108 protein-coding genes, 1 tRNA gene and 1 other RNA gene (1 of these 110 only partly in view) are annotated in these 112254 nt (G+C 65.5%); 61 read left to right on the plus strand and 49 right to left on the minus strand.

The features are described from left to right. Positions 1–458: hypothetical protein (locus ACODTW_RS14050; protein ID WP_488946646.1), on the minus strand; the 458-nt coding region annotated here is incomplete at its 3' end. 177 nt (positions 459–635) lie between these two features. Between ACODTW_RS14050 and ACODTW_RS14055 the strand changes: the two genes are divergently transcribed. After that, entirely contained in the window at positions 636–974 is a 339-nt protein-coding gene (locus tag ACODTW_RS14055) for a DUF1905 domain-containing protein (RefSeq protein WP_488946647.1), read from the plus strand. Between the two features lie 24 nt (positions 975–998). Here the strand turns inward: ACODTW_RS14055 and ACODTW_RS14060 are convergent, their stop codons facing one another. The 3 genes from ACODTW_RS14060 to pabB all read right to left on the minus strand — a co-directional run bounded on the left by ACODTW_RS14060 (position 999) and on the right by pabB (position 4234). Next, positions 999–1910: an alpha/beta fold hydrolase gene (locus ACODTW_RS14060; protein ID WP_488946648.1), complete on the minus strand. Its 912-nt coding sequence runs from the start codon at positions 1908–1910 to the stop codon at positions 999–1001. Positions 1911–2060: 150 nt separating this feature from the next. Beyond that, positions 2061–2807 carry an aminotransferase class IV gene (locus ACODTW_RS14065; RefSeq protein ID WP_488946649.1) on the minus strand — a complete coding sequence of 249 codons (747 nt, stop codon included), beginning with the start codon at positions 2805–2807 and terminating at the stop codon, positions 2061–2063. Then, complete coding sequence (gene pabB, locus ACODTW_RS14070; RefSeq protein WP_488946650.1) at positions 2804–4234, minus strand: aminodeoxychorismate synthase component I; 1431 nt, start codon at positions 4232–4234, stop codon at positions 2804–2806. Before pabB ends, ACODTW_RS14065 begins: the two co-directional genes overlap by 4 nt. 213 nt (positions 4235–4447) lie before the next feature. On the opposite strand from pabB, the gene sppA reads away from it, so the two are divergent. Next, positions 4448–6256: a signal peptide peptidase SppA gene (sppA, locus tag ACODTW_RS14075; RefSeq protein ID WP_488946651.1), complete on the plus strand. Its 1809-nt coding sequence runs from the start codon at positions 4448–4450 to the stop codon at positions 6254–6256. A 78-nt stretch (positions 6257–6334) separates the two neighbouring features. On the opposite strand, the gene ACODTW_RS14080 is transcribed toward sppA, so the two are convergent. The 7 genes from ACODTW_RS14080 to ACODTW_RS14110 form a co-directional block, all read right to left on the minus strand. Next, the gene (locus ACODTW_RS14080; RefSeq protein WP_488946652.1) at positions 6335–7957 is read right to left on the minus strand and encodes an ABC transporter substrate-binding protein; all 1623 of its coding nucleotides are present in this window, start codon (positions 7955–7957) and stop codon (positions 6335–6337) included. Between the two features lie 88 nt (positions 7958–8045). Continuing rightward, the gene (locus ACODTW_RS14085) at positions 8046–8549 is read right to left on the minus strand and encodes a hypothetical protein (RefSeq protein WP_488946653.1); all 504 of its coding nucleotides are present in this window, start codon (positions 8547–8549) and stop codon (positions 8046–8048) included. Continuing rightward, the gene (locus ACODTW_RS14090) at positions 8546–10669 is read right to left on the minus strand and encodes a serine/threonine-protein kinase (RefSeq protein ID WP_488946654.1); all 2124 of its coding nucleotides are present in this window, start codon (positions 10667–10669) and stop codon (positions 8546–8548) included. The genes ACODTW_RS14085 and ACODTW_RS14090 overlap by 4 nt, the downstream gene beginning before the upstream one ends. A gap of 69 nt (positions 10670–10738) precedes the next feature. Continuing rightward, complete coding sequence (locus ACODTW_RS14095; protein WP_488946655.1) at positions 10739–12070, minus strand: putative bifunctional diguanylate cyclase/phosphodiesterase; 1332 nt, start codon at positions 12068–12070, stop codon at positions 10739–10741. Positions 12071–12363: 293 nt separating this feature from the next. Next, complete coding sequence (locus ACODTW_RS14100; RefSeq protein WP_488946656.1) at positions 12364–13674, minus strand: putative bifunctional diguanylate cyclase/phosphodiesterase; 1311 nt, start codon at positions 13672–13674, stop codon at positions 12364–12366. Positions 13675–13904: 230 nt separating this feature from the next. Next, positions 13905–14363, minus strand: coding sequence for an NfeD family protein (locus ACODTW_RS14105; protein WP_488946657.1), 459 nt, complete (start codon positions 14361–14363; stop codon positions 13905–13907). Positions 14364–14374: 11 nt separating this feature from the next. Beyond that, complete coding sequence (locus ACODTW_RS14110) at positions 14375–15463, minus strand: SPFH domain-containing protein (protein WP_488946658.1); 1089 nt, start codon at positions 15461–15463, stop codon at positions 14375–14377. A 192-nt stretch (positions 15464–15655) separates the two neighbouring features. On the opposite strand from ACODTW_RS14110, the gene ACODTW_RS14115 reads away from it, so the two are divergent. Together ACODTW_RS14115 and ACODTW_RS14120 are read left to right on the plus strand one after the other, a co-directional pair. Then, the gene (locus ACODTW_RS14115) at positions 15656–16141 is read left to right on the plus strand and encodes a CreA family protein (RefSeq protein ID WP_488946659.1); all 486 of its coding nucleotides are present in this window, start codon (positions 15656–15658) and stop codon (positions 16139–16141) included. A gap of 224 nt (positions 16142–16365) precedes the next feature. Further along, on the plus strand, positions 16366–18108 hold the full coding sequence (locus ACODTW_RS14120; RefSeq protein ID WP_488946660.1) for a hypothetical protein: 1743 nt from the start codon (positions 16366–16368) through the stop codon (positions 18106–18108). 108 nt (positions 18109–18216) lie between these two features. Here the strand turns inward: ACODTW_RS14120 and ACODTW_RS14125 are convergent, their stop codons facing one another. Together ACODTW_RS14125 and ACODTW_RS14130 are read right to left on the minus strand one after the other, a co-directional pair. Then, positions 18217–19302 carry an AbrB family transcriptional regulator gene (locus tag ACODTW_RS14125; RefSeq protein WP_488946661.1) on the minus strand — a complete coding sequence of 362 codons (1086 nt, stop codon included), beginning with the start codon at positions 19300–19302 and terminating at the stop codon, positions 18217–18219. Continuing rightward, positions 19299–20258: a M14 family metallopeptidase gene (locus ACODTW_RS14130; RefSeq protein ID WP_488946662.1), complete on the minus strand. Its 960-nt coding sequence runs from the start codon at positions 20256–20258 to the stop codon at positions 19299–19301. Before ACODTW_RS14130 ends, ACODTW_RS14125 begins: the two co-directional genes overlap by 4 nt. A gap of 202 nt (positions 20259–20460) precedes the next feature. Here ACODTW_RS14130 and ACODTW_RS14135 point away from each other — a divergent pair, with 202 nt between their 5' ends. Then, positions 20461–21321, plus strand: a complete 861-nt coding sequence (locus ACODTW_RS14135) for an N-formylglutamate amidohydrolase (RefSeq protein WP_488946663.1) — start codon at positions 20461–20463, stop codon at positions 21319–21321. A 31-nt stretch (positions 21322–21352) separates the two neighbouring features. Here ACODTW_RS14135 and ACODTW_RS14140 read toward each other — a convergent pair whose 3' ends face one another. Both ACODTW_RS14140 and moaA read right to left on the minus strand, forming a co-directional pair. Continuing rightward, the gene (locus tag ACODTW_RS14140; RefSeq protein WP_488946664.1) at positions 21353–22126 is read right to left on the minus strand and encodes an NAD kinase; all 774 of its coding nucleotides are present in this window, start codon (positions 22124–22126) and stop codon (positions 21353–21355) included. A 70-nt stretch (positions 22127–22196) separates the two neighbouring features. After that, positions 22197–23225 (minus strand): GTP 3',8-cyclase MoaA, encoded by a 1029-nt coding sequence (moaA, locus tag ACODTW_RS14145; protein ID WP_488946665.1) that lies wholly within the window; start codon positions 23223–23225, stop codon positions 22197–22199. Positions 23226–23399: 174 nt separating this feature from the next. On the opposite strand from moaA, the gene ACODTW_RS14150 reads away from it, so the two are divergent. After that, positions 23400–25328 carry an AsmA family protein gene (locus ACODTW_RS14150; protein ID WP_488946666.1) on the plus strand — a complete coding sequence of 643 codons (1929 nt, stop codon included), beginning with the start codon at positions 23400–23402 and terminating at the stop codon, positions 25326–25328. A 53-nt stretch (positions 25329–25381) separates the two neighbouring features. On the opposite strand, the gene ACODTW_RS14155 is transcribed toward ACODTW_RS14150, so the two are convergent. After that, positions 25382–25564 (minus strand): DUF3553 domain-containing protein, encoded by a 183-nt coding sequence (locus ACODTW_RS14155; RefSeq protein ID WP_488946667.1) that lies wholly within the window; start codon positions 25562–25564, stop codon positions 25382–25384. 106 nt (positions 25565–25670) lie between these two features. On the opposite strand from ACODTW_RS14155, the gene ACODTW_RS14160 reads away from it, so the two are divergent. The 7 genes from ACODTW_RS14160 to ACODTW_RS14190 all read left to right on the plus strand — a co-directional run bounded on the left by ACODTW_RS14160 (position 25671) and on the right by ACODTW_RS14190 (position 33140). Continuing rightward, a complete protein-coding gene (locus tag ACODTW_RS14160) occupies positions 25671–26288 on the plus strand; it encodes a histidine phosphotransferase family protein (RefSeq protein WP_488946668.1) in 618 nt (205 codons plus the stop codon). 306 nt (positions 26289–26594) lie between these two features. Further along, a complete protein-coding gene (locus tag ACODTW_RS14165; RefSeq protein WP_488946669.1) occupies positions 26595–29327 on the plus strand; it encodes a hybrid sensor histidine kinase/response regulator in 2733 nt (910 codons plus the stop codon). After that, entirely contained in the window at positions 29324–29821 is a 498-nt protein-coding gene (locus tag ACODTW_RS14170) for a chemotaxis protein CheW (RefSeq protein WP_488946670.1), read from the plus strand. The genes ACODTW_RS14165 and ACODTW_RS14170 overlap by 4 nt, the downstream gene beginning before the upstream one ends. A gap of 27 nt (positions 29822–29848) precedes the next feature. After that, a complete protein-coding gene (locus ACODTW_RS14175) occupies positions 29849–30214 on the plus strand; it encodes a response regulator (protein WP_488946671.1) in 366 nt (121 codons plus the stop codon). Positions 30215–30235: 21 nt separating this feature from the next. Continuing rightward, positions 30236–31435 carry a protein-glutamate methylesterase/protein-glutamine glutaminase gene (locus ACODTW_RS14180; RefSeq protein ID WP_488946672.1) on the plus strand — a complete coding sequence of 400 codons (1200 nt, stop codon included), beginning with the start codon at positions 30236–30238 and terminating at the stop codon, positions 31433–31435. Then, on the plus strand, positions 31432–32247 hold the full coding sequence (locus ACODTW_RS14185) for a CheR family methyltransferase (protein ID WP_488946673.1): 816 nt from the start codon (positions 31432–31434) through the stop codon (positions 32245–32247). Before ACODTW_RS14180 ends, ACODTW_RS14185 begins: the two co-directional genes overlap by 4 nt. Positions 32248–32384: 137 nt before the next feature. Next, positions 32385–33140, plus strand: a complete 756-nt coding sequence (locus ACODTW_RS14190) for a substrate-binding periplasmic protein (RefSeq protein WP_488946674.1) — start codon at positions 32385–32387, stop codon at positions 33138–33140. On the opposite strand, the gene ACODTW_RS14195 is transcribed toward ACODTW_RS14190, so the two are convergent. Together ACODTW_RS14195 and ACODTW_RS14200 are read right to left on the minus strand one after the other, a co-directional pair. Further along, positions 33130–33927, minus strand: a complete 798-nt coding sequence (locus ACODTW_RS14195; RefSeq protein ID WP_488946675.1) for a hypothetical protein — start codon at positions 33925–33927, stop codon at positions 33130–33132. The genes ACODTW_RS14190 and ACODTW_RS14195 overlap by 11 nt on opposite strands. A 66-nt stretch (positions 33928–33993) precedes the next feature. Further along, positions 33994–34665 (minus strand): MlaC/ttg2D family ABC transporter substrate-binding protein, encoded by a 672-nt coding sequence (locus ACODTW_RS14200; RefSeq protein ID WP_488946676.1) that lies wholly within the window; start codon positions 34663–34665, stop codon positions 33994–33996. Between the two features lie 273 nt (positions 34666–34938). Here ACODTW_RS14200 and ACODTW_RS14205 point away from each other — a divergent pair, with 273 nt between their 5' ends. After that, a complete protein-coding gene (locus tag ACODTW_RS14205; protein ID WP_488946677.1) occupies positions 34939–35904 on the plus strand; it encodes an ArsR/SmtB family transcription factor in 966 nt (321 codons plus the stop codon). Positions 35905–35916: 12 nt separating this feature from the next. Beyond that, the gene (metF, locus tag ACODTW_RS14210; RefSeq protein ID WP_488946678.1) at positions 35917–36852 is read left to right on the plus strand and encodes a methylenetetrahydrofolate reductase; all 936 of its coding nucleotides are present in this window, start codon (positions 35917–35919) and stop codon (positions 36850–36852) included. A gap of 100 nt (positions 36853–36952) precedes the next feature. Here metF and ACODTW_RS14215 read toward each other — a convergent pair whose 3' ends face one another. Next, positions 36953–37459: a cupin domain-containing protein gene (locus ACODTW_RS14215; RefSeq protein ID WP_488946679.1), complete on the minus strand. Its 507-nt coding sequence runs from the start codon at positions 37457–37459 to the stop codon at positions 36953–36955. A 115-nt stretch (positions 37460–37574) separates the two neighbouring features. After that, the gene (locus tag ACODTW_RS14220) at positions 37575–37931 is read right to left on the minus strand and encodes a hypothetical protein (protein WP_488946680.1); all 357 of its coding nucleotides are present in this window, start codon (positions 37929–37931) and stop codon (positions 37575–37577) included. Positions 37932–38295: 364 nt separating this feature from the next. On the opposite strand from ACODTW_RS14220, the gene ACODTW_RS14225 reads away from it, so the two are divergent. Beyond that, the gene (locus ACODTW_RS14225; protein ID WP_488946681.1) at positions 38296–39348 is read left to right on the plus strand and encodes an aspartate-semialdehyde dehydrogenase; all 1053 of its coding nucleotides are present in this window, start codon (positions 38296–38298) and stop codon (positions 39346–39348) included. 127 nt (positions 39349–39475) lie between these two features. On the opposite strand, the gene ACODTW_RS14230 is transcribed toward ACODTW_RS14225, so the two are convergent. Further along, on the minus strand, positions 39476–43060 hold the full coding sequence (locus tag ACODTW_RS14230) for an ABC transporter permease/M1 family aminopeptidase (protein WP_488946682.1): 3585 nt from the start codon (positions 43058–43060) through the stop codon (positions 39476–39478). Between the two features lie 14 nt (positions 43061–43074). After that, a complete protein-coding gene (locus tag ACODTW_RS14235) occupies positions 43075–43953 on the minus strand; it encodes an ABC transporter ATP-binding protein (RefSeq protein ID WP_488946683.1) in 879 nt (292 codons plus the stop codon). Between the two features lie 222 nt (positions 43954–44175). On the opposite strand from ACODTW_RS14235, the gene ACODTW_RS14240 reads away from it, so the two are divergent. Further along, entirely contained in the window at positions 44176–44718 is a 543-nt protein-coding gene (locus tag ACODTW_RS14240; RefSeq protein WP_488946684.1) for a hypothetical protein, read from the plus strand. Between the two features lie 78 nt (positions 44719–44796). On the opposite strand, the gene ACODTW_RS14245 is transcribed toward ACODTW_RS14240, so the two are convergent. The 7 genes from ACODTW_RS14245 to ygfZ all read right to left on the minus strand — a co-directional run bounded on the left by ACODTW_RS14245 (position 44797) and on the right by ygfZ (position 51838). Further along, positions 44797–45417 (minus strand): hypothetical protein, encoded by a 621-nt coding sequence (locus tag ACODTW_RS14245; RefSeq protein ID WP_488946685.1) that lies wholly within the window; start codon positions 45415–45417, stop codon positions 44797–44799. 12 nt (positions 45418–45429) lie between these two features. Further along, a complete protein-coding gene (locus tag ACODTW_RS14250; protein ID WP_488946686.1) occupies positions 45430–46167 on the minus strand; it encodes a HupE/UreJ family protein in 738 nt (245 codons plus the stop codon). Positions 46168–46179: 12 nt separating this feature from the next. Further along, a complete protein-coding gene (locus ACODTW_RS14255) occupies positions 46180–46560 on the minus strand; it encodes a hypothetical protein (RefSeq protein WP_488946687.1) in 381 nt (126 codons plus the stop codon). 55 nt (positions 46561–46615) lie between these two features. Further along, positions 46616–47359 (minus strand): DUF4198 domain-containing protein, encoded by a 744-nt coding sequence (locus tag ACODTW_RS14260; protein WP_488946688.1) that lies wholly within the window; start codon positions 47357–47359, stop codon positions 46616–46618. 216 nt (positions 47360–47575) lie between these two features. Then, positions 47576–48103, minus strand: a complete 528-nt coding sequence (locus tag ACODTW_RS14265) for a PRC-barrel domain-containing protein (RefSeq protein WP_488946689.1) — start codon at positions 48101–48103, stop codon at positions 47576–47578. 108 nt (positions 48104–48211) lie between these two features. Continuing rightward, on the minus strand, positions 48212–50896 hold the full coding sequence (locus ACODTW_RS14270) for a HAMP domain-containing protein (RefSeq protein ID WP_488946690.1): 2685 nt from the start codon (positions 50894–50896) through the stop codon (positions 48212–48214). 66 nt (positions 50897–50962) lie between these two features. Continuing rightward, positions 50963–51838 (minus strand): CAF17-like 4Fe-4S cluster assembly/insertion protein YgfZ, encoded by an 876-nt coding sequence (gene ygfZ / locus ACODTW_RS14275; protein ID WP_488946691.1) that lies wholly within the window; start codon positions 51836–51838, stop codon positions 50963–50965. A 157-nt stretch (positions 51839–51995) separates the two neighbouring features. On the opposite strand from ygfZ, the gene ACODTW_RS14280 reads away from it, so the two are divergent. Then, positions 51996–53207 (plus strand): O-antigen ligase family protein, encoded by a 1212-nt coding sequence (locus ACODTW_RS14280; protein WP_488946692.1) that lies wholly within the window; start codon positions 51996–51998, stop codon positions 53205–53207. On the opposite strand, the gene ACODTW_RS14285 is transcribed toward ACODTW_RS14280, so the two are convergent. Next, positions 53191–54504, minus strand: a complete 1314-nt coding sequence (locus ACODTW_RS14285; RefSeq protein WP_488946693.1) for an SPOR domain-containing protein — start codon at positions 54502–54504, stop codon at positions 53191–53193. The two genes, ACODTW_RS14280 and ACODTW_RS14285, sit on opposite strands and share 17 nt — an antisense overlap. Before the next feature lie 117 nt (positions 54505–54621). Between ACODTW_RS14285 and ACODTW_RS14290 the strand changes: the two genes are divergently transcribed. Then, positions 54622–54966, plus strand: coding sequence for a hypothetical protein (locus ACODTW_RS14290; RefSeq protein WP_488946694.1), 345 nt, complete (start codon positions 54622–54624; stop codon positions 54964–54966). A 270-nt stretch (positions 54967–55236) separates the two neighbouring features. Here ACODTW_RS14290 and ACODTW_RS14295 read toward each other — a convergent pair. Continuing rightward, positions 55237–55312 (minus strand) — tRNA-Thr (locus ACODTW_RS14295). Positions 55313–55484: 172 nt separating this feature from the next. Between ACODTW_RS14295 and ACODTW_RS14300 the strand changes: the two genes are divergently transcribed. The 3 genes from ACODTW_RS14300 to murA all read left to right on the plus strand — a co-directional run bounded on the left by ACODTW_RS14300 (position 55485) and on the right by murA (position 57666). Then, a complete protein-coding gene (locus ACODTW_RS14300; protein WP_488946695.1) occupies positions 55485–55658 on the plus strand; it encodes a hypothetical protein in 174 nt (57 codons plus the stop codon). 84 nt (positions 55659–55742) lie between these two features. Beyond that, a complete protein-coding gene (dcd, locus tag ACODTW_RS14305) occupies positions 55743–56297 on the plus strand; it encodes a dCTP deaminase (RefSeq protein ID WP_488946696.1) in 555 nt (184 codons plus the stop codon). A 76-nt stretch (positions 56298–56373) separates the two neighbouring features. Next, on the plus strand, positions 56374–57666 hold the full coding sequence (gene murA / locus ACODTW_RS14310) for a UDP-N-acetylglucosamine 1-carboxyvinyltransferase (RefSeq protein WP_488946697.1): 1293 nt from the start codon (positions 56374–56376) through the stop codon (positions 57664–57666). A 38-nt stretch (positions 57667–57704) separates the two neighbouring features. On the opposite strand, the gene ACODTW_RS14315 is transcribed toward murA, so the two are convergent. Together ACODTW_RS14315 and ACODTW_RS14320 are read right to left on the minus strand one after the other, a co-directional pair. Continuing rightward, positions 57705–58733 carry a glycosyltransferase family 4 protein gene (locus ACODTW_RS14315; protein WP_488946698.1) on the minus strand — a complete coding sequence of 343 codons (1029 nt, stop codon included), beginning with the start codon at positions 58731–58733 and terminating at the stop codon, positions 57705–57707. Next, entirely contained in the window at positions 58730–59527 is a 798-nt protein-coding gene (locus ACODTW_RS14320; RefSeq protein ID WP_488946699.1) for a UDP-2,3-diacylglucosamine diphosphatase, read from the minus strand. Before ACODTW_RS14320 ends, ACODTW_RS14315 begins: the two co-directional genes overlap by 4 nt. 192 nt (positions 59528–59719) lie before the next feature. Between ACODTW_RS14320 and ACODTW_RS14325 the strand changes: the two genes are divergently transcribed. Continuing rightward, on the plus strand, positions 59720–60643 hold the full coding sequence (locus ACODTW_RS14325; RefSeq protein ID WP_488946700.1) for a diacylglycerol/lipid kinase family protein: 924 nt from the start codon (positions 59720–59722) through the stop codon (positions 60641–60643). Here ACODTW_RS14325 and ACODTW_RS14330 read toward each other — a convergent pair. Next, positions 60631–60969, minus strand: coding sequence for a hypothetical protein (locus ACODTW_RS14330; protein WP_488946701.1), 339 nt, complete (start codon positions 60967–60969; stop codon positions 60631–60633). The two genes, ACODTW_RS14325 and ACODTW_RS14330, sit on opposite strands and share 13 nt — an antisense overlap. Positions 60970–61344: 375 nt before the next feature. On the opposite strand from ACODTW_RS14330, the gene ACODTW_RS14335 reads away from it, so the two are divergent. The 6 genes from ACODTW_RS14335 to ACODTW_RS14360 all read left to right on the plus strand — a co-directional run bounded on the left by ACODTW_RS14335 (position 61345) and on the right by ACODTW_RS14360 (position 67369). Beyond that, complete coding sequence (locus ACODTW_RS14335; RefSeq protein WP_488946702.1) at positions 61345–61905, plus strand: F0F1 ATP synthase subunit delta; 561 nt, start codon at positions 61345–61347, stop codon at positions 61903–61905. Continuing rightward, positions 61905–63434, plus strand: coding sequence for a F0F1 ATP synthase subunit alpha (gene atpA, locus ACODTW_RS14340; RefSeq protein ID WP_488946703.1), 1530 nt, complete (start codon positions 61905–61907; stop codon positions 63432–63434). The genes ACODTW_RS14335 and atpA overlap by 1 nt, the downstream gene beginning before the upstream one ends. 43 nt (positions 63435–63477) lie before the next feature. After that, entirely contained in the window at positions 63478–64362 is an 885-nt protein-coding gene (locus tag ACODTW_RS14345) for a F0F1 ATP synthase subunit gamma (protein ID WP_488946704.1), read from the plus strand. Positions 64363–64410: 48 nt separating this feature from the next. Continuing rightward, positions 64411–65838: a F0F1 ATP synthase subunit beta gene (gene atpD / locus ACODTW_RS14350; protein WP_488946705.1), complete on the plus strand. Its 1428-nt coding sequence runs from the start codon at positions 64411–64413 to the stop codon at positions 65836–65838. A 102-nt stretch (positions 65839–65940) separates the two neighbouring features. Beyond that, complete coding sequence (gene atpC / locus ACODTW_RS14355; RefSeq protein WP_488946706.1) at positions 65941–66369, plus strand: ATP synthase F1 subunit epsilon; 429 nt, start codon at positions 65941–65943, stop codon at positions 66367–66369. Positions 66370–66550: 181 nt separating this feature from the next. Continuing rightward, the gene (locus tag ACODTW_RS14360) at positions 66551–67369 is read left to right on the plus strand and encodes an acyl-ACP desaturase (protein WP_488946707.1); all 819 of its coding nucleotides are present in this window, start codon (positions 66551–66553) and stop codon (positions 67367–67369) included. 40 nt (positions 67370–67409) lie between these two features. Here the strand turns inward: ACODTW_RS14360 and ACODTW_RS14365 are convergent, their stop codons facing one another. Then, complete coding sequence (locus tag ACODTW_RS14365) at positions 67410–67913, minus strand: hypothetical protein (RefSeq protein ID WP_488946708.1); 504 nt, start codon at positions 67911–67913, stop codon at positions 67410–67412. 175 nt (positions 67914–68088) lie between these two features. Here ACODTW_RS14365 and ACODTW_RS14370 point away from each other — a divergent pair, with 175 nt between their 5' ends. Further along, positions 68089–69129 carry a patatin-like phospholipase family protein gene (locus ACODTW_RS14370; protein ID WP_488946709.1) on the plus strand — a complete coding sequence of 347 codons (1041 nt, stop codon included), beginning with the start codon at positions 68089–68091 and terminating at the stop codon, positions 69127–69129. Here ACODTW_RS14370 and ACODTW_RS14375 read toward each other — a convergent pair. From ACODTW_RS14375 to ACODTW_RS14390, 4 genes are all read right to left on the minus strand, one after another. After that, positions 69101–69604, minus strand: a complete 504-nt coding sequence (locus ACODTW_RS14375) for a hypothetical protein (protein WP_488946710.1) — start codon at positions 69602–69604, stop codon at positions 69101–69103. The two genes, ACODTW_RS14370 and ACODTW_RS14375, sit on opposite strands and share 29 nt — an antisense overlap. Beyond that, the gene (locus ACODTW_RS14380) at positions 69601–71022 is read right to left on the minus strand and encodes an FAD-binding oxidoreductase (protein WP_488946711.1); all 1422 of its coding nucleotides are present in this window, start codon (positions 71020–71022) and stop codon (positions 69601–69603) included. The genes ACODTW_RS14375 and ACODTW_RS14380 overlap by 4 nt, the downstream gene beginning before the upstream one ends. A 4-nt stretch (positions 71023–71026) precedes the next feature. Then, a complete protein-coding gene (locus ACODTW_RS14385; protein ID WP_488946789.1) occupies positions 71027–71986 on the minus strand; it encodes an L-threonylcarbamoyladenylate synthase in 960 nt (319 codons plus the stop codon). A 167-nt stretch (positions 71987–72153) separates the two neighbouring features. Beyond that, positions 72154–72582 carry a VOC family protein gene (locus ACODTW_RS14390; RefSeq protein ID WP_488946712.1) on the minus strand — a complete coding sequence of 143 codons (429 nt, stop codon included), beginning with the start codon at positions 72580–72582 and terminating at the stop codon, positions 72154–72156. 90 nt (positions 72583–72672) lie between these two features. Between ACODTW_RS14390 and parA the strand changes: the two genes are divergently transcribed. Beyond that, on the plus strand, positions 72673–73311 hold the full coding sequence (gene parA / locus ACODTW_RS14395; RefSeq protein WP_488946713.1) for a ParA family partition ATPase: 639 nt from the start codon (positions 72673–72675) through the stop codon (positions 73309–73311). A 106-nt stretch (positions 73312–73417) separates the two neighbouring features. After that, complete coding sequence (locus ACODTW_RS14400) at positions 73418–74263, plus strand: DUF5694 domain-containing protein (RefSeq protein ID WP_488946714.1); 846 nt, start codon at positions 73418–73420, stop codon at positions 74261–74263. A 39-nt stretch (positions 74264–74302) separates the two neighbouring features. Here the strand turns inward: ACODTW_RS14400 and ACODTW_RS14405 are convergent, their stop codons facing one another. Both ACODTW_RS14405 and fliI read right to left on the minus strand, forming a co-directional pair. Further along, positions 74303–74746, minus strand: a complete 444-nt coding sequence (locus ACODTW_RS14405) for a flagellar FliJ family protein (RefSeq protein WP_488946715.1) — start codon at positions 74744–74746, stop codon at positions 74303–74305. Further along, positions 74743–76071 carry a flagellar protein export ATPase FliI gene (gene fliI / locus ACODTW_RS14410; RefSeq protein ID WP_488946716.1) on the minus strand — a complete coding sequence of 443 codons (1329 nt, stop codon included), beginning with the start codon at positions 76069–76071 and terminating at the stop codon, positions 74743–74745. The genes ACODTW_RS14405 and fliI overlap by 4 nt, the downstream gene beginning before the upstream one ends. A 167-nt stretch (positions 76072–76238) precedes the next feature. Between fliI and ctrA the strand changes: the two genes are divergently transcribed. The 7 genes from ctrA (at position 76239) to ACODTW_RS14445 (ending at position 82274) form a co-directional block, all read left to right on the plus strand. Next, a complete protein-coding gene (gene ctrA / locus ACODTW_RS14415; protein ID WP_488946717.1) occupies positions 76239–76949 on the plus strand; it encodes a response regulator transcription factor CtrA in 711 nt (236 codons plus the stop codon). Next, positions 76946–78013 carry an NAD(P)/FAD-dependent oxidoreductase gene (locus ACODTW_RS14420; RefSeq protein ID WP_488946718.1) on the plus strand — a complete coding sequence of 356 codons (1068 nt, stop codon included), beginning with the start codon at positions 76946–76948 and terminating at the stop codon, positions 78011–78013. The genes ctrA and ACODTW_RS14420 overlap by 4 nt, the downstream gene beginning before the upstream one ends. Before the next feature lie 130 nt (positions 78014–78143). Continuing rightward, complete coding sequence (ggt, locus tag ACODTW_RS14425) at positions 78144–79874, plus strand: gamma-glutamyltransferase (RefSeq protein ID WP_488946719.1); 1731 nt, start codon at positions 78144–78146, stop codon at positions 79872–79874. 16 nt (positions 79875–79890) lie between these two features. Beyond that, positions 79891–80244: a transfer-messenger RNA gene (gene ssrA, locus ACODTW_RS14430) on the plus strand. A 308-nt stretch (positions 80245–80552) separates the two neighbouring features. Then, positions 80553–81050 (plus strand): SspB family protein, encoded by a 498-nt coding sequence (locus tag ACODTW_RS14435; RefSeq protein ID WP_488946720.1) that lies wholly within the window; start codon positions 80553–80555, stop codon positions 81048–81050. Positions 81051–81053: 3 nt separating this feature from the next. Beyond that, positions 81054–81422, plus strand: coding sequence for a TfoX/Sxy family protein (locus tag ACODTW_RS14440; protein WP_488946721.1), 369 nt, complete (start codon positions 81054–81056; stop codon positions 81420–81422). A 105-nt stretch (positions 81423–81527) separates the two neighbouring features. Further along, complete coding sequence (locus ACODTW_RS14445) at positions 81528–82274, plus strand: enoyl-CoA hydratase-related protein (protein WP_488946722.1); 747 nt, start codon at positions 81528–81530, stop codon at positions 82272–82274. On the opposite strand, the gene ACODTW_RS14450 is transcribed toward ACODTW_RS14445, so the two are convergent. After that, entirely contained in the window at positions 82252–83082 is an 831-nt protein-coding gene (locus ACODTW_RS14450; protein ID WP_488946723.1) for an AraC family transcriptional regulator, read from the minus strand. The two genes, ACODTW_RS14445 and ACODTW_RS14450, sit on opposite strands and share 23 nt — an antisense overlap. Positions 83083–83221: 139 nt before the next feature. Here ACODTW_RS14450 and ACODTW_RS14455 point away from each other — a divergent pair, with 139 nt between their 5' ends. Then, a complete protein-coding gene (locus tag ACODTW_RS14455; protein ID WP_488946724.1) occupies positions 83222–83764 on the plus strand; it encodes a carboxymuconolactone decarboxylase family protein in 543 nt (180 codons plus the stop codon). Positions 83765–83897: 133 nt separating this feature from the next. After that, complete coding sequence (locus ACODTW_RS14460) at positions 83898–84767, plus strand: MipA/OmpV family protein (protein ID WP_488946725.1); 870 nt, start codon at positions 83898–83900, stop codon at positions 84765–84767. 74 nt (positions 84768–84841) lie between these two features. Here ACODTW_RS14460 and bcp read toward each other — a convergent pair whose 3' ends face one another. Next, positions 84842–85306: a thioredoxin-dependent thiol peroxidase gene (gene bcp, locus ACODTW_RS14465; protein WP_488946726.1), complete on the minus strand. Its 465-nt coding sequence runs from the start codon at positions 85304–85306 to the stop codon at positions 84842–84844. Positions 85307–85407: 101 nt separating this feature from the next. Here bcp and ACODTW_RS14470 point away from each other — a divergent pair, with 101 nt between their 5' ends. Further along, complete coding sequence (locus ACODTW_RS14470) at positions 85408–85950, plus strand: DinB family protein (RefSeq protein ID WP_488946727.1); 543 nt, start codon at positions 85408–85410, stop codon at positions 85948–85950. A 2-nt stretch (positions 85951–85952) separates the two neighbouring features. On the opposite strand, the gene ACODTW_RS14475 is transcribed toward ACODTW_RS14470, so the two are convergent. Continuing rightward, complete coding sequence (locus ACODTW_RS14475) at positions 85953–88898, minus strand: bifunctional [glutamine synthetase] adenylyltransferase/[glutamine synthetase]-adenylyl-L-tyrosine phosphorylase (RefSeq protein ID WP_488946728.1); 2946 nt, start codon at positions 88896–88898, stop codon at positions 85953–85955. 122 nt (positions 88899–89020) lie between these two features. Between ACODTW_RS14475 and ACODTW_RS14480 the strand changes: the two genes are divergently transcribed. Both ACODTW_RS14480 and ACODTW_RS14485 read left to right on the plus strand, forming a co-directional pair. Continuing rightward, a complete protein-coding gene (locus tag ACODTW_RS14480) occupies positions 89021–92215 on the plus strand; it encodes a YhdP family protein (RefSeq protein ID WP_488946729.1) in 3195 nt (1064 codons plus the stop codon). Between the two features lie 29 nt (positions 92216–92244). Further along, positions 92245–93117 carry a glucosamine kinase nucleotide-binding domain-containing protein gene (locus ACODTW_RS14485; RefSeq protein ID WP_488946730.1) on the plus strand — a complete coding sequence of 291 codons (873 nt, stop codon included), beginning with the start codon at positions 92245–92247 and terminating at the stop codon, positions 93115–93117. A gap of 63 nt (positions 93118–93180) precedes the next feature. Here ACODTW_RS14485 and ACODTW_RS14490 read toward each other — a convergent pair whose 3' ends face one another. Both ACODTW_RS14490 and efp read right to left on the minus strand, forming a co-directional pair. After that, positions 93181–94014, minus strand: a complete 834-nt coding sequence (locus ACODTW_RS14490; RefSeq protein ID WP_488946731.1) for an inositol monophosphatase family protein — start codon at positions 94012–94014, stop codon at positions 93181–93183. Positions 94015–94174: 160 nt separating this feature from the next. Then, positions 94175–94741 (minus strand): elongation factor P, encoded by a 567-nt coding sequence (gene efp, locus ACODTW_RS14495; RefSeq protein ID WP_488946732.1) that lies wholly within the window; start codon positions 94739–94741, stop codon positions 94175–94177. Between the two features lie 218 nt (positions 94742–94959). On the opposite strand from efp, the gene lspA reads away from it, so the two are divergent. The 6 genes from lspA to ACODTW_RS14525 all read left to right on the plus strand — a co-directional run bounded on the left by lspA (position 94960) and on the right by ACODTW_RS14525 (position 100424). Beyond that, complete coding sequence (lspA, locus tag ACODTW_RS14500) at positions 94960–95505, plus strand: signal peptidase II (RefSeq protein WP_488946733.1); 546 nt, start codon at positions 94960–94962, stop codon at positions 95503–95505. A gap of 35 nt (positions 95506–95540) precedes the next feature. Then, positions 95541–96041 carry a DUF3035 domain-containing protein gene (locus tag ACODTW_RS14505; protein WP_488946734.1) on the plus strand — a complete coding sequence of 167 codons (501 nt, stop codon included), beginning with the start codon at positions 95541–95543 and terminating at the stop codon, positions 96039–96041. A gap of 209 nt (positions 96042–96250) precedes the next feature. Next, positions 96251–97054, plus strand: a complete 804-nt coding sequence (locus ACODTW_RS14510; RefSeq protein WP_488946735.1) for a class I SAM-dependent methyltransferase — start codon at positions 96251–96253, stop codon at positions 97052–97054. Positions 97055–97065: 11 nt separating this feature from the next. Further along, entirely contained in the window at positions 97066–98613 is a 1548-nt protein-coding gene (gene ubiB, locus ACODTW_RS14515) for a 2-polyprenylphenol 6-hydroxylase (protein WP_488946736.1), read from the plus strand. 72 nt (positions 98614–98685) lie between these two features. After that, positions 98686–99195 carry a molybdopterin-guanine dinucleotide biosynthesis protein B gene (gene mobB / locus ACODTW_RS14520; RefSeq protein ID WP_488946737.1) on the plus strand — a complete coding sequence of 170 codons (510 nt, stop codon included), beginning with the start codon at positions 98686–98688 and terminating at the stop codon, positions 99193–99195. 35 nt (positions 99196–99230) lie between these two features. Further along, positions 99231–100424: a molybdopterin molybdotransferase MoeA gene (locus ACODTW_RS14525; RefSeq protein ID WP_488946738.1), complete on the plus strand. Its 1194-nt coding sequence runs from the start codon at positions 99231–99233 to the stop codon at positions 100422–100424. A 3-nt stretch (positions 100425–100427) separates the two neighbouring features. On the opposite strand, the gene ACODTW_RS14530 is transcribed toward ACODTW_RS14525, so the two are convergent. After that, entirely contained in the window at positions 100428–100688 is a 261-nt protein-coding gene (locus tag ACODTW_RS14530; RefSeq protein ID WP_488946739.1) for a hypothetical protein, read from the minus strand. Then, positions 100688–101233 carry an EndoU domain-containing protein gene (locus ACODTW_RS14535; protein WP_488946740.1) on the minus strand — a complete coding sequence of 182 codons (546 nt, stop codon included), beginning with the start codon at positions 101231–101233 and terminating at the stop codon, positions 100688–100690. Before ACODTW_RS14535 ends, ACODTW_RS14530 begins: the two co-directional genes overlap by 1 nt. A gap of 80 nt (positions 101234–101313) precedes the next feature. On the opposite strand from ACODTW_RS14535, the gene ACODTW_RS14540 reads away from it, so the two are divergent. The 8 genes from ACODTW_RS14540 to ACODTW_RS14575 all read left to right on the plus strand — a co-directional run bounded on the left by ACODTW_RS14540 (position 101314) and on the right by ACODTW_RS14575 (position 107667). Then, entirely contained in the window at positions 101314–101937 is a 624-nt protein-coding gene (locus ACODTW_RS14540; protein ID WP_488946741.1) for an SCO family protein, read from the plus strand. Positions 101938–102165: 228 nt separating this feature from the next. Then, positions 102166–102522, plus strand: coding sequence for an AtpZ/AtpI family protein (locus tag ACODTW_RS14545; protein WP_488946742.1), 357 nt, complete (start codon positions 102166–102168; stop codon positions 102520–102522). Between the two features lie 7 nt (positions 102523–102529). Continuing rightward, positions 102530–103273, plus strand: coding sequence for a F0F1 ATP synthase subunit A (locus ACODTW_RS14550; protein WP_488946743.1), 744 nt, complete (start codon positions 102530–102532; stop codon positions 103271–103273). A 63-nt stretch (positions 103274–103336) separates the two neighbouring features. After that, positions 103337–103561, plus strand: a complete 225-nt coding sequence (locus tag ACODTW_RS14555; protein WP_089287375.1) for a F0F1 ATP synthase subunit C — start codon at positions 103337–103339, stop codon at positions 103559–103561. 199 nt (positions 103562–103760) lie between these two features. Then, entirely contained in the window at positions 103761–104375 is a 615-nt protein-coding gene (locus ACODTW_RS14560) for a F0F1 ATP synthase subunit B family protein (RefSeq protein ID WP_488946744.1), read from the plus strand. Next, positions 104375–104857 (plus strand): F0F1 ATP synthase subunit B family protein, encoded by a 483-nt coding sequence (locus ACODTW_RS14565; protein WP_488946745.1) that lies wholly within the window; start codon positions 104375–104377, stop codon positions 104855–104857. Before ACODTW_RS14560 ends, ACODTW_RS14565 begins: the two co-directional genes overlap by 1 nt. Positions 104858–104953: 96 nt before the next feature. Then, on the plus strand, positions 104954–106666 hold the full coding sequence (locus tag ACODTW_RS14570; RefSeq protein WP_488946746.1) for a hypothetical protein: 1713 nt from the start codon (positions 104954–104956) through the stop codon (positions 106664–106666). Further along, positions 106663–107667 carry a glycosyltransferase gene (locus ACODTW_RS14575; RefSeq protein ID WP_488946747.1) on the plus strand — a complete coding sequence of 335 codons (1005 nt, stop codon included), beginning with the start codon at positions 106663–106665 and terminating at the stop codon, positions 107665–107667. The genes ACODTW_RS14570 and ACODTW_RS14575 overlap by 4 nt, the downstream gene beginning before the upstream one ends. A gap of 25 nt (positions 107668–107692) precedes the next feature. Here the strand turns inward: ACODTW_RS14575 and tldD are convergent, their stop codons facing one another. Continuing rightward, positions 107693–109129: a metalloprotease TldD gene (gene tldD / locus ACODTW_RS14580; RefSeq protein WP_488946748.1), complete on the minus strand. Its 1437-nt coding sequence runs from the start codon at positions 109127–109129 to the stop codon at positions 107693–107695. A gap of 405 nt (positions 109130–109534) precedes the next feature. On the opposite strand from tldD, the gene coxB reads away from it, so the two are divergent. The 3 genes from coxB to cyoE all read left to right on the plus strand — a co-directional run. Continuing rightward, entirely contained in the window at positions 109535–110389 is an 855-nt protein-coding gene (gene coxB, locus ACODTW_RS14585) for a cytochrome c oxidase subunit II (protein ID WP_488946749.1), read from the plus strand. A gap of 24 nt (positions 110390–110413) precedes the next feature. After that, on the plus strand, positions 110414–112027 hold the full coding sequence (gene ctaD / locus ACODTW_RS14590) for a cytochrome c oxidase subunit I (RefSeq protein WP_488946750.1): 1614 nt from the start codon (positions 110414–110416) through the stop codon (positions 112025–112027). A gap of 125 nt (positions 112028–112152) precedes the next feature. After that, positions 112153–112254, plus strand: partial view of a heme o synthase gene (cyoE, locus tag ACODTW_RS14595; protein ID WP_488946751.1) — the start only. Its footprint extends 804 nt past the window's final position; the window shows 102 of its 906 coding nt (coding positions 1–102); its start codon is at positions 112153–112155; its stop codon lies beyond the right edge, outside the window.

The raw sequence follows: 112254 nt of genomic DNA on the forward strand, positions 1-112254 counted from the left end.
CTGCCTGCCGTGGCCGCATGACACAACCGGCCAGATAAGCCGGAGAGCGCGATGACAACGCCGCTCCTACACCACGCACGGGGACGTGATCCTGATGAATCTTTGCATTCTGGCTGAATGCCTAAAGATTCTAACGGATGCTGATCATGGGGACGTGATATGCGCGGATAGTATGCGCCCGGCGGTAACTCCATTTTATGCATGGTGAAAGGTGTTTTGGCGAACATTGGTATTCGCTGAAGTGCTTCATGTAAGCTCTCGTTAGAATTCAGAACAATCATCGATCGAGAATCTGGATTAGATAAGTCGACACGCACAGCTTTCGAGCCGTCGAAATGCCAGACCTGAGCGCCGTGGTCACTGGTCGTGCCGAAGAAATCGCCAGCATTTATCTGCTGGCCCCCCAACTCCTCGAGAACTGGGAGGCGCTGCGTCGGTCGTTTGGCGCCCAATGTCATGGATCGCAATTCCACCAGTTGGGAAGGCGTATTATTCCCTTAATACGGGGCAGTGCAAATCATTTCCTCAAGATTCTCGGCACTGCCTACTATTTCTCCTGAGTTTCGGAATGAAGGTTCACTGTGGGTCGCAAAGCCGCCACATCTATCTCCAGCACCCAAAATGGAACTCCCTCCATGCCCACCGACAGCCCCCCGCTCGCCCACTTCACCTTCATTGGTACCGTCATTGAATGGCGGGGGCCGGCGCCGTTCCTGTTCGTCGTACTGCCGCCGGACCGCGTGGAGGAGGTGCGGCATGCGGCGCGGCTGGCCTCCTATGGCTGGGGCGTTGTACCGGTGCAGGCAGCGGTCAACGGTGTCGCCTTCACTACCTCCCTGTTCCCCAAGGATGGCGGCTATCTGTTGCCGCTGAAGGTCGCCGCAAGGAAAGCGGCGGCGATCGGTCTGGGCGACGAGGTGACGGTGGAAATCCGGGTGGTGGCGAAGGGCGGTGCCCAGGGTTGGTTTGCCTGACAGGAACGTCGTGGCCCCTCCCCCTCACGCATCCAGATGGGCGCGGACCAGGGGGGTGACGTCTTCGGCATGGCCGCTGAACAGGCCGCCGGTCCAGGGCAGGTCCGTGACCTGGACGTTGGGGGCCATGCCGCGGGCCCGTGCCGTGACGGGCGACATGCTTTCCTGCGGGTTCAGGATCAGGACCGGCTGTTTCACCTGCCGCAACCCGCCGGCAAAATCATAGGCGAAGGCGGCGTCATGGCCCCAGCCGCGATGCAGCGGGTCGCGGTTCATTTCCCAGAACAGCTTCCAGGCCAGATCATCGCCCAGTTCCTGGCGCATACGCCCGAACTTCGCCCACAGTTCGGGCAGCTTGGCGGCGGCGGCATCCAGGCTGGCGGGGTGGCTGTCGGCCAGACGGGCCTTGTAATCGGCGATTTCCTGGGGCGTGAACAGCGGAGCGGAATGCAGCACAAGGCGCCGCACCGCCCCCGGCCGCTGCCGCGTCAGTTCCACCGCCGTGGCCGATCCCGTATGGCTGCCGACCAGATCCACCTGTTTCAGCCCCAGCGCATCCAGCAGGTCGACCATGGCCCCGGCGAAATCCGCGATGGTGGACGGCTGGGGCGGGCGGTCAGACAGGCCGAAGCCGGGATTGTCGGCGGCGATCACCATCCGGTCCGTGCCCAGCAGGGGTAGGAATCGGCTGAACCCCACGCCCGACCCCGGCGAGGCATGCAGGCACAGCACCGGCAGCCGCGCCGTCTTCACCGCCGGCTTCACGAACTGGTAATGGATCACCCCGAAACGACAGGGCGCCATGCCCTGCTGCATCCCGGCGCCGGCCGCTGCCGACCCTGCCTCCGCAGCCATGGCGGGTTGACCCGTCGCGGCCAATCCGGCAACGGCCATCCCGGTCAGCAGGCGGCGGCGGTCAACGGCATCGGCGGTCATGTTGCGTCTCTCCATCCAGGGTGGGATGGGGCAACCATGACCCACCCGTACCGCCCTGGTCCGCCCCACCCCACACGGTCACCGCTGTGCGGATAGCGTGCGCCCACACGCGGATAGCCTTCCCCGCGAATGGCCCACCCAAGTAAGGATTCAGTCCAGTACTTTCAACACCTTACGCATGCCCAGCGCCGTGGTCAGCACGGCATCGTCGGCGCGGTGCAGGTCGGCGACCGTCACTGGCCGTTCCAGGGCACGCCAGTTCTTCAGCAGGGCTGCGCGCATGGTGCCGGGCAGGGCGCCTTCGGAGACGGGCGGGGTGACCCAATGGCCGTCCAGCGACAGGAACAGGTTGGCGGCCGTGGCTTCGGCCACGCGGCCTTGGGTATTCAGCAGGATGGCATCGTCCGCCCCGCGCGCCGTCGCCTCCCGCCTTGCGATGATGCTGTCCAGGTAGTTCAGGGTCTTCAGCCGCGACAGGGGTGATTTCTCGTTGCGGCAGGTGGTGCGGGCGATGATCAGGCGGGCGGGCGGCGCCTCCGTCGGGAAGGGGCCGGCCGCCAGCATCAGGGTCGGGGTCGGATGATCTGGCCGGGGCAGGCCGCGCGGGGCGGGACCGGCCGTCAGGGTCAGGCGCACCGCCGCCTCATGCAACCCATTGGCCCCGACCAGGCCGGCGATGGCATCGTGCAGGACCATGTCGCCGTGGGGCAGGGGAATCCCCAGGAAGTCCGCCCCGTCGCGCAGGCGCTTCAGATGCGCATCCAGGCGCAGGGGCACGCCAGCCTTGACGGCGATGGTCTCGAACAACCCATCGCCCAGGGTCAGGCCCCGGTCATGGGCCAGCAGGGCCGGCTTGTCGGCGGCCACGAAATCCCCGTTCAGCCAGATCACGCTCATGCCGCCTGCTCCTCTGTCAATCCGATGGCGGGGGGCCAGGCCATGGCCGGGTCGAAGGCGGTCAGGATGGCCTTCGCCTTGGTCAGGCTTTCCTGATATTCGGCTTCCGGGTCGCTGTCGGCGACGATGCCGCCGCCGGCCTGCACCTGCACCCGGTCGCCGGCGATGGCGGCCGTGCGGATGACAATGGAACTGTCCATGGCCCCGTCCCAGCCGATCCACATCACCGACCCGCAATAGGCACCGCGCCGCGCCGGTTCCAGCTCATGAATGATCTCCATGGCCCGGATCTTGGGCGCGCCCGTGATCGACCCACCGGGAAAGCTGGCGCGCAGCAGGTCGACGGGCCCCAGGCCCGGCTTCAACTGCGCCGTGACCACCGAGGTCAGGTGATGGACCGTGCGATAGCTTTCCAGCCCCCACAGGCTGGGCACTCTGACGCTGCCGATGCGGGCCACGCGCGACAGGTCGTTGCGCAGCAGGTCGACGATCATCAGGTTTTCCGCCCGGTCCTTCTCCGACGCCAGCAGTTCGGCGGCCAGTTCGGCGTCGCGGACGGCATCGGCATGGCGGGGCCGGGTACCCTTGATGGGCCGGGTCTCGATGGCGCCATCGGCGGTCAGGGACAGGAACCGTTCCGGCGATCCCGACGCGATGGCCCGCCCGTCACCCAGGTTCAGGAAGGCGGAAAAGGGGGCGGCCGTGCGCGGGCGCAGGCGGCGATAGGCATCCCAGGCGGTCACACCCGGTCGCAGCCGGCCCAGGAACCGCTGGGTCATGTTGGCCTGATAGATGTCGCCCGCCCGGATGTAATCCAGGATGCGCGCCACCTTGGCCCGGTAGTCCGCGGGCGCCAGTTCGGCTTCCCAGCCGGGCCGGCGCAGCAGCCCGTCACCATGATCGCGGGCCAGCGCCGGGGCAGCCCGCAGCCGGTCGCGCAAGGCCCCGGCCAGACGCCGGGCCAGCGCCGGCCGCGCGGCTTCATCCGCCTCCCGCTCCGCCCCCGATATCACCCAGCCTTCCCCCGTTTCATGGTCCAGCACGGCCACCGTGTCATAAAGCCCGAAGGCCATGTCGGGCAGGTCCAGGCCTGTGGCGCGCGGGACGGGCAGCCGCTCCAGATACCGCCCCGCCTCATACCCGATGAAGCCGATGGCCCCGCCCGTGAAGGCGGGCAGGCCGGACAGGGAAGGGCGCTTGAACGGGGCCAGGGCGTTTTCCAGGGCGGTGAACGGGTCGGGGCCCGCCCCCGGCACCTCAATCCAGGCAAAGGGATCGGCGGCCAGGATGCTGTAGCGCGCGCGGCCGCCATCGGCCGCACCGCCATCCAGCAGCACGGAACCCTTCTGCCCCGCCAGCACGGCAAAGGCCGCCAGCAGGTCGGGCAGGGACAAAGGCAGAATATGGGGCAGGTCGGGCAGGCTCATGCGCGACACGTTAGCCGCGGCGGCCCGCTTCAACAATGGGCAGCGTAGGGGGCCCTGACTTCAGGGCGGGTCGACACCATATCATGGCGGCCCGACCTCACCCGTGGCGGCTGCGATTCCCCCCGCCTCTATCGTAACGGGGTTGTTTCGCGGCTGGCCGAACGGGGATCAAGCGGTTAGTCTGGCATCCTTGAGTTCAATTCGGATTGGGTCATGCGCATCATCCTGCGGGTTTTCGCCATCATCGGCTTCCTGTCGGTGCTTATCGTCGCCGGTTTCATCGGCCTGGGCATTCATTTCGCCAACCGGGCGCCGAAGCTGCCGGACAGCATCGTGCTGGAACTGGACCTGGATCAGCCCCTGTCGGAGGCCCCGGCCAACGACCCCATCTCCGGCCTGCTGGGGGAAAAGAAGACGACGGTGGAGGATGTGGTGCGCACCCTGGCGCGCGCCACCAAGGATGACCGCGTGAAGGGCATCATCGCCCGCACCGGTGACGCCCGCTATTCCTTCGCCGTGACGCAGGAACTGCGCGACAGCATCGCCAAGCTGCGCAAATCCGGCCGCTTTGCCATCGCCCATGCCGAAAGCTTCGGTGAGGGCGGCAATGCCATGCAGCCCTATTACCTGTCGACCGCCTTCGAACAGGTGTGGCTGCAGCCCATGGGCGATCTGGCCGTCACGGGCCTGCGCGCCGAAATGGCCTTCCTGCGCGGCACGCTGGACAAGCTGAAGGTGGAGCCGCAGTTCCGCAAGCGCGAGGAATACAAGTCCTTCGCGGAACAATATACGGAAACCGAACCCTCCCCGGCCAACCGGGAGGCGATGGATGCCCTGGTCGGCGACCTGTTCAACCAGTGGGTCACCGATGTGGCCCAGGCCCGCGGTGTCAACGAGGCGGCCGTGCGCGCCGCCGTGGACAAGGCCCCGCTGCTGGACAAGGACGCGGTGGAAGCCAAGCTGATCGACAAGCTGGCCTATTGGGACGAGGCGGTGGATTGGGCGCTGGACAAGGCCAAGACCGCCGGCGCCACGGGCAAGCCGGAACTGGTCGACCTGCATGATTACATGCGCTCGCCGCCGCCCGGCATCGACATGAATCTGGCTGACGCGCCCATGGTGGCCATCATCGTCGGCGAAGGCGCCATCATGCGCGGTGACAGCCAGTCCGACCCCTTCTCCGGGGACGAGGTGTTCGGTGCCGCCACCATCGCCGCCGCCTTTGACGAGGCGATCGAGAATGACAAGGTCAAGGCCATCCTGTTCCGCGTGAACAGCCCCGGCGGCAGCGCCGTGGCATCGGAGGTGGTGCGCCGCAAGGTGCTGAAGGCCAAGGCGGCCGGCAAGCCCGTGGTTATCTCCATGGGCGCCGTTGCGGCGTCCGGCGGCTATTGGGTGTCGATGGGCGCGGACCGCATCGTGGCCCAGCCGGCCACGATCACCGGCTCCATCGGCGTCATCGCCGGCAAGATGGTGACGCGCGGCCTGACCGACATGGTGGGCGTGAATTTCGAGGCCATCGGCCGTGGTGCCAATGCGGGCATGTGGTCGCCCAACACGCCCTTTACGCCGGAGCAGGAAGAACGTCTGAACGCCTTCCTGGACTCAACCTACGCCACCTTCACCCAGGGTGTGGCCGCGGGGCGCAACCTGCCGCTGGACAAGGTGAAGCAGATCGCCAAGGGCCGCGTCTATACGGGCCGCCAGGCCCTGGAACTGGGGCTGGTGGACAAGCTGGGCGGCTATGTGACCGCCATGGGCGAAGTGCGGTCGCTGCTGAAGCTGGCCGAAGATGCGCCTGTGACGGCCATCCGCCTGCCGCACAAGCGGTCGCAGTTCGAGGTGCTGATGAACCTGCTGTCGGGGGATACCCGCGTGTCGCTGACCGATGCCATGGCCGCGCGTGTCACGGCCCGGACGCTGGCCCCGCTGAAGCCCGCCATGACCACCCTGGCGCCCTATCTGCATGCCAACCAGGAAATGTCCGCCGCCATGCCGCCGGTGGTGGCGCACGGGTTCTGATCAGGGACAGTGCTGGAGACGATCTGTTCAGGCCCCGGCAGCGATCCGGGGCCTGTTTTCTTTCATTCCACGCAGGCTTCAGGCCAGCACAACGCGGTTGCGGCCTTCCAGTTTCGCGGCATAGAGCGCGCGGTCGGCGCGGACCAGCAACTGGTCCAGGCTTTCCCCGGACCGCAGGGCGGCGGCGCCGATGCTGACGGTCAGGTGGCGGCCATTGATGGCATCATTGCCGCTGCCCTCCACGGCGCTGCGCAGCCGCTCCGCCGCCAGGGCGGCCCCACCCGCATCGGTGTCGGGCAGCAGCACGGCAAACTCCTCCCCGCCTACACGGCCCATGGCATCCTGGTTGCGCAGCACGCCATGGCAGGCGTTGCAGAACAAGGTCAGGCTGCTGTCGCCCGCCGCATGGCCGAACTGGTCGTTGATGGCCTTGAAATGGTCGATATCCATCATCAGCAGCGACAGGGATGCGCCTGTCATGCCCGATCGGTGCCGTTCCGCCTCCGCCAGATCCATGAAGGCACGGCGGTTCAGCAGGCCGGTCAGGGGGTCGATACTGGCCAACTCGCGGAAATGCGTTTCCAGGCGCGCCCGCTCGGCCACCTCGGCCCGCAAACGCTGGTTCAGTCGGCGAAAGCGGGCCAGAACCAGGGCCACTGCCATTATCAGGACCAGCAACCCGGCCACGATGGCATAGAACCAGGTCAGATCTGGGCGCTGCTCGGGATTGTAGAGGAAGTCCGACAGGTCGAAATCACGCGGCATCAGGCCGGCCGCCGCGAAGCCCTCGGCAATATGGCGCCACCGGCCTGCATGCATATATCCGATCTCGACCATGTCGGGGATCATCAGCCGGGACATCTCCTCCGCCTCAAACGCCAGACGGGAGCGTTCCAGATGGGGCGCGTACCGGTCGAGGATCAGGTTGATGGCAACGCCCGGGTCGGCCAGTGCCGCCCGCCAGCCACGCAGGCTGGCCGCGCGGAAGGCGGCGACCACGGCCGGTGCCTCATGCACCAGCCGTTCGCTGGTGAAGATCGTATCACCATAGAAATCGATGCCGGCTGACCGCGGCGAAATCACCTGATAGGGAATGCCGACGACCCGCAGGTCGTAGGGTTCGCTGGTGGTATAGGCGGTCATGGCATCGACTTCGCCCCGGGCCAGCGGCTCCACCGACCCGTCATGGGGCAGGATGGTCAAGGCCGAGACCGGCACATGTTCCACCGCGAGATAAGCCAGCAGCTCGTCGGCATGGGTTTCCAGCATCAGCCGGTGGCCGGGCAGGTCATGCACATGCGACGGTCCCGTATCACGGCGGGTCAACAGCACGAAGGGCGAATGCTGCAACAGGGCCGCGATGGCCACAACGGGCTTTCCCCGCGCCCGTTCGACCAGCAGACCGGCGCTGCCAATGCCGAAATCCGCTTGGCCCGCGGTCACGCGTGCAACGGCATCAACCGTCGGCCCGCCCTCGATGATCTGCACATCCAGGCCGGCTTCGCGGTAATAGCCGCGCTCCAGCGCCATATAGAAGCCGGCGCCCTGGAACTGATGGGTCCATTTCAGCTGAAGCCTGACAGGGGTCAGATGGCCGGAATCGGCCCCCTGCGCCAGGGCGGGGAATGACAGGGTCAGCAGGAACAAGGCCAGCAGCCGGCAGGCCGTGACCAAGCAACCGGTACACGCCGGAACACGCATCCCTGTACGCATCAATGCCCCGCGGAGATTTCCGTTCAGGATATAACAGGAAAGACGTAACGCCTCCGCCCCAACTTGGCGCAAAAGGTTATGTCCCCTCCGGATCCAGCAGGCCCGCCGGCTCGGCCTTGTCGGGGTCGGGCTTGCCCATCACCTCGGCGCCCCAGTCGGCCACCAGCAGGCTGCGCCGCTCCTCCAGCTCCCGGATCCGGCTCTGGTTGCGCAGGGTGATGAAGGCCGCGACGATCTGCGGGATGAAAAAATACATCAGCCAGCCGATGGCCGCCGCGCCGAACATGATCAGCCAGGAGCCGGGGTCGGCCAGCATGCGCAGCGTCACCGCCATTTCGTGCCCCCGCTGCCACAGCCGGACCACGAAGGGGGCGACACCGCACAGGTTCATGGCCCCCACGGTGATGGCGGCCGACTTCTCCGGGTCGCGGTCGATCAGATAAGCAACAAAGGTGGGCGCCAGCCCGGCCAGGACCAGTACACTGGTCGGCATCATCATCAGCCCGGCCGGCGCCAGCAGCACCAGCAGCATGATGGCTCCACCGCCACCGCTGTTCCGCTGCCGTCCGCGTGCGCTCATGCCATCCTCAACATGTAGATGACCGTGCCGACCATGGTCAGCCCGGCGATGATGGAGGTGATGATTGCGGCGACCTGCCGGCCTGTGCCGTCGGCCATGCCGACCTTGTCGCCGCTGGCCTGACGCAGGCGCTCGATCTGCCGCGTCAGGCTCTCATACTGGCGCATGGCGGCCAGGAACCCTTTGTCATCGGCGCGGACGGCGTCGATATTGTCAACGATGCGCACCAGCCCGTCCAGCACGCCATCCTTGGCGACCTGGGTCACCTCCGCCTTGATGCGTTCCCGCGTCTCACGGTTCTTGAACCGCTTGAACACGGGTTCCATCAGGGCGACCAGCCAGCCGCACAGGTTGGGCACGCGGGCGGGACCGAAGCGATTCTGCACATCGGCCAGCACGGTGATCAGGGCGATCATGCGCCGGGCCGGGTCGTGCGGGTTGGACAGCGGCACCAGCAGCCGGTCGTTCAGCTTCTTGTGATGGGTGGTGATGAAGGCGGCCACATGGCGGTCCATCGGGTCGCGCCCCCGCGTGGGCCGGGTCGCCAGATGATCCAGGGCCATCAGCAGCTCGGCCATGGTCAGCACATAATAGTCGCGCAGCTGCGGTGACAGGCAGGGGCAGGCCGGCGCCATCTCATAGACGATGCGTTCGATACCGAAACCCATGCCGACATGTTCCAGCAGGGCCCGGTACCCGTCATACGCCTGGACCATGGGTACATATTCGGGACGGAATTCATGCTGACAGTTCACCCAGAAATGGGGGAACTGCGCCAGGATGAATTCGGCGAATGGCTGCGGCGACCGGTTCTGCCACATGGCCTCGGCCAGCGCCGGTCCCAGACCGTCGGGCAGGACGGAAAGGCCGCGATAGCGGATGGGCGCAGGCGGGTCCAACGCGATGGATACGCGTGTGACCACCTTGTCTTCCTGGCTGGCACCGCGACCGCCCGCCGCGGCAGAGGTGATGGCGGCCTGCATGGCCTCGGCCCGCGCCTCGTCGCCGACGGAACGGCGCACCCATTTTTCCACATCCCCGCGCTCGATGACGCTGGCAGCGGCGGCACTGTTCCGCGACAGGGCGCGAGACAGCGCCCGGCAATGCATCAGTTCCTCACCCTGGAACTCGAACGGGCGCGCGCCACGGCGCGGTATCTGGGGCTGTTTGGGTGACAGGCGCCTGCCTTGCAGCCACAGATCCAGGTCCGACAGCGACCAGCGCTGGCGTGGATCATCCGTCATCAGGCCGCGCAGCGGCTCTGTCAGGCTTTGCGGCAAGCGAATCTGGCTGGTCAGGGCCGGATAGGTGCCCCGGTCCATCTTCAGCTTCAAGATCGCATCATCATCCAGATCAACCAGCGGGTTGCGGCCCAGATGCATGACCAGCAGCGACACCCCCAGGGCGTAGAGATCGTCGCCAATGGTGCCGGGGCCGCGACCGGACGGCTGGGCCATGCCGCGCTCGATCGTTTCCACCAGGATGGGTTGGCCAAATCCCATGGGCGCGGAAAGACAGTCGCCGATGATCAGATTGGGTGTGGCCGGGTCCTTGTAGAACAGGTTGGTCGGCCGGATGCCGCCGCAGGTGAAGCCGCGCGCATTCATCTCCCGCAGCGCGAACAGCAGGCTGGGCATGATGGTGCGGACGATCAGGTCGTCGCTCACCGGGTCGCGGTTCTCGCTCAGGTCCTGCATGGCCCGGCGTCCACCGGGGCGCTCGTAGATCAGGACGAAGCGCTTGCGCCCCTCGGCTGTCCAATCGACAGTACCCCAGTCCAGCAGGCGCATGACATTGGGGTTCTCCACCGTCCGGAACGTGCCCATCACATCGATGCGGGCGGGCACCGGCTGGTCGGTGACGATGGCGAACGCCTCTGTCCGCCGGTCGCGCGTCAGGCGGGCGGCGAATGCCGCGCCACCGGGCGAATCCAATGCTGGCAGGGGTGTCCCGGGCATGATCTCGCAGCGCCCACCCAGGTCGACGGGCGCCCCGGACAGAACCTCCGCCAGACCGGACCGGACGGGGCCGGTCGGCTGTTCATCTGTGGCGGCGCTGCTGGCCATGGGGGTATCGAACTCCGTCTGCGGGGGCGGTGTGGGGAACCGCGCGGCGATCATCGCAAACCGCTCGCGTTTGCACAATGCCAGCCAAAAGAGGCATGTCCATTACCCGAATGTTCGGGTCGATCACTCGCGATGGCGCAAATCCAGGATCCGCGCAGCGCACAGGGGGCGGTAATAAAAGAAGCCCTGGCCATAATCGCAGCCCGCGGCCGCCACCGCCACCAGCTGACGCAGATGCTCGATCCCTTCCACCACGGTCCGCATGCCCAGATGGTGGGCCAGTTCGGTGATGAAGCGGATGATGGACGCTTGCCGTTCATTGCGCAGAATATTGTCGACGAAGCTCTTGTCGATCTTAAGGGTCGTGACCGGACAGTCGACCAGCATGGACAGGCCCGAATGGTCGCGGCCGAAATCATCGATCGCGATGCCGAAGCCCTCCTGGCGGATGCGCCGGACCTCGGCCATGGCGGCGGCATCGGTCAGCAGCCCCTCAGTGATCTCCAGTTCCACCCGCGCGCGGTCCAGCCGCAGGCGCTGGCATTCATCGGTCAGGATGTCCAGGACCGGCGTGGTGCAGGGATCCGCGTGCAGCTGCACGGGGGAAATGTTGATGGACATGGCGATGTCCTGCCCCTTCTCGCGCCATGCGGCCTGCTGGCGCAGGGACTCCCGGATCAGCCATTCGCCGATGGGCACGATGGCACGGGTCTGTTCGGCCACCGGGATGAACTCTGACGGCCCCACCTTGCCCAGTTCCGGGTGGTTCCAGCGCATCAGCGCCTCCACCCCCATGACAAGGCCCGTCTGGATGTCGATCTTCGGCTGGTAGAGCAGGGACAGGCCACCGCCGCCCCGGCTGGTCCACAACCCATCCTCAATGGCGCGGCTGCGGGCCAGACGATTACGCAGGTCCGCGGCGAACAGCCCGACCGTGCGGTTGCCGGCAACGGCATCGCTGCGGGCGATGCGTGCGGCCATCACCAGCATGTCCATGTTCTCGGCGGCGTCCGGATAGGCGGCGACGCCGCAGGTGATGGACAGGTGGAAGGAAGTCCGGGCGAGGACGAGGGGCGCCTCCAGCACCCGCAGCAGGGTCGAGAGGTCACTTTCCCCCTGTGGCAGCAGAGCGGCGAAACGTTCGCTGTCGAAGCGAGCCAGTAACGCATCGCTGCCGAAGGCCAGTTCCAGGCGGCGACGGATGGCGTTCAGCAGTTCCAGGGCGGATTCGAAGTCCAGGCGTGACACCAGCCCTTCGTAATTCCTGATTTCGATGAACACCACATGCGGGCGATCGCCCGCCGCCACCATCAGCGGCAGCAGCCGGTTGCCTTCCTTGATAAAGCCGTTCTTGTTGTACAGCCCGGTCATCGGGTCCCGCAGCAATGTCGGCGCGTCGGTAGCCACGCTGGACAGCGCGTGCTTGATGGCGTCATAGCTGTCGATGGCCGACATGGTTCACCCGATCTCATATGAGGCGGATTTTGACAAGAATTTATGTAATTACTAGTTATACGAAAGGCTGTGATGGTGATTCAGGGAGATGCAATCGATTCAATTTAATGGTTAATCAATAATTAATATTATTGTCGTGACAAAAAATTAAAATTAACCTTTGGAGAATCTCGTGCAATTCTCGAAACGAAGGTAAGTTTTAGGTGTGGATGCGCCGATTGACCGCCGTAAATCCCATTGGCGGTCAGTGACAGGAGGCAGCTTGGATGTGCAGGCGCCGATCCACGCCCGGATCAGGTCTTGTGACGCAAGTCCGGGATCTGGTTGCCATTCATGGGCCGGTAGTAGAAATAGCCCTGGCCGTAGTCGCAGCCTGCCTCTGCCAGCAGGACCAGTTGCTGCAAATGTTCGATCCCTTCCACCACGGTCTTCATGCCCAGGCGCTTGGCCAGGCCCACGATGAAATGGATCACGGTCTGCTGACGGTCGTTATCGGTGAGATTGTCGACAAAGCTCTTGTCGATCTTCAGTGAGGTGGCGGGGCAATTGACCAACATGGACAAGGCGGAATGATCGCGTCCGAAATCGTCGATAGCGATGCCGTAACCGGCAGCGCTGATATTGCCCACCTGCTCCATCACCGTCCGGTCGCTCAACAGACCTTCCGTGATCTCCAGTTCGACCAGGTGCCGCGCCAGGTCCAGCCGGGTGCATTCCTGGGATAGGATTTCAAGGACGCTGGGCCCTTCGCAATCCGGCTGCAGCTGCAAGGGGGACACATTGATCGACATGCCGATATGCAGCCCCTGTCGCGCCCATTGCGCCTGCTGACGCAGGGCCTCACGCGTCAGCCATTCACCCAGGGGGACGATGGTCCGTGTCCGCTCCGCCAGGGGAATGAACTCGGTGGGGGAGATGGGGCCCAGTTCGGGGTGCCGCCAGCGCAACAGCGCCTCCACCCCCACGACCGCACCATCGGAAATATCGACCTTCGGCTGATAGACCAGGGACATGCCGTGACCGGAGCGACAGTACCAGAGCCCGTCTTCCAATGCCCGTTGCCGGGCCATCCGCTGTTGCAGATCCGCTGCGAAGAACCCGAAGCGGTTTCCGGCACGCAGGGCGTCGTTTCGCGCCGTGCGGGCGGCCATGATCAGCATGTACATGTTGTCGGCCGCGTCGGGATAGCTGGCGACGCCGCAGGTCAGCGACAGGTAGATCGTGGTCGACCGGATCAATAACGGCGCTTCCAGCACCTGCACCAGCCCGGCAATGTCATGATCGACCCGGGGCACCAGGATGGCAAAACGTTCGCTGTCGAACCTGGCCATCATCACATCCTCGCCGAAGGCCCCTTCCAGCCGCTGGCGGACGATGTTCAACATCTGCACCGAATCTTCGAGACCCAAGCGGGAGACCAGGCCTTCGTAATCATTCAGCTCGATATAGATGACCGTTGGCTCGTGCCCGGCGGCGGCCATCTTGCGAAGAGCCTGGTCCCCGGCGAACACGAAACCGAAATTGTTGTAAAGACCGGTCAGGGGATCGCGCTGGACATTGGCGAGGCTATGGTCTCCTCGGCCCGGATCCGTGAACGCATTCACTAATGTACTGACGGTATTCATTGCACACCTTCACATCCCCACATCTGGAATATTAGGAAGGTCCTGTCCAAAATGCAGTCGTCCGGACGGTTAGGTTTCCAAGGTTCCATTCGGTGCATGTGCGGAATCGTGCTTACCTTATGAAATATTGTGACGGCAGCCGGATAATCTTCCACCGCCGACATGGGTATTGCCGAATTTCGCGCCGCCCCTGGGGAAGGGGGCGGGTGTCAGGCGGCGCCGTCACCGTGCGCCGCTTCCACGCGCAGAAGGGCACCGTCAACGCCGGTGACACGGACATGGGTGCCGGCCGGCATGTCGGTGGTTGCCGACACGCTCCATATCCCGTCCCCGATGCGGGCGCGCCCCTTGCCGTTGATCACCGCCTCCGCCAGTGTCACCGTCTGGCCCAGATATTGTTCCCCGCGCCGGTTCAAGGTGCCGGAGAGAATGTCAACGGGTTCCGCTCCGCCGAACCGCCGTGACAGATACCAGCTGGCGACGGCCATGCCCCCGAACAGGACCAGCTGCCAGGCCGGGGCAGGGTCGGTCAGCAGCGTCACCATGCCGACCAGGGCCGCCGCCCCCGCCACCCACAGAAAAGCAGCGCCGGGCAGGAACATCTCCAATGCCGCCAGCACCAGCGCCAGACACCACCAATACCAATACAGGATGCGGACATTTTCCATGGCGCTCCTCCTCAGCCGTTCGCATCGCCCCAGGGCAGTGGCTTGGCGGCTTCAATCTTGGCCAGCTTGTCGGCGAGGTTCCCGGTGCCTGCTGACGGAACGGTTTCCGTCGGCCGCTTCGACACCGTCCTTGCGGATTGCGGCTTTGGTGCCGGCGGCGGCGGCGGTGGCGGGGCGGACCCGTCGGGGCGGCCCCCGAACGCGTCTTTTGCCAATTCGGCCAGCCCACCCAGCGATCCGATCACGCCCGTGGCTTCCATCGGCATGAACATGATCTTCTGGTTGGGGCTATGGGCGAATTCCTTGAACGTCGTCAGATATTGCTGGGCGACGAAATAGTTGATGGCCTGGACATTGCCTCCCGCGATGGCGTCCGACACCATGCGCGTGGCGGCCGCTTCGGCCTCTGCGGCACGTTCGCGTGCCTCGGCGTCGCGGAAGGCGGCCTCTCGCCGGCCCTCCGCCTCCAGGATCGCGGCCTGCTTCTGGCCCTCGGCCTTCAGGATCGCAGACTGCCGGGCGCCCTCGGCCTCCAGGATCAGGGCGCGGCGGTCACGTTCCGCCTTCATCTGGCGGGCCATGCTGTCCACCAGGTCGCGCGGGGGCTGGATGTCGCGGATTTCGATGCGGGTGACCTTGATGCCCCAGGGCTGCGTCGCCTCATCGACCACATGCAGCAGCTGGGCATTGATGCGGTCGCGCTGGGACAGCAGTTCGTCCAGGTCCATGGACCCCATGACCGTCCGGACATTGGTCATGGTCAGGTTAAGGATGGCCAGTTGCAGCTGGTTCACCTCGTACGCAGCGCGGGCGGCGTCCAGCACCTGGAAGAAGACAACGCCATCGACCGTGACCATGGCGTTGTCTTTGGTGATGACCTCCTGGCTGGGCACGTCCAGCACGGTCTCCATCATGTTCATCTTCGCGCCAAGGCGATCCACGAAGGGGACGATGAAATGCAGGCCCGGCCGCAGCGTGTGGGTATAGCGACCGAACCGTTCGACCGTATATTCCATGCCTTGCGGTACGGTCTTGATACCGGCATAGGCCAGCAGGATGCCGAAAAGCGCGACGATGGCGGCGAAGATCTGAATTTCCATTATTGCCCCTTCCCCCCTTGAACAAGGACCGACAGCATCGCATGTGGGTTGGGTGGAACGCGAGCGCAAGTAGGGTTGCGCAACCATCAAATTTTCAACCGCAGGGCCGCCGGCGCGGGCGTGCTTGCGGCTGACCCGCTGGCACCTTACCCTGCGACCCGTTCCGTCATTCCCCTGGCAAGGATGCCCAATATGTCGCGTCGTCTGCTTGCGCTGATCTTCTCCCTGGCCCTGGTCCTGCCCGTTGCCGCGCAGGAGGTGGTGGGGGAGTTCAGCAATGACTGGACCGGCAATGAACTGGACATCACGGCCTTCGCCGATCCCAAGGTGAAGGGTGTCACCTGTCACATCGTTGATTTCGACCGTTCGGTCTGGGATCGTCTGTCCAAGGGCAACTGGTTTGAGGATCCGTCCAACGCCTCCATCGCCTGCCGGCAGACGGGTGCCATCAGCATCGGCGACATCGAACTGTCGAAGCGGGGCGAGGAAGTCTTCTCGGAGCGCAAGAGCCTGATCTTCAAGTCGATCGCCGTGCGCCGAATCTATGATCAGGCCAATGACACGTTGATCTATGTCGTCTACAGCCGGCAGGTGAAGGATGCATCAGCCAAGATGTCCATCACCTCTGTCCCTCTGTTCGGGGCCAATCCTACCTGGGAAAAGGGCAAGCCGCGCTGATCTCATAGTTTTCAATAAAATCCATTCGGAATTTCAAAGCACTGGTTGGTGGGCAGATAAAGGCTCGCAGCCTCGGTGCCGGCCGTCTCCGCCCAGAGCATGGCAGGTTTCCCTGCTCATACGATAGGGTTAATCCATTATTTATTTTGTCGACCAGTGAGTGTTATATAGCTTTGTCCAAAGGACGAGCCATGCTCCAAAATGGGGAAACGGGGATTATGTGGATGTCCAGCCTGACCAGTGGCGGGCGCGGCGGAGCTATTGGCCGGCGTCTGAATTTTGAAGTACACAGCTTCAAGGTCGATCATTGGGTGATCGAAGATACCCTGGCGACCGAAGAGGACGCGCGGGCACTGGCGAACAAGCTGCTGCCCAACCGTGATGGCGTACGGATCGTCCGTGATTTCATGGGCGTCCCTGGCAAGCCGGCCACGGAAACGATCATCTTCTCCGAGATGCGGGAGCAGAAGGGCAAGACCATCACGGTCCAGCCGATCGAAGACAGCCCCGTCTGCACCGATACTCCCGATTATCTCCAGGCGGAAAGCCGTCAGACCATCTCCAAGCTGCTGCGTCAGTATCTGGAGGACAAGGCCCTGACCGCGTCGGAGCTGCTTTACAATGCGGCGGAGATGAAGCGGGCCATCAATTTTGAAAATCTGATCCCTGTGGCCGTGGGCCGCGTGGCCAGCATCCAGGGCAAGGTGACCGGCCAGGATGTGCGCGAACGCCGCGACCTGATCTATTCCAGCCTGACCGATCTCCGGGCCAAGGCGGAGAGTGCGCAGAAGAAGGCCAGCTTCAGTCCCAAACAGGATGGTTTCCGCGGCGCCCTGGACAAGGTGGAAGCGCTGTGCGGTGACGACGTGGCGGAGGCGGATTACCTGTCCAAGGTCATCCTCTGTCGCGATCTGGTGCAGATCCGCAACTTGCTGGGCAAGGTGGAATGGCTGCTGGAGACGGCGGGCGATGCACAGTCGAACAAGCCGGCCCATGTCAGCATCATTGACACGCTGGTCGCCGATGCCAGCAGCTTCCCGTCGGTCATTCAGGACCTGCTGGGCCGGCAGCCTGACCTGGGCACGGCGCTGATGCGCATGCTGGACCTGCTGGAAGGCACGTTTGAGCCGTCGGAACGGGAGATGGCGCCCCCTATTTCGAAGGTGTTGAGCCAATGGCTGGGCCTGGGCCACGCGCCGCAGACCTGGCAGGTGGTGTTCGAAGGTTTCGTGCGCAGCCTGCGCGGGACGGCACCGTTGGCCCGCGATCCCGATCGCAACCGGGCGCACCTGTCGGCGCTTCTGGGCCGGGTGGTCACGCCGTCCGGCCTGTATGGCGGGGCCAAGATGGCAGATGCCCTGACCATGGGTTATCTGCGCTTCATCGAACAGGGTGGCGGCGAGGGGCGGCGCCTGTCGATCGAAGGTGTCATGGGCATGCTGCCGACTGTGCGCGACCGCGCCCTCTATCTGGCCGAACTGGCGGCCGGCGATGTTGGTCAGCGCGAAATGGAAACGGTGGTCGCGCGGCTGCGCCCCCTGCTGTCCACCGACCGCGAAGTCAATACCATGGTGGGCCTGCAGGTCCCCCTGAAGCCCAAGATGCAGGCCATGGCCTCGCTCTATACGGCGGTGCAGAAATCCGGTCTGCCCGACGATGTGCGGCCTGTGCTGGCCGACCGGGTGGATGAGATCGTGACCGCCTATATCGTCAATTCCAAGGTGATCGAACGGTTGGACGATCCGTCGGCCACCCTGCGCATCCGCGCCACGCGGCTGATGCAGTTCGCCGCCAACGACGTCCTGTCCAGTCCCAAGGCCCGTAAGATGGTGCGCGACCAGATTGTCGGCCACCTGCGTCAGCCCAACTTCGACGGCAAGTTTGTCGAAGGTCTGAACACCCCGCAGGAACAGGCCAACGCCCTGCGACAGTTCTACGGTCTGCTGCGTCAGGCGCAGTTCATGTAATGCCGTCGGTCATAATTCATGACTGATGGTACGGCGGCGACCGCCGCCGCGCCGCTTATGCGGCGTCGCAAGGCCTACGGATGGCAGGTGCCGCTGGTATGAATGGCGTCATGGGGGCGGCTCCCCGCCGCCCAGGCGTCGCCACAGGTGGTAGCCGGCCGGCGCCAGCAGGATGATGATCATGATGCGTACGATGTGGTGCGTGGCGACAAAGGCCGCATCCACATGCAGTGACAGGGCCACCAGGCTCATTTCCGCCAGCCCGCCCGGCGCATAGGCCAGGATCAGGGCAGGAAGGCTGAGGCCGGTTGCCAGATGCAGGCCGACCGCCATCGCCACCGTCACCGCCAGCAGCACCAGGGTCAGACCGGCTGCAACAAGGGCGGTGTGGGCGATGCGCATGATCGGGATGCGCACGAAGCGGCCACCGATGCCGGCCCCGATGACGATCTGGGCGATGGCGACCAGGATGCCGGGCGGCTTTCCCTCCATCAGCCCTGTCAGGTGCAGGCCAGCCGACAGCAGCATGGGTCCGACCAGGATCCCTGCAGGCACGCGCAGCCGGTGGGCCACGGGCGCACCCGCGAAGCACAGCAGCATCATGACGTAATCCCGCAAGGCCAGTTCGCCCGGATAGGGTCCCAGGCCGTGCAGGCTCCAGTCCCGTCCAGCCGGGTCGTAGCCGGGCAGGGCCTGGAAGGCGAAAGGCACGGTCATGACCACCAGCATGATGCGCAGACTGTGGCCCAGTGCGATGGTGCGGTCGTCGCCGCCCATGGCGCCGCCCATCATCACCATTTCGCTGAAACCGCCGGGCACGGCCGTGAAATAGGCCGTGACTCCGTCGAACCGCGCCACCCGCTTCAGGAACATCCCGCCGATCAGGGCGGCCACGGCGATATAGACGGCCAGCCCGGCCAGACTGACCGACCATTCCCCCAGATGCGACAGCAAGGACGGTGTGAACGCGCTGCCCAGCATGATGCCCAGGACGATGACCAGCATGTCGCGCAGCGGTGTGGGCACATAGATGCGTGTGCCTGCCATGGCCGCGATGGTCGTTGCCACCATGGACCCGATCATGAAGGCCAGCGGCATATGCAGGCGGAAGCAGAGATAGCCGCCGCCCGCGCCCAATACCATGGCGGTGCCGAAGCCTGTCCAGTCCAGCCGGCGCCAGGATGGCGGCATCATGGCCTGAACCGTCCCAGCCGCACGGCCGTCTGTCCGCGCATGGGCACGCGTGCGGGCATGATCATCACACAGTCGTCATGGGACGTCAGCAGAAGGCGGCCGGCCTCCTCCGCGAAGGCGGTGCCGGCGGTGGGAATGACATCCATGCCTTGGTAATCCTTCAGGAAACGGAACGGCTCTGCTGCCACCGTAACGGTTTGCGTTATGGCCACAAGCCGAGGGGCGGACGGCGGTGCGGATGGCAGCCATGGTGCCAGCGCGTGGGGGGCAACCACGCCCGTCACCGCCAGGAACCGGGCGGTCGTCTCAAGGGCCACGGTGGCGCTGGCCCGATCTTCGTGCCGGCCGCATTCGGCCAGCAGGGCGGTCGGCCCCTCGGTCCCGTCGGTGAAGCGGGGATGGTCGATCAGGCGCAGGCCGCCGGCGTGGCCGGCATCGGTCACGATGATGGACGGAAACCCCACTGCCAGGGCAAGCGCCGCCGCGCGGGTCGACCGGCCGGCCAGCATCAGGGGGATGCGGTCATATTGCATGGAATGCAGGTCCAGCAGCAGATCCGCCGTGGCGAAATGCGGCCATAATGCCGCGGCCCTGCGCCGTTCCGCCGATGAAGCGTTCCCGTCCGCCAGCAGGTCGGGTGACCAGACTCGATTCATGTCCTCGTCCAGATAGCGGGACAGGATGGGAAAGTTGGGGTCGAACTGGGCGAACGCCTCCACATTGGCGAAGCTGAAGGACAGGGAACCCCGCATGGGGCGGATGCCGGCAGACAGCATGGCGGCAACGGCTACCGCGCCGCACATTTCATTCCCATGCATCAGGGCATTGACGACGACATGGGGCCCGGGCACGGCGCTGTCGAAACGATGGACGAAGGGAATGCCGGTATTGCCCTGTGCATAGGGTGACAGGTCCGGTGGCCACAGATCGTCGGGGCCCAGGGGATTGATGCGCACCAGCCTCCTCCTCCTCACCGGCTCGCCCGGCGCCGGACCTGGATGTCCGTTCTGCTGCACCCGCGAGAAGGGCTGGCATTCCGCGCCGGCTATCGACGTTCGACCTCACCTTCTGTATAGAATCCAAGTCATTTCGATGAAAGAGCGGTTTCGTTCGTGTGCCGTCTTGCATCGTTGGGTATGGGGTAACGGGGACGCGCCGATGAGTCTGGTGATCGACGATGTGGTCGTCCGGCATGACCCGGTTGGATCGGCTATCCCGCTGCTGTTCGACAGTCCGCACAGCGGCACGCGCTATCCCGAGGATTTCAATTTCGTCTGCCCCTTCCCCCTGCTGCGTCAGGCGGAGGATACACATGTGGACGAGCTGTTCGGCATGGTCCCCGACATGGGCGCCACATATCTCTGCGCCCTGTTTCCGCGTTCCTATATCGACGTGAACCGCGCGCCGGACGATATCGATCCGTCCATGCTGGAAGGAAGCTGGCCCGGCCCGACCAAACCGACGGGCAAGAGCCTGGCGGGCATGGGGCTGGTGCGTTTCCTGTGCCGGCCCGGCGTGCCCATGTATGATGGACGCCTGCCCGTGTCGGTCGTGCAGGATCGGCTGGAAAATTACTGGCGCCCCTATCACGAACTGCTGTCGGAATCGCTGGACGCACTTCATGCCCGGTTCGGGGCCGTCTACCACGTCAATTGCCATTCCATGCCGTCATTCATCATCGGTCCGGACCGCCAGTCGCCCGATTTTGTCATCGGCGACCGCGATGGCACCACGGCGGAGCCCGGCTTTACCCGTCTGGTGGCCGCGACCCTGCGGGGCATGGGCTACAATGTGCGGATCAACGACCCTTACAAGGGGGTGGAACTGGTCCGGCGTTATTCCGTGCCGACACGCGGGCGCCATTCGATCCAGCTGGAGGTCGACCGTCGGCTGTATATGGACGAGGAAACGCTGGAACCCCATGCCGGCTTCCAGGAACTGCGCGCCAATCTGACCCGTCTGGTCGATGTTCTGCGCGACTATGTGCTGGACTGCACGGCCCGGCTGGCGGCCGAGTAGGGTTACCTGCAGTCTGGCGTTTGAGCGCGGGTCAGGGCGCGAACTGTTCCTTCAGGATGCGCTCTTCCAGCGCCAGTTCCGGATCGAACAGCAGGGTACAGGCGACCTTCCTGTCCTCCCTGATGACGACGCGGGTGACGTCGCGCACTTCCGTGAAGTCCGCCACGGCGCTGACGGGGCGCTTGGACTGTTCCATCACATCGAACTGGATGCGGGCCGTGTGCGGCAACAGCGCGCCACGCCAGCGGCGGGGCCGGAAGGCGCTGATCGGGGTCAGGGCCAGGATGTCGGCGCCCAGGGGCAGAATGGGCCCGTGGGCCGACAGATTATAGGCCGTGCTGCCGGCCGGCGTGGAAACAAGCGCCCCGTCGCAGGTCAGTTCCGCCAGGCGCTCCCGCCCGTCGACACTGATGCGCAGCTTGGCAGCCTGGCGCGTCTCGCGCAGCAGGGACACTTCGTTGAAGGCAAGGCCTTCCAATTCCTCGCCATTGGCCGTGGTCGCAGTCATGCGCAAGGGGTGCAGCACGACACGCTGCGCCCGCATCAGGCGGCGGGTCAGCCCATCCTCGCTATAATCGTTCAGCAGAAAACCGACGGAGCCGCGGTTCATGCCATAGACCGGTACGCCGCGGAACAGGTAGCGGTGCAGGGTTTCCAGCAGGAAGCCGTCGCCCCCCAGCGCCACGATGATCCCCGCTTCCTCCGGGGGAACACCGGCATAGCGCTCAGAAAGCCGTTCGCGTGCGGCGCGTCCCTCCGGCGTGTCGGTGGCGACGAAGGCAAGCGGCACAGGCGTCTGTTGCAAGGCAATGATCCCGGTAGCACAGGGTGGAACGCAGCTTAACCGATGCGACGGCGTGGGGCCAAGCCGGTCGTCAGCCGCCCGTCACGCTCATATGCCGGCCCACGGCCGCCGCGCGGTCCCGGCCGATGACGAAATCATGGCCCTTGGGCTTGGCACGGATGGCCGTGCGGATGGCGTCGGTCAGCAGCCCGTCATCGGCGCTGGCCCGCAAGGGGGCCCGCAGGTCGGCTGCATCCTCCTGCCCCAGGCACATGTAAAGGGTGCCGGTGCAGGTCACCCGCACCCGGTTGCAGCTTTCGCAGAAATTATGGGTAAGCGGCGTGATGAAGCCCAGCCGCCGCCCCGTTTCCCGCACGGTGACATACCGCGCAGGTCCCCCCGTGCGGTGGGTGCTGTCCATCAGGGTCCAGCGCTTCTCCAGATCGGCGCGGACATCGCGCAGCGACAGGAACTGTTCCTCGCGGACGGCCCCGCCGCCATTGCCATCCATGTCGCCCAGCGGCATGACCTCGATCAGGGTCAGATCGAAACCCTGTTCCCCGCACCAGCCCAGCATATGGTCCAGTTCACCGTCATTGACGCCCTTCAGCGCCACGGCGTTGATCTTCACTTCCAGCCCGGCGCGCCTGGCGGCTTCCAGCCCGTCCAGCACCTGGGCCAGCCGGCCCCAGCGGGTGATGGCGGCGAAACGGTCGGCATCCAGCGTGTCGATCGACACATTGATGCGGCGCACGCCGGCGGCGCGCAGATCGTCGGCATAGCGGGCCAGCTGGCTGCCATTGGTGGTCAGCGTCAGCTCGTCCAGCGCGCCGGACCGGACATGCCGGCCCAGGCTTCGGATCAGTTCCATGATATTGCGCCGGACCAGCGGTTCGCCCCCCGTCAGGCGCAGCCGGCGTGTCCCCATGGCGACGAAGGCCGAACAGAGCCTGTCCAGTTCCTCCAGCGACAGGATGTCGGCCTTGGGCAGGAAGGTCATGTCTTCCGACATGCAGTAGACGCAGCGGAAATCGCAGCGATCGGTCACCGACACGCGCACATAGGTGATGGCGCGTCCAAACGGATCGATCAGGGGGGCAGACGGGGTGGCGACTGTCATGGTTCGACGGATATAGCGCCTTTGGCTGGCCCGTCCAAGGCCGCCCACACGAAAGATGCAGCACGCGGCCTTGTTTTAGCCACCGCCGCCTGGAACATTGTATGTTAACGGAACTGCAAGCGGCCCGCCGCGCCCAACCACCAACCCGTTCCTGACGAGACGGATCCAGAGAGCATGCGCAAGATCGCCGTAACCCTGTCCGTGGTACTGCTGCTGGTGATGGCGGCGGCCGTGGCCCTGCCCTTCCTGGTGCCGGTGGGCGCCATCGTGGCGCAGGTGGAACGGGAAGTGGAGGCAACGACGGGCCGGGCCTTGACCATCGGCGGCCGTGTCGACCTGTCCTATTTCCCGTCGATTGCCGTGACGGCGGACGATGTGCGCTTCGCCGGCATCCGGCAGGGCGAGGATCTGCTGCGGGTGAAGCGCATGGCCGTGCGCCTGCGCCTGATGCCCTTGCTGCGCGGCAAGGCGGAGGTGGAGAAATTCGTCCTGACGGAGCCGTTCATCGATCTGACAGTCGATCGGCAGGGCAAGCCCAACTGGGATATCAGCATGGCCCCGGCCGCGGCATCGGCTGCAGACGCTCCGCCCAAAGGCGCAGGCCTGATGGCCGACCTGTCGCTGTCGGATGTGGAGGTGGTGAATGGCCGCCTGCGCTATGCCGATGCTCGCACGGGGCTGGTGCGCGAGGCGACGGCGGTGGATGTCACCCTGTCGCTGCCGGCCCTGGATTCGCCCATGACGCTGGAGGCCGGGCTGCTGCTGAACGGCACCAGGGTGGTGCTGGATATGGGCATTGATCCGGTGCGGCCGCTGCTGGCCGGCGGCGGGTCCGCATTGACCCTGCGGTTGGCCGGTGCCGGGTCCCAACTGGACGTGAAGGGCCGGGTGGAACGCAAGGGAGAGGCGCCGCTGGCACTGGCGGGCGATCTGTCGCTGTCCATCGCTTCACTGGCCGACCTGATGCGGGCGACAGCGGGCGGCCCGCCGCCCTCGCTGCCTGTGGACAAGCTGTCGATGACGGCGCGCCTGACCGGCACGCCGGCCCGGCTGGGGTTGGGCGGGATGAAAGCCACGGCCGGTGACCTGACGGCCAGTGGCGACCTGTCGATCCGCCTGGATGGGGCGCGGCCGGCCCTGGCCGGCACGGTGTCGCTGCCCCGGCTGGAGATGGATCGCTATCTGTCGGCGTCGCCGGCGACCCCCGACGCTGCCGCCTCGCCGCAGACGGGACCCGGCGGGTGGAGCAAGGAACCGATCGACCTGTCGGGCCTGAAATCGGCGGACCTGGACCTGACCCTGCGTCTTGCCGGCCTGGTGGTGAAGGGAGTGGAGGCGGGGGCGACTACCCTGACGCTGAAGCTGACCGATGGACGGCTGCAGGCGGGGCTGGCCGACACGCCTGTGTTCGGCGGAACGCTGGGCGGAAAGCTGACCCTGGACGGTGCGCGCCAGACGGTCAATCTGGGCCTTCAGGCGACGGCGAAGGGTGTGCAGGCCGAACCGCTGCTGACCCATATGGCCGATTTCACGCGCCTGTCGGGCCGTACCGACGGCAGCCTGGATATCCACGCCGCCGGCGCCAATCAGCAGGATCTGATCGGCAGCCTGAATGGCAGGGGGGATGTCGTCTTCCGCGATGGTGCCGTGAAGGGCGTCAATCTGGCGCAGGTGATCCGCAGTGCCATCGGCCAGGGCAGTGCGGAGCTCCCGCAGACCGACTTTGCCGAAATGGGCGGCACCTTCACCCTGACCGACGGCATCGCCGCTACCGACGATTTCCACCTGCTGGCCCCGCTGTTGCGTGTGGCGGGCAAGGGCAATGTCAATCTGCCGGGGCGGCGCGTTGACATGCGTCTGTCCACGAAGCTGGTGGCCAGCCTGGAAGGGCAGGGGACGGCGAAGCCCGATGCCGACGGCATCACCATTCCCGTCCGCGTCCGCGGCACCTTCAGCGACCTGACCTACACCCCCGACCTGTCGGCCGCGGCCAAGGCCGCCTTGAAGGATCCGGCCAAGGCCAAGGAACAGCTGAAGAAGCTGAAATCCAAGGAGGGGGCCAAGTCACTGCTGCAGGGCGTGCTGGGCGGCAAGAAACAATAGGGTCCGGTCGGCGTCCCAGCGGACGCCGCCGCCAGCGCTCGCAGTGCTGCGACTCACGCCACCGCGTCCGGATCGATGATGTCGAGCCGGACGGCGGCGATGTTGATCAGCAACTTGCCCGCATGCTCGAAATTGACAGTCACGCGTGTGCCGATGACGGACTGAACCTGTCCCAGGCCCCAGTCAGGCTGGCCGGGGTGGCGGACGAAGGCGCCGGGCGTCAGGAATTCTTCCATTTGTCGGGTTCCAGCGGGGGAAGGATTTGCCCTATCCTATACCAGTTCCGGTCGGGCCCGTGACCGGCGGATGTGGGGCTGGGGCATTTGGGGGGGCAAGGGGCGTATGGATGTCAGTCTGGGGATAAGGGCCGTGGAGCTTCTTTGCTCCCGCCTTTGCCATGATCTGGTGGGGCCGGTCGGGGCCATCAATAACGGGGTGGAACTGCTGGAGGATGGCGGGGCTGCCAAGGACGATGCGCTGGATCTGATTGCTGACAGCGCTGAAAGTGCGGCCGCCCGGCTGCGGCTTTACCGGCTGGCGCTGGGTGCCGCCGGTGGTCAGTCCGCCCTGTCGCCTGCCGATGGCCGTGCTGCGCTGGAAGGCTGGTTCCGGGCCGGGAAGATTCGCCTGGACTGGACAGCCCGCCTGGATCAGCCGGCGCCGGGCCTGGTAAAGCTGGCACTGCTGGCGGCCCTGATGGCAGAGGAGGCGCTGCCGCGCGGGGGACAGGTGCGGATCGACGGCGCAGACGCTGCCCTGTCCATCATCGCGTCTGGTGTGGGGGCGACCCTGCGTCCCGAAATGGCCGCTGCCCTGGGCGGTCATGTGGCAGAAGCCGATCTGAGCCCACGTTCCATCCTTTCCTTCGCGGTGCCACGCATCGCCCTGGCCTATGGTCTGGACTTCTCCCATGTCGCCGCTGCGGACGTCCGGTTTCTTCTCCGTCGCCCCGGCAATTGATTGCGTTTCGATTCGTCACCGGTAATGCGGGTGGCAAACTGTTCAACCTCACCGGGCGCCGCGCGGATACCGGACAGGGAGAGAAAACGACATTCGAATGGCCGAACCTAACCGAAAAGAGGTAATGTTCCCCTTGCCAAAGCCGGGCCCGACAGGCCATCAATTCCATCACGACACAAAGATTTTAACTGAATTCCGAGACTCTTCATTGGCCGACCGGCGGCCGGGCGCGTACAAGGGTTCTTCACCGGACGAAGGCCGGCGTATGACGCGGAAACTGGAATTTCCCGAAACGGGGCGTGGACCATGGATGATCTGCTGAGTGAATTCCTCACTGAGACCAATGAGAACCTCGCCGTCCTTGACGTCGAGCTGGTAAAGCTGGAGCAGAACCCCAACGATCCGGGGCTGCTGTCCAACATCTTCCGTCTGGTTCATACGATCAAGGGGACCTGCGGCTTCCTGGGGCTGCCGCGGCTGGAATCGGTGGCGCATGCCGCTGAAAACGTGCTGGGCAAGTTCCGCGATGGCGAACTGAATGTCTCGCCCTACGCCGTGTCGCTGATCCTCGAATCGCTGGATACGATCAAGGGCATCCTGTCCGTTCTCGAAGCGACCGAGGCGGAGCCGCCCGGTGGTGACCAGGACCTGATCGACCGCCTGAATGCCATGGCTGAAGGCCGGGAACTGCCGAAGGCCTCCGCTGCTGCTACGGTTGCTGCCGCGCCGGCAGCACCGCCGCCGCCCGAAAACGACCCCGAAGAGTTGTTCGTCCCCGTCCCCGCGCACCTGACCCATACCCTGGCCCCCGCGTCCCCGCCGCCGCCGACGCCAGCTCCGCCGCCGGCCCCGGCGCCCAAGCAGGCTGTGGCTGCGGTTGTCGAGGCGCCGGCCCCGTCCGTGGAAGTGGCCGCCCCGGCCGCCGCCGCTCCGCCGCCGCCGCGTGCAGAGCACCAGGACGAGGTGCGTGGCGAGGCCAAGGAAAGCGCGCTGGCCCAGCAGACGATCCGCGTGCATGTCGACCTGCTCGAAAACCTGATGACCATGGTTTCGGAGCTGGTGCTGACCCGCAACCAGCTTCTGCAGATCCTGCGTTCGCAGAAGGACAGTGAATTCGCCGCCCCCCTGCAGCGTCTGAATCATGTGACGTCGGAGCTGCAGGAAGGCGTCATGAAGACGCGCATGCAGCCCATCGGCAATGCCTGGGCCAAGCTGCCGCGTCTGGTCCGCGATCTCAGCCACGAACTTCACAAGAAGATCGAGCTGCAGATGCTGGGTGCGGAAACGGAACTGGACCGCCAGGTTCTGGAACTGATCAAGGACCCGCTGACACACATGGTCCGCAATTCCGGCGACCATGGTCTGGAAACCCCGGCCGACCGCGTCGCCGCCGGCAAGTCCGAAACGGGCCGCATCACGTTGAACGCCTATCATGAAGGCGGTCACATCATCATCGAGATCAGCGACGACGGTAAGGGTCTGCCGCTGGGCAAGATCAAGGGCAAGATCATCCAGAACGGTCTGGCGACCGAGTCGGAACTGGCCCAGATGTCGGATCAGCAGATCCAGCAGTTCATCTTCAAGCCCGGCTTCTCCACCGCCGCCAAGGTGACGTCGGTGTCCGGCCGCGGCGTTGGCATGGACGTGGTGAAGACCAACATCGAGAAGATCGGCGGCACGATCGAGATGCGGTCGGTCGAAGGCCGTGGCACGACCTTCACCATCAAGATCCCGCTGACGCTGGCGATTGTGTCGGCCCTGATCGTCGAGTGCGCGTCGGAGCGGTTCGCCGTTCCGCAGATCAGCGTCATCGAACTGGTCCGTGCCGCCGACGACAGCGAACACAAGATCGAGCGTATCAACGGCGCCCCGGTCCTGCGTCTGCGCAACCGTCTGCTGCCGCTGGTCAGCCTTCAGCGTCTGCTGAAGCTGGGCACGGCGGAGGATGACGACAAGCGCGAGACCTTCATCGTGGTCAGCCAGGTCGGCAACTACACCTTCGGCATCATCGTCGATCGCGTCTTCGACACCGAAGAAATCGTGGTGAAGCCCGTCGCCCCGATCCTGCGCCATATCGAGCTGTTCTCCGGCAACACGATCCTGGGCGACGGCTCGGTGATCATGATCCTGGACCCCAACGGCATCGCCACAGCGTCGGGCAATATGGCCGGCGTGCAGGATACCCAGGTCGCCACGCAGGATGTGGCCAAGTCCGCCCGCCGCGAGGACGACAAGATGGCCCTGCTGCTGTTCAGCGCCGGCGATGGTGGGCCGAAGGCCGTGCCGCTGTCGCTGGTTGCCCGTCTGGAAGATGTCGATCTCAACCAGGTCGAACTGTCCAACGGCGAGCCGGTGGTTCAGTATCGCGGCAAGCTGATGCCGCTGGTGCCGATCGATCCCAACTGGAAGATCGTGCGCGACAAGCGCCAGCCGGTGGTTGTGTTCGCCGATGGCGACCGCTCCATGGGCCTGGTCGTGGACGAGATCGTCGATATTGTCGAAGACCGTCTGCAGGTCGAACTGGGGACGGAGCGCCAGGGTTTCCTTGGGTCCGCCATCATCGCCAACAAGGCGACCGACGTCATCGACGCCGGCTTCTACCTCACCCGCGCCTTCAAGGACTGGTTCGGCAACAACCACGAAAGCTTCGAGGACGAGCGTCAGCACCGCGTGCTGCTGGTCGATGACAGCCCGTTCTTCCGCAATCTGCTGACCCCGCTGCTGACCGTGTCGGGCTACGATGTCACGGCGGTGGAAAGCGCCGACGAGGCGCTGGCCCTGTGCGAGTCGGGCGAGGATTTTGACGTCATCGTTTCCGACATCGAGATGCCGGGCATGAGCGGTCTGGACTTCGCCCAGGCCGTGCGCAGCAGCAGCCGCTGGGCCGGGACGCCGCTGGTCGCCCTGTCCAGCCATGCCAGCCCGCGTGACCTGGATCGCGGCCGTCAGGCCGGGTTCAACGACTATGTCGCCAAGTTCGACCGTGAAGCCCTGCTCTTCACCCTGCAGCAGACCATTACCGAGAAAGGTGCCGCATGAGTGCCCGTCTCCCCGCCGTCAAGAAGGCTGGTTCCCAGGAAATCGCTACCGTAAAGAACGAGGATTTCGTTACGGCGACGATCGCGAATCAGCTGTTCGGCATTCCCGTGCTGCAGGTGCAGGACGTTCTGGGGCCGCAGAAGATCACGCGTATCCCGCTGGCACCGCCGGAAGTGGCCGGTTCGCTGAATCTGCGCGGCCGTATCGTGACCGCCATTGATGTCCGCATGCGTCTGGGCCTGCCCCCGCGGCCGGCCGACGGCAAGCCGGTGATGAGCATCGTGGTCGACCACAAGGGCGAGCTTTACTCCCTGATGGTCGATAATGTCGGCGAGGTGCTGTCCTTGTCGTCGGAGGACTTTGAGCGTCATCCGGCGACCATGGATCCGCGGTGGCGCGAGATTTCGACGGGCATTTATCGCCTGAAAGAAACGCTGCTTGTCGTTCTCGATGTCTCAAAGCTGCTGAACTTTGCTAATATCGAGGCCGCTTAACCCGCGTCCTGCATGCGAGGTCCGTTAATGAAGTCCTGTCTCGTCGTCGATGACAGCCGCGTCGTCCGCAAGGTAGCGCGCAAGATCCTGGAAGAACTCGGCTTCGCCTGTGATGAAGCCGAGGATGGCAAGCAGGCCATGGATTATTGCGCCAAGCAGATGCCGGACGCGATCCTGTTGGATTGGAACATGCCGGTGATGACTGGCATCGAATTCCTGCGCCGGTTGCGCAAGATGACGGGCGGGCAGGGGCCCAAGGTCGTTTTCTGTACGACGGAAAACGACCTGGCCCATATCCAGGAGGCCCTGTCGGCCGGCGCCAATGAATATATCATGAAGCCGTTCGACAGTGACATCATCCAGACCAAGTTCCAGCAGGTCGGCCTCCTCTGAGGTCGTCCGGGATTGCAGGCAATGAACGAGCTTCCCGGACGTCCGGTACCCCCCGCGGCACCGACCGGAACCGAACCTTATCGAGTGATGGTGGTGGATGACAGTGCGGTCATCCGCGGCCTGCTCACGCGGTCGCTCGAAGGGGATTCGGAGATCAAGGTTGTGGCCTCGGTGGCCAACGGCCAGATGGCGATCAACACGCTGCAGCGGCAGAGTGTCGATGTCATTGTGCTGGATATTGAGATGCCGGTGCTGGACGGGCTGTCGGCGCTGCCGCATCTGCTGGCCGTGGATCCGAACGTCAAGATCGTGATGGCGTCGACACTGACTGCCAAGAACGCGGATATCAGCCTGCGCGCGCTGAAGGCTGGTGCGGCCGACTATATCCCCAAACCGTCCTCCACCCGCGAGCTGACCAGCGCTGATGATTTCAAGCGCGAGCTGACGGAAAAGGTGAAGGCCCTGGGGGCGGCCGCCCGCAAGGCCGATCCGCGGAAGGGGGCGCCCGTGTCCGCCCCGGGCATCGCCCGCCCGGCGCCGGTGAGCAATATCACCCCGACGACCAGTTTCACCCTGCCGCAACCCGTGCGTGTGAAGCCGGAAACCGGCCCCCTGACCCTGCGTCCGCTGCCGGATTTCCGACCGGATATCCTGGCCATCGGGTCTTCCACGGGCGGGCCGCAGGCCCTGTTCGAGGTACTGAGCCATCTGAAGGAAGGCATCAGGCAGCCGATCCTGATTACACAGCATATGCCGGCCACCTTCACCACCATTCTGGCTGAACACATCACCCGCCAATGCGGCGTGCAATGTGCCGAAGCCAAGGACGGCGAACCGATCGTTGGTGGTCGCGCCTATGTGGCGCCTGGCGACTTCCATATGCTGGTGGTTCAGAAGAACGGTGTAAACTGTCTGACCCTGACCAAGGATCCGCCGGAGAATTTCTGTCGCCCGGCCGTCGATCCGATGTTGCGCAGCATCGTCCGTGCCTATGGGCGCAAGGTGCTGGTGACGATCCTGACCGGCATGGGTCATGATGGCCAGCGCGGGTCGGAAGCGGTGGTACAGGCCGGCGGCGCGGTGCTGGGGCAGGATGAACCGTCTTCGGTGGTGTGGGGCATGCCGGGGGCTGTGGCGACGGCGGGCTTGTGCAGCGCCATCTTGCCACTGAAGGAAATAGGGCCTTACATTCGGAAGATCGCATTGAGGCAGGCAGCATGAAGGTCGAAGACTTCGATATGTTCTGCACCCTGCTGAGGCAGCGGTCGGGTCTGGTCTTGACCTCAGATAAGGCCTATCTGCTGGAAAGCCGGCTGATGCCGGTTGCCCGCAAATGGAACCTGAAGGGCTTGGACGAACTCGCGGTTGCTGTCCGCAGCAAGCGGGATGAGGCGTTGCTTCGCGACATCACCGAAGCGATGACGACGAACGAATCATCCTTCTTCCGCGACCAGAAGCCATTTGACCAGTTCAAGGCCGTCGTTCTGCCCCACCTGCTGGCGAATCGGGCCGCCAAGAAACATATGCGCATCTGGTCGGCCGCCTGTTCCTCTGGCCAGGAAGCCTATTCCCTGGCCATGTTGTTGAACGAGGAAGGGTCCAGGCTGGCCGGGTGGAGGATTGAGATCATCGGCACCGACCTGTCGGGGGAGATGGTCAACAAAGCCAAGGCCGGTCTTTATACGCAGTTCGAAGTGCAGCGTGGTCTGCCCATCACCTTGCTGGTGAAGTATTTCAAGCAGGTGGGCGACAAGTGGCAACTGAATGATGATATCCGCAGCAAGGTCCAGTATCGGGAATACAACCTGCTGACTGACCTCACCCCGCTGGGACAATTCGACGTCATCTTCTGTCGCAACGTGCTGATCTATTTCGACCAGCCGACCAAGGGCAAGGTGCTGGAAGCCATGGCCAAGCTGATGCCGGCCGATGGGATTCTGTATCTGGGTGGCGCCGAAACAGTGCTGGGCATCACCGAGAAGTTCAAGCCCATGGAAGGGCAGCGCGGCTTGTATACGCTGGCGGGCAAGTAACCGGCTCCCAGCCGGTCCCGCCGCCGCTGCTTGCTGCGATGCCGGTGGCTCCGGCGCGTCCTATGCGTTTAGTCTCGAGATTTCCGGCGGGAACAAGGCGTATGATAAACGCCTTGGACGCGTTCCGGACGTGTGACATGTCAATCCCACGCCTCTTGCTGTTGCTGTTTCTGTTTCTGCCGGCCCCCTCTGTGGGGGCGGCGGATCGGGTGACGTTTGGCCTGCGTGAGGCGGCACCCTTGGTCTATTCCGACAAGAATGGACAGCTTGCAGGCGTGGAATATGAACTGCTGTCAGCCATCTTCCGGGCGGCCGATCTGGAAATGGACGCCTATATCGGTTCCAACGCCCGGCTTATGGTCGCGGCCAATGGGGCTGCCATCGCGGGTTTGGCTCCCGTCGTCGGCGAGGCTCCACCCGAGGTGCTGCTGACCGACAGCTATATCACCTATCAGAACGTCGCTGTGACGCTGACCGGCCGGGCGATCAAACTGCAGCGACCATCGGATCTCTCCCGCTGGCGGGTACTGGCTTTCCAGCGCGCCTCGAAGGTGCTGGGCGCGGAATTCGCAGATGCTGTTGCTACCTCCCCTTCCTACCGGGAGGAACCGACCCAGGCGCTCCAGGCGCGTGGTCTGCTCTACGGTCGATATGACGTGGTCGTGGGGGAGGTTAGGGTGATGCACTATCACGTCGCCCAGGTGCTGCTGGAAAGCAATGGCGGTGTCCGCCAACCCTTGCCCATCGATACCCATTATATCTTTGCGCCCACCCATTACCGCGCGGGGTTCCGGGACGCGGCCCTGGTGGCGAGGTTCAATGAGGGTTTGCGGCGCATTCGCGCCGATGGCAGCTACGACGCCATCCTGGCCCGCTACAACGTCACGCAATAGGCAGGGGCAGGCGATCGACGCGCAGCGCCCGCACACGGTTCACCACCGACCAGCCGCCGGCCAGTTCCCCCATCGGGGCGACCATCCAATCCCACTCGGCATCGCTGTCGGGCAGTCTGGCGCCGAACAGCGGGTCCTCATTCTTCGATACGCGCCGGTCCGGATCGACGATATGCCGCCAGACGTCGCCGATCAGCAGCGTGGGACAGGCGAAGTGCCGCAGATGCGCCATATGCGCCTCCACGATCGAACGCGCAAAGGCGTCGGCATCGACATGCGGCCAGCGCTTCTGGACCTGTCGGCGCGGGACCAGCGGCAATTGTGAGATCAGGTTGCAGGACACGACCAGCCCAAGGCCCGGTTCGTCCAGAAAGGCCCCGCTGCCCGGTACGGGGGGGCTGCTGGTGAGGGGGATGGCCAAGGGCGCGGCCAGGCCGGTCAGATCACATTCGACCAGATGGATGGCCGGGTGGCGCCGGGCAAGCCGCCGGGCCGCCGGCGGGTGGGCGACATCGACCAGCAACAGCCGGTGGAACCGGGCCAGCAGCTCCGGTATCGGCAGGTCCAGACAGGGGCCCGACCCCAGGATCACGGCCGTGTCGGCATCGGCCGGGACATCATCCAGCGCCGCCAGGATGGCTTCTTTCGTCCGCTGCTGGTGCGGGGCCCAGGCGCGGGTGCAGCGGGCGGCCCGGCTGACGCAGGCTACCGACGCGTATCGGTAGCCCAGCCGGACCAGACCGGGGGCGCAGCGCGTGCGCAGGCTGATCAGGATCTCGCGGATCATGGGCGGTCCGGCCGGAACGGCAAAAGGGCCGCCCGGCGGCGCCGGACGGCCCTTTCAACCCTGGGCTTACTTGGCGGTCAGGCCCGCCGTCTGGATACGCTGGCGCAGCGCGTCCAGAAGGGCGTCGAACTTGCCGCCATTGCTGTCGATGACGCTGGCGAATTCGGACCGTTGCGTGACGCTCATGCTGACATTCTCGACGATGACGTCGATGATCTTGAAGCCGCCATCCTTGTTGCGAACCCGCCAGGAGACATTGACGGGCGGGCCATCGGGCCGCAGCACCTGCGACGAGACGACGGCGTCATTCTCCCCGGACGCCTGGGCGCCGCCAACCTTGAAGCTCTCGCCCGCATACTGGCTGAAACGCTCGGCATAGACCTCTACGATCATCTGCTCGAACAGGGCCTGATATTCCTTCTTCTGGGCGTCAGTGGCGATGTTCCAATAACGGCCCAGCACGAAGCGGCTGATGGTGTTGATATCGAAATTCTGGTTCAGCAGGTCGCGGAACACGACCTTCGCCTGATCCTTGCTGTTCTTGGGGTCGGCCAGGGTAGCGATGGCCCTGTCGCCCAGGGACTGCACGAACTTGGCGGCGGCCTGGGAGGTCGGGGCGGCTTCGGCCTGCGCCGTGCCGATCACCATGGCCGGCGCGGTGAGGGCAGCCACCCCGGCCAGCAACAGCAGGGCAGCGCCAGTCAGCGGCGAACGACGATGGAAAGTGGGGTTGCTCACGTCTCAATCCTTTGGATTACTGCACCAATCTGCCGGTCGGCCGGGCCGCCGACAGTGACGCGCGTCACGATTCCGTCAATGCCCGGTAATCGTTCCTTCAACACATGGATAACGCGCAATTGCGTCCGATCTGGGGCGTCCCACCGATAGCGTGCCACGGCCCGCTTGAAAAGCCGCATCGCGCGGGGGTCGGCCAGCCGCAGATGAAGGGGTGTTTACATCGCATAAAGATATCTTTATATCTTGATCTGATGCTGAGTTGAGGGGGCGGGTATGGAGTTCCTGTTGAATGCGCTGAAAGCGGCGGCGGAGCCGACAAGGCTGCGTCTGCTGGCGCTGTGCGCACACGGGGAACTGACCGTGACCGAGCTTACCCAGATTCTGGGCCAAAGCCAGCCGCGCGTATCGCGCCATCTGAAGCTGCTGTGTGAGGCGGGGTTGCTGGAACGGTTCCGGGAAGGCATCTGGGCCTATTACCGGCTGGCGGAACGGGGGGCGGTGGCGGAACTGGCCCGCACCCTGGTCGATGCCATTCCCGATGAGGATGGCGGGCTGACGCTGGATCTGGAGCGGCTGGACCTGATCAAGCAGGGGCGGCGTGAAGCCGCCGACCGCTATTTCAGCGAAAATGCCGCCCGCTGGCACGAAATCCGGGGCCTGCATGTGCCGGAGCGGGAGGTGGAGGAGGCGCTGCTGTCGCTGCTGCCGGAAAGCGGGATCAGTGACCTGCTGGATGTCGGCACGGGCACCGGGCGCATTCTGGAACTGTTTGGCCCGCGCATCGCCCATGGCCTGGGTGTCGATGCCTCGCGGGAGATGCTGGCCGTGGCGCGGGTCAATCTGGAACAGGCGGGCCTGCGCCATTGCCAGGTGCGACTGGGTGACATGTACCAGCTGGCGCTTCCCGGCCAGAGCCAGGACGCCGTGATCTTCCATCAGGTGCTGCATTACGCGGAGGAGCCGGCCACCGCCATTGCCGAGGCGGCGCGCGTGCTGCGGCCCGGCGGCATCATGCTGGTGGTCGATTTTGCCCGTCACGAGCTGGAATATCTTCGCGAGCAGCAGGCGCATCGCCGCCTGGGCTTCACGGACGAGGAAGTGCGGGGCTGGCTGGTCCGTGCGGGCCTTGCGCCCGAACCCGTGCGCACCTTGCCCGGCGATCCCCTGACCGTCTGCATCTGGCGCGCCGTGCGCACCGATACCCCTGCCATCCGGCCGACGGCCGTCAAGATTTCGTAAGGGAGAGACCCCATGAGCCTGAACGACCTGATGGATGCGGCGGCCACCCCCGCCCCCCTGATCACGGCCCCCGGCGACCTGACCGTCAGTTTCGAATTCTTCCCGCCCAAGACGGAGAAGATGCACGAGAATCTGTGGACGGCGATTCGTCGTCTGGCACCGCTGAAGCCGGCCTTCATGTCGGTGACCTATGGCGCCGGCGGATCGACGCGGGAACGCACCCATGCCACCGTCACCGCCATCCAGGCGGAAACCGGCATCCCGGCTGCGGCCCACCTGACCTGCGTGGCCGCGACGAAGGAAGAGATCGACGAGATCGCCCGCAGTTACTGGGCCGCCGGCATCCGCCATATTGTGGCCCTGCGCGGCGATCCGCCGCCGCGCGCCGACGGCACGGGCGGCCTGGGCGGCCGGGGCTATGAACCGCATCCCGGCGGCTATGCCTATGCGGCCGATCTGGTTGCGGGGCTGAAGCGCATTGCCGATTTCGACATTTCCGTCGCCTGCTTCCCGGAAGTCCACCCGGAGGCGCCCAGCGCCCAGGTCGATCTGGATAATCTGAAGCGCAAGGTCGATGCCGGGGCCAACCGCGCCATCAGCCAGTTCTTCTTCGATGCCGATGCTTTTCTGCGTTTCCGGGACAAGGCCGACGCCGCCGGCATCGCGGTGCCGATGGTCCCCGGTATCCTGCCCATCCTGAATTTCCAGAAGGCGGCCGAGATGGGGGCCAAGTGCAACACGGCCATGCCGGCCTGGATGCATGACCTGTTCGACGGGTTGGACGATGCGCCGGAGACCAGGCATCTGGTCGCCGCCACGGTGGCCGTTGAACAGTGCCGCTATCTGGAACGTCATGGCGTGAAGCAGTTCCATTTCTACACCATGAACCGTGCCGACCTGACGGTGGCCATCTGCCATATGCTGGGTGTACGCGCGGCCAGGGGCTGACGCCCGGTCATTCGGGGCGGATGACCTGTCCGCTCCGAATGAAGGCTGCCAAGCGCGACATGATGCAACAGGGCGGCACCCCCTGTTGCACGGGGCGGCGCTATTCGTCCTGCCAGTAATCCACGGCCGATCCCGGCGTGGTGATCAGCCGGAAGCCGCTGCCGACATGGGAGATGCCGATCTTGCCGCTGTCGGGATAATCCACGATGTCGGGTGACTGCATGGTGCTGATCGCCAGGTAGCGCAGGTCGTCCGTTCCATTGTTCAGGATCTGGTGCGCGCTTTCCACGCCGCCGGGCGGGCAGGCCACGATATCGCCGGCGCGCAGCGGGTGGGTTTCGTCGCCCAGCCGTAAGATGCCTGTGCCCGACAGGATGATGAACATTTCCTCATTGATGCGATGGTTGTGCAGCGGGAAAGCGCGCTTTCCCGGCGGCAGCACCGTCAGCGTACAGCCCAGATGGCGGGCGCCGATCTTGGGGCCGATCCGGGCCCGCAGCGGTGCGAACCGTTCCGCCGCGTCGCCCGGTGGCTGCCGTTCCGGCGGAAACGGTTCCGGCGTGATGTCGGCCATATTGATGATCGGGTTTGTCTTCGCCTCAGTCATGGTCACTTCCGCCCTGATGTACTTGTTTTGTTCCCTAAGGATCGCACAAAAAAGGCGCCTCGTCCAGGAAGCGCCTTGGCGGGTCAGGCCGAGAACGGCGGTGCCGTTCCCACCCTTACCATTTGCGTTCGGTCTTCATCTGGCCGCCGTTCAATGCGTCCAGGAAGCTGTTGGACTTGCCGCCCTTGGCCCGGACCATGCGCGGATTGGGCTTGCGCTTGGCCTGTTCGACCACCTTGATGGCCGTCGTGGTCGCATCATTTTCCACCCGGCGACGCACATCGCCATCCAGGCCTTCGAAAGCCTGACGGGCGAAGGTGAGCGCGTTTTCTGACTGGGTTTCCACAACCTGACGCAAAGCATTGGCCGCCATCAGGCATTCCAGCCGATCGGGGCCGGTGATGTCATCCAACGTGCTGGCCAATATCCCAATCGCTTCCAGCGTCTTGGGATCCTTCAATTCCACGGACATTCCTATCTGCACCCTTCAGGTACACTTGCTCGTGCATATAGTCACACCGTCCGCAAAAATACGCAATACGTGGGCGTGGTTAAAATTCCGTCATGCGGCCGTGGCGGGGCCCGTCTGCGTCGATATCTGCTGAGATGGACTTTACAGGAAGAGAGGCTGACGCCATGGTCATACCCATGTCGCACCTGACCATGACCACTAGCACCACGACTAAAAAGACCACCCTGCGGGGCGGGCTTCTTGTCGTGCGCGCGGTCTGACGCGACGGTCGACAGAAGCCAGATGCCCCGCCGGGAACGGACGGGGCGGCTCCAGGTGGACCAGACCCTGTCTCCGGCATAGCCGTTGAAGGAACAGGGTTGAAATGAATGTCCGCGTCGCCCCCGATAGCCTGAGCCAGTCCGCCGGTCGCCCCATTTCCGTCGCCGTTGTCGGTGCCACCGGCGCCGTCGGCGTTGAAATCCGCGAATGCCTGGAAAAGTCGGGCCTGAACCTGGCCCAGGTGCGCCTCTTGGCTTCCAAGCGATCGGCCGGCTATGCCGTACCCTTCAAGGACGGCACCCTGGTGGTGGAAGAACTGACCGACGACAGTTTCCAGGGTATCGACTATGCCCTGTTCTCCGCCGGCAGCGGCGTGTCCAAGCAGTTCGCGCCCAAGGCCGTCGCGGCCGGTGCCGTGGTCATCGACAATTCATCCGCCTTCCGCATGGAAGCCGAGATCCCGCTGGTGGTGCCGGAGGTCAACGCGGACGTGATCCCGGCCCAGCCCGGCATCATCGCCAATCCCAATTGCGTGGCCATCATCGCCACGGTGCCGCTGGCCCCGCTGGAGGCGCAGCACAAGATCCGCCGCCTGAACATCGCGACATATCAGGCGGCCAGCGGGGCGGGTGCGGCCGCCATGGAGGAGCTGCGTGCCTCCACCGCCGCCTATCTGGCCGGCGAAGCCTATGCGCCGCGTGTGCTGCCGCATCCCTATGCCTTCAACGTCTTCTCCCACAACGCTGCCATCAACCCGGAGACGGGCTATAATGGCGAGGAGGAGAAGGTGATCGAAGAGACGCGCAAGATCATGCGCCGTCCCGACCTGCATATCAGCATCACCTGCGTGCGCGTGCCGGTGCTGCGCGCCCATTCCATGGCCGTGACCGTGGAGTTCGAGGAGGAGGTGACCCCCGATCAGGTCCGCGCCATCCTGCGCGATGCGCCCGGCGTGCGCATTGTCGAGGACATTGCCGGCAACCATTTCCCGATGCCCAACGAGGCGTCGGGCCAGGGCGATGTGCTGGTTGGTCGTATCCGCCGCGACGTCGGCGACCCGACCGGCCGCTCCATCGCCCTGTTCCTGGCCGGCGACCAGTTGCTGAAGGGCGCGGCACTGAACGCCGTGCAGATCCTGGAACAGCTGGTGGGGTAAAACGGGCGCTTCTGCCCATTCATGGGCGATGATGCCCAGACGCCTTTTGATCCGCGGCGGGACAGCTTGACCGATGGTCACGCTGTCCCGTCCCTTGATCACCGGTCATCCATGATGGCTGGCGATATTACTTCACCTCCACCTTGGTCAGGTTGTCGTCGGAATTGCGGTCGATCAGCTTGTTGTAAGGGTCGATGCCGACATGGGTGGGCAGTTTGTCGACGATCACCTCGATCCGGCCACCCTGGTCGGTGAAGGGCCGCTTCTCCAGCAGGATCACCTTGTCGGCGGCAAAATCATCGGCACCGGGGCTGGCGGTGAACAGGCCGATATCGATGGGCAGGGCGAAGGGGGCCTTGGTCTCCTTGCCCTTGCCATCGGCATAGGCCTTGGACGCCGTCACCTGGAAGCTGACCTTGTACTTGCCGTCCTCCTGCTTCTCCGCCTTGGCATCGGTGGCCTTCAGATCGTAGAGCGTGATTTTTTCCAGCATGTCGCTGATCAGCTCTGCCTTGTCCGGGCCGGCCTCTTCCTTCAGCAGCGCGATCAGGTCGGTGGAGCGGGGATAGGGGTCGGCCTTGTATTTATGGCCGGCCACCAGCCGGGCCAGCGCCCGGTTCACCACGCCCTCTCCCAACTGGTCGCGCAGGAAATAGAGCGCGCCGGAGCCCTTGTTATAGTGGATGTACTGCTGGTTCTCCACGCGGGCCAGCGGCTGCTCCTCGATCTCCTCCTGCCCGCGGGCGCGCAGATAGCGGTCCAGTTCATATTTCAGGAAACGGCGGATCTTGTCGGGGCCGTAGGTCTTTTCCATGACCATCAGGGCGCTGTATTGCGACAGGCTTTCCGACAGCAGGGTGGCACCCTGGACATTGGCCCCCATCACCTGATGCGCCCACCATTGGTGGGCCACCTCATGCGCGGTGACGTAATAGACATAGTCGATCTTTTCCGGCTTGCGCACATCGGTGATGAAGCCGATGGCCTCTGAATAGGGCACGGTGTTGGGGAAGGACTGGGCAAAGCTGGCATAGGCCGGGAATTCCAGGATGCGCATCTGCCGGTGTTGATAGGGGCCGAACTCCTTGCCGAAATAATCCAGGCTGTCCTTCACCGACTGGATCATGCGGTCGATATTGTAGGCATGCGGCGCGTGGTAATAGACGGCCACATCCACATCGTTCCACTTGTCCTGCTTCACTTCATAGCGGGCCGACAGCCAGGAATAGAAATGCAGGATGGGGGCGTCCATCTTGTAATGGAAATAACGCCGGCCGTTCTCCGTCCATTCCTTTTCCAGATAGCCCGGCGCCATGGCGATCTGATCCGCGCTGGTCGAGATGGTGGTCTCGAAGGTCACGAAGTCGCTGTCGCTGCGCAGGTAGTTGTTGCGCCACTCACTCTCATCCTCCAGCGCCGGCATGCGGTCGTTGGGCGGCAGGTCATATTTGCGACGGTCGCCCCGCCCCTGGATCATCAGGTCGCCATCGAAGCCGATGACGGGGGTGACGTCAGGATTGTGGATGAAGCTGCCATTGTAGACCACGTTCGTCCCGCCGCCTTCGTTGGCGAAGCCCTGGTAATGCAGGCGGGTGGCGAAATCCAGCGACAGGCGCTCGCCGGGCCTCAAAGGTTCGGAGAGCGTGATGGTGTAATGGTTGTACTTCTCATCAATCTTGGTGTCCTTGGCCCGTTCCAGGGTGACGGATGGGATGGTGAAGGGCTTGGAGCGGGGCCGGAACTGCAAGTGGATGACGGGGATGTCCTGGTCCGTCTTGTTTTCCAGCACATAATGCCCCCGCACCTCCAGCCGCCGTTCGGCGGGGAACAGGTCCGCGTCGGTCTTCACCTCCGTGATACGCGGCTGCGGCAGCTTTTCCAGATGGCGGTAGGTCTTTTCATATTCCACCTGCGCCAGTTCTCTCTCCTTCTTCGATGAGACGGCATTCAACTGGTGGGTGTTGTGGAAGATGAAGGTGCCGGTGGCGATGAAGCCCGCCAGGCACAGCCCGGCAAGGGCGCCCTGCGGCAGGGTCCAGCCACGGGCCAGGGCCGCGAAACGCTGGCGCACAGGTGCCAGGGTGCCGCGGGTCCAGGCGCGCTGGGCCAGCAGGATCAGCAGCACGGCCATGAACCCCCAATAGAGGGAGAACCAGGTATAGCCTTGGGCAAAATGGCCCATGCCGTTCATGTCCGACAGGCGCACGTTCGGCAGGGCGCCGAACAGGACCATGTTGTCCTCGATCCCCAGCTTGCCCGCCATCATGCCCAGGATCATCCAGGCCACCATCAGCAGCATGCCCAGATACTTGTTCCCGGCCAGCACCTGCATCAGCATGGCCATGACCGCGAACAAGAAGAACTGATAGCCAAAGGACAGGATCAGGTAGCGGACATAGAGGCTGAGATCGATCAACTGGGGCTGCCCCTTGATGATCTGCACCGCGATACCCATCAGGATGGCGACGATCATCAGGAACAGCAACACCAGGGCCATGGCGACGAATTTCGACAGCACGAACACCCAGGACGGGGTGGGGGTGGCGTCAATGATCTCGTTGAACTTCACGCCGCGTTCGCGCCAGACCAGTTCCCCTGCGTAATAGATGCAGACAACCATGGGCACGATGGAGAAGGTGCCGGCCAGCAGCTCCACCACCTCCCGCGTCACGGGATAGACATCGGTGCCGTAGAGCGTGCCCATGTTGAACAGGGACCCCAGCGCATTGAAGGCGCCCAGCACGATCAGCACCAGGAAGCCCAGGCTTTTCAGCACGGCCGTCACCTCGAAACCCGTGCGCAGGCGAAGCTGTGTCAGGGCTGCCCCCAGGCCGGTCCGGGGCGTGGCCTGCGGCAGGGACAGGCTGACCAGGGTGGCGGTGGTCGGGGCGGCGGATTTCTCCGCCTTGCGCGGGGCGCGTTCGGCAAAGCTGAAGCGCCAGATGGTCAACCCGCTGACCAGCAGGCCGAAACCCAGCCAGAGCAGGCGGTTCCACAGCAGCGGCCCTTCCAGGGCCACCATCTGTGTGTTGCGTTCCAGCATGGTCCAGTAGCGGGTGGCATTGCCCAGGGCCGCGATCCCGAACGGGTCCAGGATGGCGCGGATCTCCCGGTGCTGCGGTTCGCTGAAGATGTTGGACAGCAGCAGATAGAGCACCAGTACAGCCACCAGACTGACATAGGTCAGCATCAGGCTGCGCGTGGCCGTGGCCACCGCGAAGAAGATGGCACCCATGGCCAGCAGGTTGGGAATGGCCAGCACGGCCAGGGTAAACAGATAGTCACCCGGCCGGAACGGCCCCACCTTTTCCGGGTCCAGCCACCACATGGCGCTGCCCAGGGCAATGCCGACGGCCGTCATGGAGAAGGCGAGCGCCACGGCCACGAAGGCACCGGAGAAGCGGCCCAGCAGGAACGGATATTTGCCAACGGGCAGGGAATGCATGATCCCCGCCATCTTCGTATCCGTGTCGCGCAAAACGACGTTTGCCAGGATGGCCACGGGGATGAACATGCCGAACAGCGACAGGATGGTGATGACCTGCAAAATCGCGAAGGGCGAATTCACATGCACCGCGTCGCTGGACCCGATGCGGATATTGTCGACCGTGGTGGCCAGGAAGGTCAGCAGCCCGAAGATCAGGGCCGTGACGATGAAGACGGGCTGGCGGATCTGGTATCGCAGCTCGAACCAGGCGATCTTGCCGAACATGGGCATCTCCCGGTTCAGGCGGCGGCGCGGGTGGCGCGGAGCGTGGAGAAGTAGACATCCTCCAGGCTGCCGGCGACCGGTTCGAACCCGTCACCCGGGTCCTGGTCGCTGACCACATGCACCACGGAGCGGCCGGCGAACAGGCGGGCGGAAATGACCTGATGGCGGGCCTGGTAATCCGGCACCTCGGCCTTGTCGATCAGCTTGCGCCAGATGCGGCCACGCATGCTGTCGATCATGGCCAGCGGTTCGCCCTGGGCCACGATGCGGCCGCCGACAATGATCGCCATGTTCTGGCAAAGGTCGGCCACATCCTCCACAATATGGGTGGACAGGATGACGACCACATTCTCCCCGATCTCTGACAGGAGATTGTGGAAGCGGTTGCGTTCCTCCGGGTCCAATCCTGCCGTCGGTTCGTCCACGATGATCAGCTTGGGGTCGCCCAGCAGGGCCTGGGCGATGCCGAAGCGCTGCCGCATGCCGCCGGAATAGCCGGCCAGCGCCTTCTTGCGCACATCATAGAGATTGGTCTGTTCCAGCAGGCCCTTCACCACGTCGCGCCGCACCTTCGCGTCGGTCAGGCCCTTCAGCACGGCCAGATGGTCCAGCATGTCTTCGGCCGAGATGCGGGGATAGACGCCGAATTCCTGCGGCAGATAGCCCAGCACCCGGCGCAGCGCCATCGGATCGGCCAGCACGTCGATTCCATCGAAATGGATGGCGCCGCTGGTCGGCTGCTGCAAGGTGGCGATGGTGCGCATCAGTGTCGACTTGCCGGCCCCGTTGGGGCCCAGCAGGCCGAACATGCCGCGCGGCACCTCCAGCGTCACATTGTTCAGCGCCTGGACGCCATTGGCATAGGTATGGGACAGATTGGCGATCGAGAGCATTCAGCACCCGTTTATTCTGGTTGTGACCGACAGCGATGCGCACCACGGCGCGAAACCTGTTTATGGATCACAACAGAGTGCCGGTCCGATGCGCTGTGGTAAAGAAGTTGTTAATGATTGGCCCCTTCGCATGCCGAATGGTTGGTACCCTGCAAAATCCAGGGCGCCGCCATCCTAACTGGCGACTATCGGGGCGTCAGCCAACAGCCTATAAGGGGCCGCGTGACCATCCGTTTTCGTCTCATCGAAATTAACCGGGCCATGAAGCGCACCTATACCCGCAAGGAAGTGCAAGACCTGCTGGGCGCCCTGGAAAACCAGGCGCGGGAAGCCATCCGTCTGGCCAGGACGGCGGAGGAGGAAGCGGCCAAGGACAGTTTCCAGGCCTATAACGAATTCCGCAACAAGGTGGGGGAATTCCGGGCGCTCTGCATCCTGATCGAAGGCCGGCTGCGGGCCGTCGATACGGCCCGTGTCGACGACCTGAAGGAAGAATATGCGCGGCTGGACACGCTGATGCTGGGCCTGCTGGTCCGCGCTTCCATGCGGTTCTTCTTCGTGCTGTCGGCCAAGACCATGCTGCCCGTCGGGGCGCGGGAAATCTTCATCGCCGAACTGCGCAGCCTGCACGACGCGGCGGAAAAGCTGCGCCGCCCCGAATATGCCGCGACCATGGGCGAAAAGCTGAAGGGTGATCTGGAGACGGCGGAGATGATCCTGGAAGAGATCATCGACAAGGCGCCGGGGCTGCTGCAATTCAGCTGAGGACGAATCCGCGCGGGTGGGCCGGCCTGCGCCCGGCCGGCACCCACCCTTGCACCTGCCCCGACGTGGGCGGAACGCTCACGGGGCCGCCTGCGGCTCCACCGGCGGCAGGTAGAGGTCCTGGTAGAAACCGCTGGTTTCCACGCTGATGGTCACCGGCGTGTCGCCGCGATTATGGAAGTACCAGCCATGGGCGCCGGTGAAGGGCGCGGTAAAGGCCCCCTGGGCGCTGTCCAGGTCCTTGCCCTTCCAGTAGCGGGAGAATTCGCCCTCCTTGGCATTGGGCGGTTCGCCATGCATGTCAAAACGGACCTGTCCGCCGCTGGCCTGCCAGCGGAAGATCAGGTGGTCGCCCTGCGCCATATGGGCCTTCACTTCCGCCCCCGTATGCGGGGCCAGCACCAGTTCCTGCCGGTCGCTGCGATAAGGGGTGGCCTTGGCAATCTCTGCCTGGGTGGGGATGCCGGGGGCGATGGCCGTCGCGGGCGCGGCGGCCATCGCTGCCACCGCTTCCGCCGGACGCGGCGTCGCCAGCTTGGTCAGGCCCAGGGCCCGTCCGGCCCCCGTCGGGTCCATGCCATATTCGGCCGGCAGCACGAACAGGGTCAGGATCAGACCGGCGGCGGCCAGTGCCCCCAGCCCGGCCCCGGCCAGCGCGCGGGGTGATGCCTGATAGGCAGGCAGTGACATGTCGGTCATCGTGACACTCCTTCAGGCGCGTTCACTGGCGAAGCCGGCCAGCTGATAGCCGACCAGGACCAGCCCGGCCGCCATCAGCGTGGCGTTGGCAACCAGGACGGATCGGTTGAAGCTGCGGGTGGTCCGCCACAGATTCATGGCGATCAGGATCAGGCACAGGGCCATGAACTGCCCGATCTCCACGCCCACATTGAAGCTGACCAGATTGGGCAGCAGCCCGTCCGGCGACAGCGACAGTTCCTGCAGCTTCGTGGCCAGGCCGAAGCCGTGGAAGAAGCCGAAGATCAGGACGGCGGCCTTGGTGTTGGGCTGGAAGCCCAGCCAGGTCTTGAAGGCGCCCAGATTGTCCAGCGCCTTGTAGACCACCGACAGGCCGATGATGGCGTCGATGATATAGGCATCGGCCCGGATATCGGCCAGCACGCCCAGCAGCAGCGTCGTGCTGTGCCCCACGGCGAACAGGGTGACATAGGAGGCCACGTCGCGCAGCCGGTACAGGAAGAAGATCACCCCGACCAGGAACAGCAGATGGTCATAGCCGGTGACCATGTGCTTGGCCCCCAGATAGATGTAAGGGATGATGTGGACACCCTGGGCATCCTCGATGAAGGAACGGTCCTCCTCAGACACGCCATGGGCCATGGCCGTGCCGTCAAGGCCCAGGAACAGCAGGAACAGGACCGCCAGGATGAAGGGGAGGGCGGCGCCAAGGCCGCCCCCGGTGATGCGTCGTGCAGGGGGGAGCGGCATCGGGCGGCCCCGTCACTTCACGGTGAAGGCCACGATCGTGCGCACCTGGTTCGTCTTGTTGACGATCAGGGCCCCGACCTTGGTGCCGGGGGCCAGCTTGACCCCGGGTGCGTCCAGGCGGTTGCCGGCACCGGGCACCATTTCCACCTGCCGCTTGCCGGCCGGGTCCATGATGGTCAGCGTCACAGTCAGGTCGGTGGCGGCCACCGGCTCATCCTCCTCCGCCACAAACACGGAGGTGCCATCGGTACCGGCCACCAGCTCGACCAGGGTTTCGCCGGACAGCTGCACGATGCCGCCATGCTGCGGCGTGGTGTTGCCATGGGCCAGGGCCGACAGGGGGGCCAGGGCCAGGGTCAGCGCCAGGGGCAGCCAGAGAACCTGCTTCTTCATGATGATCTCCAATCCAAAGGAATGATGCGCGAAGCCGGAGGACGGCTCCCGCTGGTCACTCCGGCGCGTGCGGCAACACGAAGGACAGGGTGGCCCGATATTCGATATGGTCGACGATCTTCGGATTGTCGGCGGGGCCGACATAGGTCGCGGCCACGACATTCAGGCCCTGGTTGCGTACCTTGATGGTGGCGATGCCGTCCTTGTCGGTCTTCACGGGCTTCTGGTCGGGATCGTTGACATAATCATGTTGCACGGCCGCATCCTTCACGGGCTTGCCGTTATAGAGCACGCGGACCTTCAGGGGCTTGCCCATCTCCACCGGCAGGGTCTTGTCAACCGGGATGACCTGCAGGATCTGTTCTTTCAGGGCCGGGACAGGGGCGTTGGGGGCGCCAGTCAAATAGACGGCGAACTTCATGGTCTTTTCGGCCAGCACGGCGTCGGGCACCGTGTCGCGGCCGCCCTTGTGCCATTGACCATCGGCGGTGCGCGACCAGGTGCCATTGTCCATGGTGGCGGCCACGGCCACGGTCGGCGCGTCGCTGTCGACCAGCACGATGGGACCATTGGCGCGCAGGCTGGTGGTCACGGGCTGCCAGTCGGCGTCATAGCCATAGGTGCCGGTGATCAGCGGCAGGCGCTTCACCATGTCCAGATCATCGGCGCCGACGCCGTAGATCAAGGCCGTCTGCTTGGCCCGCTGGGCGAACCAGATGCCATGTGCCTGTGCCTGATGCAGGCCGGCGACCAGGCTGGCCAGCGCCACGGCGCCTGCCAGGATGTGCTTCGCTTTCATGTCCCGATCCCTGTTCTTGATGGGTTTATGAGATCAGTTTGTAGGGACGTCCACGGTTTAGGACACGGTTGGCGACGGGTCGCAAAGAAGCTTGCCCTGAATCCGCTGGTGTAACGGCATAAGTCACCGCCAGCTGGCCGGACAAAAGAAAACCCCCGGTGCCGGGGGGACTGGCACCGGGGGCATGTCCGGCCGCAAGCGGTGACCAAAGCGGGATCAGCGGTTGTTCTTGCCGGACCGGGTCAGGGACAGCGTGTCCTTGTCGTAGTTATATTCCGCCATCTGGTCGACCTGCGCCCGGGTCAGGTTGCGCACCTGGACCTGGCGGTCGCCCGTCAGCATCTCGGCATCATCGACATCGACGGCGATATTCTTCTCCCCGATACCCAGGAAGCCGCCGCTGGCGACCACCAGCTTTTCGGCATTGCCGTTGCGGGCATTCAGGATGACGTCCTTGACCTCGCCCAGATCCTTGCCATCGGCGCCGATAACGGTGCGGCCGACCAGTTTCTGGGCCGACGTGCGGTCAATGGCGGGGCGGTTGGTCGGCGTCATGGCCGCGGGCGGCGGCATTGCCTGCGACGGCGACAGGGCGTCGCGGCTGTTGTCCAACTGGCCCGGGACGGTGGTGCCGGGCACGGGTGGAACGGGTTCGGTGGTACCGGGCGGCACGTTCTGGGCAAGCGCGCCGGCACCATAAAACAGGGCCGCCGCGGTGGCGGTACTGATCAGCAGCGTGCGCATGGTTCGCATTCCTTCCGATATTGCCTGGATCGGACGGGCATTGGTGCCACATCCATATCCAGACAACACAGCGGAAGGCCCAGGGTTCCCCGGTGGCTGATCCTTACCCTACAAGCCGCCGGCGGCACCGCGCAGCTGGTCGGCGATCTGGGCCAGACGGGTACCCAGGTCGCGGGCGGCGTTGGCGCTGGCATTTTCGTTCTGGCGCGAGGACGAGCGCAGCATGTCGATGGCCCGCGACAGGTCGACCGACAGCCCATCCAGGCGCAGCACGCGTTCGCGCAGGTTCTGCGTCAGTTCCGACACGATCGACAGGTCCGTGCGCTCCCGCCCGCGCGTTTCCTCCAGCACGGCGCGCACGCTGTCGGTCGTGCTGTCCAGCCGGTCGCCCAGCCGGTCGATGCCGTCCAGGCGCGACTTCAGCGCGTTGGCGATGGAAAGCAGGTCGGCATTCTCCCGCTCCCGCCCGGCATTGTCCGACGCGGCCAGCGCGTGCAGCGCGTCGGTCGCAGCGGCCAGACCGCCGGCCATACCCTCGATATTCAAGATGCGCTGCTGCAATTTGTCGACCAGCCCCATGGCCTGATCCACGGCCACCTTTTCCCGGTTGTCTGCACTGGCCACCAGGGCGTGGACGGCGTCGATGGCGGCGCGCAGGCCGCCCGTCAGATCGATCAGGCTTTGGGGCGTATGGTCCTTTTCCCGCACGGTCTCCAGTTCCGCCGCCACTTCCTTGATGTCGCCCAGCAGCCGTTCCTGCTGTGCCACGGTGCGCGACAGGGTGGTGGTGGCGATATGCGCTTCCGACGACAGGGCCTTGGTCTCCTGCCGCAGGTCCGACGTCAGGTCGCGCAGGCGGGCCGTGGCATCGTCGACGCCACCGGTCAGGCTCTGGGCCAGACGTCCCGCCGTCTCCCCGATCTCCTTCACCCGGTCGGCGATCTGGGTGGCGCTGCCGCGCATGCGGGTCAGCAGGTCGGCAATGGCCTCGTGCTGGCCGGGCTCCACACGCCGGCGCTCAAATTCCTGCCGCAGCCCGTCGCTGGTCATTTTCAGCGCGTCCACGGCATCGGCCATGCTGTCGGCGCGGTCGGACACGTCGGACATCAGGTTGGTGAAGCGGAACTGGATATCGTGGAACTGCTCTGCCAGCGGTTCCAGCTTGGTCCGCGTCATGTCCTCCGCGATCTCCGCCGATTGCTGCAGCGTGTTGCGGGCATGGTTCATGTTGTCCAGTGCGGATTCCAGCTTGTAGCTGATCTCCGACGAGCGGTCGTCCAGCAGGTCGGCGGCGCGCGACACATGCAGGCCCGCATCCTCCAGCCGGGCGGTGGCCATCTCCGTCGCTTCATCGAAGCGGCTGCTCATATTGCCCAGGGTGGCGAACAGGGCCTTTTCGCCCTCTTCCATGCTGTCGGCGGCGCGGGTGATGCGGGCCCCCGTCTGGTCCACCGTGCTGGACAGCATGTCACCCGACGCGCGCAGGATCTTCACAGCGGACAGCAGGCTCTGCTGCGCATCCTCCATGGTGCCGGCCAGGGCCTTGGCGGCATCGCGGGCCTCCACGCTGGCATGGCGCATGTCGCTGTCGCTTTCCGACAGGCTGCCCAGCGTCTCGCTGACCTTGGCTTCCGTGCGCGACAGGGTGTCGGCCAGGATGTCGGCATGGTTGCGCATCGCGTCGATGACGGCATCCAGGCCGTTATGATCGTCGCTGGCATCGAAGGCACGGACCTGGGCCACGGCATGGCCCAGCATTTCCGTCGCCTGCCGGATCTCCCGGTTGCTTTCCGTTACCGTGCGCACGGCGGCGGCGCACAGCTGGTTCACCTGGCCCAGCGTGTCGTTGAGCTGCTGCTTGGTGTCGCCGACGATGCGGCTGACATCGCTGCCCAGCATGGCCAACGTGCCGCCGGCCCCGCGCAGCCGCGCCGTCAGCGCCTCGAACAGGTCGGCATAGTCGCCTTCGAACTTCAGGCGCAGGCGTCCGTCTTCGGTGGCGACGGAAATGTCGGGGATCTCGGCTGCGGCCTTGCGCAGCCCGTCGATGGACCGGGCCAGCCCGCCGAATTCATCCTCCCGCTCCGTCCCCCACATGGGCGCGCGCCAGTCGCCGCGGGTCACCGCATCCACCCCGCGCCCCAGTTCGCGCAGGGGCCGCAGCACGCGCGCACCCAGCAGGGTCAGGAAGGCGAACAGGGTGGCGACCAGGGCCAGCACGGCAGCCCCGCCCAGCCACAGGCCGCGCTGGGCAATATCCTCCAGCCGGGCCAGTTCGACAGCCTGCTGTGCGCGCGACCGCGCGTCGATACGGTCCGACAGGGTGGCATAGCGGGTCAGGATGATGACAGGCGTCGTCTGTCCCAGGGCGGCAGGCCCGCTATTGGCCGATTCCAGGGCGCGGCGCGCGCTGTCCAGCAACCGCTTCAGATCATTGGCCAGTTCCAGTTCCTGCGGCGTCAGGCGCTTGCCCTGCAATCCGCGCAGCGCCTGGTCGGCCGCTTCCAGATTGGAACGCATGTCGGCGCGGGCTTCGGCATTGCCCGTCTCCGCGAACTGGGCCAGGGCCGCCAGGAAGCCGCCATGGCCCATGCGCTGCTGAAAATCGATCAGCAGCCTTGTCTTGGCCAGCGTGTCGCCCGGCACTTCCAGATTGCCGACCTGCACCTGGTACTGGGCCATCTGGAAGGTGGTGCCGGCGGCCAGCCCGCCGACCAGAACGGTGGCACCGATGGCAACGGCAGTGCTCAGGTTCCGCAGCGACGAAAGCCGCGATCCCGTGCCCCGCTCCATGTTGCCTCCCCCAAAACCTGATTTTGCGTCGATGGGCGGAGAGACTAACCAATTATTGTATTTAGTTCATCCATTCGTTGGCATATCGCCTTCGGGGGAAGGCAGATTGATCCAGGAAGGCGGTTCCGGACGGATTTCAGCCGCCCCGCAGGTCAGGACGGCACCCGGCCTCAGCGCGTCCAGACGAATCAGGGCCAGTGCGCGGTCACCGCTGCCGCTGCGCATCTCCCCCACCTCCGCCCCGTCGCGCAGGATGGGCGTGCCGGCATCCGCCAGGGGACCGTCGACGGCAACGGGCAGCAGCCGCTTCTTCACCAGACCCCGGTATTTCGTGCGCGCTGTCAGTTCCTGGCCGACATAGCAGCCCTTGTCCCAGGCCACGCCCTGCAATTCATTGAAGCCGTTTTCCAGCAGGATGGATTTTTCCGGGATCAGGTCGCGGCTGCCATCGGGGATGCCCAGGATCAGGCGGGCGCGGTCCCAGGGGGCAATGTCGTCGGACAGGTCCAACCCGGCCGCGACATCGGCGCGCAGGATCAGGCGCCGGCCCAGCCCCGCCTGCCGGGGATCAACAAGGCTGTAGCCGCCGTCGATGGCGGTGACAGCACCGGCTTCACCCTCTGCCGGCGCGGGGTCGGCCAGCACCACCATCTCACCGGCCAGATCCAGCAATTCGACCTTGGCCCGCAGCCGGAACAGGCGCAGCCGTTTCAGCAGATCATCGCGCCGGGCCGCCTCCACATCCAGCAGCAGCCGGTCACCATCGGCCAGGATAATGAAATCATGCAGATATTTGCCCTGCGCCGTCAGCAGCGCCGACCAGACGGCGCGGGTGCCGTCCAGCCGGGTCACATCGGCGGTGACCAGCCCCTGCAGGAACCCGACACGGTCGGGGCCGGCGACGGCGATGATGGCGCGGGAAGATAGGCGGATCAGGGGCATGTTGGTTCGATGCGGCAATGGTTCGGATGATCGCTCCTAGATATAGCCATGCCGTCCCCTGCGCCTAGGGGAGATCACCGATGATGCTTGGTTCCCGCATCGCCAACCGGTAGAGAAGGGGGGTGGGGCGCTGATCGGCGGAATGGACGGCGGCAGCATGCAGGCGCAAATCGGGGGGCGGCAAGACGCCCCCGTCGCGGGCTTTCTTCTTTTCCTGGGCGTGCCCATCCTGGCCGTGCTGGTGCCGCTGGTGCCGCTCGGCATGGCGCCGGGCATGATCGCCCTGTCGGTGCTGACCCTGGCCGCGGGGCTTTGGCGCCAGCGGCGCTGGCCAAGGCCCGATCCGGTACTGGCCGGAGCACTGTTCCTGTTCCTGGCGCTGACGGGCATCAGCCTGACCTGGGCCGGGGGCGGGGCCAAGGCGATCAACAGCTGGGCGGCCTTTCTCTATATCCTGGTGCCGGGTCTGGCCTATCTGTCGGGATTGCAGCAATTGTCGGCCGCCGGTGCGGCGCGGGTCGCGCGCTGGTTGCTGCCGGCGGCGGCGCTGGGCCTGGGCCTGTTCGCGGTGGAGGTGCTGCTGGGCCAGCCCATCCAGCATCTGGCTGCGCCGCATAAGGGCGAACTGGACTATGAGCGCGACATCAACCGCGCTGCCCTGCTGATCGCCCTGCTGGCCGGCCCCTTCGCCCTGCTGCTGTGGCGGCAGGGGCGGCGCGTGCTGGCGGGGTTGGCCATCGCCCTGCCGCTGGTCCTGACGGGGATCAGCACCAGCCAGTCGGCTGCGGCCTTGCTGCTGGGCCTGATCCTGCTGCTGCCGCTGGCCATATGGTGGCCGCGCGGGGCGGCGGCGATCATGGCCGGCGGCATTGTGGCGGGGATGGGTCTGTGCGGCGTGGTGGCGCGCTGGATGACCGCAGCGGGCCTGCCACAACTGGAAAGCCTGCCCGGCAGTTTCCGTCATCGCATGATGACCTGGAATTTCGTGGCCGAGCATCTGGGCGACCATCCCTGGTTCGGCTATGGCATCGACAGTTCCCGCGCCGTGCCCGGCGGGGATGCCGTCTTTCCGGGCACACCGGCGCCGGGCTGGCCCGTGCTGCCCGTGCATCCGCATAATCTGTTCCTGCAGGTGCGCCTTGAACTGGGCTGGGTGGGGGCAGGCGTCGTGACCCTGCTGCTGCTACTGGTTCTGCGCCGGCTGCTGCGGCTGGATCCGTCGATCCGGGGCATGGCGCTGGCCTTGTTCGGCGCCTGCATCCTGGCCCAGTGCTTTGCCTATGGCGCGTGGCAGGGCTGGCTGCTGTGCGGGATGCTGTTTGCGGCCACCATCGTCGGTCTGGCCGGGCGGATCAGGGCGCCTTCTTGACCAGACAGTCGGCCCCACCGGCCTTCAGCTTCTGGCACAGGCCATTGGCCGCCGCCTGATCGGCAAAGCCGGTCAGGAAGACGCGGGTATAGACGCCCTTGGCGCCCAGATCGGCCTGGACCATGGTCGGCTGCCGCCCGGCCAGCAGGCCCGCCTGTTTGGTCTGCAACGCCTTCCAATGCCTGTCCGCTTCCGCCGTGCTGGGCAGGGAGCCGACCTGGATGACCCAGCCGCCTGCGGCAGGGGTGGCGGGCGGCGCTGAAGGCTTGGGGGTCGGCGCTGGTGCCGGGGATGCCACTGGCGCTGCCGCCGGCACCGGTGGGGCGGAAACAGGGGCGGCCGGCGGGGTGCGGCTGATCGGGATACCCCGGGCCGGTGCCGGTGTTTCGGGTGCCGCTGCCACGGCCTGCGCTGCCGGTGCGGGCGGGGGTTCGACCGCCGGCGGGGGCGGCAGCGGTTCCGGCGTCGGCCTGGTGGCTGGGGCTGCCTGCGCCGCCATCTGTGCCGGGGTGGTGGCCGCCGGCGCGGCGGGCGCGGGCTTGGGCGTTTCCATCCGGGCGGGGGGCGGCGCTGCGGGTGCCGGGACCGGTGCCGGCGGCTTGGTGGCGGCTTTGGTGTCAGGTTTCGGGTCGGTCTTGGCCGGCTTCGGTGGAGGGGCGGCGGGTTCCTTCGCCGTTGGCGCCTGCGCGACCGGCGTGGGTGGCGCCAGCGGGGCCAGCGGTTCGCGGGCCCGCGCATCGGCGGCGGCGATCTGTTCCGGCGTCGCCTGGGCCATGATGTCCTTTTCCAGGCGGATGGCCGCGACCAGCCGTTTGGCCGATGCGCGCCGCGCCCAGGTCAGCGCCTCCACAATGTCGCGGTCCGTGCCCAGACCGAAGAAGGTCAGGGCCGCCAGATTGTTCTGCGCATGCATGTCTCCCGCCGCCGCCGCCGGGCGCAGGAAGGTCAGGGCCTTGGCATAATCAGCCGGCATGTCCTGGCCAAAGGCATAGATGGCGCCCACCATGCTCTGCGCCCCCACATGCCCACCGCGTGCCGATGCCTCCAGCAGGGTCAGGCCGCGCTTGCTGTCCTTGGGGATGCCGCGCCCCTGCATCAGCATTTCGCCGGCAAGATACTGGCCCGACGAATCGCCCGTTGCGGCCGCCGCGTTGAATTCCTTGAAGGCGGTCGCATAGTCACCCTGGGAGAAGGCGATGCGCCCGGCCTGGATATCAGCCAGGGCCGGCGCTGCCGTCAGCAGGGCCAGCGACAGCGCGAAACAGGCGAAACTGGAACGGTGGGCGGGCGGCGACATGGGGAAGGGTCCCGTGGGAATGGCAGGGCCCCTTCATAGCCGATCACAGGCCCGCTTGACGATGCCTGACAAACGGGCTTCAACCAGCGTCAATATTTTTGATCGGAGATATCGGCGATGGCCGTCAAGAAGAACCCGCTGAACCTGAACCCGTTGCAGCTGAAGACCCTGACCCTGTTCCAGGCCCTGACCGAGTTCGAGGAGATCAGCCGTCCCGTCGGTGATGGCGCCATCGAAGTGCTGGAACTGCCCTTCACGGCCCATGGCAACCATATCCATCTGGGCCCCTGGATGGTCTTCGCCCAGGACGCCACGGGCCTGCGCAACCCGGCCCCCTGGGCCGTACTGGAACGCAAGGGCCTGATCCGCGGGCAGTTCCCCCTGTCGGTCACCGTGACCCGCGAGGGGCTGGACTATGAAACCGGCATGCGCCGCCAGATATTGCAGGGGTCGGATCACTGAGGGGGCTTCGTGTTAGCGTTACCCATCCGGTCAGAGCCTCTCTCCCGTCACCCCGGCGAAAGGCCGGGGTCCAGTCTCAAGGCGCGGTCAGCGCCGATATAAGTCTTGTTGCGGCAGACGCCGCTCCATGCTTTATCCCGGCCTGCGCCGGGATGACGGCCAGAGATTATTTTGTCGCGGGGACAGGTGTCACGTCCCTCCCGCCAAACCCGGATAAAACAAAACCCGCCGCGCCATTGAAGGCGGGCGGGTTTTGTTTTATCCGGGGGATGGTGCTGCCGATTGGAATCGAACCAACGACCTCGTCCTTACCAAGGACGCGCTCTACCGACTGAGCTACGGCAGCGCCTTCATCCGGGTCACCGCGGCGTCGCCGCTGCGGTGGGCGGCTATGTGCCACTCCAACCCCCGGACCGCAAGCAAAAAAATCCCGGACCTGTCGATTTTTTCCGCATACTTGACGTGCAAGTGCGAAAAGGCCAGCAATCCAGCCAATTCCGCCCGATGGACAATGCACCATGACCAGCACCCCGCCCAAGAAGGATGAACGCAAGGACCGCCTGGCCCAGGCCCTGCGCGATAATCTGCGCCGCCGCAAGGACCAGGACCGCGCCCGCGATGCGCAAGACGCGATGGAAGCTGCCCTGGGCCCCGACCCAGCCGAAGGACAGATGCCCGACACCACGGCTTGAGTGGGCGATACGGCTGGGCTACAAGGTCTTGCGCGCCGCCCTTTGGTCCTGCGGCGTCCGATATTGGGGAAGTGGGGAACCGACATGCCGATCATGCCCGACAGCTGGATCCGGGAACAGGCGACCAAGAACGGCATGATCGAGCCGTTCGTGGAGGCGCAGAAGCGCGAGGGCGTCATCTCCTACGGCCTTTCCTCCTACGGCTATGACGCGCGCGTGGCCCCGGAATTCAAGATTTTCACCAATGTCGACAATGCCGTCGTCGATCCCAAGCAGTTCGACGCCACCAGCTTTGTCGACCGGCAGACCGATGTCTGCGTCATCCCGCCCAACAGCTTCGTGCTGGCCCGCACGGTGGAATATTTCCGTATCCCGCGCGACGTTCTGGTCGTCTGTCTGGGCAAGTCCACCTATGCCCGCTGTGGCCTGATCGTGAATGTCACGCCGCTGGAACCGGAATGGGAAGGGCATGTGACGCTGGAAATTTCCAACACCACGCCGCTGCCGGCGAAAGTGTATGCGAACGAAGGCCTGTGCCAGTTCCTGTTCTTCCAGGGCGCCAGCCCGTGCGAGGTCAGCTATGCCGACCGCGCCGGCAAATATATGAAGCAGCGTGGCGTGACATTGGCCCGCCTCTGACCGGCCCTATCGCCGCCATCATCGGGGCCCAGGGTGCGGGCCCGTTCCAAGACCTTCCTGACGAAACGAACATTCCATGGACAAGCTTCGCATCCGCGGCGGCAACCCGCTGAAGGGTCAGATCACCATTTCCGGCGCCAAGAATGCGGCCCTGCCTTTGCAGGCGGCCTGCCTTCTGACGGATGAGAAGCTGGTGCTGACCAACCTGCCGCTGCTGGCCGACATCACCACCATGAACCGCCTGCTGGCCCAGCACGGGGTGGAGGTGCATATCAACGGCCGCGATGCCTTTGGCTCCAGCGGCCGGTCGGTGGAACTGGACGCCAACGATATTTTCAACCTGACCGCCCCCTATGATCTGGTGCGCAAGATGCGCGCCAGCGTGCTGGTGCTGGGCCCGCTGGTCGCGCGCTTTGGCCAGGCCAAGGTGTCCCTGCCCGGCGGCTGCGCCATCGGCACCCGCCCCGTCGATCTGCATATCAAGGGCCTGCAGGCCATGGGGGCGCAGATCGATATCGAAGGCGGCTATATCCTGGCCAAGGCGCCCGAAGGCGGGCTGGTGGGGACGGAATTCGTCTTCCCGCAGGTGTCGGTGGGCGCGACCGAGAACCTGATGATGGCGGCCACGCTCGCCAAGGGTGAGACCATCCTGGTCAATGCCGCCCGCGAACCCGAAATCGGCGATCTGGCCCGCTGCCTGATCGCCATGGGGGCGGAGATCGAGGGCATCGGCTCCGACCGTCTGGTCATCCGCGGCAAGGACCGGCTGCATGGCGCCACCTATGCCGTGCTGCCCGATCGGATCGAGGCCGGCACCTTCGCCATGGCCGCCGCCATCACGGGCGGGGAGTTGGAGCTGCTGGGCGCCCGCATGGACGACCTGAAGGCGGTGGCCAAGACCCTGGCCGGCGCCAATGTGAAGGTCAGCGAAACGCCCAACGGCCTGCTGGTCACCGCGACCCAGGGTGAACTGGTCGGCGTCGATGTGATGACGGAGCCGTTCCCGGGATTCCCCACCGATCTTCAGGCCCAGATGATGGCCCTGATGTGCGTGGCCAAGGGCGCCTCGATGATCACGGAAACGATCTTCGAGAATCGCTTCATGCATGTGCCGGAACTGGCCCGCATGGGGGCCAACATCAATGTCCACGGCTCCTCCGCCCTGGTGCGCGGCGTGCCGAAGCTGACGGGCGCGCCCGTCATGGCCACCGACCTGCGCGCGTCTGTCTCCCTGGTCCTGGCCGGTCTGGCCGCCCAGGGCGAGACCACCGTCAACCGCATCTACCACCTGGATCGCGGCTACGAGCGGGTGGAAGCCAAGCTGGCGGCCTGCGGTGCCGATATGGAGCGGGTGAAGGAAGAGGATTGAGAGCTGGGGCCGGTACGGTTGCCCGCCCGGCCCCGTCCTTATGCCGCCTGATCGGCCAGCCCTTCCGGCGTGAACGGCCGCAGGTTGGCCAGGAACTGCTGCGCGCAGGATTGCCAGGAAAAGCCCAGGGCGTGGTCGCGGCAGACCTGTGGATCGATCCCGACGGCCTTCAGGCAGGCGGCGCGCAGGTCGGTGTCCAGCACCCCGGCCGGGCTGTCACCGATGACGTCCAGCGGCCCCGGCACGGGGAAGGCCGCCACGGGCAGGCCGGACGCCAAGGCCTCCAGCAGCACCAGCCCGAACGTGTCGGTGCGGGATGGGAAGACGAAGACGTCGGCCGCGGCGTAATGCCGGGCCAGGTCTTCGCCGTGCTTGGCGCCGACATAGGTGACGTCGGGATATTTCGCCTTCAGTTCCGCCAGTTGCGGTCCGTCACCCACCACCACCTTGGAACCGGGCAGATCGAGCGACAGGAATGCCTCGATATTCTTTTCCACGGCCACGCGGCCGACGGAAATGAACACCGGGCGGGGCAGGTGGGCGAACAGGTCCTTGTCGCGCGGGCGGAACAGGTCGGTATCCACACCGCGCGACCAGCGGCGGATATTGGTGAAGCCGCGCTTTTCCAGATCCGCCTCGATGCTGGCCGTGGCCACCATCATGGAATGGGCGGGCGCATGGAAGCGGCGGATGAAGGCATAGGACAGGGACAGCGGCACGGGCGCCCGGTCGCGTACATATTCAGGAAAGCGCGTGTGATAGGCCGTGGTGAAGGGCAGCTTGCGCTTCAGGCAATAGCGCCGGGCGGCGAAACCCAACGGCCCCTCCGTGGCGATATGGATCGCGTCGGGCTGGGCCTCCTCGATCATCTGCCGCACCCGCCGGCCGGGGGCCAGGGCCAGGCGGATTTCCGGATATGTCGGCATGGGGATGGTGCGGAACCGGTCCGGGGAGATGACCTCCACCTTATGGCCCAGCCGTTCCAGTTCGGCCCGCGTCGTGGTCAGGGTGCGCACCACGCCATTGACCTGCGGATGCCAGGCATCCGTGACGATCAGCAGCTTCACGCTGCCGCCTGCATCGCTGTGCGGGAGGCGACAATATCCGCCCAGCGCAGGATCTCCAGCGTACCGTCGGGATGTTCCACCAGTGCGGTGCATGATTCGACCCAATCCCCGTCATTCACATAAAGGACACCGTCCATGTCGCGCATTTCGGCATGGTGGATATGGCCGCAGATGACGCCGTCGACCTGCCGTCGCCGCGCTTCCTCGGTCAGCGCCGTCTCGTAATCGCCGATGAATTCGACGGCCTTCTTGGTCTTGTGCTTCAGATAGGCGGACAAGGACCAGTAGGGGAAACCCAGCTTGCGCCGCACCTTGTTGAACAGGGTGTTGACCCACAGGATGAAGGTGTAGGCCGTGTCCCCGACAAAGGCCAACCACTTGGCATAGCGCACGACAGCGTCGAACTGGTCGCCATGGATGACCAGATAGCGCTTGCCGTCGGCGGCCGTGTGGATCGTGTCTTCCAGGATGGTCACGCCGCCGAACTGCAGCCCGATATATTCCCGGAAGGCCTCGTCATGATTGCCGGGGATCAGGAAGACCGACGTGCCCTTGCGGGCGCGGCGCAGGATCTTCTGAACCACGTCATTATGCGCCTGCGGCCAGTACCAGCTTTTCTTCAGCCGCCAGCCATCGACGATGTCGCCGACCAGGTACAGCACATCGGATTCCGTATGTTTCAGGAAATCCAGCAGCATGTCGGCCTGACATCCCCGTGTACCCAGATGGATGTCCGACAGCCAGATGGCGCGATAGCGCTTATTGTCCCCGTCGCCCAGCATATGTTCCCCCATCGCCGGTCAACCCCACAGCCAAGATGTCCGCCACGAATTTAAGACTAGCCATAGCGGATTGAGGCGTTCTATATCGCTTCATCTGGTGTCGTGTCAGCGCAATGATGGGCGATTACCGCTAGTGCGACAGAAACTTCTTCAGTTCGTCACGGTCTTTACATCAATCATCAATGGTCGTGTCATGGAGTTGTTGTGAAAGCGTCACAAATCCCGGGCCGGCGGCTGGCCGTCATCTTCAATCCCATTGCCGGGCGCCGGCGACCGGGGCTGGTGGAACAGGTGATGGAGGCGGCGACCGATGCCGGTGCCCAGGTCACGCTGCACACCACCCGTGCTGCCGGGGACGGCACGCTGATCGCCCATGATCTGACCCTGGCCGGTGCGGCCGATGTGATCGTTGCGGCCGGCGGCGACGGCACCATTAATGAAGTGGTGAACGGCATGGCCCAGGTTACGGAGGTGGAGCCGCCACCATTGGGTCTGATCCCCCTGGGCACGGCCAATGTGCTGGCGCACGAACTGGGCGTGGGCGGGTCCGCCCTGCGAATCGGTCGCGGCCTGGCCCTGGGCCCGATCCGGATCATCCATGCCGGACAGGCCAATGGGCGGCTGTTCACGATGATGGCCGGGGTGGGCATGGATGCCCGCGTCGTTGCCGGCATCGACCCGGCCGTGAAGCGCCGGCTGGGCAAGGGGGCCTATGCGCTGGGGGGCCTGCGGGAGATCATGGCCGGGCCGGGCCTGGATTATAATGTCACCCTGACCGCGCCGGACGGCACGCTGTCACATCATCGGGCGGCAAGCTGCATCCTGTGCAAGGGACATTATTATGCTGGTACTTTCGTACTGGCCCCCGATGTGCGGCTGGACCAGCCGGTCCTGCATGCCGTGCTGTTCACCCGACCTGGGCGCTTGGCCGCCTTCACCTATGCCGCCGCGATGACGCTGGGCCTGCTGCGCGGGCGGCGGGATGTGCTGGTCCTGCCGGCCATCGCTGCCCGGATCGAGGGGCCGGTGGGGGAGGCGGTGCAGGGCGATGGCGATACCATCGCCCGGCTGCCGGTGGACATATGTCTATGGCCCGGCCTTCTGCGCGTCGTGGGTCAGGATGGATAGCCGGTCAGCTCGCCCGTGAATTCGGAGATGTCGTTGGGGTCCAGCGACATCAGGCACTCGGCCATCGTTGCGTTGCTGCGGAAGCGGAACCAGCCGTGGCCATCATGATAATAGGCACGATAGGTACCGGTGACGTCCCGTTCCAGCTTCAGGGTCGGGTAGATCTGCTTGGGCAGCCAGATCTCGATCCGGTCGAACGTGGGACCGGTCGACCGCAGGGCCGTTACCCACAGCCCGCGACGCTGCCGCTCGGCGAGAATGTTGGTCCAGGCGAGAAGGTCGCCGGGGGTGAAGCGCTGGCGGGCGAAAGGCAGAACAACGCACATGCTGGCGATCCCGGATGCTGCACGGCAAAGGCACCATGCAGGGGACATCGTCCCGCGCGGCCGATTAAGGCCGGCTTAATCGGCCGCGGTGCAAAAGCATAGGTCGTGCGGGTGGTGCCCGCGGGCGAAAATCATTTTGCACCTGCACAGTCGGCAGGCGCGACTAAGGTCGTAAATCGGCCCTGTTCCTCAGGCTTTCGGCGGGGAGCGGTGCAAAACCGCATACCCCCAATCCACCGCGGCGCTGTTGCGTAGGGGCTGGGGCTGTGTTACATGCTCGCTCGCTCGACGCCGGAGGGTCCTCCTCCGGAATGGCCGATCATTGCTAACGTCCTGAAATCATTCAGGTCCACGGACTTTAACCGAGGTTACCCAGTGGCAACCGAAGGGACTGGCGTCTCCGAACTCGCCTCGCGCTATGCGAGCGCCCTGTTCGATCTCGCGGATGGGCAACAGGCCCTGGACCAGACGGCCCAGGATCTGCTCTCCATCAAGGCTCTGCTTGCTGAAAGCGCGGACCTCCGCCGCTTGATCGGCAGCCCTCTGCTCGCCCGTGACGAACAGGAGCGCGCCATGGACGCCGTCCTGGTCGCGGCCGGCGTGGGTGAACTTGTCCGGAAGTTTGTCGGGCTGGTGGCGCGTAATCGCCGCCTGTTCGCGCTGCCGGGCATGATCGACGGATTTGTGGCCCAACTGGCCCGCCGCCGCGGCGAAAGCACGGCGCGCGTTACCGTCGCCCGCCCGCTGACCGACGCCCAGTGGGCCGAGCTGTCCGCCGCCTTGAACAAGGATGGTGGCAACTCGGTCAAGATGGACGTCTGGGTCGACCCGTCGCTGATCGGCGGCATGATCGTCAAACTCGGTTCCCGCATGGTCGATAGTTCCGTGCGCACCAAGCTCAATAAGCTGAAACTCGCCATGAAAGGGGTTGGATAATGGAAATCCGCGCCGCTGAGATTTCCGCGATCCTGAAGCAGCAGATCGCGAACTTCGGCACCGAAGCCGATGTCGCCGAAGTGGGCCAGGTTCTGTCCATCGGTGACGGCGTGGCCCGTATCCATGGTCTGGACAAGGTCCAGGCCGGCGAGATGGTGGAATTCCCCGGCGGGGTCAAGGGCATGGCCCTGAACCTCGAAACCGACAATGTCGGTGTGGTGATTTTCGGCTCCGACCGCGACATCAAGGAAGGCGATGTCGTCAAGCGGACGGGCGCCATCGTCGAGGTCCCCGTGGGCCGTGGCCTGCTGGGCCGCGTGGTCGACGGTCTGGGCAACCCGATCGACGGCAAGGGCCCGCTGCTGGACGTCAAGCGTCAGCGCGTGGAAGTGAAGGCCCCCGGCATCATCCCGCGCAAGTCGGTGCATGAGCCGATGCAGACCGGCCTGAAGGCCATTGACGCCCTGGTGCCCGTCGGCCGTGGCCAGCGTGAGCTGATCATCGGTGACCGCCAGACCGGCAAGACCGCCATCGCTCTGGATACCTTCATCAATCAGAAGGCCATCAATCAGGGCGACGACGAGAGCAAGAAGCTCTACTGCATCTACGTCGCCGTGGGTCAGAAGCGCTCCACGGTCGCCCAGATCGTGAAGACCCTGGAAGAGAACGGCGCGCTGGAATATTCCATCGTCGTTGCCGCCACCGCTTCCGAGCCGGCGCCGCTGCAGTTCCTGGCCCCCTACACGGGTGCGGCCATGGGCGAGTTCTTCCGCGACAATGGCATGCATGCCCTGATCGTTTACGACGATCTGTCCAAGCAGGCCGTTGCTTACCGTCAGATGTCGCTGCTGCTGCGCCGCCCGCCGGGTCGCGAAGCCTATCCCGGCGACGTGTTCTATCTGCACAGCCGCCTGCTGGAACGCGCCGCCAAGCTGAACGACGCCAATGGCGCCGGTTCGCTGACGGCCCTGCCGGTCATCGAGACCCAGGCCGGTGACGTGTCCGCCTACATTCCCACGAACGTGATTTCGATCACCGACGGCCAGATCTTCCTGGAAACGGGTCTGTTCTATCGCGGCATCCGTCCTGCCATCAATGTCGGTCTGTCGGTGTCCCGCGTGGGTTCGGCCGCCCAGATCAAGGCGATGAAGCAGGTTGCCGGCACCATCAAGCTGGAACTGGCCCAGTATCGTGAAATGGCTGCCTTCGCGCAGTTCGCTTCCGATCTGGACGCCACGACCCAGCGTCTGCTGAGCCGCGGTGCGCGCCTGACGGAGCTGCTGAAGCAGCCCCAGTTCAAGCCGATGCCCGTGGAAGAGCAGGTCGTGTCGATTTTCGCCGGCGTGAAGGGCTACCTGGACAAGGTCCCGACCAACGACGTGAACCGGTTCGAAGCCCGCTTCCTGGACGAAATCCGGGCCAAGGGCGCCGACATCCTGGCCGCGATCCGCAACGAGAAGGCGATCTCCAAGGAAACCGAAGAGAAGCTGAAGGCTTTCCTCGACGGTTTCACCAAGGTTTTCGCCTGATCCAAGCTCCCGCAAGGGGCCTCATTGAGAGCGTAGGGCTGTCATGCCGAGCTTGAAGGACATCCGAAACCGGATCGCCAGCGTCAAGTCGACGCAGAAGATCACGTCGGCCATGAAGATGGTCGCGGCCAGCAAGCTGCGCCGCGCCCAGGAGCAGGCGGAGGCCGGCCGGCCCTATGCTGAACGCATGGGCCGGATGCTGGCTTCGCTGGCGGCCAACGTGGCTGGCGGTCCCGGTGGTCCCCGCCTGATGACCGGGACGGGCAGCGATCAGACCCACCTGCTGGTGGTGATGACCGGTGACCGCGGTCTGTGCGGTGGTTTCAACGGCTCCGTCGTCCGCGAGACGCGTCGCGCCATCCTGCGCCTGCAGGCCGAAGGCAAGACCGTCAAGCTGCTGACCGTTGGCCGCAAGGGTCGCGATCTGCTGCGCCGCGAATTCCCGGCGCTGATCGTCGCCACGTTCGAAGAAGTGGGCAAGAAGAGGCTCTCCTTCGCCGATGCCGACAGGGTGACGGCGAAGATCCTGGAGCTGTTCGATGCCGGCGAATTCGACGTCGCCACGATCGTCTACAACAAGTTCAAGTCGGCGATGACCCAGATCGTGACGCTGCAGCAGGTGGTGCCCTTCGCGGCGCCCGAAGCTGCCAGCGGTACCGCGTCTGAGGCCGGCGCCGTCTATGAGTTCGAGCCGAGCGAGGAGGCCATCCTGGCCGACCTGCTGCCGCGCAATCTGGCCATCCAGGTCTATTCCGCCTTGCTGGAGAGCGCCGCGTCGTTCTTCGGTGCGCAGATGACCGCCATGGACAATGCCACGCGCAACGCCGGCGAGATGATCAAGAAGTATACCCTGATTTACAACCGCACCCGCCAGGCTTCGATCACGAAGGAACTGATCGAAATCATCTCCGGCGCGGAAGCGTTGTAAGTCCACCCGCATTCACGACGAAGTCAAGGTTCCGAGGGAGCTTACCCCATGGCTAATAACAGCAACGCGGTCGGCCGCATCACGCAGGTTCTTGGTGCCGTCGTGGACGTGCAGTTCAACGGCGAACTGCCGCCGATCCTGAACGCGCTGACCACCCAGAACGAGGGTAAGACCCTGGTTCTGGAAGTGGCGCAGCACCTGGGCGAGAACACCGTCCGCACCATCGCCATGGACACGACCGATGGTCTGGTGCGTGGCGCCGAGGTTCTCGATACCGGCAACTCGATCCTGATGCCTGTCGGTCCGGCCACGCTGGGCCGCATCCTGAACGTCATCGGCGAGCCGATCGACGAGCGCGGCCCGGTCGGCAACGACAAGGTCCTGCCGATCCACCGCGAGGCCCCCGATTTCGTCGATCAGGCCACGGACGCCGCCCTGCTGATCACCGGCATCAAGGTCATCGACCTGCTGGCCCCGTACCTGAAGGGCGGTAAGATCGGCCTGTTCGGTGGCGCCGGCGTGGGCAAGACCGTGACCATTCAGGAACTGATCAACAACGTCGCCAAGGCGCACGGTGGTATGTCGGTGTTCGCCGGCGTGGGTGAGCGCACCCGCGAAGGTAACGACCTGTATCACGAAATGATCGACGCCGGCGTTATCAAGACCGACGGCCCGGGCTCCAAGGTGGCGCTCGTGTACGGTCAGATGAACGAGCCGCCGGGTGCGCGCGCCCGCGTCGCCCTGTCCGGCCTGACCATCGCCGAATATTTCCGCGATGAAGAAGGCCAGGACGTGCTGTTCTTCGTGGACAACATCTTCCGCTTCACCCAGGCGGGCGCCGAGATGTCGGCCCTGCTGGGCCGCATCCCGTCGGCCGTGGGTTACCAGCCCACCCTGTCCACCGACATGGGCGCCCTGCAGGAGCGCATCACCTCGACGAAGAAGGGCTCGATCACGTCCGTGCAGGCCATTTACGTGCCCGCCGACGACTTGACCGACCCGGCCCCGGCCACCTCCTTCGCCCACCTGGACGCCACGACCGTGCTGTCGCGTTCCATCGCCGAAATGGCCATCTTCCCGGCCGTGGACCCGCTGGACTCGACGTCGCGCGCGCTCGATCCGCGCATCGTCGGTGAAGAACACTACAACACCGCCCGCAAGGTTCAGCAGGTGTTGCAGCAGTACAAGGCTCTGCAGGACATCATCGCGATCCTGGGCATGGACGAACTGTCGGAAGAGGACAAGCTGGTCGTGGCTCGCGCCCGCAAGATCCAGCGCTTCCTGTCCCAGCCGTTCCATGTGGCCGAAGTGTTCACCGGCACGCCGGGCGTTCTGGTCTCCCTGGAAGACACCATCAAGGGCTTCAAGGGCATCGTGAACGGCGACTACGACCACCTGCCGGAAGCCGCCTTCTACATGGTCGGCACCATCGAGCAGGCCGTCGAAAAGGCCCGCAAGATGGCCCAGGCCGCCTAAGTCGCTTTCCCCGTGATCCCCGTCCGGCGGTCCGCCGCCGGACGGGTTCCGGTTTCGGGAGGGCACGGTCCCTCCTTGATGTGTTTTGCTAGGGTGTGAGCCATGGCCGACAAGGTTGAATTCGAGCTGGTGTCGCCGGAAAAGCTGCTGGTGTCGCAGCCGGTGCATATGGTGGTGGTGCCGGGGGCCGAGGGCTTCTTCGGTGTGCTGCCGGGCCATGCCCCGATGATCGTCACGGTGAAGCCGGGCGTCATCGACATCTATGCCAATGACATGGCAACCGTGACCCAGCGCATCTTCGTGGCCGGCGGTTTTGCCGAAGTCACGGCGACCCGCGTCACCATCCTGGCCGAGGAAGCGACCGATCTGGACGTTGTCCGCGGCCTGGACCGCGCCGGTCTGGAGAAGCAGCTGTCCGACCTGAGCGAGGATCTGGCCGAGGCCAAGTCCGAAGCGGAGCGTGCGAGCCTGGAGGCCAGGCTGGCCGTTGTTCAGGCCAAGCTGGAAGTGCAGGGCTCCACCCTGCACTGAGCGGGTTGATCTGCCGATCGGAAGGCGTCACATATTCGTCACGTTTCCGGTTCGGTGAGAGCGATTATCACGGGGGCGCTTTGCGCCCCCGTTGCTTTTTCAGTCGATCTCCCCAATCTGTCACCAGCCACGCGCGGTTTGGCGCGTGCATCCCTTAGTAAACGTGGAAGAGTGCCGGCACATGGCCTATGCGCATTGGACGATCGAAGGTTTGCCCTGGGACCAGCTGGACCCCGCCAAGGCTTCGCCCGTGATGCTGAAGCTGGCAAAGGCGGCGGCCCTGGTCGAATATAACGGGCATATCTACGCCGACTATCTGTGCAACGTGTTCCGTGATGACCCGGAATTCTGCCAGATCACGCGCGACTGGGCCGCGGAAGAGGTCCAGCACGGCGAGGCGCTGGGCACCTGGGCGGCGCGCGTCGATCCGTCCTGGGACTTCCAGGCCGCCGTGCAGCGCTTCCGCGATGGCTACAAGATCGATGTCGACGCCATGGTCAGCAAGCGCGGCAGCCGCGCCGGGGAGCTGGTCAGCCGCTGCATCGTGGAGACCGGTACCTCCAGCTACTACACGGCGCTTGCCGAGGCGACCGAGGAGCCGGTGTTCAAGCAGCTGTGCCGCCACATCGCCGCCGATGAGCTTCGCCATTACAAGCTGTTCTACGACCATCTGAAGCGCTATCTCGAATCAGAGAAGCTGAACCGCGTGCAGCGCTTCATGGTCTGCCTGTCGCGCATCAATGAGACGGAGGACGATGAGCTGTCCTACGCCTTCTATGCCGCGAACTACTGGACCCGCGCCTATGAGCGGGTCGAGAACAATGCCGAATATACCAGCCTGGCTTATTCCTTCTACCAGCCCCACCATGTCGACCGGATGGTCGGCATGGTGTTCAAGGCATCGGGCCTGAAGCCGCATAGCTGGCTGCACAGCTGGGCGACAAAGTTCGCGTACAAGCGCATGCATAAGAAGGCCGAGGCGGCGCGTCTGGCGGCGTAACCGGGCGACCGACGAAACACGAGCCCGGCCGCCTGGAATGTCAGTGCAGCCGGCGCGGCCCGCTATCTTCCGGCTCGGCCATCGGCTCATCCGCCGCCCCGCCACCGCGCAGCAGGTCCAGCAGCGCGCCCGTGTCCGGGGTGCCGCCCAGCGCCTCGCACAGGCAGGTGGCCAGTTCCGGGACCATGCCGGTCAGGGCGGCATTGCCTTCGATATAGCGGTGCAGGACCAGACCGTTGCCGACGGCGTCCAGCATGATGGCGGCGCCAGGGCCGGCCAGCGGCAGGGCGGCGGGCAGGGGAACGGGTTCAGGCTCATGCCCCGTACGGGCCAGTTCCCGCAGATTGCGTTCCAGAATGAAGCCCGCCAGCGGGCCATCCACCACCTGATAGGCCGCATTGTTGCCGGCCTGGTCGGCCAGCGCGCGGCGCAGTTTGCGCAGGCCCGCCACGGCGGCGGCCGTCAGGTCTGCCTGTCCGGTGGCGCGGCGGCCCGCGGCCTGAAAAGCGGTCCGGATCAAGGCCGGGACCGGGTTCTGTGTCATGGACAAATCCTCCTTCACGAAGCGAGTGCCCCTTCAGGGTGCTATCCCCCGGACCCCATCCTGGGCGTCCGCAGTATCACCCACCCCTTGACGTGGGGACCTGACCTGCCGGGTTCAAGGGTCGGCGGGGGAACCGTTCCAGGCTAGGATGTGGCACCGCGAAAGGAGCCTGACCATGGTGTTGCAGCGGATCATACGGACCTTGCGGGGCCGGGAAGGCAGCCCGCGACCGGGGTCGGACCCGTCCGGGCCGCCCCAGGCGCCGATGCCTGTGCCCAACCGTCCTGACGGCGTCGCGCTGGCGCTGCAGGGCGGCGGGTCGCTGGGCGCCTTCACCTGGGGTGTGCTGGACCGGCTGCTGGAGCAGCCCGGATTCGCGCCTGTCCGCCTGTCTGGTGCTTCGGCCGGGGCCGTCAATGCCGTGGCGCTGACCAGCGGCTGGGCCCTGGGCGGGGCAGCGGGCGCGCGGGCGGCGCTGGACCGGGTCTGGCGGCGGGTGGGGGAATGCGGCGTGGGTGCCTTGGGCTTCTGTCCGACCTGGGCCCATAATGGCCTGACCCATGCCGTCAACAGTGCCGCCTTCGGCATGGCCACCCGCCTGTTCTCCCCCTATGCGCTGAATCCGCTGGGCTTCAATCCCCTGCGCCAGATCCTGCTGGACGAGGTCGATTTCGCGGCCCTGCGTCTGCCATCGGCACCGGCCGTCACCATCTCCGCCACCCGTGTGCGCGACGGGCAACCGCACCTGTTCGGCAATGGGGAGGTGGATATCGACGCCCTGCTGGCCTCCACCACCCTGCCGACGCTGCATCAGGCGGTGGAGATTGGGGGCGAGGCCTATTGGGATGGCGGCTATACCCTGAACCCGCCCATCCGCGCCCTGCTGGATGGGCCGGCCATCGGCCGCGTGCTGGTGGTGCAGGCCATGCCCAACTGCACCGACGAGACCCCGCGCACGGCATCGGCGATTCGCGAGCGGCTGAACCAGATCACCTTCTGCCACCCGCTGGAGGCGGAGATCGCCCTGGTACAGGAGGTACTGTCCCATGGCGACCGGCCGGAACAGCTGGACATTCTGTCCCTGGACCCGCAGGCCCCCTCACTGGGCGACCTGACGGGCCTGCGCATCGACATGGATTATCTGCTGACCCTGAAGGCCCATGGAAGGGCGCGGGCGGAGGATTGGCTCAGTGCCGTTGCGCCTCCAAACGCCTGAGTTCGGGGCCAAGTCGGTCAGACGCGACGGAAATGACCGGAACCTGATCGACCAGCAATGTGACCCTGTGGCTGTTCTCCAGCCGCGTCAGAATCTCCCGACCGCCGGCTTGCGGTGACAGCGAACGGCTCCAGCGGACTTTATGCGATAGGGTGGGCGTGCTGCCGGCCATTGTCAACAAAGCGGGATCGGACATGGCAATCACCTCGCCATCCGCCACAAGCGTGAAATGGTTGAAGGTAACCATGATGGGATAGCCGATGATCACATCGGCCTGAATCTGTAAAATCCCTTGGCCGTTCGCCCCCTCGGCATCTCCGAAGAAGAAGCAGAGGCGCCGGCCCTTTTCATCAAAACCGCAGGCAGCGGGTTGCAGATTGACAAGTTCCAGTCGCCATTCCCCCAGCTTGGGAGCGCAGGCGGCCAGCGGAAGGCAAAGCAAGCAGAGAGCCAGAACGCGCAGGCCAATTGTCATTTTTCACCCCCGCTAAGCACCTTGCCCGGATTCATGATCCCGTCCGGGTCCAGCATCCCCTTCACCGCCCGCATCAAAGACAGTTCCACCGGGTCCTTGATGCGGGCCAGTTCGGCCGCCTTGTAATTGCCGATGCCATGTTCGGCGCTGATGCTGCCGCCCTGGGCCAGGACCTGTGCATGGACCAGGGCGGTGATGGCTTCCGCATGGGCCAGATAGGCGGGGCCATCCATGTCGGCGGGGCGGCCGATATTGAAATGGATATTGCCGTCGCCGACATGGCCGAACGGGTAGGGCCGCACGCCGGGCATATAGGCCGTGACGGCCGCCAGGGTGGTGGTCAGGAAGGCGGGGATGCGGCTGATGGGCACCGACACGTCGGTATGCACGGCCCCGCCGATCTTGCGCCCGATCTCCGGCAGCCCTTCGCGCAGCAGCCACAGCCGGCGCGTCTGTTCCAGGCTGTCGGCGAACAGGGCGTCGGTCAGCACCCCCTGTTCCAGCCCGGTTTCCAGCACGGCCTGAAGCTGCTCGCGCAGCATTGGCCCAGTCATGCCGCTGGACGCCTCCAGCAGCACATACCAGGGCGAGGGCGCCGGGAAGGGGTCCATCTCCCGCCCCAGAATCTCCCGCGCGCCATCGATGGCAAAGCGCGGCATCAGTTCGAAGGCCGACAGGCTGTCGCCCGTGCCCGTGCGCGCCAGACCCAGCAGGGTGACGGCGGCATCGGGGCCGGGCACGGCCACCAGCGCCGTTTCCACCTGCCGGGGGCGGGGATAGAGCTTCACCGACGCCGCCGTGATGATGCCCAGCGTGCCTTCGGCACCTAAGAACAGGTGCTTCAGGTCGTACCCGCTATTGTCCTTGCGCAGGGTGCGCAACCCGTTCCAGACCCGCCCGTCGGGCAGCACCACTTCCAGCCCCAGCACCAGATCGCGGGCATTGCCATAGCGCAGGGTCAGGATGCCGCCGGCATTGCTGGACAGGTTGCCGCCCAGGGTGCAGGTACCCTCCGATCCCAGCGACAGGGGGAAATAACGGTCGGCCGCCTCTGCCGCCGCCTGAAGGTCGGCCAGGATGCAGCCGGCTTCGACAATGGCTGTGTAGTCGGCGGCGTCCAGGGCGCGGATACGGTTCAGCCGGCCCAGGTTCAGCAGAACGGCACCCGTCCCTTCCATCGCCACCGTGCCGCCCACGACCCCGGTATTGCCGCCCTGCGGCACGATGGGGGTGGCGGCCTCAGCACACAGGCGGACGATGGCGGCCACCTCCGCCGTTGATCCGGGCCGCAGCACGGCCAGCGGGCGGCTGTCCTGCCGACGGCGCCAGTCGAAGGCGTAAGGTGCCATGGCCTCGCCCGTCAGCACATGGGCGGGCCCGATCAGGGTGGACAGGCGGGACAGCAGGTCGGCCGCCATCGCCCTAACCCCGGGGGGCGGCGGCGCGGCGCAGCCGGTCGTTGATGGCTGCACCCAGACCCTTTTCCGGGACGGGCATGACGGCGATGCCGGACAGGCCCGGCCGGTCCAGCGCCCGCAGCATGGCGAACAGGTTGGATGCCGCCTCCACCAGATCGCCATTTTGCGACAGGTTCAGGCGCAGGGCCCCACCGCGCAGGAAGGCGTCGGGACCAAAGGCCAGCAGCGCCTCATCCGCGCGCACATCCGTGGCGTCCAGCCGTACGGGCAGACCGGGGGCGTAATGACTGGTCATCATGCCGGGGGCCTTCACCCCGTCGGCCGCGGTGGCCAGATCGACGGGGCCCAGCACGCCTTCCAACTCCTCGCGCGTCACCGAACCGGGGCGCAGCAGCAGCGGGCGGTCCCCCGTCAGGTCCAGCACGGTGGATTCCACACCGATGGCACAGCGCCCGCCGGCCAGGATCAGCTTCAGCCGCGCGCCACCGCCCTCGGGAAATTCTTCGGCCACATGGATGGGGGTGGTGGGGCTGACATGACCCGACCGGTTGGCGGACGGGGCGGCCAGCGGCCGGCCGCACGCCTGGATCAGGGCACGGGCCACGGGATGGGCGGGGCAGCGCACGGCAACCGTATCCAGCCCGGCCGAGACCAGCAGCGACAGCGGCGCATCGGCCCGGCGCGGCAGCACCAGGGTCAGGGCCCCCGGCCACCACATCTCCATAGCGCGGGCCGCCCGCTCATCGATATGGACCAGCCGTTCGGCCGCGGCAGCATCAGCCACATGCACGATCAGCGGGTTGAAGCTGGGTCGCCCCTTGGCGGCGAAGATGGCGGCCACGGCCGCGTCATTGCCGGCATCACCGGCCAGCCCATAGACCGTTTCCGTGGGCATGGCGACCAGCCCGCCCGCCGCCAGCACCTCGGACGCCTGGGCATAGGCATCAGGCCCCGGCGGCAGCACGCGCGGCCGGTCGGGATGCGGCGGCGGGGCCGGCGCGTCGTGAGGATGGCTGGGGTCGTCGCAGCAATGGGTGTGGGGCACGGGCGCGGGTCCTGGATGCTTCTGCCACGGAAGATAATCGCTCCAACCCGCCCGATCACGGGCTTTCCCTGCAAAGCCCGGTCGCGTCAGGCGACGCCGGGCTTCAGGGAGAAGACGATGCCCCAACCGTCCGGGTCCTCAAAACACACGGCACGGTTCAGCCAATAGGGGTTTTCGGGCAGGACGGGCACACCGCCACGCGCCTGGATGGCGGCGGAGACCGATTCCAGATCGGCCCGGCTGTCGACATAAAGCACCAGCAGATTGTCGCGCGTGGGTGCCGGGCAGGGGCTGCCATCGCGGTGCTGGGTGAATTCCAGATGCGTGTCCCAGCCGGGCAGACCCACCATCACCCCGTCATAGCCGGCATGGGTGCCATCATCGACCCAGCCGCCAATGACCGGCAAGCCGATGACATCGCGGTAGAAGGCCGTGACCTCTCCCAGCCGGTCGGTGGGGCGGGCCACGCGCAGGCGGCTGATGGGCAGATGGGCGGGCCAGGGCTGTGCGGTCATGACATATCCATTTGTTGCGGTGCGGCGCTTGCCGCCATGCGCCCATGTGGGCACACTGCATGCCGAAACAAAGGTTAGCAGGGTTCGGGCATGACGGGGCAGGTCATCACCATCGCGCAGCAGAAGGGCGGGGCCGGCAAGACGACGCTGGCCATCCATCTGGCCGTCACCTGGGCACGGGCCGGCAAAACCACCGCCATCGTCGATATCGACCCGCAGGGCAGCCTGTCGGAATGGTTCCGTCAACGCATGGAAACCCTGGGCGCGGAGGCGACGGGCCTGACCCATCTGCAAATCTCCGGCTGGCGCACCCAGCGGGAGGTGGAGCGGCTGGCCAAGACCCATGATGTGGTCGTCATCGACAGCCCGCCCCATGCCGAAACCGATGCCCGCATCGCCGTGCGTACCGCCAATCTGGTGGTGGTCCCCGTGCAGCCCAGCCCCATGGATCTTTGGGCCACCCGCCCCACCCTGGAACTGGCGCGGGGGGAGAAGCGGTCGGCCCTGCTGGTCCTGAACCGGGTGCCAGCGCGCGGCAAGCTGGTGGACGCGGCGGCGGAGAAGGCAATGGAACTGGGCGTGCCCATCGCATTGGCGAGCCTGGGAAACCGTATCGGTTTCGCCGCAGCACTGATGGAAGGTCTGACACTGGCGGAAACAGACCCGAAATCGAAGGGGGTTGAGGAACTGGAGGCACTGGCCGCCGAAATCTGGTCGGCAGTGGTCTGATCCGTCCCGGCGCGGGTGGACCCGCCGGCCCACGCTGCCCTTTTGACGACGCATGGCCGTGGGCATAGCCTTTTCACACGTCATATCGTGTGCAAGGGGGAATGACATGCGTTGGTTATTGGGGGTGGTCGGGCTGGTGATGGCCCTGGGCGCGCCCTGCGCGGGGGCCGCGGAGGCACCGGTGCAGGTGATGGTGCTGGGCACCTATCATTTCGGCAATCCAGGGCAGGACAAGGTGAATGCCCAGATCGATCCTGTGACCACGCCGGCCAAGCAGGCGCAACTGGCTGAACTGGCCGACCGTCTGGCCCGGTTCAAGCCGACGGTGGTCGCCGTGGAGGCGGTGGCCAAGGATCAGGCCAGCATGCTGGACAATGCCTATGCCGCCTTCAAGCCGGCCGATCTGCTGAAAAGCACGAACGAGACGGTGCAGATCGGCTATCGGCTGGCCAACAAGCTGGGCCTGCCCCAGGTCTATGCCATCGATGAAATGGCGGCGAAGGGGGAGCCCGACTATTTCCCGTTCGAGGCCGTGCAGGAATGGGCGCAGGCCAATGGCCGGACGGACAGGCTGGAAGCGCTGTTCGGACCCGCCCAGGCGGCGGCGGTCAAGCTGGAACAGGACCAGAAGACGCGCAGCGTTGCCGACATCCTGGCCGACATGAACATGCCCGACCATCCGCTGTTCATCCGGGGCCAGGGGGAGGGCTATTACCAGCTTCTGGCCATGGGCAAGGGCCGCAATCTGCCGGGGGCGGATCTGAACGCCCGCTGGTACGCCCGCAATGCCCGCATCTTTGCCAAGCTGACCCAGGTGGTGAAACCGGGGGACCGGGTGCTGATCGTCTATGGCGCCGGCCATGCCTATTGGCTGCGCCATTTCGCGGCCGAGACGGCAGGGTACACGCTGGTTGAGCCGGTCCCCTATCTGCGGGGAGAAGCCGGAAAATAATCCGGTGTCTGACGGGGCGGGGAAGGCCGGGTCGGGCCGCTACCCCGCCGTACCATCATCCGCAGCACCGTCCTGCTGGCGGGAGAAGCGGATGGAGGCGACTTCATCGAACATCTGGGTTTCGCGGTAGCGGCGGGCTTCCTTGGCGGCCAGATCGCGCTGTTCCTGCACCTGCTCGAATTTCTTCAGCTCAACGAACGCCTCGGCCACCGCCTCCTCGGCGCGGCTGACCTCCAGCGTCAAGGTCCTGGCCCGGCGTTCATAATCCTCTCGCGTCGCGATCACGCGCTTGGCAAAGGCGGGATATTCACGGGCCAGCAGCAGGTCGCTGGCCGCCAGATCGCGTTCCAGGATGGCGCGCTGTTCGAATGATTCCCGCTCTTCGACCAGTCGCTGCTGGGCTTCCTGCAACTGCACCAGCACGCGGCGGCGCTGGTCCACCTCGCGCTGATTCAGGCGGATCAGCGGTTTCAGATCCTTCATCCGCTAGCCCCTCCCAGGATGGCGGCCAGTTCGGCATAGCCCTGGTCCAATGTGCTGCGCTCCCCCTTGCCCTGGCGCAGGAAGGCCTCGATCGCCGGGTTGTAATGGATGGCTTCGTCCACCTGCGGGTCGCTGCCCTTGCGATAGGCACCCAGGCGGATCATCTCCTCCATGTCCGAATAGGCGGACATCAGGCGACGGGCCCTGCCGACCAGGGCGTTCTGTTCGGGCGTGTTGCAGCCCGGCATGGTCCGCGACACCGACCGCAAAATGTTGATGGCCGGATAGCGCCCACGCTCGCCGATGCGGCGTTCCATGACAATATGGCCGTCCAGGATACCGCGGACGGCATCGGCGATGGGTTCCTCCATGTCGCCACCTTCGACCAGCACGGTGAACAGGCCGCTGATCGTGCCCTGGCCCGTGCCCGGCCCGGCGCGTTCCAGCAGACGCGGCAGTTCGGCAAAGACGGTAGGCGGATAGCCCTTGGTCGTCGGCGGTTCACCGGCCGACAGGCCGATCTCACGCTGGGCCATGGCGAAACGGGTCACGCTGTCCATCAGGCACAGCACGTCCTGATCCTGATCGCGGAAATATTCCGAAACGGCGAAGGTCAGGTAGGCCGCCTGCCGGCGCATCAAAGGCGGTTCGTCAGAGGTGGCGACGATGACCACGCTGCGGGCCACACCCTCTTCGCCCAGGTCGTGCTCCAGAAACTCCTGCACCTCGCGGCCGCGTTCGCCGATCAGGCCGATGACGCTGACATTGGCCTCGGTATATTTGGCCAGCATGGACATCAGCACGGACTTGCCCACGCCCGACCCGGCGAAGATGCCCATGCGCTGCCCGCGGCAGCAGGACAGGAAGGTGTTGATGGACTTCACCCCCAGATCCATCTTTGCCCCCACCCGCTTGCGGGCATGGGCAGGCGGCGGACCAGCCTTGATCAGATAGGGCACCTCGCCCTGCGGCAGCGGCCCCTTGCCGTCGATGGGCTGGCCCAGGGCGTTGATGACGCGGCCCAGCCAGGCCTGGGTCGGATAGATCGACGCCTGCCCCTCCGCCACCTCCGCCCGGCAGCCCAGCCCGATATCGTCCAGCGTGCCAAAGGGCATCAGCAGCGCGCGGCCGCCGCGGAAACCCACAACTTCACAGGGAACGGGCTTGCCGCCACGCGTAATGACGCGGCAGCGGCCGCCGATGGACAGCCGCCGCTCCACCCCACCCACTTCGACCATCATGCCCAGGACAGAGGTCACCCGCCCGAAAATGGAATAAGTCGGCAGGGCATTGATCTCTTGCAGCAACTGATCATGGTCAAGCATGGCGGGCGCCGTTTTTTGGGCAATATATCGGAGTGGGATTCAAACACATACCAATGGACATGCCTATCCCCCTCGCCTTGCCGTTGGTCGGATAGCATATCTGTACAGCCTCTGTTAACCTATCTGCATTAGATGGGTTGGGCCCATGGATTGCCGAGGAACTGGTCATGCGTGTCCTGCTGGTCGAAGATGATGCCGCGATGCAGAAAAGCATCCAGCTGATGCTGTCCGCCGAGGGTGGGTATATCGTGGATGCCACCAGCCTGGGGGAAGACGGGCTGGAGATCGGCAAGCTCTATGATTACGACATCATCATCCTGGACCTGATGCTGCCCGACATGGACGGGTACGAGGTGCTGCGCCGGCTGCGCGCCTCGCGCGTCAATACCCCCATCCTGATCCTGTCGGGTCTGTCCGACCTGGACAACAAGATCAAGGGTCTGGGCTTTGGCGCCGACGATTACCTGACCAAGCCGTTCGACAAGCGCGAACTGATCGCGCGCGTCCAGGCCATCATCCGCCGGTCCAAGGGCCATTCGGAAAGCATCATCCGCACGGGCAAGCTGACCGTGAACCTGGATGCCAAGACGGCGACCGTGGAAGGTGCACCCCTGCACCTGACGGGCAAGGAATATGGCATCCTGGAACTGCTGTCCCTGCGCAAGGGCACGACGCTGACCAAGGAAATGTTCCTGAACCATCTCTATGGCGGGATGGACGAGCCGGAACTGAAGATCATCGACGTCTTCGTCTGCAAGCTGCGCAAGAAGCTGACCACGGCGACCGAGGGCGAAAACTATATCGATACCGTCTGGGGGCGCGGCTATGTGCTGCGTGACCCCACGGAAGCTCAAGCGTCGGCGAAGGCCGCCGGGTGAGTCGTATCCTGCTGCTGGGCGCCGGACATGCAAGGACGCCCCTGCTGAAACATTTGTCGGGACTGCGCCGACGCGGCCACGATGTTACCCTGCTGGCCCCGGCCGCCATGGTCTGGCCGGAAGCCGTGCCCGCGACGCTGGCCGGCCGTATCGAACCGGCGGTGGCGCGGCTGGACAGCGGGGTTCTGGCCGCAGAGGCCGGGATCAAATCCATCGATGACGACGTGACCGGCATCGAACTGAAGGCCGGGCTGGTCCATCGGCATGAGGGCGAGCCGCTTTCCTTCGACATGCTGTCCATCGCCCCGCCGGCCCTGACCCGGCCGCTTGCCGGAACCATCGGTCATCCCCGCTGCTTCACCACGCGTCCGCTATCGCAGATTCTGGACCTGCGCGCCGCCCTGGAAGCCCGCATCGACCAGCATCCGGGCCGCGCCGTGGCCCTGACCATCGCCGGCGGCGGGGTCACCGCTGCCATGCTGGCCATGTCCATCATACTTCTGGCGGATCGGCTGGGCGGCCATGTCGCGGTCACCCTGCTGACGCGCGACCGGCTGCTGAAGGGGCTGCCGGAACCGGCCGGCATCCGCCTGATCGAAAGGCTGGCCGCCCATGGCGCCATCCTGCAGGAAAAGGCCAGCGTGGCGAAGGTGGAGGGCAACGAGGCCGTGCTGGCTGGTGGCGACCGCATCGCCTTCGACCTGTTCGTGAATGCCACGGGGGCTGCCGGCCCGGCCTGGCTGCGCACCAGCGGGCTGGATGTGGATGGCGACGGGCGGCTGCGCACCGACGCCAAGCTGCGCGTGGGCGGGCAGGACCGCGTGCTGGCAGCGGGAGAGGCCGTGGCACCGGCCGACGGCCGCCACGCGGGCTGGGGCCTGCTGTCCTATAATCTGGTGGCCCTGGCCACGGGGCTGGTGCCCCGTCTGGCCCCGCACCGCCGCCCGCCCCAGTTCATCGACCTGGACCAGGGTGAGGCGCTGGCCGTCTGGGGCCGCCACTGGACACTGGGCCGCCGCGCCCGCTGGGCCCTGCGCTGGGCCGAGGGGCGCTGGCTGCTGTAAGCGTCCGGGGCCGGTGCATTGGTCATCCCGGCATCAGCTTGCCTACAAAATAATCAATATTTTACAGTAGGATAAGCGTTGTTTTCGTGTGAAGCTGTTCCGCCCGAAACCGGCCGGAGAAGCCCCCACGATGACCCGTCTGCGCTCCCTTGCCCTCTCGCTCTGCCTTGCCACCGCCCTGTCGGCCGTTCCGGCGACGATGGCCTGGGCACAGAAGGAAAGTGCAGTTGTGACGGCGGTGCCGGTGGGCAAGGCCATGGTGTCGTCGGCCGATCCGCGCGCCACCGCCGCGGGGCAGGAAATCCTGCGTCAGGGGGGCAGCGCCGCCGACGCGGCCATCGCCCTGATGCTGGCCCTGACGGTGGTGGAACCCGAATCGTCGGGCATCGGCGGTGGCGGCTTCCTGCTGTACCACCCGGCCGGCACCAAGGACACGTTCAGCTATGACGGGCGTGAGGAAGCGCCCGGTGCCGCCAAGCCCGACCGGTTCATGACCAAGGACGGGCAGGAAATGGAGTACGAGGATGCGCGGTCGGGCGGTCTGTCGGTCGGCGTGCCGGGCAATCTGAAGCTGGCGGAACTGGTGCATTCCCGCCATGGCAAGCTGCCCTGGAAGGCGCTGTTCCAGCCGGCCATCAAACTGGCCCGCGACGGCTATGCCGTGACCCCGCGCATGGTCAGCATGCTGGAGGAGCAGACCCCGCTGCTGAAAGTCTCCAAGGAAGCGCAGGAGATCTATTTCCAGCCCGATGGCAAGCCCAAGCCCGCCGGTTCCACCATCAGGAACCCGAAGCTGGCCGATCTCTTGACCCTGATCGCGGAGAAGGGGGCGGATGCCTTCTACAAGGGACCGGCGGGGGAAAAGCTGCGCGCCGCCGTGGCCGCCTCACCCCGTCATCCCAGCGTGATCACGGCCGAGGACATGGCGAATTACCGCGCCGTACCGCGCCCGCCCGTCTGCGGCACCTATCGGGTCTATACGGTCTGCGGCATGGGGCCGCCCTCTTCCGGCGGCATCGCCGTCCTGGCCATCCTGAAGCAGATGGAAGGGTTCGACATTCCCGCCATGGGCCCGGACAGCGTGGAGGCGTGGCATATCCTGGGCGAATCAATGCGGCTGGCCTATGCCGACCGTGCCAAGTGGCTGGGCGATCCCGACCATGTGAAGGTGCCGGTCGAGGGGCTGACCGACCCTGCCTATATCAAGGACCGGGCCAAGCTGATCGATCCGAAGAAGGCCATGCCCAAGGCCACGCCCGGCAATCCCAAGGACGCGCCGCGCGTGTCCGACATTCCCGACAATGAAATTCCCGGCACTACCCATTTCTCCGTCGCGGACGAAGCCGGCAATGTCGTGTCCATGACCTCGACCATCGAGGATATCTACGGGTCTGGCATCCTGGTCGACGGCTATGTGCTGAATAACGAGCTGACGGATTTCAATTTCATCCCCGATGTGGACGGCCTGCCTACGGCCAACCGGGTGGAGCCGGGCAAACGCCCGCGCAGTTCCATGTCGCCCACCATCGTCTATGACGAGAAGGGGCAGCCGGTGCTGGCCATCGGCGCCGCCGGCGGCCCCACCATCATCGCCCAGGTGGCCAAGGCCATTGTCGGTGTGCTGGACTGGAAGCTGGACGTCCGGACGGCCATCGCCCTGCCCACCTTCATGGGCAATGGCGACACGCTGCGCATCGAGCAGGGCACCAGCGTCGGCGGCATGGCCGACCAGCTTCGCGCCATGGGGCATGAGGTGAAGGTCGATGATTTCGGCGGCAAGCTGAACGGCATCGACAAGATGACCGGCCAATGGCGCGGTGGGGCCGACCCGCGGTCCAACGGGGTGGCGGCGGCGCCGTAAGAAAAGGCCGCAAACACCCCTTCCATTCCGCGCCCCGGCATCCTATATGGAAGCTGTCGGGTTCGCCCGACTATGGGGATAAACGCGGTGTGGAATAGACGTTGCGGACCCGGGGGCGGTACCCGGCGCCTCCACCATTCATCCCGGACCTGATGGTTCGGGGTTCATGGGGGCGAAACAGGATCGACGCGCGTAATAAAGGCATAGTCTTCTCCCGGCATGATACCGCCGTTATCGGGTCAAACCTCATAGATGCCAACGATAACTCGGCGTCTGACCTTCGCATGGCTGCCTAATTCCCCCTTAAGGGCGTTAGTCAGTTAGCTTAAGTCGCAGCCCGGGGGGAGCTGGGCAACAGAATCCCCCCACCTTATTTTGAGCTTCAGGCGCCGGGCGGGTGCATCTGCGTCTCGGGCGTTTTGCGTGCGCAGGCGCGCCGTCGTGCGAACCAAAGCGGCGCCGGCTGTCAGGGCTCCCATTCCCACCGCCGACGGGCGGTTCACAGCCGGCCGAAATTGCCGTTTCGGTTCGCTTCATACCCCGCATTCCCGCATGGCTGCCTGCGGGAACCCGTCCTTATGCGCCCGACGCTTGATTATCCGCCCGTAATAGGCTTGTCTGGGACCGATGGGAGACGGATTGATCCGTCGCGTTCGTTGCCAGGGGTTCGCTTAACCGATGTCGCAGGAAATGCTCCGCTATGACCGCATGGTCGAGGCCGCCAAGCGTGGCGTGGTCAGACAGGCCCTGCGTGAGGTGCTGGCCCGGGGCGGGCAATTGCCCGGCGAACACCATTTCTACATCACCTTCCGCACTGACGCCGAAGGGGTGGAACTGCCCGACTATCTCCGCGCCAAATATCCGACGGAGATGACGATCGTCCTGCAGTACCAGTTCTATGACCTGTCGGTGGAAGCGGAGAGGTTCAGCGTGACGCTGAGCTTCGGTGGCGTGCTGCGCCGTCTGGTCATTCCCTACATCACCATCATCACCTTCGCCGACCCGTCGGTGAATTTCGTTCTGCAGTTCCAGCCCGACGACATGCCCGACCTTCTGATCGAGGAAGAAGAGGAAGAGGTCGCGGCGGAGGTGGACGAACCGGCCGCCGAAGATGCCGCCGACGCGCCCAAGACGACCGGCACGGTTGTCACCCTGGATGCCTTCCGCAAGAAGTAACCCATGGCCCCCCGCCCCCAGCCGCCCTTCGTTACGCATGTGCTGGAACTGATGGCGCCGCTGGGGCCGGTGGTGGCCAAGTCGATGTTCGGTGGCTGGGGCCTGTCGCTGGACGGTCTGACTTTTGCGCTGATCGCCTGGGAAGAGCTTTACCTGAAGGTCGACGACCAGAACCGCGCCGCCTATGAGGCGCGCGACTTGCCCGCTTTTGCCCCTTACGCGGACCAGCCGGAGCGGAAGATGAACTATTACCGTCCGCCGGAAGAGGTGCTGGAGGACAGCGACAGCCTGCTGCCCTGGGCCCGTGACGCCTATGCCGTCGCCCTTCGCGCGCGGGCCAAGCCCAAGCGGGCCAGGAAGGCGCAGGGCTGAGTCGGCCCTTTCCGCACGGTCGTGCGCTTTTCACCTTGACGCCGCCACCGGCTTCGGGCGTCCTGTCGCCAACCATAATGGCCCAAGCCCGAGGGGAAAGCGGAAATGACCGATCATGTGCTGGTGAATGACGCGGACGGTGTCCGGACCATCACCCTGAACCGCGCCGACAAGCGCAATGCGCTGACCGCCGCCATGTACGCTGCCATGGCCGACGCCATGGCCAGTGCCGATCAGGACGGCGTGCGCGTCATCCTGTTCCAGGGCGCGGGCGGTTTCTTCACGGGCGGCAATGATATCGGTGATTTCCTGGCCAACCCGCCGCAGGGGCAGGATGCGCCCGTGTTCCGCTTTCTGGCAAACTTGGCGACCAGCCCCCTGCCGCTGGTCGCCGCTGTCGACGGGATGGCCGTCGGCATCGGTACCACCATGCTGTTCCATTGCGATCTGGTCTATGCCTCGCCGGAAGCACGGCTGCATGTGCCCTTCATCGATCTGGGACTGGTACCGGAGGGTGGCAGCTCCATCCTGATGCCGCGCACCATGGGCCACGGGCAGGCCGCGCGCATGCTGATGCTGGGCGAGCCGCTGACCGCCGAGGAGGCGCTGGCCAACGGCGTGCTGGCCGGGATCGTGCCATCGGCCGATCTGGCGGCCCATGCCCTGACCAAGGCCAAGGCGCTGGCCGCCAAGCCGGCGGGTGCCATGCGGGAGACCAAGGCCCTGCTGCGCCCCAATTCGGCCGAGGTGCTGGCCGTCATCGCCAAGGAAGCGGAGATCTTCGCCAAGCGCCTGCGCTCCCCCGAAGCCATCGCTGCCTTCCAGGCCTTCATGATGAAGGGGAAGAAGTAACGTCCTCGGCCTGACGCATCTGCGACAGGGCGCGGGACAGGGCCGTATGGCTGGCATAGCCGACGTCCCGCGCCACTTGTTTCAGCGGCTGCCCAGCCGCCAGGGCGGCCCCGGCCAGATGCAGGCGCCAGCCGCGCAGATAGTCGGCTGGCGTCGTGCCTACCACCGCGCGGAAGGTCTGGGCGAAGACGCTGCGCGACATGCCGGCCCGGTCCGCCATGGTCTCCAGCGTCCAGTCGGCCCCCGGTTCCTGATGCAGGGCGGCCAGCAGGCGGGCCAGGGCCGGATGCGCCAGCCCCGCCAGCAGGCCGACACCATCGGCCGCGGCCGCCATGCCCCGGCGCAGCAGACAGATGAACGCCACCTCCGCCAGCCGGTCCATCACCGCCTGCCGCCCGCAGGATTGACCCGCGGCTTCCGTGAACAGCAGCGCCAAGGCGCCGTGCAGCAGATCCTCCCCCGTCAGGGGCAGGGACAGCAGCGGGGGCAGGGCGCGTTGCAGGGGGTTGGCCGGCCCGCCCATGGCGATGGTGGCGCAGACCATGTCCGCCGCCTCACCATCCGCCGTTTCCAGGCGATGCAGGCGCGGGCGCGGCAGCAGCAGGGCCGCCGGCCCTTCAAAATGCTGCGGGGCAAGACCCGCGCCCGAGATGGTCAGCCGGCCCGACCGCAGCAGGTGCAGATGGCCCAACCCATCCTCCGGCCCCAGGGTCGCCACCCCGCACAGGGCGCCCGTGTAATAGACACCCGCCGACAGCCGGAATCGCGCCAGCAAGGCGGCCAGCCGGTCGGGCTCTTGCTGTTCCATGGTGTCATGCTCCCCATCGCCAGGCACCGGGCCAGACGAATTGATAACGATCCAGGACATTTTGCATCGAAGCGTATGGCAACCTTCTGTCCATGTCCAGACGGCATCCCGCCGCCCCCGACGAACAGGAGAATGTAAAATGTCCCGTATCGCCCCGATCGACCTGAAGAACCCGGCCGCCACTGTTGCCCCGCAGTTGGACGCCGTGCGCGCCAAAATGGGCAAGGTGCCGAACATGATCGCCACGCTGGCCAATTCGCCGGTCGCACTGAACGCTTATCTGGCCCTGGGCGATGTCGCGGCCAAGGGCACGCTGTCGGCCAAGGAGCGGGAGCGCATTGCCCTGACCGTGGGGCAGGCCAATGACTGTGAATATTGCGTGTCGGCCCATTCCCTGGTCGGCAAGCTGACGGGGTTGAGCGAGACGGAGATCCTGGCCGCCCGCCGGGCCCAGGGCACCGACGCCCGCACCAGCGCCATTGCCGGTCTGGCCGACGCCATCGTCCGGGACCGCGGCCTGGTGGCCACGCCCGTCCTGGACCAGGCCCGTGCGGCCGGCCTGACGGAGGCGGAGTTGCTGGAGGTGCTGACGGTCACGGTGGCCAATATCCTGACCAACTATGCCAACCACCTGATCCAGACCGATCTGGACTTCCCCAAGGCGCCGGTTCTGGCGGCTTAAAGGCAGGGGGACAGGGGGGGCGGGAGAAATCCGCACCCCCTGTCGCTTTTTGACCTGCGGTGACAGGCTGGCGGTGACGTCGTTGATGGGATAGAGCTATGCCGCCCTGCAACATGATCAGGTCACCGCCCCGATGATGCGCCGCCTTTCCGCCCTTTGTGCCGTCCTGCTGGCTACGGCCGGCCCCGTTGCCGCCCAGTCGGCCCTGTTCGGCATGGAGACGACGAACGATACGGCCCCCCTGTGGGAGGGCAGCGTGCTGGCCGCCGGCGGCTATATCGCCCATTACCCGGCCGCGTCGCAGGGGCAGTTCAAGGCCTTGCCCGTGCCTTTCCTGATCTATCGCGGCGACAATCTGCGCATCGGCGATGATGGCTTCGTGCGCGCCCGGCAGGAACTGATGCAGGATCGGCTGGAACTGGATATCGGCCTGGACGGGTCGTTTGATGTCGACAGCAAGGACAATGACGCCCGGCGCGGCATGCCCGATCTGGACCTGCTGATCGAAGCAGGCCCCAAGCTGACCTGGCATTTCCAGCCCAAGAAGGACGAGGTGCAGGTCGATCTGGGCGTTGAACTGCGCGCCGTCATCGCCACCCGCCTTGTCGCCTTCGATTATGAAGGCATCACCGTGAACCCGGAACTGAGCTGGTTCGACCGCTCGCTGGGGGGCACGAAGTTCCGTGGCTATGCCTCCATCGGCCCCATTTTCGGCTTCGACGGCGTGAATGATTATTTCTACACCGTGGAACAGGCCTATGTGACGGCGGGTCGCCCCGCCTACAAGGCCAAGTCCGGCTATATCGGCACCAAATCCACCCTGGGTCTGGCCTATCCCGTCAATGACCGGCTGCTGGTCTTTGGTGCGGCCCAGCTTGGCTATTATGGCGGCTCGGTCAACGAGGACAGCCCCCTGTTCCGGCAGAAGACCAATGTCAATATCGGCATGGGCGTGCGCTGGGCCTTCTGGCAATCGGACGCGCGGGTGCCCGTGGTCCGGTAACGCCCGACGGTCCTGAACGCCGGCACGCGCGGGTCGCCGGGGCGACAACGGCGCGCATGCCGGCGTGCTGTCTGTCAGAGCCCCTGCACGGCCTTCAGCACGGCGTCCACATGGCCGGCCACCTTCACCTTGCGCCAGACCTGGCGGACGATGCCTTCCCTGTCGATCAGGAAGGTGCAGCGTTCGATGCCCATATAGGTGCGGCCATACATGCTTTTTTCCACCCAGGCGCCGAACCGCTCCGTCACGTCGTTGTCCTTGTCCGACGCCAGGATGAAGGGCAGCTTGTACTTGGCCTTGAACTTGTCATGGCTGGCGACGCTGTCCTTGGAAATGCCGATGATGGTGGCGTCCACCTGCTCGAAATGCGGCAGCGATTCGCCAAAGCCGCAGGCCTCTGTAGTACAGCCGGATGTGTCGTCCTTGGGATAGAAATAGACCACGACATTGCGGCCGCGCAGGGCCGACAGGGTGACGCTGCCATTGCCGTCGGTCGGCAGGGTGAAATCGGGGGCGGGCTGGCCGATGGTGATGGTCATCACGGGGTTTCCTTGGGGGCATGCGTCATAAGGATCGGGCTGAAGAATTGAGACGCGGCCCGCGATAGTCAACAGGGCCGGCGGCGGAAAAGGGGAAACCGATGATCAGTGTCGATTATGTGCGCACCATGGCCGCCTATGGCACCTGGATGAACAGCCGGCTGATGCAGGCCTGTACCGCCATTCCGGCGGAAGACCGCAGCCGCGACCTGGGTGCCTTCTTCAAGTCGCTGCACGGCACGCTGGACCATATCCTGTGGGCCGACCTGATCTGGATGAGCCGGTTTGAAGGGACAGAGGCGCCGAAGCCGGCGGGTGAGGCGCTGTTCTGCCCGGACTGGGAAGATCTGGTCGCCCGCCGCGCCGAAGCCGATGCGCATATCGCCCATTGGGCGGCGCAGACGGTGACGGCGGAATGGCTGGCGGCCCCCTTGTCCTGGGTCACCCGCTTCAACCCGGCGCGCTGGAGCCAGCCGGCCTGGGTGGCGGTCACGCACATGTTCAACCACGCCACCCACCATCGCGGTCAGGCGACTACCCTGATGATGCAGCTGGGCGTCGACCCCGGTGTCACCGACCTGCCTGCCCTGCCGGGCCTGTTCGACGGGTCGCTGGGCGTGGCGGGGATGCGGGCACCGGTGTGAGATTACGTCGCCGGTGGCCCCACCACCGCGTCGAACGCCGCCTTGGCATCCGCCGCCATCTCCCGCAAGGCCGACTCCACCGCGTCGAAGGCCAAGGTTTCCGACGCGTCGGGCAGGGCGGCGCGGCGCAGGCCGGCTTTCAGGCCGGCGGGCGCCTTGGCGGCGTCGAAGGACCCTTCCACCGTCAGACGCAGGAAGCCCTGCACACGGCGCCAGGTCTTGTGCGCGGCGATCAGCCTGTTGGCCGTCTCCACCGCCAGATACCCGCTGTCGCCCAGCCAGGCCAGCGCGCCCGTGGTGTTGGGATCGATGATCTCCGGCTTTTCCGGGGCGTGCAGCAGGGTCAGGTACTGGGCGATGAACTGGATATCGACCATGCCGCCGCGCACATATTTCACGCTCCAGATGTCGGTCGTATGGTGCTGCTGGTCGATGCGCGCGCGCATGGAGGCGACATCGTCGCGCAGCTTGGCGGCATCGCGCGGGCGGGTCAGCACGGCGCGGATCTCCGCCGTCAACCGGTCGCGCAGATGCGTGGGCCCCGTGAGCGGGCGGGCGCGGGTCAGCGCCATATGTTCCCAGGTCCAGGCGCTGTCGCGCTGATATCTGGCGAACCCTTCAAAGCTGACGGCCAGCGGCCCGGCATTGCCGCTGGGGCGCAGGCGCATGTCGACCTCATACAGCGCGCCTTCCGCCGTCTGGGCCGTGATGGCATTGACCAGACGCTGAGTCAGTTTGATGAAATAATCGTTGGGTGACAGGGGCTTGTCACCGTCGGACTGGGTCACCCCTTCCGGCACCTCATAGACCGTGATCAGATCCAGGTCCGACCGCAGCATCAGGGACCGGGCCCCCACCCGGCCCAGCCCGACAATGGCGAATCCGGCACCGGGCAGGCGGCCATGGCGTTTGGCGAACTCATCCTCCACCGCTTGCTGGATGCCGGTCAGACCGACCTCCGCCACGTCGGTCAGGAAGGCGCCCAGCCGGTCGGCATCGCTGACATGGCGCAGGATATGGACGCCAGCGCGGAACCGATGCTCGTTGGTCCAGCGGCGGGCCAGGTCCAGAACCTCCTCAAAATATTGCGCCCCGCCGACCAGGGCGTGGAAGCCTTGCTCCAGCTCGTCCCGTTCCGGCAGGGCGCCGAAAAATCCCGGCAGCAGCACGGCATCCAGCGCCTGCGGCTGCCGCGCCAACTGGTCGGCCAGGCGCGGGGCCGTGCCCATGACCTCTGCCACCAGATCCAGCAGGTTGGGATTGGCGTAAAACAGGCTGAACAGCTGCACGCCCGCCGGCAGCCGGGCCAGGAACTCGTCAAATTTCAGGAAGGCATGGTCGGGATGGGCCGTGCGGCCGAAGGCGGCCAAGAGCGTGGGCACCAGTTCGGTCAGCAACTCCCGCGCCCGCTGGCTGCGCGTGGCGCGGTAGCGGCCATGGTGCCAGGCGCGGATCTGGCCGGCGACGGCGGACGGGTTCTCGTACCCCATGCCGCGCAGCGTCTCCATCGTGTCGGGATCATCCTCCGTGCCCGTGAACACCAGGCTGCCGGACCCGGACAAGGCCGGGCTCTCCGCGAACAGGCCGTCATAATGGTCTTCCACCACCCCCAGCGTCGCCATCAGCCGGGCGCGGAAGGCGGCATCGTCGGGGAAGCCCAGGAAGGCGGCGATGCGGGCCACGCCTTCATCCGTCTTGGGCAGTTCGTGCGTCTGCTGGTCATCCACCATCTGCACGCGATGTTCGACGGTCCGCAGGAAGCGGTAGGCATTGGACAGGTCGTCGGCGACCGACTTCTCCACCCGGTCCGCCTCCACCAGGGCATAGAGCGTTTCCACCGTGCCACAGGTGCGCAAGGAACGGTCGCGCCCGCCATAGATCAACTGCTGGGTCTGGGCGAAGAATTCGATCTCCCGGATTCCGCCGCGCCCGATCTTGATATTGTGGCCATTGACGGTCTTTTCCCGGTGGCCCTTGTGGGCACCGATCTGGCGCTTGATGGAATGGATGTCCTGGATGGCGGCGAAGTCCAGGTTCCGGCGCCAGATGAAGTGCCGGATGATGTCCATGAAGCCCCGGCCGGCCTCCAGATCGCCGGCCACGGGCCTTGCCTTGATCATGGCGGCCCGTTCCCAGTTCTGGCCCAGGCTGCTGTAATAGGCTTCCGCCGCCGACACGCTGACGGCCACGGGTGTTGCGCCGGGGTCGGGGCGCAGGCGCAGGTCGGTGCGGAAGACGTACCCATCGGCCGTACGGTCATCCATGATCCGCACCAACTCGCGCGTCACCCGCACGAACAGCTTCGTCATCTCCCCATCCGGGACCTGCACGATGCCATCGTCATAGAAGATGATCAGGTCGATGTCGGAGCTGTAATTCAGTTCACGCGCGCCGAACTTGCCCATGGCCAGCACGATATAGCCGCTGCCCTTTTCCGGTTCGGCCGGGTCGGGCACGATCAGCTTGCCCGACGTCACCGCCTGACGCAGCACCAGCCGGGTGGTCAGTTGCAGGGCCGCCTGGGCGAAATCGGAAAGCGCCCCTGTCACCTGTTCCAGCGGCCAGTCGCCGCCCATGTCGGCCAGCCCGATCAGCAGGGCCGCGCGCCGCTTGGCGATGCGCAGCGCCTTCATCAGGCGTTCGCTGCTGGTTTCCGCGCCATGATCGCGCCACAGACCCTGGACAAGGTCGGCAAAGGCCGTTTCGAAGCCCTTTTCCAGGATGGTGCGGAAGAAGCCCATCTCCCGTACCAGGGCCTGACCCAGGAAGGGGCTGTTGGCGAACACGGCTTCCAGCACGGCGCGACCGGCGGGATCGGTGGCATAGGAACGGGCGAATTGGGCCAGATCGGGATCACAGCCAGGACCGCTGGCATCATGCCAATGTTCAAGTCCGACGGCGGCGCGCTGCGGATCACCAAGGCGGGGGAGGGATTCTTGATTGAACATGATGCCTCTGCCGGGCTATCCCAGGCGTCGATACCGGACGGGGCGTCAGACTGCCCCCCGCCCGGTTGCCTGGTCAAGCTGTCCGTCACACCCCGGTCCTATGGGCCGGAGAACCGAAACTGATGCTGCGTCACTCTGCCCTTGTCCTGTTGGAACTGATCGCCGGCCTTTTGCTGGTGGTCCTGCTGGCGGGCGGGTATCTGGCCTTCCGCCTGACGCAGCAGGGGCCGGTGGCCGTCGATTTCATCACACCCTACCTGATGCAGGAACTGTCGCGCGAAGGGCCGGTGACCTTGCAGGTGGCCTCCACCGAACTGGCCTGGGTCGGGTTCGGCACGCCGGTCGATATCCGCGTGAAGGGAGTGGAAGCGCATGGCGCCAGCGGTGCCTTGCTGGGCGCCGTGCCGGAAATGCGCCTGGGCCTGTCGGTGCCGGCGCTGCTGCGGGGCCGGGTGGCCCCCACCCGCATCGACCTGATCGAACCCAGCCTTTATGCCGAACGCACGGCAGAAGGCGGGTTCCGCCTGGATATCGGCAATGATGGTTCCGATCCTGGTGCCGGTGCCCGCATCCTGGCCGACCTGATCGACCAGATGCGCCGCCCGCCCGATCCGGAAGCGACCATGGGGGCGCTGCGCGACCTGCGCATCACCCGCGGCAAGCTGGTGGTGGCCAATCTGGCCACGGCGACGAAATGGCAGGTGCCGCGCCTGGACCTGCGCCTGCGCCGCGATGTGCGGGGCGTGCGCGGGACGGCAGCGGCGGGGATCGACCTGGGTGGCAAGATCAACCAGGTCTCCGCCGAGGTCACCTGGCGGGCCGACGATGGCAGCATCATGCTGCGCAGCGAGATGGCGGACATTGCGCCTGCCGATTTCGCAGAGATCGCCCCCGTGCTGCACCCGCTGCGCGCCCTGGATGTGACGCTGGCGGGGTCGGTGCTGCTGGAACTGAAATCCGACCTGACGCCCGCCAACCTGATCCTGGGGTTGACCGGGGGCAAGGGGCGGCTGTCGCTGCCAGGGCAACTGCCGCAACCGCTGGATTTCGACCATGTGGAACTGCATGGCACCTTGAACGATGCCGGCCGTCATCTGACACTGGACCGGTTCAATCTGGATCTGGCCGGGGGCACCACCCTGACGGTCAACGGCACGGCGTCGCAGAAGGAAGGGCAGATCGCCCTGGCGCTGAATACCGAGCTGACCGGCCTGGCAATGGCCGACCTGGGGCATTACTGGCCGGTGGGGGTGAAGGAGAATGTCCGCTCCTGGATGGTCGGGAACATGGCCGACGGCCGTTTCGACCGCACCGGCTTCATCCTGGAAGGGTCGGGCCCGATCGACGATCCCGATTCCTTCCAGGTGTCGCGCATGCAGGGTGACTTCGCCCTGTCGGGTTTCACGGTCCATTACCGCCGGCCGTTGCCACCGGTCACGGGCGTCGCTGCCACCGCCACATTCGATGGCAAGAGCTTCGATATCACCATCAAGGATGGCAGCCTGCTGCACATGAAGGTGGCGTCGGGCCTGGTCCGTATCCTGGGCCTGGACACCAGCGACATGCACCGGATCGACATCAGGGTCGGGCTGGAGGGGCCCGTGTCATCGGCCCTGACCGTGCTGGATCATCCGCCGCTGGGCTATGCCGCCAAGGTCAATCTGGTGCCCGAGCGTGTGGGCGGCACCGCCCGCACGGACATGCATTTCGCGTTCCCCCTGGTGCGCGACCTGACCATGGACATGGTGCAGTTGGACGGCACCGCGACCCTGGCCGACGTGTCGGTGCCCAATATCGTGTCCGACATCACGGCCACGGGAGGCATGCTGGACCTGTCGGTCACGGGCAAGGACCTGCACCTGTCGGGCACGGCCCTGCTGAACGGTGTGCCGTCGCAGGTGGAATGGCTGGAGAATTTCCCGGCAGAGGCGCCCATCGGCACCCAGGTGCGGGTGCGCGGCCGGCTGGATGATGAACAGCGCCGCCGCTTCCACCTGGACTTCCCCGACTGGCTGAACGGTCCTGCCAATGTCGACATGGTTTATACCAGCGAACATGGCGCCGAGGGCCGGACGCAGACCATCCAGGCCGATATCGACCTGACCCCGTCGGTCCTGAAGATCGATGTGCTGAAATGGCAGAAGCCGGCCGACAAGCCGGGGCAGGGCCGGGTCACCGTCCGCTTCAAGGATGGCAAGCCCATCCTGATCCCCGCCTTCGTGGTGACGACACAGGAATTGACGGCCATCGGGTCCATGGAGCTGCGACCGGAGGATTATGGCCTGTCGCATCTGCGCCTGGACCAGTTCAAGCTGGGCGAGAGTGACGCCCGCATCGATCTTCGCGACACCGACGGCAAGGGTGGCCTGGCCATCGATGTGGCCGGGGCCAGTTTCGACGTGCGCCCCTTCCGCGGCAAGAACAAGGGACCGGACGGCAAGGTCATCCAACCCGACCCCGCGGAAGACGCCAAGCCCAAGACGCCGCTGTCCATCCAGTTCGATCTGGGCCGCGCCATCATGGGTGACGAGGGCCGCGAACTGCGCAATGCCAAGGGCCGCATGGACCGGGATACCCGCATCTGGTACCGCACCGATCTGGATGCGGAGGTGGGAGAGGCGGGGCACCTGAAGGTACGCTACGCCCCCGACCCCGATGATGCCCGCGTGTTGACCCTGACGGCCGATACCGATGAAGCCGGCGCCACGCTTTATGGCCTGGACGTGCTGAGCCAGATCAAGGGCGGCAAGCTGACCCTGTCGGGGCGCAGCGTACCGGACGATCCGGGCCAGGCCATCGCCGGCAAGGCCGACCTCAGCGACTATCAGGTGCAGAAGGCGCCCGTCCTGGCCCGTCTCCTGTCGGCCACCTCTCCGCGCGGATTCGCTAATTTCATGTCGGGTCAGCCCATCGCCTTTTCCCGGCTGTCAGGCGATTTCCTGTGGCACAAGGACGGGATCACCCTGCGCGATATGCGCACGTCCGGCTCGCAGGTGGGGCTGACGCTGGAAGGCAATGTCGATATCAAGCGCGACGATGTCGCCCTGCAGGGCACGATCGTGCCGTTCTCTACCGTCAACAAGCTGCTGGGCGCCATCCCGCTGCTGGGCGACCTGCTGGTCGGCGGGGAAGGACAGGGGCTGTTCGCCGCCACCTACAAGGTGAAGGGGCCGACCGATAATCTGGATGTGGCGGTCAATCCGTTGGCCGTACTGGCGCCGGGCTTCCTGCGCAACCTGTTCTTCCTGCCCCAGCCGGCGGGGGAGGAGATGCCCAAGGACGTCCCGGCGCACAAGGATTCCGCACCCAAGCCCTGACGAACGGCGCAACCCCGGAGGCGTGTCACATGCAATCCCCCCTTTACCTGGGCATCGATGGCGGTGGCACGCATTGCCGGGCGCGGCTGACCGATGCCGCCGGCACCCTGTTGGGCACGGGGGAGGGCGGGGGCGCCAATATCCGCCTGGGGCTGGAGATGGCCTGGGGGGCGGTGCTGGACGCCACCGATCAGGCGCTGACCCGGGCCGGACTGGGGGCCGATGCCTATGCCCGAATCCATATTGCGCTGGGCCTGGCAGGCATCGTCAAGGATGGCGATGTGCGCCGGGTGGAGCAGACAGCCCCCGTCCGTTTTGCGACCATCACCGTCCATCATGATGCACACATTGCCTGTCTGGGCGCCCATGGCGGGGGTGACGGGGCCATCCTGGTCGCGGGCACGGGCAGTGCGGGCTATCTGATCATTGGCGGTGCGGGGCAGGGTATTGGCGGCTGGGGGTTCGAGGTGTCGGATGACGGGTCTGGGGCGGCCCTGGGCCGCGCCGCCATCCGTGCCGCCCTGCATGGGCATGACGGGATCGGACCGCAGACCGACTTCACCATGGCTGTGCTGCAACAGCTTGGCGGCAGCCCGGCCAGCGTCGTGGACTGGGTCGGTCATGCCCGCCCGGCCGATTACGGGGCGCTGGCGCCACTGGCCGTGGAATGGGCGCGCCGGGGGGACCGGGTAGCAGACCGGTTGCTTCGCGAACAGGCGGATCTGCTGACGGCCTATATCCGCCGCCTGCGGGAACTGGGGGCGCCGTCGGTCTGCCTGATGGGCGGGCTGGCGCCCGTGCTGCGCGACTGGATGCCGCCCTGGGTGGCGGCGGTGCTGTCGGCCCCGCAGGGGGACGCCCTGGATGGCGCGTTGCTGATGGCGCGTGCGTCGGCGCTATGAAAATGGGGCCGGAAAGCGGCTGTCGCCCTTCCCGGCCCCTTCGCACTGACCAATAAGCGCCGATCAGGCCTTGGGCGCTGCGGCAGCGGGTGCCACCTTGGGCTTGCCGGCATTGCGCAGGACCAGCGCCAGATGCGAATGCAGGTTGGCGTTGGCGGCCAGGATGGAGCCGCTGGCCAGCGGGGTCTTGCCCTGGCCGATCTCGCTGACGAAACCGCCGGCTTCGGTGACCAGCAGCAGGCCCGCCGCCATGTCCCAGGGCTTCAGGTCGGCTTCGAAGAAGCCGTCGAAGCGGCCCGCGGCCGTGTAGGCCAGATCCAGCGAGGCTGCACCCCAGCGGCGGATGCCCGCCACCTGGCCCATCAGGGCCTCCAACTGGGTCAGGAACACGGGGGCATTGCCATGGCCCTTGAAGGGGATGCCCGTGGCGATGACGCTGTCGGCCAGCGCACGGCGGGAGGAGACGCGCAGGCGGGAATGGTTCAGGAAAGCGCCAGCGCCCTTTTCCGCCCAGAACATCTCGTCATGCACGGGTTCATAGACGACGCCGGCGATGATCTCGCCCTCGCGCTCCAGCGCGATGGAAACGGCCCAGTGCGGCAGGCCGTGCAGGAAATTGGTGGTGCCGTCCAGCGGATCGACGATGAAGCGATGGGAGGCGTCCTTGCCCTTGATCTCCCCGCCTTCTTCCAGCAGGAAGCCGAAATCGGGGCGGGCCTTGGACAATTCCTCGCGGACGATGCGTTCGGCCTTCTGGTCGGCGGCGGACACGAAGTCCGACGGGCCCTTGCGGGACACCTGCAAATGCTCGACCTCGCCGAAATCGCGCAGGATGGCCTTGCCGGCTTTCTCGGCCGCACGGGTCATGACGTTCAGGATGGCCGAACGGGCTGCCATGGTCGAACACTCCACGATGACGAAGAAACTGCGGGATTGAGGCCCGCCTATTTAAAAGCGAAACGCCCGCGCGTGAAACTCCGCGCGGGCGTCTGTGCCGTAGGACTGGCTAAAACGGAAGCGAAGCTTCCAAGGCCGGTGTTCGCCGGCCCGCCAAAACTCAGTCCTTATAGCGTTCCATATATTCGCCGGTCTCGATATTGACGACGATCTTGGTGCCGGCTTCGATATGCGGCGGCACCAGGACACGGGCGCCATTTTCCAGGACGGCCGGCTTGTAGGACGAAGAAGCGGTCTGGCCCTTCACCACCGGGTCGGCCTCGGTGATCGTCAGGACAACGGACTGCGGCAGCTCGACCGAGAGCGGGGTACCTTCGAAGGACTGCACGACGACTTCCATGCCGTCAGCCAGGAAGATCTTGCCGTCGCCGATGATCTCGCCGGAAATGGTGACCTGTTCAAAGGTCTCCTTGTCCATGAAGGTGTAATTGTCGTCTTCGGCGAACAGGAACGTCATGTCATGATCGTCCAGGCGAGCGCGCTCGACGGCTTCGCCGGTGCGGAAGCGCTCGATATTCTTGTTGCCGCTCTTCACGTCCTTCATTTCCAGCTGGATGAAGGCGCCGCCCTTGCCGGGCTGCACGATCTGGGTGCCGGTGATGACATAGAGACGGCCGTTATGCTCAAGGATATGACCCTTGCGCATGGTGTTCGCATTGACCTTCATGACACGCTTCTCAAACATAAGGAATCGAGCGGCGCGGAACCTAACAGGTTGCCCCCTTATAGGCAAATGTCGCGTATCCCCGCCCGCCGCATAGGCAACCGGCGGGCCACGCAGGGGCGGCATTGACGGAATTTTATCGTTCCCACCGACCATTTGCCGCCTTTCCGCCGTGTTTGGGGTATAAGGCGGCTGAGAACAGGTGATGTCGGCAGTGGAACATGGGTGCGTTTGACGTGGGTAAGGGTGCGGTGTGGAAGCGGTTGCGATGGCTGACAGGTCTGACGGCCTTCCTGGCCATTGTATCCGACCAGCTTTCCAAACACTGGATGCTGACAACCGTGCTGCCCTGTCTGTCGGGCCCGCCGGGGCCGGATTGTCAGGCTGTGGCGCCCGCCATCGAGGTGACAGGCTTCTTCAATCTGGTCACAGCCTGGAATTTCGGCGTCAGCTTTTCCATGTTCTACAGCCAGCATGACCTGATGCCCTATGTGCTGACGGCAGTGGCCTTCGTTTTCTGCGCCGTGCTGCTTTATTGGGCGCGTCGCACGGAACGCCGTCTGCAGGCACTGGCCACCGGTCTGGTGGTTGGTGGTGCCGTCGGCAATGTGATCGACCGGCTGCGCTTCGGTGCTGTCGCCGATTTCCTTGACTTTCACGTCGCGGGCTGGCACTGGCCGGCATTCAACGTGGCGGATAGCTGCATCGTGGTCGGGGTGGGCCTGTTGTTGATTGACGGGCTGTTCTCCGACGCCGAGCGGCGCTAATCTTCGCTCCTCGTTTCAAGGGTACGGATCGGACCATGGGTGTGTTGAAGCAAGTGCGCAAGGCCGTGCCGGCCATCGGGTTCATCGCCATGGGCGGCCTGCTGTCGGGCTGCGGCATGTTTGGCGGCCATGACGCGCCGGACGAATTCATGGTGGTGGCCCGCGCCCCGCTGGAAGTGCCGCCCGATTTCCACCTGCGTCCGCCGCAGCCGGGCAGCCCGCGTCCGCAGGAGATGGAGCGTGATACCCGTTCCCAGGCCAGCGTCTTCGGCGCCAGCAGTGCGGGCAACGGCGCCCTGATCGATCCGCGCAAGAGCCCGCAGCAGACCAAGGGCGAAGGCGCCCTGCTGTCGCAGGCCGGGGCCGATCAGGTCAACCCGGACATCCGTGCCCTGGTCGACCGGGAGAATCCGGGCGTCGTCGTCGCCAGCCCGTCGTTTCTGGACAAGCTGATGTTCTGGAAGGACACGCAGAATCCCGAAGTGCTGCCGCCGGCCGGCGCCACCCTGTCGACGACGCGCACCAACGAGAAGTGACGCAAGACCGGCCTGTGGAACGGGGCGCCCAGGCCGGCGACCAGGGCAAGGCAAAATCAGGCCGGCGACCGCCGGCCCGCGCCCGCCCGGCGTTTGAGGGAACAGAAAAAGCCCGCGGATGCGCCCGCCCGGCGTCAGAAAAGCAGACATGTTGGGACAAGCTATCGCACCGGCTTCCCAACGGCGTGTCCGCGGCCTATGTTCGCCCCATGACTGACGCCGCCGCACGCCCCGCCGCCGCCACCAATGGCATCCCGCCCCGTCCGCCCGCCGGGGAGGAGGGACGCTTTTTCGGCTTCCGGGAGATTGACCCGACCGAAAAGGCCCCCCTGGTTCAAGGCGTGTTCGGCAGTGTGGCCGGCAAGTACGATCTGATGAACGACCTGATGTCGATGGGCATCCACCGGTTGTGGAAGGATGCCTTCGTCGATCTGGTCCGTCCGCGTGACGGGGAAGCGCTGCTGGATGTGGCCGGGGGCACGGGCGACATTGCCTTTCGCCTGAAGAAGAAGGCGCCGGGCGCCGACGTCACCGTCTGCGACCTGACAGAGGCCATGGTCCGCGTCGGGCGTGACCGCGGCATTGATGGCGGCCTGCTGACCGGCATCGACTGGACCGTGGGCAATGCCGAAGACCTGCCGTTCCCCTCGCGCTCCATGGACGCTTATACGATTGCGTTCGGCCTGCGCAATGTGACGCGCATCGACAAGGCCCTGGCGGAGGCGCGGCGCGTGCTGAAGCCGGGTGGGCGCTTCTTCTGCCTGGAATTCAGCCATGTCGTGATCCCGGTGCTGCGCGACATCTATGACAGCTATTCCTTCCACCTGCTGCCCAAGCTGGGGCAGATGGTGGCCGGTGACCGGGAGAGCTATCAGTATCTGGTGGAAAGCATCCGCCGCTTCCCCGAACAGCAGGCCTTGTGCCGCCGGATCGAGGCGGCGGGCTTCACGGGGGCCAGGGCGCGCAACCTGTCCGGTGGCATCGCCTGCATCCATTCCGGCTGGCGCGTCTAGGCGCCGCCATCATGCTGCGTACCTTCCGCAATCTGCTGCGCATGGCCGTGATCGGCCGCACCCTGGGGCGCCATGGCGCCCTGCCGGTGGAGCTTTTCCGTGACAGCGCGCCGCTGCTGGCCCTGATCCTGCGTCTGGGCAACCGCAACCGCGCGCCCGGCCGCCCAGGTCAGCGTCTGGCCGCCGCCCTGCAGGCGCTGGGACCCAGCTTCATCAAGCTGGGGCAGGTCCTGTCCATCCGCGCCGATCTGGTGGGGGAGGAGGTGGCCGACGATCTGGCGGAGCTGCGCGACCGTCTGCCCGCCTTTCCAGGGACGGAGGCCCGCGCCATCATCGAGGCGGAGCTGGACCGGCCCATCGACACGCTTTACGCCCGGTTCGATGATCAGGCCGTGGCCGCCGCCAGCATCGCCCAGGTGCATTTCGCCGAAACGCCCGACGGCCGCGCCGTCGCCGTGAAGGTGCTGCGCCCGGGGATCGAGCAGGCGTTCCAGCGCGATATCGACCTGCTGCTCTGGCTGGCCGACTGGGCGGTCACCTTGCAGCCCAAGCTGCGCCGGCTGAAGCCCTTGGCCGTGGTGGAGACCTTTGCCCGCACCGTGGCGCTGGAGATGGACCTGCGCATGGAAGCGGCGGCGGCATCCGAACTGGCGGAGAATTTCGCCGGCGACGAGGCCTTTGGCGTGCCCACCATCGACTGGGACCGGTCGGCCAAGCGGGTGATGACGCAGGAGCGGGTCATCGGCTTTTCGGTGGACAAGCTGGAGGATATCCGCGCGGCGGGCATCGCCACCGACGGGCTGCTGGCCCATGCGGCGGAGGCCTTCTTCAATCAGGTTTTCCGCGACGGCTTCTTCCATGCCGACATGCATCCCGGCAACATGTTCGTGACGGCGGCGGGTCGGCTGGTCGCCGTGGATTTCGGCATCATGGGCCGCATCGACCGGCAGACGCGGCTTTATCTGGCCGACATGCTGATCGGGTTCCTGAACCGCGATTACGATCTGGTCGCCAAGGTGCATTTCGATGCCGGATTCGTGCCGGCGACCCAGGATCAGGAACTGTTCAAGCAGGCCGTGCGCTCCATCGGGGAGCCCTTGCATGGCCGTCCCCTGTCCGACATTTCCGTCGGTCGCCTGCTGGCCCAGCTTTTCGCCATCACGGAAAAGTTCCAGATGGAGACGCAGCCGCAATTGCTGCTTTTGCAGAAAAGCATGCTGACGGCGGAGGGCATGGGACGCGTGCTGAACCCGCATGTGAACATGTGGGAACTGGCCCGGCCGCTGATCGAACGCTGGATGATCGAGAATCGCGGGCCGGAGGCGCGCATCGCCGATCTGTTGAACAATATCACCGGCATCGCCGGTCGTATCCCGACGCTGGTCCGCGACCTGGAACGGACCGTCAATATGCTGGCCGAGGGCGGGGGCCTGCGCCTGCATCCCGATACGGTGGCGGCGCTGAATGCGGCCCGGCTGCGGGAGGGACGGCGCTGGCGGCGGCTGGGCTGGGCGACATTGCTGGTCGCGGCTGCGGGACTTTTCCTCGCCGCTCTTTGATCCCCGACATTGCGGTCCCCGCCAGCCGGACTTAGGCTGGCGACCAGTGGATGAGGCGGGGAGCGGGCGGCCATGGGCCTTCCAAAGCATGTTTTCGGGTTCGCGGGCTGGAGCGGCAGCGGCAAGACCACGCTGATGGCCCGGCTGATCCCCGTCCTCACGGCGCGCGGCCTGACATTGGCCACCATCAAGCACGCCCATCACGCCTTCGATATCGATCAGCCGGGCAAGGATTCTTACGTCCACCGCATGGCGGGCGCCACGGAGGTGCTGGTCACCTCGGCCAATCGCTGGGCCCTGATGCATGAGAATCGAGGCGCGCCGGAACCGACCCTGGCGGAACTGCTGACCAAGCTGTCGCCCGTGGATATCGTACTGGTGGAGGGGTTCAAGCGCGACAGCCATCCCAAGCTGGAAATCCACCGGCCGTCGAACGGCAAGCCGCTGCTCTACCCCGACGACCCGCATATCATCGCCGTGGCCAGTGACGTCGCGTTGCCGGATTGCCCGCTGCCGGTGCTGGACCTGGATGATGTCGCTGCCATCGCCGATCTGATCCTGGCCCGCCTGGGGGTGGGATGATGCCAGGCAGGGATTGTTGCGATGCCGATCTGAAAATGCTGCCAGTCGCGGAGGCGCTGTCGCGCATCCTGACCGGGTTTCATCCCGTTCCGGATATGGAACGAATCTCGCTTGAACAGGCATTGGGCCGGGTGCTGGCCGATGATGTGGTGGCTCCTCTCAGCCTGCCCGGCTTCGACAACAGTGCCGTGGATGGCTACGCCCTGCGCGCGGCCGACCGGGGGCGGTGGCTGACGCTAGCGGGTCCGGCCTTCGCCGGTTCCGCCCCGTTGCCCCCGCCCCCCGCCGGGCACGCCCTGCGCATCTTCACGGGCGCGCCGGTTCCCGCCGGCCTGGACCTAGTCGCCATGCAGGAAGAGGCGGAACGGGCGGAGGACGGTCGGGTACGCCTGCCTTCATCCCTGCCGCCCGGCGCGAATATCCGCCGGGCGGGGGAGGATGTGACGGCCGGTGCCGTGGCCCTGCCGGCCGGCCGGCGCCTGCGTCCCCAGGATCTGGGGCTGGCGGCGGCATTGGGGGGGGGCAGCCTGCCCGTGCGACGGTCGCCGCGCGTGGCGATCTTTTCCACAGGCGATGAACTGGTGCCGCCGGGCGGGACGCTGCGGCCGGGGCAGATCTATGACAGCAACCGGGTGATGCTGGCGGGCCTGCTGGCCGGTTTGGGGGTGTGCGTCACCGACCTGGGCATCCTGCGGGATGAAACGGCCCTGGTCCGGACGGCCCTGGCCGAGGCGGCACAGGGGCACGACCTGATCGTGACCTCCGGCGGGGTATCTGCGGGGGCAGCAGATTGCGTGCGCGACGCCCTGGACGGCGTCGGCCGGCTGGATTTCTGGAAACTGGCCCTGAAGCCCGGCAAGCCGCTGGCCATCGGCCGGGTGGGCGATGCGGCCTTCGCCGGCCTGCCGGGCAATCCGGTGGCCATGCTGGTCAGCTTCGTGCTGCTGGTTCGCCCCCTGATACAGCATCTGTCGGGGGAGACGCCCAGACCATTGCCCCGTCTGATGGCTCCCGCCGGATTCGCCCACGCCAAGAAGCCGGGGCGGCGCGAATATCTGCGCGTGGTGCTGGATGGGGACGGGGTGGCGCAATGTGACCCGCGCGACGGGGCCGCCATGCTGCATTGCCTGACGGCGGCCGATGCGCTGGCCGAACTGGACGAGGTGTCGACGGGCGTGGTGCCGGGCGACCTGCTGCCCATCCTGCCCCTGGGTCTGCTGGGGGCGTGAGGTTCAGGGCGGCCCGCCCGCCGCCAGCAGCACCAGCCCCTGCAAGGCCAGTTCGCGCGGTACCAGAACGGGCGGCCAATCCTCCTGCATCAGGTTCTCCAGCAGCAAGCCGTCCGCCGTGACGCTGGCGGCGTAAAGATTGCCCAGGCGCCGATCCGGTGCCGCCCCGCCCAGCAGGCCGGTGATAAAGGCCCGCGCACCACCCTCGTCACCGGTCATGTCGGTTTGCAGCCAGTCGGCCAGCCATTCGGCGGGGTCCTGCATCACTTGCAGCTTTCCCCCATCTGCGGGAAGGCGGTGTTGATGCGACCGTCGTCGAATTCGGCGAAGCGGATGACGAAGCGCTGACCCTGCGGCCCGGTGCAATATTTCGGATCATTGCCGGCCGGCGCCGAGCAGCCCAGCTTGCCCCAGGGCTTGCCGGGGCCGAAGCTGTTCTTCACGGCATGCAGGATGGACTGCGTCACCTGCTCGGCGGTGCAATTGTCGGGGTAGAAGGTGGAATTCTTGGTCTTGCCGTTGGTGAAATAGGCTTTGGCGTTATAAAGCCCGTCGGCCTGGGCCGGCTGGGCCTCCACCTTCTCCACCGGGGCCGTGGCGATGATGGCACGGGAATGCAGCCCGACCACATCGCCATTCTTCTTCACCTCCCCGCACAGCACATGGCGCAGGTTCAGCGACGGCGACGTGTCGGACCAGTGGAACCCCTCATCCCGGCAATCCAATGCCGCCATGGCCGGCGCCGTCATGAAGGCCAGGGCCAGCAAGCCCGCCGCACCCATCAACCGGAACTCCCGTTTCATCATCATCCGCCCCTATGCTTGGTCCTGCGCATGGTCTATGGGTGGGGTATATATCAGATTGTCGTGACAGAAGCAGGATTGGACCCATGAAGCGTGATCGGTTGATCCGCATGGCGCTGGCGGCCCTGGTCGGGCTGCTGATGGCGGCCGTCATTGCCTGGATGACCATCCAGCATGACCGGCGTCAGGCGGCGGTGCCGTCGGTGGCCCCGGCCAGCATCGGTGGTCCCTTCACCCTGACCGCCCATGACGGGCGCGTGGTCAGCGATCAGGATTTTGCCGGCAAGTACCGGCTGATCTTCTTCGGCTACACCTTCTGCCCCGATATCTGCCCCACGGAACTGCAAACCATCGGCCAGACCATGGACCTGATGGGCGATGCGGGCGGGGATGTGCAGCCCCTGTTCATCACCATCGATCCGGCCCGCGACACGGCCCCCGTGCTGGCCGATTATGTCAAACTGTTCCATCCCGCGATTCTGGGCCTGACCGGCACGGACGCGCAGATCGCGGCCGTCGCCAAGGCCTATCGCGTCTATTTCGCCCGGTCGCAGGAACCGGCGTCTGGCGACACCTATCTGATGGATCATTCGACCTTTTCCTACCTGATGGCACCCGACGGCAGCTTCATCACCGTCTTCGCCAAAGGCACGACAGCGGAGCAGATGGTGGCGGCCATTACCGCCCACCGACAGTCCCGGAGCCGTTAGTTTTGTAACGATCGGACGGCCGTTACCGGAAATTCTGGGGGCAAAAAGACCAAAAACGGGGCATTCGGCATGATGCGATGCGACATCGGACCTATGCGCCGCGCGGAAATCTAGACTTATCAGATACTTAAGTAGGGGTGGTCCACCCTTGACAGGGTTGGGGGCTCCCCGTATGGTGCCGCCGCTTTCGCACGGTATCCACCAAGCTGGCGGAAGGGAGCCCGCGTCGTGACTGATGATCGCCCGCCCCCGTCCCTGGAAGAGCTGGATGCCCGTCTGCGCGAGGCACGCCGTGCTGCCGGCATGGACCCGCCTGAACCCGTTCCCGGGAGCCCAGGTGCGGATAAGAACGGCGGCGATATGGCGTTGGGTTTGCGCATCGGGGTCGAGTTGGTGGCCGGTGTCCTGTTCGGGGTTGCCCTGGGCTATGGCATTGACCGCTGGCTGGATACCAAGCCCTGGGGGATGATCTTCATGATCTTCCTGGGGGCGATTGCCGGGTTTATGAACGTGTATCGTCTGACCGCCGGTCAGGGATATGCCGCTGGGTTCGACAAGTCCCGCGATCGGGACGGTGGGGAGTGAGGGCATCGTGGCTGGTCCGTTGGAGCAATTCGAGATCAAGCGCCTGGTCAGCCTGCCGGTTGGCAACCTTGATCTGTCCTTCACCAATTCCGCGCTGTGGATGGTGATCGCTGTCGTTGCTGCCACCTTCCTGCTGGTCTACGGCATGCGCGGTCGCGCGCTGGTCCCGGGCCGGGTGCAGTCGATGGCCGAGTTGCTGTATGAATTTGTGGCGGAAATGGTGCGCGACAATGCGGGTCCGCAGGCGCGCAAGTATTTCCCGCTGATCTTCTCCCTGTTCGTGTTCGTGCTGTTTGGCAATGTGCTGGGCCTGATCCCCTGGTCCTTCACCTTCACCAGCCACATCATCGTTACCTTTGCCATGGCGCTGTTCGTGTTCGTGGTGGTGACGATCATCGGCTTCGCCCGGCACGGGCTGCACTTCCTGCACCTTTTCCTGCCGCACGGTACGCCGTGGTGGCTGGCCTGGCTGATCATCCCGATCGAAGTGATCTCCTACTTCGTTCGCCCCATCAGCCTGTCCGTCCGTCTTTTCGCCAACATGCTGGCGGGTCACACGATGATGAAGGTGTTCGCCGGTTTCACCGTGTCGCTGCTGGCGGCCGGTGGGGCGAGCGCCGCCGTCGGTATCCTGCCGGTTCTCCTGAATGTCGCCCTGTTCGGCCTGGAATTCCTGGTCGCCGGCATCCAGGCCTACGTCTTCGCGCTGCTGAGCTGCGTGTATCTGCGTGACTCGCTGGAACTGCACTAAGCAGCCCGGCTGTCCAAACCTGTCTTCATCCCAAAGACACTTCCAACCTAGAGGATCTTTAAAATGGAAGCTGAAGCCGCAAAGTACATCGGTGCCGGTCTCGCCATGTTCGCCCTGCTGGGCGTCGGCATCGGCCTCGGCAACCTGTTCTCCGGTCTGTATCAGGCCGCTGCCCGTAATCCGGCCGCTCTGAACTCCTACAAGACCTTCGTCTTCATCGGTTTCGCTCTGACGGAAGCCGCTGGTCTGTTCGCGCTGGTTATCGCCTTCCTGATCCTGTTCGCCTAATCCGCGAACGGTTTCTCACCGGTGCCTGTCATGGGCGCCGGGGCTTCAGCGCCGGGATTGCCGCCGCTGCCGGTTCCTTGGATCCGACAGCGGCGGTCGCTCTATGGGCCTTGCCTCATGGCAGCCCGACGGTGCTGACGGGGTGTGGCGTGACCGCCTGGGCTAACTGCCCGCCGGTCAGCAGTGAATGGGTGCTTCTATGCCTGTCCAACGCTTTTCGCGCCTGTGCGCCAGGGCCTCTGTGGCGCTGACCACGGCTATCGTTCTGGTGGGGCCGGCTCTGGCGTCCGCCGAGGGCGAGCATGCCGAGCATGCCAAGGGCCTGCCGCAGCTTGATCCGAGCAGCTATGCTTCCCAGGTGTTCTGGGCGGCGGTGACGTTCGGCCTGTTGCTGTGGCTGATGTCCAAGGTGGCGCTGCCGCGCGTCGCCGAGGTGCTGGAAGCCCGCCAGGAAAAGATTTCGAACGATCTGGAAAAGGCCTCCGCCCTGAAGGTGGAAGCCGAGGGTGTCATGCAGGCCTATGAAAAGGCCCTCGCCGACGCCCGCGCCAATGCGCAGAAGGAAGTCGCGGCCGCTGTTTTCGCCGCCGACGCGGAAGCCGCCCGCCGCAATGGCGAGCTGGCCACCACGCTGGCCGGCAAGACCCGCGACGCCGAAGTGCGCATCCAGACCGCCAAGCAGGAAGCGCTCAGCAACCTGCGCAATGTCGCCGCTGAAACCGCGCTGGCCGCCACGGCCAAGCTGTCGGGCGCGCTGCTGACGCCCGATGTGGCCGCGGCCGCCGTCGATGCCGTCCTGAAGGAGCGCGCGTGATGCTGCATGATAGCCATTTTTGGTATGCCGTCGCCTTCGTCGTCTTCATCGCCCTGGTGCTGAAGCTGGCCGGCAAGGGCATTCTCAGCGGGCTGGATGATCGCGGCCGCCGCATCGCTGCCGAACTGGAACAGGCCCAGAAGCTGCGCGAAGACGCGCAGGCTGCCCTGGCGCAGTTCCAGCGCAAGCAGCGCGACGCCTTGAAGGAAGCCGAGGCCATCGTGGCCCAGGCCCGTGAAGAGGCTGATCGCATCCGCGTCCAGGCGGCCAAGGATCTGGAACATGCCCTGAAGCGCCGCGAGCAGCAGGCCATCGACAAGGTCGCCCAGGCCGAGGCTGCCGCCCTGCAGCAGGTTCGTGATCTGGCCGTCGATATCGCGGTCCAGGCCACGGAAAAGCTGCTGGTCGAAAATATCGACGATGCGCGCAACAATGTGCTGGTCGCCGGTGCGATCCGGGACCTGTCGGCCAAGTTGCATTGATCGATACCCATCGGTCGTGATAAGGCGCCCTGTCGGCAACGACGGGGCGCTTTGCATTTGCGGATCAGGCGGGGCCCGATGATGGCGGAATTGACAATGGCCACACAGCCCCGGGCGGCACAATTTCTCGGTCAACGGTTGCCGCTGGTCCTGGTGGTGCTGCTGGCGGCGATCATCACGGCCACCGGTGTCGGTGCTGCCTTCCGCTTCATTCATCCGTTCCCCTTGTGGGACACGGCCACGGTGGTGGATGCGTTTTTCCGTCTGCCATTGGCGGAATTCCTGTTCTTCCGCGGCGATAACGAGCATCTGCCCTGGCTGGCCATGCCGTTCTACGCGGCCGATATCACGCTGTTCGGCGCGCAAGGCCTGTTTCTGATCGGCCTGCTGCTGGTTCTGAATGCGGCCCTGGCCCTGATGCTGACGCTGCTGGCCCGGCCCCTGCTGACGTTGCCGACGCAGCGCATCATGGCCGCATCAGCACTGCTGGCCCTGTTCTTCTGGCTGGTCCATGCCGAAAATCTGGTCTGGCCCAAGCAGATCCATATGTATCTGTCGCTGCTGGCCTTCCTGCTGGCGGTCCGCCTGCTGGTCGCGCTGGATCGGCGGCTGGGCATGGGGCAGAGCGTGGTGGCGGGGCTGGCCTGGGTGGTTCTGGCCCTGGTGGCGGCTACCTTCTCCTTCGCCTATGGCATCATCGGCTGGCCGGCGGCGCTGTTCTTTGCCCTGGCCCGGCGCTGGCCCTGCCGGCTTCAGCTTACCCTGGCCGGGGCCTTCGCCCTGACACTGGCGCTCTATGCCGCTGTCTATGCGCCCAATCCCCTGCCAGGCCATACAAGGCCGCTGGATGCCCTGTCCGATCCGCTGGGCATGCTCTGGTACAGCCTGCATTATCTGGGCAGTCCCTTGCGCCGTCTGTTCTTCAACGGGCGGGAAGCGGGCCTGTTGGGCGCGGCGCTGGCGATGGTGCTGGTGGCTGCCGCTTCGGTGCGGGCGCTGCGCGGCGGACGCCCGGCGCTGGAGGTGGCGTGGTGCGCCATCATGCTGTTCTGCCTGGGTGCCGCCGCCATCACCTCCCTGTCCCGGCTCTCCTTCGGGGCGCAGCAGGCGGAAACGCTGCGCTATGGCGTTGTGCAGGTCCTGTTCTGGGCGGCGTTTGCCTTTTGGCTGCTGCCCTGGCTGCGGCTTTGGCTGGTGGGCCGGTCCTTGCTGCTGGCCTGGATGCTGCCGGTCATCGTTGCCCTGATGCTGCCCTTCCATTTGCGCATGTGGGGCCGGCTGGACCGGGACCAGGGGCGTGACTGGCAGGCCGTGCTGGCACTGCTTAACGGGGCGGATAGCGATCCCGTGGTGGCCGAACGGCTGCACCCGTCACCGGTCCTGGCCCGCCGCATGGCCGATGAACTGGCCAGCCGTCGCCTGTCGCTGTTCGCGGGGCCGCAGCCTTTCTGGCTGGGCCTGAGGCTGACCGGGGCGTTTACGATCGTGCCGGCGGCGCGCTGCCCGGCCGGACCGGTCTGGCTGCACCGCCGACCGGGCGTGGCTGACCGTGCCTATGTCACGGGAAGCGCCTGGGACGAAGAGGCGGCACGGCCGGCGCCCTGGATCGTGCTGGCCGATGACAATGGGCGCGTGGCGGGGCTGGGCCGCGCCCTTGATCCGCGGGGGCAACGTGGTCGCGATGCCTGGCAGGCCTATACCCTGTTGCCGGATGGCGAAGGGGGGAGGGATCTGCGCGCCTATGCGGTGCTGATGGACGGGCGCAGCCTGTGTCCGCTGCCATCGCCGGATTGGGACAACGCACAATGACGCATGCCGTGCCGGATACCGACCTGGTCATCGTGACGCCTGTCTTCAACGACTGGCCGTCACTGGCCGCGTTGATCACGCGGCTAGCCGAAATCGTGCCGACGGTCGCCCTGAACACCCATCTGGTGATCGTGGATGATGGCGGCACCGATCCGGTGCCCGATCTCACGCCGCTGATCGCCGCCACACCTTTCGCCGCCACCCTGGTCACGCTGGCCCGCAACATGGGCAGCCAGCGGGCCATCGGCATGGGGCTATGCCATGCCGTGGCCGCCCTGAATCCAAACCGCATCATCATCATGGATGCCGATGGGGAGGACCGGCCCGAAGATGTGCCGGCCCTGCTGGCGGCCCTGGATGCCGATCCCGGCGCCATTGCGGTGGCCGATCGCCGCCGCCGGTCGGAGGGGCTGCGCTTCCGGCTTTTCTACCGGGTCTATAAGGACCTGTTCTCCCTGCTGACCGGCCTGTCCATTTCCTTTGGCAATTTCAGCGCCTTCAGCGGCGGGGTGGCCAGGCGGCTGGTCCATATGCATGAATTGCTGCTGCATGTGCCGGCGACCCTGATCCGGTCGCGTTATCGCCTTGTCCATGTCGCCACTGACCGGGGTACCCGGTTCTTCGGCCGGTCGACCATGAACACCCTGTCGCTGATGGTGCATGGGATGAGCGCCATCGCGGTCTTCAGCGAACGCATCTTCACCCGCGTGCTGGCCTTCTGTGCCGGCATCTTCGCTGCTGCCTTCCTGGCGGCGCTGACGGCCCTGGTGCTGAAGATGGCCGGAATGGCGACGCCCGGCTGGACCACCAGCGTGGCCGGGCTGATGATCATGGTCGTGCTGCAGGTGGCGGCGGTGGCCATGGGTGGCCTGTTCACGGTCATGAACAACAAGCACGATCTGGCCCTGCTGCCGGCCCGGGTCGCCACCGACCTGATCGTCGGAACGCGCCGGCTGGACACGGCCCGGCCTGTCGCGGAGACGACGGCGGAGGTCGGCTGACCGACCCCTGCCACCTCCCGAGGCGTCAGGCCGCCTTGGTGCCGCCCACGGTCAGTCCGTCGATGCGCAGGGTCGGCTGACCCACGCCCACGGGCACGCCCTGGCCTGACTTGCCACAGACGCCAATGCCGGGATCCATGGCGCTGTCATTGCCAATCATGGTGACCTTGGTCAGCGAATCGGGGCCATTGCCGATCAGGGTGGCCCCCTTCACGGCCGGGCCCAGCTTGCCCTCCTCGATCAGATAGGCTTCGCTGGCGGAAAAGACGAACTTGCCCGACACGATATCCACCTGCCCGCCGGAGAAGTTGGCGGCATAGATGCCGCGCTTGACCGAGGCGATGATCTCCGCCGGGTCCTTGTCCCCGCCGCGCATCACGGTATTGGTCATGCGCGGCATGGGCATGTGCGCATATCCCTGGCGCCGCCCGTTGCCCGTGGGCTTCACCCCCATCAGCCGGGCGTTCAGCCGGTCCTGCATATAGCCCTTCAGGATGCCGTCCTCGATCAGAACGGTGCATTGGCTGGGCGTGCCCTCGTCATCCACGGTGATGGACCCGCGCCGGCCCTCGATGGTGCCGTCATCAACGACGGTGACGCCCGGTGCCGCCACGCGCTGGCCCAGCAGGCCGGAGAAGGCGGAAGTCTGCTTGCGGTTGAAATCCCCTTCCAGCCCATGGCCGATGGCCTCGTGCAGCAGGATCCCGCACCAGCCGGGGCCCAGCACGACCGGCATCTCCCCGGCGGGTGCATCAACGGAACCCAGATTGATCAGGGCACCGCGCAGCGCCTCATCCACATAAGCCTGCCAGACACCGGGCTCCAGGAACTGTTCATAGGTGCGCCGGCCGCCGCCGCCATGGCTGCCCGATTCCATGCGGTCACCCTCGGCCAAGACGACGGATACGTTCAGCCGTACCAGCGGCCTGATGTCAGCCACCCGAGTCCCGTCGGCCCGGATGATCTGCACCGCCTGCCATTCACCGGTAAGGGAGGCTGAAACCTGCCGCACGCGGCTATCCTTGGACCGGGCATAGGCATCCACCTGCTCCAGCAGCTTCACCTTGGCCTCGAACGGGACCAGGCCCAGCGGATTGTCGCTGGCATAAAGCAGGCGGTTCGTGCCGATGGGCGCCTCCGCCATCGTGCCGCCATGGCCCTTGTGCACCGCACGCACGGTGTCGCCCGCCCGGCGGATGGCATCTTCCGTCAGGACCGAGGCATGGGCGTATCCCGTGGCTTCGTCGGCCACGGCGCGCAGCCCGAAGCCCTGGCTGGTATCGAAGCTGGCGCTTTTCAGGCGGCCATCATCCCAGGCGAAGCTCTCGCTCTGCGCATATTCAAGGAAAAGCTCGCCATCATCGGCACCGTGCAGGGCACCGCCGACCAGGGAGCAGGTGCGGCCCAGATCCAGGCCAGCCTGATTGAAGAAGATATCGTCGGTCAGGGACAGAAGCGACATGGCGCACGGCTTTCCATTGGGATGTCATCCTGTCATCACAATGGCGATCCGGCGGGGCCAGGGCAAGCGCTGCCCATGCTGCATTGCGGTATGTCAATTTCTGCTCCCCTGCGACGCAATGACCATGGATGCCGAAGCGCCCGGATATCGGACGTTCTTGCCGATTGCCGCCGCTTGCCTGTATGGTCTGCGACGATATGTGCACCCCATCCTGGCGGCGCATATGTTGTTCGTGAGCCCCACGCGCGTGTAGTGTCCCGCCGAAACGGTTTGGTCCGTTCCGGGTCTGCGTCACGCCGCGACATCCTTCCATTTCCCGCCCGTGGCGGGAAGGGTGGGTTGGGCGGGCGGTCCGGCTGGCTCAAACGGGGGACTAACCCCCGGCAACGACGAGAGTGGTAAGGGATGTCTGTTAGCAAGATCGGCGCCGCTGTGACGGCCCTGTTTGTCAGCGCGATGGTCGGGGGCTCGGCCTTGGCGCAGGAGGCGGCGAAGGCCGTCGGTGCGCCGCAGCCCAAGCAGTTGGGCCTGCAGGCCGCCGCTTCGCCCGTGATGGAGCGTCTGCACGATTTCCACAACATCCTGCTGTGGACGATCGTCAGCATCGCGATCTTCGTCACGTTGCTGCTGCTCTATGTGATCGTGCGCTTCAACAAGCGCGCCAACCCGGTGCCGTCGACCACGACGCACCATACCTGGCTGGAAGTGGCCTGGACCGGCATTCCCGTGCTGATCCTGCTGTTCATCGCCGTTCCGTCCTTCCGCGTCCTCTACTATATGGACAAGGCGCCGAATCCGGAACTGACGATCAAGGTCACGGGCCACCAGTGGTACTGGAGCTACGAATATCCCGAGCATGAGGGCCTGGCCTTCGATTCGCGCATGATCCCGGAGAACGAGATCCAGCCGGGTCAGCTGCGCCTGCTCGAAGTGGACAATCGCATCGTCGTGCCGGTCGGCGTTGATGTGCGCGTCCTGGTCACCGGCGCCGACGTCATCCATTCCTTCGCCGTGCCCTCGCTGGGCGTGAAGAAGGACGCGATGCCGGGTCGCCTGAACGAGACCTGGTTCAATGTGACCCGTGAGGGTGTTTATTACGGACAGTGCTCCGAAATCTGCGGGACCGGCCATGGCTACATGCCGATCGCCGTCGAGGCGGTGTCGAAGGAGCGCTTCCAGGAATGGCTGGGCCAGCAGAAGCAGGCCCTGAACAGCAATGGCTCCGCGCCGCGTCAGGTCGCCGAAGCGGCCGCGCAGTAAACGGTTCGGAAGAGAGGGATTACCATGGGTGCTGTCACCGGGGCGCACGCCCACGATCACCACGACCACAAGCCTGGCTTTGTGGCGCGTTGGCTGTTCTCGACGAACCATAAGGACATCGGGACGCTTTATCTGTTTTTCGCTGTGCTGGCCGGCCTGATCGGTGGTCTGTTCTCCGTGATCATGCGCCTTGAGCTGCAGGATCCGGGCATCCAGTACATGACGGCCTTCTCGGCCGACGCCGGTCAGCAGTGGAACGTGTTCATCACGGCGCACGGTCTGATCATGGTGTTCTTCGTGGTCATGCCCGCGCTGATCGGCGGTTTCGGCAACTGGTTCGTGCCGCTGATGGTGGGGGCGCCCGACATGGCGTTCCCGCGCCTGAACAATATCAGCTTCTGGCTGATCGTCCCGGCCTTCCTGCTGCTGCTGGGCTCCGCCTTTGTCGGCCCCGGCGCCGGTACGGGCTGGACGGTCTATCCGCCGCTCTCTTCCACCGAATATGGTCATAACGGCCCGTCGGTCGACATGGCGATCTTCGCGCTGCATCTGGCCGGCGCCTCGTCGATCCTGGGTGCCGTGAACTTCATCACGACCATCTTCAACATGCGCGCGCCCGGCATGACGCTGCACAAGATGCCGCTGTTCGTCTGGGCCATGCTGGTCACGGCCTTCCTGCTGCTGCTGTCGGTGCCCGTCCTGGGCGGCGCCATCACCATGCTGCTGACCGACCGTAATTTCGGCACGGACTTCTTCAATCCGGCCGGCGGTGGCGACCCGATCCTGTTCCAGCACCTGTTCTGGTTCTTCGGTCACCCCGAAGTGTACATCATGATCCTGCCGGCCTTCGGCATCATCTCCCACATCATCTCCACCTTCTCCAAGAAGCCGGTGTTCGGTTATCTGGGCATGGCCTATGCCATGGTCGCCATCGGCGTCGTCGGCTTCATCGTGTGGGCCCACCACATGTTCACGGTCGGCCTGTCGGTCGATACCCGCGCCTATTTCACCGCCGCCACCATGATCATCGCCGTGCCCACGGGCGTGAAGATCTTCTCCTGGATCGCGACTATGTGGGGTGGTTCCATCGACTTCAAGGTGCCGATGGTCTGGGCGATCGGCTTCGTGTTCCTGTTCACCATCGGCGGCGTCACGGGCGTGGTGCTGGCCAATGGCGGCATGGACATCGCCATGCACGACACCTACTACGTGGTTGCGCACTTCCACTATGTGCTCTCGCTGGGCGCCGTGTTCGCCATCTTCGCCGGCTATTACTACTGGATCGGCAAGATCTCGGGCCGTCAGCATCCGGCCTGGGCGGGACACCTGCATTTCTGGACGACCTTCATCGGCGTCAACCTGCTGTTCTTCCCGCAGCACTTCCTGGGCCTGGCCGGCATGGCCCGCCGCATGCCCGACTATCCGGACGCGCTGCACTTCTGGAACATGGTTTCGTCCTACGGCGCCTATATCGCCTTCTGCTCGACGATCTTCTTCTGCGTGATGGCCATCTACACGCTGCTGTTCGGTCGCAAGGTTGAAGGTGACTATTGGCAGACCGGTGGCACGACGCTGGAATGGACCCTGTCCTCCCCGCCGCCGTTCCACCAGTTCGAGACCCTGCCGCGCATCAAGTGATGCCTGGCACCTGGGGCCGGCAACGGTTCCCGACCTGACCTCCAAGGCCGCGCGGGGGGCGACCCCCGCGCGGATTTGCCAAGTACTGAATTTCTCCGCCTGCAAAGTTTGAAGAGACCAGCATCATGACCGATGGCGTGATCGACAGTCAGATCATGGACAGCCCGGCTTCGGCCGGTACGGTGCGCGACTATGTTGCGCTGCTGAAGCCGCGTGTCATGTCGCTG

The organism is Niveispirillum sp. FG148, assembly GCF_057809655.1.

Excerpts from the sequence above, each read along its gene's own strand:
- ACODTW_RS14055 (WP_488946647.1), top strand. The coding sequence starts at position 636 with ATGCCCACCGACAGCCCCCCGCTCGCCCACTTCACCTTCATTGGTACC.
- ACODTW_RS14155 (WP_488946667.1), bottom strand. The coding sequence starts at position 25,564 with ATGGAAGAATTCCTGACGCCCGGCGCCTTCGTCCGCCACCCCGGCCAG.
- ACODTW_RS14080 (WP_488946652.1), bottom strand. The coding sequence starts at position 7,957 with ATGCGTGTTCCGGCGTGTACCGGTTGCTTGGTCACGGCCTGCCGGCTG.
- ACODTW_RS14330 (WP_488946701.1), bottom strand. The coding sequence starts at position 60,969 with ATGTGCGTTGTTCTGCCTTTCGCCCGCCAGCGCTTCACCCCCGGCGAC.
- ACODTW_RS14235 (WP_488946683.1), bottom strand. The coding sequence starts at position 43,953 with ATGCTCTCGATCGCCAATCTGTCCCATACCTATGCCAATGGCGTCCAG.
- efp (WP_488946732.1), bottom strand. The coding sequence starts at position 94,741 with ATGAAGGTCAATGCGAACACCATGCGCAAGGGTCATATCCTTGAGCAT.
- ACODTW_RS14360 (WP_488946707.1), top strand. The coding sequence starts at position 66,551 with ATGGCCTATGCGCATTGGACGATCGAAGGTTTGCCCTGGGACCAGCTG.
- ACODTW_RS14445 (WP_488946722.1), top strand. The coding sequence starts at position 81,528 with ATGACCGATCATGTGCTGGTGAATGACGCGGACGGTGTCCGGACCATC.
- ACODTW_RS14110 (WP_488946658.1), bottom strand. The coding sequence starts at position 15,463 with ATGGAAATTCAGATCTTCGCCGCCATCGTCGCGCTTTTCGGCATCCTG.
- ACODTW_RS14455 (WP_488946724.1), top strand. The coding sequence starts at position 83,222 with ATGTCCCGTATCGCCCCGATCGACCTGAAGAACCCGGCCGCCACTGTT.
- ACODTW_RS14290 (WP_488946694.1), top strand. The coding sequence starts at position 54,622 with ATGGCCGTCAAGAAGAACCCGCTGAACCTGAACCCGTTGCAGCTGAAG.
- ACODTW_RS14120 (WP_488946660.1), top strand. The coding sequence starts at position 16,366 with ATGTCCAGCCTGACCAGTGGCGGGCGCGGCGGAGCTATTGGCCGGCGT.
- ACODTW_RS14175 (WP_488946671.1), top strand. The coding sequence starts at position 29,849 with ATGAAGTCCTGTCTCGTCGTCGATGACAGCCGCGTCGTCCGCAAGGTA.
- ACODTW_RS14300 (WP_488946695.1), top strand. The coding sequence starts at position 55,485 with ATGACCAGCACCCCGCCCAAGAAGGATGAACGCAAGGACCGCCTGGCC.
- mobB (WP_488946737.1), top strand. The coding sequence starts at position 98,686 with ATGGGCCTTCCAAAGCATGTTTTCGGGTTCGCGGGCTGGAGCGGCAGC.
- ACODTW_RS14440 (WP_488946721.1), top strand. The coding sequence starts at position 81,054 with ATGGCCCCCCGCCCCCAGCCGCCCTTCGTTACGCATGTGCTGGAACTG.
- ACODTW_RS14125 (WP_488946661.1), bottom strand. The coding sequence starts at position 19,302 with ATGATGCCGCCATCCTGGCGCCGGCTGGACTGGACAGGCTTCGGCACC.
- ACODTW_RS14280 (WP_488946692.1), top strand. The coding sequence starts at position 51,996 with ATGCAGGCGCAAATCGGGGGGCGGCAAGACGCCCCCGTCGCGGGCTTT.
- ACODTW_RS14505 (WP_488946734.1), top strand. The coding sequence starts at position 95,541 with ATGGGTGTGTTGAAGCAAGTGCGCAAGGCCGTGCCGGCCATCGGGTTC.
- ACODTW_RS14565 (WP_488946745.1), top strand. The coding sequence starts at position 104,375 with ATGCTGCATGATAGCCATTTTTGGTATGCCGTCGCCTTCGTCGTCTTC.
- bcp (WP_488946726.1), bottom strand. The coding sequence starts at position 85,306 with ATGACCATCACCATCGGCCAGCCCGCCCCCGATTTCACCCTGCCGACC.
- tldD (WP_488946748.1), bottom strand. The coding sequence starts at position 109,129 with ATGTCGCTTCTGTCCCTGACCGACGATATCTTCTTCAATCAGGCTGGC.
- ctaD (WP_488946750.1), top strand. The coding sequence starts at position 110,414 with ATGGGTGCTGTCACCGGGGCGCACGCCCACGATCACCACGACCACAAG.
- pabB (WP_488946650.1), bottom strand. The coding sequence starts at position 4,234 with ATGAGCCTGCCCGACCTGCCCCATATTCTGCCTTTGTCCCTGCCCGAC.
- ACODTW_RS14470 (WP_488946727.1), top strand. The coding sequence starts at position 85,408 with ATGATCAGTGTCGATTATGTGCGCACCATGGCCGCCTATGGCACCTGG.
- ctrA (WP_488946717.1), top strand. The coding sequence starts at position 76,239 with ATGCGTGTCCTGCTGGTCGAAGATGATGCCGCGATGCAGAAAAGCATC.
- ACODTW_RS14250 (WP_488946686.1), bottom strand. The coding sequence starts at position 46,167 with ATGCCGCTCCCCCCTGCACGACGCATCACCGGGGGCGGCCTTGGCGCC.
- ACODTW_RS14230 (WP_488946682.1), bottom strand. The coding sequence starts at position 43,060 with ATGTTCGGCAAGATCGCCTGGTTCGAGCTGCGATACCAGATCCGCCAG.
- ACODTW_RS14085 (WP_488946653.1), bottom strand. The coding sequence starts at position 8,549 with ATGAGCGCACGCGGACGGCAGCGGAACAGCGGTGGCGGTGGAGCCATC.
- ACODTW_RS14540 (WP_488946741.1), top strand. The coding sequence starts at position 101,314 with ATGAAGCGTGATCGGTTGATCCGCATGGCGCTGGCGGCCCTGGTCGGG.
- ACODTW_RS14535 (WP_488946740.1), bottom strand. The coding sequence starts at position 101,233 with ATGATGATGAAACGGGAGTTCCGGTTGATGGGTGCGGCGGGCTTGCTG.
- ACODTW_RS14190 (WP_488946674.1), top strand. The coding sequence starts at position 32,385 with ATGTCAATCCCACGCCTCTTGCTGTTGCTGTTTCTGTTTCTGCCGGCC.
- metF (WP_488946678.1), top strand. The coding sequence starts at position 35,917 with ATGAGCCTGAACGACCTGATGGATGCGGCGGCCACCCCCGCCCCCCTG.
- dcd (WP_488946696.1), top strand. The coding sequence starts at position 55,743 with ATGCCGATCATGCCCGACAGCTGGATCCGGGAACAGGCGACCAAGAAC.
- ACODTW_RS14460 (WP_488946725.1), top strand. The coding sequence starts at position 83,898 with ATGATGCGCCGCCTTTCCGCCCTTTGTGCCGTCCTGCTGGCTACGGCC.
- ACODTW_RS14530 (WP_488946739.1), bottom strand. The coding sequence starts at position 100,688 with ATGCAGGACCCCGCCGAATGGCTGGCCGACTGGCTGCAAACCGACATG.
- ACODTW_RS14090 (WP_488946654.1), bottom strand. The coding sequence starts at position 10,669 with ATGATCGCCGCGCGGTTCCCCACACCGCCCCCGCAGACGGAGTTCGAT.
- ACODTW_RS14215 (WP_488946679.1), bottom strand. The coding sequence starts at position 37,459 with ATGACTGAGGCGAAGACAAACCCGATCATCAATATGGCCGACATCACG.
- ACODTW_RS14225 (WP_488946681.1), top strand. The coding sequence starts at position 38,296 with ATGAATGTCCGCGTCGCCCCCGATAGCCTGAGCCAGTCCGCCGGTCGC.
- ACODTW_RS14450 (WP_488946723.1), bottom strand. The coding sequence starts at position 83,082 with ATGGAACAGCAAGAGCCCGACCGGCTGGCCGCCTTGCTGGCGCGATTC.
- ACODTW_RS14510 (WP_488946735.1), top strand. The coding sequence starts at position 96,251 with ATGACTGACGCCGCCGCACGCCCCGCCGCCGCCACCAATGGCATCCCG.
- fliI (WP_488946716.1), bottom strand. The coding sequence starts at position 76,071 with ATGCTTGACCATGATCAGTTGCTGCAAGAGATCAATGCCCTGCCGACT.
- ACODTW_RS14150 (WP_488946666.1), top strand. The coding sequence starts at position 23,400 with ATGCGCAAGATCGCCGTAACCCTGTCCGTGGTACTGCTGCTGGTGATG.
- sppA (WP_488946651.1), top strand. The coding sequence starts at position 4,448 with ATGCGCATCATCCTGCGGGTTTTCGCCATCATCGGCTTCCTGTCGGTG.
- ACODTW_RS14475 (WP_488946728.1), bottom strand. The coding sequence starts at position 88,898 with ATGTTCAATCAAGAATCCCTCCCCCGCCTTGGTGATCCGCAGCGCGCC.
- ACODTW_RS14485 (WP_488946730.1), top strand. The coding sequence starts at position 92,245 with ATGCAATCCCCCCTTTACCTGGGCATCGATGGCGGTGGCACGCATTGC.
- ACODTW_RS14525 (WP_488946738.1), top strand. The coding sequence starts at position 99,231 with ATGCTGCCAGTCGCGGAGGCGCTGTCGCGCATCCTGACCGGGTTTCAT.
- ACODTW_RS14105 (WP_488946657.1), bottom strand. The coding sequence starts at position 14,363 with ATGGAAAATGTCCGCATCCTGTATTGGTATTGGTGGTGTCTGGCGCTG.
- ACODTW_RS14435 (WP_488946720.1), top strand. The coding sequence starts at position 80,553 with ATGTCGCAGGAAATGCTCCGCTATGACCGCATGGTCGAGGCCGCCAAG.
- parA (WP_488946713.1), top strand. The coding sequence starts at position 72,673 with ATGACGGGGCAGGTCATCACCATCGCGCAGCAGAAGGGCGGGGCCGGC.
- ACODTW_RS14400 (WP_488946714.1), top strand. The coding sequence starts at position 73,418 with ATGCGTTGGTTATTGGGGGTGGTCGGGCTGGTGATGGCCCTGGGCGCG.
- ACODTW_RS14345 (WP_488946704.1), top strand. The coding sequence starts at position 63,478 with ATGCCGAGCTTGAAGGACATCCGAAACCGGATCGCCAGCGTCAAGTCG.
- ACODTW_RS14375 (WP_488946710.1), bottom strand. The coding sequence starts at position 69,604 with ATGACAATTGGCCTGCGCGTTCTGGCTCTCTGCTTGCTTTGCCTTCCG.
- ACODTW_RS14405 (WP_488946715.1), bottom strand. The coding sequence starts at position 74,746 with ATGAAGGATCTGAAACCGCTGATCCGCCTGAATCAGCGCGAGGTGGAC.
- ACODTW_RS14115 (WP_488946659.1), top strand. The coding sequence starts at position 15,656 with ATGTCGCGTCGTCTGCTTGCGCTGATCTTCTCCCTGGCCCTGGTCCTG.
- ACODTW_RS14195 (WP_488946675.1), bottom strand. The coding sequence starts at position 33,927 with ATGATCCGCGAGATCCTGATCAGCCTGCGCACGCGCTGCGCCCCCGGT.
- ACODTW_RS14285 (WP_488946693.1), bottom strand. The coding sequence starts at position 54,504 with ATGTCGCCGCCCGCCCACCGTTCCAGTTTCGCCTGTTTCGCGCTGTCG.
- ACODTW_RS14265 (WP_488946689.1), bottom strand. The coding sequence starts at position 48,103 with ATGCGCACGCTGCTGATCAGTACCGCCACCGCGGCGGCCCTGTTTTAT.
- ACODTW_RS14480 (WP_488946729.1), top strand. The coding sequence starts at position 89,021 with ATGCTGCGTCACTCTGCCCTTGTCCTGTTGGAACTGATCGCCGGCCTT.
- moaA (WP_488946665.1), bottom strand. The coding sequence starts at position 23,225 with ATGACAGTCGCCACCCCGTCTGCCCCCCTGATCGATCCGTTTGGACGC.
- ACODTW_RS14320 (WP_488946699.1), bottom strand. The coding sequence starts at position 59,527 with ATGGGGGAACATATGCTGGGCGACGGGGACAATAAGCGCTATCGCGCC.
- ACODTW_RS14165 (WP_488946669.1), top strand. The coding sequence starts at position 26,595 with ATGGATGATCTGCTGAGTGAATTCCTCACTGAGACCAATGAGAACCTC.
- ACODTW_RS14180 (WP_488946672.1), top strand. The coding sequence starts at position 30,236 with ATGAACGAGCTTCCCGGACGTCCGGTACCCCCCGCGGCACCGACCGGA.
- ACODTW_RS14220 (WP_488946680.1), bottom strand. The coding sequence starts at position 37,931 with ATGTCCGTGGAATTGAAGGATCCCAAGACGCTGGAAGCGATTGGGATA.
- murA (WP_488946697.1), top strand. The coding sequence starts at position 56,374 with ATGGACAAGCTTCGCATCCGCGGCGGCAACCCGCTGAAGGGTCAGATC.
- ACODTW_RS14260 (WP_488946688.1), bottom strand. The coding sequence starts at position 47,359 with ATGAAAGCGAAGCACATCCTGGCAGGCGCCGTGGCGCTGGCCAGCCTG.
- ACODTW_RS14135 (WP_488946663.1), top strand. The coding sequence starts at position 20,461 with ATGAGTCTGGTGATCGACGATGTGGTCGTCCGGCATGACCCGGTTGGA.
- atpC (WP_488946706.1), top strand. The coding sequence starts at position 65,941 with ATGGCCGACAAGGTTGAATTCGAGCTGGTGTCGCCGGAAAAGCTGCTG.
- ACODTW_RS14060 (WP_488946648.1), bottom strand. The coding sequence starts at position 1,910 with ATGACCGCCGATGCCGTTGACCGCCGCCGCCTGCTGACCGGGATGGCC.
- atpD (WP_488946705.1), top strand. The coding sequence starts at position 64,411 with ATGGCTAATAACAGCAACGCGGTCGGCCGCATCACGCAGGTTCTTGGT.
- ACODTW_RS14170 (WP_488946670.1), top strand. The coding sequence starts at position 29,324 with ATGAGTGCCCGTCTCCCCGCCGTCAAGAAGGCTGGTTCCCAGGAAATC.
- atpA (WP_488946703.1), top strand. The coding sequence starts at position 61,905 with ATGGAAATCCGCGCCGCTGAGATTTCCGCGATCCTGAAGCAGCAGATC.
- ACODTW_RS14160 (WP_488946668.1), top strand. The coding sequence starts at position 25,671 with ATGGATGTCAGTCTGGGGATAAGGGCCGTGGAGCTTCTTTGCTCCCGC.
- ACODTW_RS14365 (WP_488946708.1), bottom strand. The coding sequence starts at position 67,913 with ATGACACAGAACCCGGTCCCGGCCTTGATCCGGACCGCTTTTCAGGCC.
- ACODTW_RS14575 (WP_488946747.1), top strand. The coding sequence starts at position 106,663 with ATGACGCATGCCGTGCCGGATACCGACCTGGTCATCGTGACGCCTGTC.
- ACODTW_RS14370 (WP_488946709.1), top strand. The coding sequence starts at position 68,089 with ATGGTGTTGCAGCGGATCATACGGACCTTGCGGGGCCGGGAAGGCAGC.
- ACODTW_RS14560 (WP_488946744.1), top strand. The coding sequence starts at position 103,761 with ATGCCTGTCCAACGCTTTTCGCGCCTGTGCGCCAGGGCCTCTGTGGCG.
- ACODTW_RS14245 (WP_488946685.1), bottom strand. The coding sequence starts at position 45,417 with ATGACCGACATGTCACTGCCTGCCTATCAGGCATCACCCCGCGCGCTG.
- coxB (WP_488946749.1), top strand. The coding sequence starts at position 109,535 with ATGTCTGTTAGCAAGATCGGCGCCGCTGTGACGGCCCTGTTTGTCAGC.
- ygfZ (WP_488946691.1), bottom strand. The coding sequence starts at position 51,838 with ATGCCCCTGATCCGCCTATCTTCCCGCGCCATCATCGCCGTCGCCGGC.
- lspA (WP_488946733.1), top strand. The coding sequence starts at position 94,960 with ATGGGTGCGTTTGACGTGGGTAAGGGTGCGGTGTGGAAGCGGTTGCGA.
- ubiB (WP_488946736.1), top strand. The coding sequence starts at position 97,066 with ATGCTGCGTACCTTCCGCAATCTGCTGCGCATGGCCGTGATCGGCCGC.
- ACODTW_RS14095 (WP_488946655.1), bottom strand. The coding sequence starts at position 12,070 with ATGTCGGCCATCGACAGCTATGACGCCATCAAGCACGCGCTGTCCAGC.
- ACODTW_RS14570 (WP_488946746.1), top strand. The coding sequence starts at position 104,954 with ATGGCCACACAGCCCCGGGCGGCACAATTTCTCGGTCAACGGTTGCCG.
- ACODTW_RS14065 (WP_488946649.1), bottom strand. The coding sequence starts at position 2,807 with ATGAGCGTGATCTGGCTGAACGGGGATTTCGTGGCCGCCGACAAGCCG.
- ACODTW_RS14555 (WP_089287375.1), top strand. The coding sequence starts at position 103,337 with ATGGAAGCTGAAGCCGCAAAGTACATCGGTGCCGGTCTCGCCATGTTC.
- ggt (WP_488946719.1), top strand. The coding sequence starts at position 78,144 with ATGACCCGTCTGCGCTCCCTTGCCCTCTCGCTCTGCCTTGCCACCGCC.
- ACODTW_RS14490 (WP_488946731.1), bottom strand. The coding sequence starts at position 94,014 with ATGGCAGCCCGTTCGGCCATCCTGAACGTCATGACCCGTGCGGCCGAG.
- ACODTW_RS14270 (WP_488946690.1), bottom strand. The coding sequence starts at position 50,896 with ATGGAGCGGGGCACGGGATCGCGGCTTTCGTCGCTGCGGAACCTGAGC.
- ACODTW_RS14380 (WP_488946711.1), bottom strand. The coding sequence starts at position 71,022 with ATGGCGGCCGACCTGCTGTCCCGCCTGTCCACCCTGATCGGGCCCGCC.
- ACODTW_RS14205 (WP_488946677.1), top strand. The coding sequence starts at position 34,939 with ATGGAGTTCCTGTTGAATGCGCTGAAAGCGGCGGCGGAGCCGACAAGG.
- ACODTW_RS14255 (WP_488946687.1), bottom strand. The coding sequence starts at position 46,560 with ATGAAGAAGCAGGTTCTCTGGCTGCCCCTGGCGCTGACCCTGGCCCTG.
- ACODTW_RS14390 (WP_488946712.1), bottom strand. The coding sequence starts at position 72,582 with ATGACCGCACAGCCCTGGCCCGCCCATCTGCCCATCAGCCGCCTGCGC.
- ACODTW_RS14185 (WP_488946673.1), top strand. The coding sequence starts at position 31,432 with ATGAAGGTCGAAGACTTCGATATGTTCTGCACCCTGCTGAGGCAGCGG.